106 protein-coding genes and 1 riboswitch (2 of these 107 only partly in view) are annotated in these 113437 nt (G+C 63.6%); of the genes, 71 read left to right on the top strand and 35 right to left on the bottom strand.

Translation table 11 applies throughout. The features are described 5' to 3' along the window. From ribD to B0E51_RS18520, 10 genes are all read left to right on the top strand, one after another. On the top strand, positions 1-257 hold the final stretch of the coding sequence (ribD, locus tag B0E51_RS18565) for a bifunctional diaminohydroxyphosphoribosylaminopyrimidine deaminase/5-amino-6-(5-phosphoribosylamino)uracil reductase RibD (RefSeq protein WP_077446440.1). Its footprint begins 805 nt before the window's first position; 257 of the gene's 1062 nt are visible here — the last part of the coding sequence; the start codon falls outside the window, past its left edge; the stop codon is at positions 255-257. Between the two features lie 106 nt (positions 258-363). Continuing rightward, positions 364-558, top strand: a riboswitch (FMN riboswitch). Positions 559-691: 133 nt separating this feature from the next. Further along, positions 692-1333, top strand: a complete 642-nt coding sequence (locus B0E51_RS18560) for a riboflavin synthase (protein ID WP_077446439.1) — start codon at positions 692-694, stop codon at positions 1331-1333. A gap of 160 nt (positions 1334-1493) precedes the next feature. Then, entirely contained in the window at positions 1494-2585 is a 1092-nt protein-coding gene (gene ribBA, locus B0E51_RS18555) for a bifunctional 3,4-dihydroxy-2-butanone-4-phosphate synthase/GTP cyclohydrolase II (protein WP_077446366.1), read from the top strand. 80 nt (positions 2586-2665) lie between these two features. Further along, a complete protein-coding gene (gene ldcA / locus B0E51_RS18550; RefSeq protein WP_077446365.1) occupies positions 2666-3640 on the top strand; it encodes a muramoyltetrapeptide carboxypeptidase in 975 nt (324 codons plus the stop codon). A gap of 177 nt (positions 3641-3817) precedes the next feature. Continuing rightward, entirely contained in the window at positions 3818-4279 is a 462-nt protein-coding gene (ribE, locus tag B0E51_RS18545) for a 6,7-dimethyl-8-ribityllumazine synthase (RefSeq protein ID WP_077446364.1), read from the top strand. After that, entirely contained in the window at positions 4279-4725 is a 447-nt protein-coding gene (nusB, locus tag B0E51_RS18540; protein ID WP_077446363.1) for a transcription antitermination factor NusB, read from the top strand. Before ribE ends, nusB begins: the two co-directional genes overlap by 1 nt. Further along, a complete protein-coding gene (locus B0E51_RS18535) occupies positions 4725-5273 on the top strand; it encodes a GNAT family N-acetyltransferase (protein ID WP_077446362.1) in 549 nt (182 codons plus the stop codon). The genes nusB and B0E51_RS18535 overlap by 1 nt, the downstream gene beginning before the upstream one ends. Before the next feature lie 27 nt (positions 5274-5300). After that, positions 5301-6269, top strand: coding sequence for a thiamine-phosphate kinase (gene thiL, locus B0E51_RS18530; protein WP_077446361.1), 969 nt, complete (start codon positions 5301-5303; stop codon positions 6267-6269). Further along, entirely contained in the window at positions 6266-6790 is a 525-nt protein-coding gene (locus B0E51_RS18525) for a phosphatidylglycerophosphatase A (RefSeq protein WP_077446360.1), read from the top strand. Before thiL ends, B0E51_RS18525 begins: the two co-directional genes overlap by 4 nt. A gap of 114 nt (positions 6791-6904) precedes the next feature. Next, the gene (locus B0E51_RS18520) at positions 6905-7822 is read left to right on the top strand and encodes a hypothetical protein (RefSeq protein ID WP_143526011.1); all 918 of its coding nucleotides are present in this window, start codon (positions 6905-6907) and stop codon (positions 7820-7822) included. Between the two features lie 159 nt (positions 7823-7981). Here the strand turns inward: B0E51_RS18520 and B0E51_RS18515 are convergent, their stop codons facing one another. Further along, a complete protein-coding gene (locus tag B0E51_RS18515; protein WP_077446358.1) occupies positions 7982-8989 on the bottom strand; it encodes an NAD(P)-dependent alcohol dehydrogenase in 1008 nt (335 codons plus the stop codon). 139 nt (positions 8990-9128) lie between these two features. On the opposite strand from B0E51_RS18515, the gene B0E51_RS18510 reads away from it, so the two are divergent. From B0E51_RS18510 to B0E51_RS18390, 25 genes are all read left to right on the top strand, one after another. After that, positions 9129-10103 (top strand): aldo/keto reductase, encoded by a 975-nt coding sequence (locus tag B0E51_RS18510; protein WP_077446357.1) that lies wholly within the window; start codon positions 9129-9131, stop codon positions 10101-10103. Positions 10104-10257: 154 nt separating this feature from the next. Next, positions 10258-10398, top strand: a complete 141-nt coding sequence (locus B0E51_RS18505) for a hemin uptake protein HemP (RefSeq protein WP_254424575.1) — start codon at positions 10258-10260, stop codon at positions 10396-10398. A gap of 113 nt (positions 10399-10511) precedes the next feature. Next, positions 10512-11072: a hypothetical protein gene (locus tag B0E51_RS18500; RefSeq protein ID WP_143526010.1), complete on the top strand. Its 561-nt coding sequence runs from the start codon at positions 10512-10514 to the stop codon at positions 11070-11072. A gap of 190 nt (positions 11073-11262) precedes the next feature. Further along, positions 11263-12534, top strand: coding sequence for an efflux RND transporter periplasmic adaptor subunit (locus tag B0E51_RS18495; protein WP_077446438.1), 1272 nt, complete (start codon positions 11263-11265; stop codon positions 12532-12534). Positions 12535-12713: 179 nt separating this feature from the next. After that, positions 12714-13436, top strand: coding sequence for an ABC transporter ATP-binding protein (locus tag B0E51_RS18490; RefSeq protein ID WP_077446354.1), 723 nt, complete (start codon positions 12714-12716; stop codon positions 13434-13436). A gap of 47 nt (positions 13437-13483) precedes the next feature. Beyond that, complete coding sequence (locus tag B0E51_RS18485; protein WP_077446353.1) at positions 13484-14827, top strand: TolC family outer membrane protein; 1344 nt, start codon at positions 13484-13486, stop codon at positions 14825-14827. 51 nt (positions 14828-14878) lie between these two features. Next, on the top strand, positions 14879-16186 hold the full coding sequence (locus tag B0E51_RS18480) for an ABC transporter permease (RefSeq protein WP_077446352.1): 1308 nt from the start codon (positions 14879-14881) through the stop codon (positions 16184-16186). A gap of 10 nt (positions 16187-16196) precedes the next feature. Next, positions 16197-17429 (top strand): FtsX-like permease family protein, encoded by a 1233-nt coding sequence (locus B0E51_RS18475; RefSeq protein WP_077446351.1) that lies wholly within the window; start codon positions 16197-16199, stop codon positions 17427-17429. Between the two features lie 51 nt (positions 17430-17480). Next, positions 17481-18797, top strand: a complete 1317-nt coding sequence (locus tag B0E51_RS18470; RefSeq protein WP_077446350.1) for an ABC transporter permease — start codon at positions 17481-17483, stop codon at positions 18795-18797. Positions 18798-18807: 10 nt separating this feature from the next. Further along, positions 18808-20064 (top strand): ABC transporter permease, encoded by a 1257-nt coding sequence (locus B0E51_RS18465; RefSeq protein WP_077446349.1) that lies wholly within the window; start codon positions 18808-18810, stop codon positions 20062-20064. Between the two features lie 105 nt (positions 20065-20169). Then, positions 20170-21420: an FtsX-like permease family protein gene (locus tag B0E51_RS18460; protein ID WP_077446348.1), complete on the top strand. Its 1251-nt coding sequence runs from the start codon at positions 20170-20172 to the stop codon at positions 21418-21420. A gap of 51 nt (positions 21421-21471) precedes the next feature. Continuing rightward, positions 21472-22779 carry an ABC transporter permease gene (locus B0E51_RS18455; protein WP_077446347.1) on the top strand — a complete coding sequence of 436 codons (1308 nt, stop codon included), beginning with the start codon at positions 21472-21474 and terminating at the stop codon, positions 22777-22779. 7 nt (positions 22780-22786) lie between these two features. Beyond that, positions 22787-24019 (top strand): FtsX-like permease family protein, encoded by a 1233-nt coding sequence (locus B0E51_RS18450; RefSeq protein WP_077446346.1) that lies wholly within the window; start codon positions 22787-22789, stop codon positions 24017-24019. 26 nt (positions 24020-24045) lie between these two features. Next, positions 24046-25368, top strand: coding sequence for an ABC transporter permease (locus tag B0E51_RS18445; RefSeq protein ID WP_077446345.1), 1323 nt, complete (start codon positions 24046-24048; stop codon positions 25366-25368). 10 nt (positions 25369-25378) lie between these two features. After that, positions 25379-26593: an FtsX-like permease family protein gene (locus B0E51_RS18440; protein WP_077446344.1), complete on the top strand. Its 1215-nt coding sequence runs from the start codon at positions 25379-25381 to the stop codon at positions 26591-26593. 66 nt (positions 26594-26659) lie between these two features. Then, on the top strand, positions 26660-27970 hold the full coding sequence (locus B0E51_RS18435) for an ABC transporter permease (RefSeq protein WP_077446343.1): 1311 nt from the start codon (positions 26660-26662) through the stop codon (positions 27968-27970). 59 nt (positions 27971-28029) lie between these two features. After that, the gene (locus tag B0E51_RS18430; RefSeq protein WP_077446437.1) at positions 28030-29235 is read left to right on the top strand and encodes an FtsX-like permease family protein; all 1206 of its coding nucleotides are present in this window, start codon (positions 28030-28032) and stop codon (positions 29233-29235) included. A 56-nt stretch (positions 29236-29291) separates the two neighbouring features. Continuing rightward, positions 29292-30599, top strand: a complete 1308-nt coding sequence (locus B0E51_RS18425) for an ABC transporter permease (RefSeq protein ID WP_077446342.1) — start codon at positions 29292-29294, stop codon at positions 30597-30599. Positions 30600-30607: 8 nt separating this feature from the next. Continuing rightward, positions 30608-31843 carry an FtsX-like permease family protein gene (locus tag B0E51_RS18420; protein WP_174570703.1) on the top strand — a complete coding sequence of 412 codons (1236 nt, stop codon included), beginning with the start codon at positions 30608-30610 and terminating at the stop codon, positions 31841-31843. 91 nt (positions 31844-31934) lie between these two features. After that, positions 31935-33779: a DUF885 family protein gene (locus B0E51_RS18415; protein WP_077446436.1), complete on the top strand. Its 1845-nt coding sequence runs from the start codon at positions 31935-31937 to the stop codon at positions 33777-33779. A 214-nt stretch (positions 33780-33993) separates the two neighbouring features. Beyond that, positions 33994-35334: a sigma-54 dependent transcriptional regulator gene (locus B0E51_RS18410; protein WP_077446340.1), complete on the top strand. Its 1341-nt coding sequence runs from the start codon at positions 33994-33996 to the stop codon at positions 35332-35334. Positions 35335-35539: 205 nt separating this feature from the next. Then, positions 35540-36925: an ATP-binding protein gene (locus B0E51_RS18405; RefSeq protein ID WP_077446339.1), complete on the top strand. Its 1386-nt coding sequence runs from the start codon at positions 35540-35542 to the stop codon at positions 36923-36925. Positions 36926-36975: 50 nt separating this feature from the next. Beyond that, positions 36976-37920 (top strand): SPFH domain-containing protein, encoded by a 945-nt coding sequence (locus B0E51_RS18400; protein ID WP_077446338.1) that lies wholly within the window; start codon positions 36976-36978, stop codon positions 37918-37920. Between the two features lie 10 nt (positions 37921-37930). Continuing rightward, a complete protein-coding gene (locus B0E51_RS18395) occupies positions 37931-38377 on the top strand; it encodes an NfeD family protein (protein WP_077446435.1) in 447 nt (148 codons plus the stop codon). Then, the gene (locus B0E51_RS18390) at positions 38374-39654 is read left to right on the top strand and encodes a threonine/serine exporter family protein (protein WP_077446337.1); all 1281 of its coding nucleotides are present in this window, start codon (positions 38374-38376) and stop codon (positions 39652-39654) included. The genes B0E51_RS18395 and B0E51_RS18390 overlap by 4 nt, the downstream gene beginning before the upstream one ends. A gap of 186 nt (positions 39655-39840) precedes the next feature. Here B0E51_RS18390 and B0E51_RS18385 read toward each other — a convergent pair whose 3' ends face one another. The 3 genes from B0E51_RS18385 to B0E51_RS18375 all read right to left on the bottom strand — a co-directional run bounded on the left by B0E51_RS18385 (position 39841) and on the right by B0E51_RS18375 (position 42692). Continuing rightward, the gene (locus B0E51_RS18385) at positions 39841-40164 is read right to left on the bottom strand and encodes an H-NS histone family protein (protein ID WP_077446336.1); all 324 of its coding nucleotides are present in this window, start codon (positions 40162-40164) and stop codon (positions 39841-39843) included. A gap of 299 nt (positions 40165-40463) precedes the next feature. Then, positions 40464-42161: a proline--tRNA ligase gene (locus B0E51_RS18380; protein ID WP_077446335.1), complete on the bottom strand. Its 1698-nt coding sequence runs from the start codon at positions 42159-42161 to the stop codon at positions 40464-40466. A 111-nt stretch (positions 42162-42272) separates the two neighbouring features. After that, on the bottom strand, positions 42273-42692 hold the full coding sequence (locus tag B0E51_RS18375) for a DUF4124 domain-containing protein (protein WP_168172684.1): 420 nt from the start codon (positions 42690-42692) through the stop codon (positions 42273-42275). A 124-nt stretch (positions 42693-42816) separates the two neighbouring features. On the opposite strand from B0E51_RS18375, the gene B0E51_RS18370 reads away from it, so the two are divergent. Genes B0E51_RS18370 through rimI form a run of 3 tightly spaced genes read left to right on the top strand, consistent with a single transcriptional unit; the run spans position 42817 to position 44571 of the window. Further along, the gene (locus B0E51_RS18370) at positions 42817-43596 is read left to right on the top strand and encodes a phosphatidylcholine/phosphatidylserine synthase (protein WP_077446333.1); all 780 of its coding nucleotides are present in this window, start codon (positions 42817-42819) and stop codon (positions 43594-43596) included. 8 nt (positions 43597-43604) lie between these two features. Continuing rightward, positions 43605-44096, top strand: coding sequence for a hypothetical protein (locus B0E51_RS18365; RefSeq protein ID WP_254424574.1), 492 nt, complete (start codon positions 43605-43607; stop codon positions 44094-44096). A gap of 4 nt (positions 44097-44100) precedes the next feature. Next, positions 44101-44571 (top strand): ribosomal protein S18-alanine N-acetyltransferase, encoded by a 471-nt coding sequence (gene rimI / locus B0E51_RS18360; protein WP_077446332.1) that lies wholly within the window; start codon positions 44101-44103, stop codon positions 44569-44571. Here rimI and B0E51_RS18355 read toward each other — a convergent pair. From B0E51_RS18355 to B0E51_RS18320, 8 genes are all read right to left on the bottom strand, one after another. Next, positions 44568-47234: a YfhO family protein gene (locus tag B0E51_RS18355; protein WP_077446331.1), complete on the bottom strand. Its 2667-nt coding sequence runs from the start codon at positions 47232-47234 to the stop codon at positions 44568-44570. The genes rimI and B0E51_RS18355 overlap by 4 nt on opposite strands. Before the next feature lie 34 nt (positions 47235-47268). Then, complete coding sequence (locus tag B0E51_RS18350) at positions 47269-48195, bottom strand: glycosyltransferase family 2 protein (protein WP_077446330.1); 927 nt, start codon at positions 48193-48195, stop codon at positions 47269-47271. 80 nt (positions 48196-48275) lie between these two features. Further along, positions 48276-51119, bottom strand: coding sequence for a valine--tRNA ligase (locus tag B0E51_RS18345; RefSeq protein WP_077446329.1), 2844 nt, complete (start codon positions 51117-51119; stop codon positions 48276-48278). Between the two features lie 221 nt (positions 51120-51340). Further along, entirely contained in the window at positions 51341-51757 is a 417-nt protein-coding gene (locus B0E51_RS18340) for a VOC family protein (RefSeq protein ID WP_077446328.1), read from the bottom strand. 38 nt (positions 51758-51795) lie between these two features. Beyond that, a complete protein-coding gene (hemE, locus tag B0E51_RS18335; RefSeq protein WP_077446327.1) occupies positions 51796-52866 on the bottom strand; it encodes a uroporphyrinogen decarboxylase in 1071 nt (356 codons plus the stop codon). Between the two features lie 4 nt (positions 52867-52870). Further along, positions 52871-53131 (bottom strand): WGR domain-containing protein, encoded by a 261-nt coding sequence (locus B0E51_RS18330; RefSeq protein ID WP_077446326.1) that lies wholly within the window; start codon positions 53129-53131, stop codon positions 52871-52873. 94 nt (positions 53132-53225) lie between these two features. Beyond that, on the bottom strand, positions 53226-54323 hold the full coding sequence (gene aroB, locus B0E51_RS18325) for a 3-dehydroquinate synthase (protein ID WP_077446325.1): 1098 nt from the start codon (positions 54321-54323) through the stop codon (positions 53226-53228). Next, positions 54320-54877: a shikimate kinase gene (locus tag B0E51_RS18320; protein WP_077446324.1), complete on the bottom strand. Its 558-nt coding sequence runs from the start codon at positions 54875-54877 to the stop codon at positions 54320-54322. Before B0E51_RS18320 ends, aroB begins: the two co-directional genes overlap by 4 nt. A gap of 50 nt (positions 54878-54927) precedes the next feature. Here B0E51_RS18320 and B0E51_RS18315 point away from each other — a divergent pair, with 50 nt between their 5' ends. Together B0E51_RS18315 and B0E51_RS18310 are read left to right on the top strand one after the other, a co-directional pair. Then, the gene (locus B0E51_RS18315; RefSeq protein ID WP_077446433.1) at positions 54928-55761 is read left to right on the top strand and encodes an NAD-dependent epimerase/dehydratase family protein; all 834 of its coding nucleotides are present in this window, start codon (positions 54928-54930) and stop codon (positions 55759-55761) included. A gap of 27 nt (positions 55762-55788) precedes the next feature. Next, positions 55789-56133 (top strand): YbjQ family protein, encoded by a 345-nt coding sequence (locus tag B0E51_RS18310; RefSeq protein ID WP_077446323.1) that lies wholly within the window; start codon positions 55789-55791, stop codon positions 56131-56133. Positions 56134-56179: 46 nt separating this feature from the next. Here B0E51_RS18310 and B0E51_RS18305 read toward each other — a convergent pair whose 3' ends face one another. Next, positions 56180-57010, bottom strand: coding sequence for a kinase (locus B0E51_RS18305; protein WP_077446322.1), 831 nt, complete (start codon positions 57008-57010; stop codon positions 56180-56182). Positions 57011-57249: 239 nt separating this feature from the next. Between B0E51_RS18305 and pdxH the strand changes: the two genes are divergently transcribed. Genes pdxH through B0E51_RS18290 form a run of 3 tightly spaced genes read left to right on the top strand, consistent with a single transcriptional unit; the run spans position 57250 to position 59112 of the window. Then, a complete protein-coding gene (pdxH, locus tag B0E51_RS18300) occupies positions 57250-57837 on the top strand; it encodes a pyridoxamine 5'-phosphate oxidase (RefSeq protein ID WP_077446321.1) in 588 nt (195 codons plus the stop codon). Continuing rightward, positions 57834-58274 (top strand): secondary thiamine-phosphate synthase enzyme YjbQ, encoded by a 441-nt coding sequence (locus tag B0E51_RS18295; RefSeq protein WP_077446320.1) that lies wholly within the window; start codon positions 57834-57836, stop codon positions 58272-58274. Before pdxH ends, B0E51_RS18295 begins: the two co-directional genes overlap by 4 nt. A gap of 19 nt (positions 58275-58293) precedes the next feature. After that, positions 58294-59112, top strand: a complete 819-nt coding sequence (locus tag B0E51_RS18290; RefSeq protein ID WP_077446432.1) for a cobalamin-binding protein — start codon at positions 58294-58296, stop codon at positions 59110-59112. A 39-nt stretch (positions 59113-59151) separates the two neighbouring features. Here B0E51_RS18290 and B0E51_RS18285 read toward each other — a convergent pair whose 3' ends face one another. The 3 genes from B0E51_RS18285 to proC all read right to left on the bottom strand — a co-directional run bounded on the left by B0E51_RS18285 (position 59152) and on the right by proC (position 62748). Continuing rightward, positions 59152-61266 carry a M13 family metallopeptidase gene (locus tag B0E51_RS18285; RefSeq protein ID WP_077446319.1) on the bottom strand — a complete coding sequence of 705 codons (2115 nt, stop codon included), beginning with the start codon at positions 61264-61266 and terminating at the stop codon, positions 59152-59154. An 85-nt stretch (positions 61267-61351) separates the two neighbouring features. Further along, positions 61352-61927 carry a YggT family protein gene (locus tag B0E51_RS18280; protein WP_077446318.1) on the bottom strand — a complete coding sequence of 192 codons (576 nt, stop codon included), beginning with the start codon at positions 61925-61927 and terminating at the stop codon, positions 61352-61354. After that, positions 61924-62748, bottom strand: coding sequence for a pyrroline-5-carboxylate reductase (proC, locus tag B0E51_RS18275; protein ID WP_077446317.1), 825 nt, complete (start codon positions 62746-62748; stop codon positions 61924-61926). The genes B0E51_RS18280 and proC overlap by 4 nt, the downstream gene beginning before the upstream one ends. 365 nt (positions 62749-63113) lie before the next feature. On the opposite strand from proC, the gene B0E51_RS18265 reads away from it, so the two are divergent. Both B0E51_RS18265 and B0E51_RS18260 read left to right on the top strand, forming a co-directional pair. Continuing rightward, entirely contained in the window at positions 63114-64151 is a 1038-nt protein-coding gene (locus B0E51_RS18265) for a type IV pilus twitching motility protein PilT (RefSeq protein WP_077446315.1), read from the top strand. Positions 64152-64247: 96 nt separating this feature from the next. Next, positions 64248-65420 carry a PilT/PilU family type 4a pilus ATPase gene (locus tag B0E51_RS18260; protein ID WP_077446314.1) on the top strand — a complete coding sequence of 391 codons (1173 nt, stop codon included), beginning with the start codon at positions 64248-64250 and terminating at the stop codon, positions 65418-65420. Positions 65421-65654: 234 nt separating this feature from the next. On the opposite strand, the gene B0E51_RS18255 is transcribed toward B0E51_RS18260, so the two are convergent. The 6 genes from B0E51_RS18255 to gshB form a co-directional block, all read right to left on the bottom strand. Then, positions 65655-67442: a hypothetical protein gene (locus B0E51_RS18255; RefSeq protein ID WP_077446431.1), complete on the bottom strand. Its 1788-nt coding sequence runs from the start codon at positions 67440-67442 to the stop codon at positions 65655-65657. A 147-nt stretch (positions 67443-67589) separates the two neighbouring features. Continuing rightward, positions 67590-68516 carry an aspartate carbamoyltransferase catalytic subunit gene (locus B0E51_RS18250; RefSeq protein WP_077446313.1) on the bottom strand — a complete coding sequence of 309 codons (927 nt, stop codon included), beginning with the start codon at positions 68514-68516 and terminating at the stop codon, positions 67590-67592. 32 nt (positions 68517-68548) lie between these two features. Continuing rightward, positions 68549-68998: a Holliday junction resolvase RuvX gene (gene ruvX / locus B0E51_RS18245; protein ID WP_077446312.1), complete on the bottom strand. Its 450-nt coding sequence runs from the start codon at positions 68996-68998 to the stop codon at positions 68549-68551. Next, positions 68995-69564: a YqgE/AlgH family protein gene (locus tag B0E51_RS18240; RefSeq protein WP_077446311.1), complete on the bottom strand. Its 570-nt coding sequence runs from the start codon at positions 69562-69564 to the stop codon at positions 68995-68997. Before B0E51_RS18240 ends, ruvX begins: the two co-directional genes overlap by 4 nt. 58 nt (positions 69565-69622) lie before the next feature. After that, positions 69623-70492, bottom strand: coding sequence for an energy transducer TonB (locus tag B0E51_RS18235; protein ID WP_077446310.1), 870 nt, complete (start codon positions 70490-70492; stop codon positions 69623-69625). Beyond that, a complete protein-coding gene (gene gshB, locus B0E51_RS18230) occupies positions 70489-71466 on the bottom strand; it encodes a glutathione synthase (protein WP_077446309.1) in 978 nt (325 codons plus the stop codon). The genes B0E51_RS18235 and gshB overlap by 4 nt, the downstream gene beginning before the upstream one ends. 414 nt (positions 71467-71880) lie before the next feature. On the opposite strand from gshB, the gene pilG reads away from it, so the two are divergent. The 7 genes from pilG (at position 71881) to B0E51_RS18195 (ending at position 83867) form a co-directional block, all read left to right on the top strand. Continuing rightward, positions 71881-72246 carry a twitching motility response regulator PilG gene (gene pilG, locus B0E51_RS18225; RefSeq protein ID WP_077446430.1) on the top strand — a complete coding sequence of 122 codons (366 nt, stop codon included), beginning with the start codon at positions 71881-71883 and terminating at the stop codon, positions 72244-72246. A 22-nt stretch (positions 72247-72268) separates the two neighbouring features. Next, positions 72269-72640, top strand: a complete 372-nt coding sequence (locus B0E51_RS18220) for a response regulator (RefSeq protein ID WP_077446308.1) — start codon at positions 72269-72271, stop codon at positions 72638-72640. Beyond that, a complete protein-coding gene (locus B0E51_RS18215) occupies positions 72637-73176 on the top strand; it encodes a chemotaxis protein CheW (RefSeq protein WP_077446307.1) in 540 nt (179 codons plus the stop codon). The genes B0E51_RS18220 and B0E51_RS18215 overlap by 4 nt, the downstream gene beginning before the upstream one ends. Before the next feature lie 129 nt (positions 73177-73305). Beyond that, the gene (locus tag B0E51_RS18210) at positions 73306-75336 is read left to right on the top strand and encodes a methyl-accepting chemotaxis protein (RefSeq protein WP_077446306.1); all 2031 of its coding nucleotides are present in this window, start codon (positions 73306-73308) and stop codon (positions 75334-75336) included. A gap of 74 nt (positions 75337-75410) precedes the next feature. Next, positions 75411-81593 (top strand): Hpt domain-containing protein, encoded by a 6183-nt coding sequence (locus B0E51_RS18205; protein WP_077446305.1) that lies wholly within the window; start codon positions 75411-75413, stop codon positions 81591-81593. After that, positions 81586-83334 carry a chemotaxis protein CheB gene (locus B0E51_RS18200; protein ID WP_077446304.1) on the top strand — a complete coding sequence of 583 codons (1749 nt, stop codon included), beginning with the start codon at positions 81586-81588 and terminating at the stop codon, positions 83332-83334. Before B0E51_RS18205 ends, B0E51_RS18200 begins: the two co-directional genes overlap by 8 nt. After that, positions 83331-83867, top strand: a complete 537-nt coding sequence (locus B0E51_RS18195; protein WP_077446303.1) for a chemotaxis protein CheW — start codon at positions 83331-83333, stop codon at positions 83865-83867. The genes B0E51_RS18200 and B0E51_RS18195 overlap by 4 nt, the downstream gene beginning before the upstream one ends. Before the next feature lie 35 nt (positions 83868-83902). On the opposite strand, the gene B0E51_RS18190 is transcribed toward B0E51_RS18195, so the two are convergent. Further along, the gene (locus tag B0E51_RS18190) at positions 83903-84637 is read right to left on the bottom strand and encodes a 16S rRNA (uracil(1498)-N(3))-methyltransferase (RefSeq protein WP_077446429.1); all 735 of its coding nucleotides are present in this window, start codon (positions 84635-84637) and stop codon (positions 83903-83905) included. Positions 84638-84822: 185 nt separating this feature from the next. Between B0E51_RS18190 and B0E51_RS18185 the strand changes: the two genes are divergently transcribed. Beyond that, positions 84823-85146, top strand: coding sequence for a hypothetical protein (locus B0E51_RS18185; RefSeq protein ID WP_077446302.1), 324 nt, complete (start codon positions 84823-84825; stop codon positions 85144-85146). 42 nt (positions 85147-85188) lie between these two features. Here B0E51_RS18185 and B0E51_RS18180 read toward each other — a convergent pair whose 3' ends face one another. Further along, on the bottom strand, positions 85189-86553 hold the full coding sequence (locus B0E51_RS18180; protein ID WP_077446301.1) for an adenosylmethionine--8-amino-7-oxononanoate transaminase: 1365 nt from the start codon (positions 86551-86553) through the stop codon (positions 85189-85191). Between the two features lie 66 nt (positions 86554-86619). On the opposite strand from B0E51_RS18180, the gene B0E51_RS18175 reads away from it, so the two are divergent. From B0E51_RS18175 to mazG, 5 genes are read left to right on the top strand one after another with little or no spacing between them, the layout of a single operon-like run. After that, positions 86620-87426 (top strand): type II secretion system protein N, encoded by an 807-nt coding sequence (locus B0E51_RS18175; protein ID WP_077446300.1) that lies wholly within the window; start codon positions 86620-86622, stop codon positions 87424-87426. Beyond that, on the top strand, positions 87423-88217 hold the full coding sequence (locus tag B0E51_RS18170) for an inositol monophosphatase family protein (RefSeq protein ID WP_077446299.1): 795 nt from the start codon (positions 87423-87425) through the stop codon (positions 88215-88217). Before B0E51_RS18175 ends, B0E51_RS18170 begins: the two co-directional genes overlap by 4 nt. A 39-nt stretch (positions 88218-88256) precedes the next feature. After that, complete coding sequence (nudE, locus tag B0E51_RS18165) at positions 88257-88814, top strand: ADP compounds hydrolase NudE (protein WP_077446298.1); 558 nt, start codon at positions 88257-88259, stop codon at positions 88812-88814. Beyond that, on the top strand, positions 88811-89626 hold the full coding sequence (gene cysQ, locus B0E51_RS18160; RefSeq protein ID WP_077446297.1) for a 3'(2'),5'-bisphosphate nucleotidase CysQ: 816 nt from the start codon (positions 88811-88813) through the stop codon (positions 89624-89626). The genes nudE and cysQ overlap by 4 nt, the downstream gene beginning before the upstream one ends. 4 nt (positions 89627-89630) lie before the next feature. After that, the gene (gene mazG, locus B0E51_RS18155; RefSeq protein WP_077446296.1) at positions 89631-90443 is read left to right on the top strand and encodes a nucleoside triphosphate pyrophosphohydrolase; all 813 of its coding nucleotides are present in this window, start codon (positions 89631-89633) and stop codon (positions 90441-90443) included. A 52-nt stretch (positions 90444-90495) separates the two neighbouring features. Here mazG and B0E51_RS18150 read toward each other — a convergent pair whose 3' ends face one another. Then, on the bottom strand, positions 90496-91008 hold the full coding sequence (locus B0E51_RS18150) for a hypothetical protein (RefSeq protein WP_077446295.1): 513 nt from the start codon (positions 91006-91008) through the stop codon (positions 90496-90498). A 139-nt stretch (positions 91009-91147) separates the two neighbouring features. Here B0E51_RS18150 and B0E51_RS18145 point away from each other — a divergent pair, with 139 nt between their 5' ends. Continuing rightward, complete coding sequence (locus B0E51_RS18145; RefSeq protein ID WP_077446294.1) at positions 91148-91921, top strand: DUF4097 family beta strand repeat-containing protein; 774 nt, start codon at positions 91148-91150, stop codon at positions 91919-91921. Between the two features lie 10 nt (positions 91922-91931). On the opposite strand, the gene B0E51_RS18140 is transcribed toward B0E51_RS18145, so the two are convergent. Genes B0E51_RS18140 through B0E51_RS18125 form a run of 4 tightly spaced genes read right to left on the bottom strand, consistent with a single transcriptional unit; the run spans position 91932 to position 96956 of the window. Next, complete coding sequence (locus B0E51_RS18140) at positions 91932-93074, bottom strand: SLC13 family permease (RefSeq protein WP_077446293.1); 1143 nt, start codon at positions 93072-93074, stop codon at positions 91932-91934. Between the two features lie 26 nt (positions 93075-93100). Next, on the bottom strand, positions 93101-93730 hold the full coding sequence (locus B0E51_RS18135) for a glutathione S-transferase family protein (protein WP_077446292.1): 630 nt from the start codon (positions 93728-93730) through the stop codon (positions 93101-93103). Positions 93731-93774: 44 nt separating this feature from the next. Further along, a complete protein-coding gene (locus B0E51_RS18130) occupies positions 93775-96258 on the bottom strand; it encodes an FtsX-like permease family protein (RefSeq protein ID WP_077446291.1) in 2484 nt (827 codons plus the stop codon). Continuing rightward, a complete protein-coding gene (locus B0E51_RS18125; RefSeq protein WP_077446290.1) occupies positions 96255-96956 on the bottom strand; it encodes an ATP-binding cassette domain-containing protein in 702 nt (233 codons plus the stop codon). Before B0E51_RS18125 ends, B0E51_RS18130 begins: the two co-directional genes overlap by 4 nt. On the opposite strand from B0E51_RS18125, the gene B0E51_RS18120 reads away from it, so the two are divergent. From B0E51_RS18120 to B0E51_RS18110, 3 genes are all read left to right on the top strand, one after another. Then, entirely contained in the window at positions 96955-97566 is a 612-nt protein-coding gene (locus B0E51_RS18120; RefSeq protein ID WP_077446289.1) for an arylesterase, read from the top strand. The two genes, B0E51_RS18125 and B0E51_RS18120, sit on opposite strands and share 2 nt — an antisense overlap. A gap of 108 nt (positions 97567-97674) precedes the next feature. Further along, complete coding sequence (locus B0E51_RS18115) at positions 97675-98406, top strand: response regulator transcription factor (protein WP_077446288.1); 732 nt, start codon at positions 97675-97677, stop codon at positions 98404-98406. 23 nt (positions 98407-98429) lie between these two features. Further along, a complete protein-coding gene (locus B0E51_RS18110) occupies positions 98430-99443 on the top strand; it encodes a HAMP domain-containing sensor histidine kinase (RefSeq protein ID WP_077446428.1) in 1014 nt (337 codons plus the stop codon). A 38-nt stretch (positions 99444-99481) separates the two neighbouring features. Here the strand turns inward: B0E51_RS18110 and B0E51_RS18105 are convergent, their stop codons facing one another. The 3 genes from B0E51_RS18105 to purM are packed head-to-tail and all read right to left on the bottom strand — an operon-like array spanning position 99482 to position 101933. Next, complete coding sequence (locus B0E51_RS18105) at positions 99482-100189, bottom strand: DUF3108 domain-containing protein (protein WP_077446287.1); 708 nt, start codon at positions 100187-100189, stop codon at positions 99482-99484. A gap of 35 nt (positions 100190-100224) precedes the next feature. Next, positions 100225-100887, bottom strand: a complete 663-nt coding sequence (gene purN / locus B0E51_RS18100; protein WP_077446286.1) for a phosphoribosylglycinamide formyltransferase — start codon at positions 100885-100887, stop codon at positions 100225-100227. A gap of 17 nt (positions 100888-100904) precedes the next feature. Beyond that, positions 100905-101933 carry a phosphoribosylformylglycinamidine cyclo-ligase gene (purM, locus tag B0E51_RS18095; protein ID WP_077446285.1) on the bottom strand — a complete coding sequence of 343 codons (1029 nt, stop codon included), beginning with the start codon at positions 101931-101933 and terminating at the stop codon, positions 100905-100907. A 139-nt stretch (positions 101934-102072) separates the two neighbouring features. Between purM and B0E51_RS18090 the strand changes: the two genes are divergently transcribed. From B0E51_RS18090 to hda, 3 genes are read left to right on the top strand one after another with little or no spacing between them, the layout of a single operon-like run. After that, positions 102073-103056, top strand: a complete 984-nt coding sequence (locus tag B0E51_RS18090; protein ID WP_077446284.1) for a DUF2066 domain-containing protein — start codon at positions 102073-102075, stop codon at positions 103054-103056. A gap of 52 nt (positions 103057-103108) precedes the next feature. Beyond that, entirely contained in the window at positions 103109-104278 is a 1170-nt protein-coding gene (locus tag B0E51_RS18085; protein WP_077446283.1) for an AI-2E family transporter, read from the top strand. Further along, positions 104275-104982: a DnaA regulatory inactivator Hda gene (hda, locus tag B0E51_RS18080; protein ID WP_077446282.1), complete on the top strand. Its 708-nt coding sequence runs from the start codon at positions 104275-104277 to the stop codon at positions 104980-104982. The genes B0E51_RS18085 and hda overlap by 4 nt, the downstream gene beginning before the upstream one ends. A 42-nt stretch (positions 104983-105024) precedes the next feature. Here hda and B0E51_RS18075 read toward each other — a convergent pair whose 3' ends face one another. Beyond that, positions 105025-105828: an inositol monophosphatase family protein gene (locus tag B0E51_RS18075; protein WP_077446281.1), complete on the bottom strand. Its 804-nt coding sequence runs from the start codon at positions 105826-105828 to the stop codon at positions 105025-105027. 125 nt (positions 105829-105953) lie between these two features. Here B0E51_RS18075 and B0E51_RS18070 point away from each other — a divergent pair, with 125 nt between their 5' ends. After that, on the top strand, positions 105954-106715 hold the full coding sequence (locus B0E51_RS18070) for an RNA methyltransferase (protein ID WP_077446280.1): 762 nt from the start codon (positions 105954-105956) through the stop codon (positions 106713-106715). 128 nt (positions 106716-106843) lie between these two features. On the opposite strand, the gene B0E51_RS18065 is transcribed toward B0E51_RS18070, so the two are convergent. Further along, on the bottom strand, positions 106844-108166 hold the full coding sequence (locus B0E51_RS18065) for a hemolysin family protein (protein WP_077446279.1): 1323 nt from the start codon (positions 108164-108166) through the stop codon (positions 106844-106846). A 146-nt stretch (positions 108167-108312) separates the two neighbouring features. On the opposite strand from B0E51_RS18065, the gene B0E51_RS18060 reads away from it, so the two are divergent. Together B0E51_RS18060 and B0E51_RS18055 are read left to right on the top strand one after the other, a co-directional pair. Next, positions 108313-108942, top strand: a complete 630-nt coding sequence (locus tag B0E51_RS18060) for a pit accessory protein (RefSeq protein WP_077446278.1) — start codon at positions 108313-108315, stop codon at positions 108940-108942. An 89-nt stretch (positions 108943-109031) separates the two neighbouring features. Beyond that, positions 109032-110150, top strand: a complete 1119-nt coding sequence (locus tag B0E51_RS18055; RefSeq protein ID WP_077446277.1) for an inorganic phosphate transporter — start codon at positions 109032-109034, stop codon at positions 110148-110150. Positions 110151-110156: 6 nt separating this feature from the next. Here the strand turns inward: B0E51_RS18055 and B0E51_RS18050 are convergent, their stop codons facing one another. Beyond that, the gene (locus B0E51_RS18050; protein WP_077446276.1) at positions 110157-110561 is read right to left on the bottom strand and encodes a hypothetical protein; all 405 of its coding nucleotides are present in this window, start codon (positions 110559-110561) and stop codon (positions 110157-110159) included. A 95-nt stretch (positions 110562-110656) separates the two neighbouring features. On the opposite strand from B0E51_RS18050, the gene B0E51_RS18045 reads away from it, so the two are divergent. The 3 genes from B0E51_RS18045 to ybaL all read left to right on the top strand — a co-directional run. Continuing rightward, complete coding sequence (locus tag B0E51_RS18045) at positions 110657-110998, top strand: MGMT family protein (RefSeq protein ID WP_077446275.1); 342 nt, start codon at positions 110657-110659, stop codon at positions 110996-110998. Between the two features lie 74 nt (positions 110999-111072). Continuing rightward, the gene (gene recQ / locus B0E51_RS18040; RefSeq protein WP_077446427.1) at positions 111073-112887 is read left to right on the top strand and encodes a DNA helicase RecQ; all 1815 of its coding nucleotides are present in this window, start codon (positions 111073-111075) and stop codon (positions 112885-112887) included. Between the two features lie 125 nt (positions 112888-113012). Then, positions 113013-113437: the start of a YbaL family putative K(+) efflux transporter gene (ybaL, locus tag B0E51_RS18035; protein ID WP_143526009.1), read on the top strand. It continues 1267 nt past the right edge of the window; only the first 425 of its 1692 coding nucleotides appear in the window; it begins with the start codon at positions 113013-113015; the stop codon falls past the right edge of the window.

The raw sequence follows: 113437 nt of genomic DNA, 5'->3' as shown, positions 1-113437 counted from the left end.
CCGTACTGGCGCTGCTGGCAGGACGCGGCTGCAACGAAGTGCATGTCGAAGCCGGCTCCACGCTTTGCGGTGCATTGTTCGCCGCAGGTCTGGCGGATGAGCTGCTGTTGTATGTGGCCCCGTTGCTGCTGGGCGACAGCGCACGACCATTGCTGCAGCTGCCCACTCTCAGTGACATGGCGAGCCGCTGGCAGCTGCAGTCGGTCGAGCAGCGCCAGCTCGGCCGTGACTGGCGATTGCGCTTGCGCCCGCTCTGAGCGCTGACCGTACGCGGCGGTGAACGCTGCATTTCGATGTGCGTCGCCAGTCGGCTTCCGCGTCGGTGCTAGACTGCGCCAGCCGGCTTGGCCGGCAAACACCACATAGCGTCTTCAGGGCGGGGCGAAATTCCCCACCGGCGGTAGGTTGAAGGGTTCATCCCCGACAACGAGCCCGCGAGCGCCTTGGTCCGCTCCATGATGGAGCAGGTCAGGGGTCAGCAGATCCGGTCAGATGCCGGAGCCGACGGTTGGAAGCTGGCGACAGTTTCCTCATAGTCCGGATAAAGAGAAGACGGTCGGATGCGTGGCCTTGCGGTTGCGCGTCGACCTCATGCCTTGGGGCGTTTTTCGCTTGTTGTCCAACGCGGGAAACGTTTCATGAAATCGATCCTGTTCATGCGGAACATCACCCTCCTGCCGGAGGTTTGCTGATGTTTACCGGCATCATCCAGTCCATCGGTCGAATTGCACGCATTGAGCCGCGCGGCGGCGACGTGCGCCTGGCCGTCGATACGGCCGACCTTGATCTCACCGATGTGCAGCTGGGCGATTCGATCGCCGTGTCCGGCGTATGCCTCACGGCGGTCACGCTGGAGTCGCGCGGCTTCAGTGCGGACGTTTCCAACGAGACGCTGTCGCTGACCTCGCTGGGCAAGCTCAAGGCTGGCGATCCAGTGAATCTGGAGAAGGCACTGCGGCTGGCCGACCGGTTGGGTGGCCATCTGGTTTCCGGACATGTCGATGGTCTCGGCAAGGTGGTGTCGATCACGCCGGACGGTCGCTCACAGCGTTGGACATTCGAAGTGCCCGCTGCGATCTCGCGCTACATCGCCGCCAAGGGCTCGGTCTGCATCGACGGCACCAGCCTTACCGTCAACGAGGTCGCCGGTCATCGCTTCGGCGTCAACCTGATTCCGCATACGGTCGAGCGCACTGCGTTCCATGTACGTCGCGTCGGCGATGCGGTGAATATCGAAGTGGACGTGGTGGCACGTTATATCGAACGGCTGTTGTCCAGCGGCGAGACGCCGCGGCTGGACGAGGCGTTCCTCAAGCAGCACGGCTTCGCCTGATCTGAACATTCAACCTCCCACCCGCACCCTGCGCCGTCATTCCCGCGAAAGCGGGAATCCACTTTGACTTTCGCTTCCGGCTATATGCAAAGCGAAAATGGATTCCCGCTTTCGCGGGAATGACGACCGGGAAAACCATCCTTCTGCCGGAATCACGGACATGCCATTCAACACCATTCCCGAAATCCTCGAAGACATCCGCGCCGGCCGCATGGTGGTGATCCTCGACGACGAGGATCGCGAGAACGAGGGCGATCTGATCATGGCCGCACAGATGGTACGACCGGAAGACATCAACTTCATGGTGCGCGAGGCGCGTGGCCTGGTCTGCCTCACGCTGACCGAGCAGCGCACGCGCCAGCTCGGCCTGCGCCCGATGGTCAGCGACAACACCTCGGCCTACCACACCAATTTCACCGTCTCGATCGAGGCGGCCGAGGGTGTTACCACCGGCATCTCGGCGCACGACCGCGCACGCACGATCCAGGTGGCGGTGAAGGTCGACGCGAAGCCACAGGATCTGTCTCAGCCGGGTCACATCTTCCCGTTGACCGCGCAGCCCGGTGGTGTGCTGACCCGTGCCGGGCACACCGAAGCCGGTTGCGATCTGGCCGCGCTGGCCGGACTGGAGCCGGCAGCGGTGCTGATCGAGGTGCTGCACGAAGACGGCTCGATGGCACGCCGCCCCGAGCTGGAAATCTTTGCGGCGAAACATGGCCTGAAGATCGGCTCGATCGCCGACCTGATCCGTTACCGGCTGGAAACCGAGAAGACTGTGCAGCGCGTCCACGAGGAACAGGTGGAAACCGAGTTTGGCCCATTCCACCTGATCGCCTATCGCGATGCGATCCGCCATGGGCTGCATTACGCGCTGGTGCGCGGCAAGGTGAGTGATGGCGCGCCGGTGCTGTCGCGCGTGCATGTGCGCAACACGTTGTCCGACGTGCTGCACCTCAAGCGCGACGACCTCGGCCTCACCGTGACCTCAGCGCTGCGTCGGATCGCCGACGAGGATCGTGGTGTGCTGCTGGTGCTGTCCGGCGAGGATACGTCGGAAGCCTTGCTGGCCCGGTTGAATCGCCAGCCCAGCACGCAGGCGCCGGAAGAGGCACAGCAACAGGAATGGCGCCAGCTCGGTCTCGGCGCGCAGATACTGGCGGATCTGGGCGTGCACAAGCTGCGTGTGCTGGGTACACCGCGCAAGCTGGTGGGCTTGGCCGGATTCGATCTGGAAGTGGTGGAGTACGTGTAGCCTTGTGTCGAACATGGTCTTGCCACGACCAAGCCACTACGGCCATCCATGCTCACGCTTTCCCATCATTGACGACGCCCATGTCCGATATCGCCATTCGCCTGATCGCTCCTTCCGGTTATCCGCACGACCGCGCCGCGATGGTGCGCGGCGTCGAACGGCTGCAGGCTGCGGGTTGTGAAGTAAGTGGACTCGATGTGCTCGAACGCACCGAGCTGCGCTATGCCGGCGATGACGCACAGCGTGTCGCCGATCTCAATGCACTGGCGACCTGCGAGAAGCTGCCGGATATCGCGTTGTCGATACGTGGTGGTTACGGCGCCACGCGATTGCTGGAATACATCGATTACGCCGCGTTGCGCGAGCGTCTCAGCGGCACGAACACCGTGCTGGTTGGCCACAGCGATTTCACCGCGCTACAGATGGCGCTGCACGCGAGGAGTGGACTGATCACGTTTGGCGGCCCGATGCTGGGACCGGACTTCGGCGCCGCAGCTTTCAGCGATTTCACCTGGCAGCACTTCTGGCAGACGGTCACCGCGCCGCAGGCCACGGCGGGCTGGAACGCCAGTGGCGAGACCGAGCTGGATGTCGAAGGGCCACTGTGGGGCGGCAATCTCGCGATGCTGTGCAGCCTGCTCGGTACTCCGTATTTTCCCGGCATCAATGGTCGCGGGATCGATGGTGGCATCCTGTTCGTCGAGGATGTCGGTGAACCGCCATACCGGATCGAGCGGCTGCTGTACCAGCTGCACCTGTCCGGCGTGCTGGATCGGCAGCGCGCTCTGCTGCTTGGCGACTTCAGCGCGTGCCGGCCCAGTACCTACGACAACGGTTACGACCTCAGCGCCGGGTTTGCCCAGATCGGCCGGCTGACCCGTGTACCTGTGATCGCCAACCTGCCGTTCGGCCATGAGCCGGACAAGTTCACCTTGCCGTTCGGTGTGCCGGCTCGTTTGCGCGTATCCGGCGGCCACGCACGGCTGGATTTCTCCGGTTATCCGCATCTGTCTTGCTCCTCCCCCTGCGAGCAGGGGGAGGTTGGGAGGGGGTAAAGCTTTTGATCTTGACCTGACTAAAGAGCGACCCCGCCCCAGCCATCCCCTGCAAGTCCCGAAGAGGGACTCCCTTCGGTCGCAGGGGAGGGAGCAATGGCCTGCAACGAGCAGGAGTGCGGGCAAACCCGTAAAATGACCGGTCAGCATGGGCCGAGCGTCCACCGAGGAAATGCAATGAAGATCATCGAAGGCGATTTCGCCACGCCGAAAGGCCGTTTTGCCATCGTCGCCGGACGTTTCAACGGCTTCGTCGTCGAGCCGCTGGTGGCTGGCGCCCGCGACGCCCTGGTGCGTCATGGGGTGAAGGATGACGCGATCGATCTGATCCGCGTGCCCGGCGCATGGGAGATCGCACTGGCCGCGCACAAGCTGGCAAACTCCGGCAAGTACGCTGCGGTGATCGGGCTTGGTGCGGTGATTCGCGGCTCCACCCCGCATTTCGACTATGTCGCTGGCGAGTGCGCCAAGGGCCTGGCCCAGGCCGCGTACAGCTCCGGCGTGCCGGTGGCATTCGGCGTGCTGACCACCGACAGTATCGAGCAGGCGATAGAGCGCTCGGGCACCAAGGGCGGCAACAAGGGTGCGGACGCGGCGATTGCCGCGCTGGAAATGGTCAACCTGTACGGGAAGCTGTGATGAACCAGCGTCCGGAAGGCATCGATTTGGCCGCGCGCTCACGCGCTCGTCGCCGCGCGTTGCAGGCGTTGTACGCGTGGCAGCTGAGCGGCAGCCACATGAATGCGGTGATCGATCAGTTCCGTCACGAGCAGGACATGGAAGTGGCCGACCTCGAATACTTCGAGGATCTGCTGCACGGCGTGGAACACAACGTCGATGCACTCGACGCATGCCTGCGCCCGCATATCGACCGTGAGGTGGCACAGATCGATCCGATCGAACGCGCCGCTCTGCGCCTGGCTACGTATGAACTGAAGTTTCGCCCGGACGTACCGTATCGGGTGGTGATCAACGAGGCGATCGAGGTGACCAAGCGTTTCGGCGCCGACCATGGCCACACCTACGTCAACGGCGTGCTGGACAAGCTGGCCGCCGAGTTGCGTACCGTCGAGAAGCGGGGCTGATGACTGCGGTCGCGGCAGGAGCATCGTCGGTCGAACTGGTGCCGGTGATCGAGACCGAGCGGCTGCGGCTGCGCGCCCATCGGGCAAATGACTACGCCACCTGCATGGCGATCTGGTCCGATCCCGAGGTGGTTCGCTATATCGGCGGCCGCCCGTTCACGGCCGAGGAAGTGTGGAAACGCCTGCTGCAGTACGTCGGGTTGTGGAGCCTGCTCGGTTACGGCTACTGGGCAGTCGAGGAAAAGCACAGCGGCCGTTACATCGGCGATATCGGCTTTGCTGATTTTCGGCGCGACATGCAGCCGTCGCTGCAGGGCATGCTGGAATTCGGCTGGGTGCTGGCGCCGCAGGTGCATGGCAATGGCTATGCGAGCGAGGCGGTGGCGGCGATCGCGGCCTGGAGCCAGGCGTATCGCCCTGAACTTCGCGTCGTATGCATCATCTCGCCCGAGAACCTGCCTTCGATCCGGGTGGCCGAGAAAGCCGGGTTCCGGCTGTGGCAGCAGACGGTCTATCACGACAGTCCCACCCTCGTTTTTACACGCTAGTCAGCATCTTCATCGGGCGATCCGTTGATGGAATTCGATCTGATTGAACTGATCCGTCGCCACACGGTGCAGCCACGCGACGACGTGCGGCTGGGTATCGGCGATGACGCAGCCGTGCTCGCAGTGCCGGCTGGACAGGAGCTGGCCGTGGCGATCGACACCCTGGTCGATGGCGTCCATTTTCCGCGCGGTACGTCTGCCGCCGATATCGGCTGGAAGGCGCTGGCGGTGAACCTGTCCGATCTTGCCGCGATGGGCGCGAGTCCGGCATGGGCCTTGTTGGCGCTGACGCTGCCGACGGCCGATGCCGCCTTCGTCGAAGACTTTGCCGAAGGCTTCGCCCAACTGGCTCAGTCGCACCGGCTCGCCTTGGTTGGTGGCGACACCACGCGCGGACCACTCTGCATCAGCGTGGCAGTGCATGGCTTCGTACCGCCGGGCAAGGCGCTTACGCGTGCGGGTGCGCGCGTGGGCGATGCGGTGCTGGTCACTGGCACATTGGGCGATGCCGCCGCCGGGTTGCATGCCCTGCAGCATTCCTGGCGCGATGACGACCCGCGCAGCAATCTGCGCGAGTTCCTGATCGAACGGCTTAACCGTCCGGTGCCACGACTGGCTGCCGGTGCCGCATTGCGCGGGCAGGCGAGTGCCTGCGCCGACATTTCCGATGGCCTGCTCGCTGATCTCGGCCATATCTGCACGGCCAGTGGTGTCGGTGCGGAAATCGAGGCGGCACTGCTGCCGCGTTCGTCGGCATTGCTTGGCCTGCACGAAGACGCGGCGGCGCTGCACTTCGCGCTCAGCGGTGGCGATGATTACGAATTGTGCTTCACGGTACCGGCGCAGCGGCTGGCCGACGTGCAGGCGGATCTTTCCCGGCTCGGCTGTGGCGTGACAAGGATCGGCCGCATCGTGGAAGACACCGGTGTGCGTGTGCGCGGCGCAGACGATGAATGGTTGAACATGGATCGATCTGGCTGGGAGCATTTCGCTTGAGTGCCAAGAAGCTCCTCAGCGTTGAACAACGCCGTGCCTTGCTGTCGACGCCGGCCGGCTGGCTGGCCTGCGGTTTCGGTTCGGGATTGACGCCGGTCGCGCAGGGTACGTTCGGTTCACTGGCGGCAGCATTGTTGTGGCTGCTGCTGCGCGAGCTGCCCCTGCCGATCTATCTGGTCGTGCTGCTGATCGGTTTTGTCATCGGTGTGTGGGCCTGCAACGTGGCCGGCCGTGCACTCGGCGTCGATGATCATCGCAGCCTGGTGTGGGACGAATTCATCGGCCAGTGGATCGCATTGATTCCGCTCTTGCTGCCCGCACTGCTGCCGGCCAGCGGATTCGCGTGGTGGATGCTGCTGGCAGGCTTCGCGTTGTTCCGTCTGTTCGATGTGTGGAAACCGTGGCCGATCCGCTGGCTGGACCGGCATCTCAAGGGCGGCATGGGCGTGATGGTCGACGACGTGGTCGCAGGAATCATGGCTGCGATCTTGCTTGGGTGGCTGTTGCATGCACTGGTATAGAGCGCTGTCTGTCCATTCTCGAAATTGGCAGTGTTGAGGTGAGTGCATCGAACTGATTGCGGTTTCCGTATAATCCGACTCGGCCGGTTTATCCAGGCTCGCAGTCGCAGTAACTTGCGCAACAATTTTCTGGCGGCGGCGATCGTTGGAAGGCTTGGCAGAGATTTTCGATTTATCGAATGGTCGTGTGCAGCAAAGTTGTTTCATTCCACTCTTCATCGAGTTCACAGGGGAACCATGATGCATATCGGAAAGGTCGCGGGTTGTGCATTTGTCGCGGCAGCAGCCAGCCTGCTCAGTGGATGCGTGCAGAACGCAGTGAGGCCTGTTAATCAGAGTTTGGTTCCCGTCAAGACGATCATGCAGGATCTCGACGGCTATTCGAGTCGCGAATTCACGCCTGCAACGCTACCGGATCAGGTTCAAAAGACCATCGTCAATTCCGATGGCCAGTCGGTCGGCTTTCACCGCTTGATAGTGGATTTGGCTACCAATAGCACGCAGAATGGAGGCACGGGTGTCTCTCATTATACGAGCCATGATGTCTACCAGAATGAGGGCAACGGCCTTGTGCGGGGAGTATCTACGATCTCCAGCAATGGCATACAGACCATGGTGGTGTTAGGTCTGATTTATAGGAACATTTATAGCGTACGAGCGCAGAGTCTAAGTTTGAGTGCGGTGAATGCAAACCGGATCGTCGAGTCTCGGACGATTTCACATTTCGACACCCCTGCGACGGGTCACGAATTGCATCTTTCATATGACACCGGTTACGTGGGGCAAACCACGAATTTACTTCACAATGAGACGAACTGTGTATTCGGTCGCAGTTTTGAGGCATCCGAAATAAATCCCAAAATAATGGGCACGGCGCGTGATCTTGATTGTCAAGTCAGTAATCAGAATGGCATCGTGATAAGTAAAGAGCGCAGGGGCTATCTCGACAAGTATGGATTCGCCATCCTGCTTCGCCGCGAAAACTCTACGGCCGACATCACTTTCACGGTGACCGATTTCAAGACTGAGTAATTGTGGTCGATTTAAATCAGCGTAAAGCTTTCAAGTGCGGCAATGGGATGTGCTGCGAATGCAGCGGCACGATTAGGGGATGCTCTGATAGGTCTTTGTTCGTCATCCCAGCGGAAGCTGGGATGACGAGTCATTCAGGCCATCCCTGGCGGCAGCGCATCAGGCTTCCAGCACGATCCGGTAACGCGCCTTGCCCGCTTCCAGATGGGCCAGTGCCTCGTTGACCTTGGTCATCGGGAACATCTCCACCTGCGGGCGGATGTCGTGGCGCGCGGCGAAATCCAGCATGCGGGCGATGTCGACCGGTGAACCGGTGGGCGAGCCGGAGACTTCTCGCTGGCGACCGATCAGGGAAAACGCCGGTACGGGAATCGGCTCCAACACGGCGCCGACCACATGCATGCGGCCTTTGGGAGCGAGGGTGTTGAGCAAGGCGCTCCAATCCATCGGCACGTTGACGGTCACCAGCAGCAGGTCGAGCGAGCCGGCGATCGCCTTGATCGCCGCGGCGTCGCGACTGGCGACGACGTGATGCGCGCCAAAGCCGCGCGCCTCGTCGGCCTTGGCTGCGGTGGAGGTGAACGCGGTGACTTCGCAGCCCCAGCCGGCAGCGAACTTCACCGCCATGTGGCCGAGGCCGCCGATGCCGACCACGCCTACCCGTGCGGTGGGTTTGATGTCATAGGCGAGGAACGGTTTCAGCACGGTGATGCCGCCGCACAGCAGCGGGCCCGCGCTGGCGAGGTCGATGCCTTCGGGCAGCGGTACGGCCCACGCCCAGTGCGCACGTACCTTATCGGCGAAACCGCCATGGTGACCACCGATCGTCGCGACCGACGACGCGCACAGGTTCTGGTCGCCGGACAGGCACTGGCGGCAGTGCATGCAACTTTCTGCCGTCCAGCCGATGCCGACGCGCTGACCGAGTGCCAGTCCCTTGGCTTGTGCGCCCAGTGCGCTCACCCGGCCGACCACCTCGTGACCGGGAATGAACGGGTAGCACGACGAGCCCCATTCGTTGCCGATCATCGACAGGTCGGAATGACAGATGCCGCAATAGTCGACGGTCACCTCGACTTCCTCGGCACCCAGCGCATCCACGTCGAACGTGGTCAGCTCGAGGGGTTGACCGGCGGCGGTAGCAGCCCAGCCTGTGATCGACGACATGACGGCGGACTCCGGCTCGAGGGAAAGGCCAAGAGTACGCCTATGCGCCGGTGACGACAGGTGGTTTCAACGCATGGATTGGACGCGGCCACACGACTGTGGGCATGCTGACGGCCTTCTTCGTCATCGGAGCATCCCCATGCTTTACCGCCGCCTTGGCCGCACCGGCCTGCAACTTTCCGCGCTCTCGTTCGGCGCCTGGGTCACTTTTGGCAAGCAGGTGGGCCGGACCCAAGCACGTGACTTGCTCGCCTTGGCACACGATCGTGGGGTGAATTTTTTCGACAATGCCGAGACCTACAACAGCGGCGTGGCCGAGCAGGTGATGGGCGACGTGCTGGCCGATCTGCGTTTCCCGCGCGACAGTTACTGCGTCTCCAGCAAGGTGTTCTTCGGCGCCTACGACAAGCCGCTGCCGACCCAGCGGGGGCTGTCGCGCAAGCATGTGATGGAGGCCTGCACGCAGGCACTGCAGCGCCTGCGCGTCGACTATCTGGATCTGTATTTCTGCCATCGGCCCGATCCGGATACGCCGATCGAGGAAACCGTGGCGGCGATGGATACGCTGATCCGCCAGGGCAAGGTGTTGTATTGGGGCACCAGCGAGTGGCCGGCCGAGGCGATCCACGAGGCACATCGGATCGCGCAGGAAAATCATCTGTATGCGCCGGTAATGGAACAGCCGCAGTACAACCTGCTGCATCGCGAGCGGGTGGAAGTCGAGTACGCACCGCTGTATGCCGCCTATGGCATGGGTACCACGATCTGGTCGCCGTTGGCGTCCGGTTTGCTGAGTGGCAAGTACAACGACGGCGTGCCGGTCGATTCGCGGCTGACCCAGCCGGGTTATGAGTGGCTGCGCGAGAGCGTGCTTGGCCACGGCAACGAACGCATCGACAAGGTGCGCGCGTTGCAGCCGATTGCCGATGAGCTCGGCGTCAGCCTGGCGCAGCTGGCAATCGCCTGGTGTCTGCTCAACGAGCATGTTTCCACGGTGATGTTGGGTGCCAGTCGGCGCGAACAGCTGGAACACAATCTCGATGCGCTTGAGTTGTTGCCGCGGCTGGACGCGGGTATCGCAAGGCGCATTCTGCAGGCAGTTGGCGCGGGTTGAGCGGATTGGCGCGTGCTTGGCGGTGCAGGACCGATTGACATCTAAATGAGAATCATTATTATTTGAATGTCACTGACTTCCTGTGGAATCCGCCATGTCGACGCCTGTTCTATCCCTGACACAGCCGCCGGTCGCACCACACCGGCCTGCATCCATGTCAACCGCGGCCACGGCGACACGCCAGGTTTCCAGCATGTCGCTGCTGGCTGGTGCGCGCGAACTGGTGATCCAGCATCGGGGAAGTGAATACCACTTGCGGCTGACCCGCAACGACAAGCTGATCCTTACCAAGTAAGCGGTTGTCGTCGGTCTCATGACATGGCCGCCGTAAGGTGCCGTGTTTCACCAAGCCTGTCGCCAGTGCAGTCCGTAAGGGCGCCAGCTGGGCTGCACCTGTCGGAGGTTCCGATGTTCAGTCCATTAGCCCATCGCTTGCACGAGCTCAGTTCGTGCGCCAGCGCTGCGACGGTCAGCAGGCATTGGCTGCGGCCGGCGCCGGCATGGCTGGCAAGGAATCTGCCGCTTCTGGGCAGCGTCCTGTATGCGCCGATGCAGTCCGGCAATCGGGCAGCGCCGGAGTTGCCGCGTGGTCTGCTGGTTGAATCGAGGCAATGGGCCGCGCTGCTGCAGAGTCACTGGTGGGTGTCTGCCAGCACGATCACGGCCGATGGACCTCGCGAATGGATCGAGTGCGTGGACAGTGACGGTCGCCTCGACGCCCGACTGCACCTGCTGCCGGATACGGATTACCTTGCCTGGGATGCATTGCTGGCGGGTGCCGAACCGATCGCTGCGCCACCTCGCTGGGTGCCCTCGGGCCGACCGGCTGCTGCACAACTGCTGCGCTTCCATCTGCACCAGCTCGCTGGACTGTATGTGTTTGGCAGCATCAGGGCAGCTCAGGTGTCGCCGCTGGGCCAGCAACTGGCCGCGCAGATCGCACTTGCTGAAGCACGCGCATGGCGATAGGCGACGAACCGCTGAATCGTCGCCGCGGACGTTCGCTCGACTGTCCGTGATGTGTCCGCGGACACTGTTTTGCTTCGAGAGGAGTTTCTCAAAGCATTGAAATAAATAAGATTAATCATGATTCCGAGACTGGCACGCGGATTGCAATCAACCAGTTGCAACCGCGCTGTACGCGGTCAGGAACGGCATGATGATTCGCGATACTTCTGCACAGGACCGCATGGTCGAAGTCAAACCCAACCGCAATCGTCGGTTTATGCTGCTTGGCGCGGGCGCGCTGGTGCTGGGTCTGCTGGCGTGGCTGGCACCCGGCATCGGCCGGCTGTTTTCGGCGTCGGCTTCGGTCAGCAGTTCGCGGCTGGCATTCGCCACGGTCGAACGGGGTCCGTTCGTGCGCGACATCGCTGCCGAGGGCAAGGTGGTCGCAGCGGTCAGCCCAACCTTGTATGCCACCTATGGTGGCGCCGTGATACTGCAGGTGCACGCAGGCGACACGGTGAAGAAGGGCCAGGTGCTGGCCGTGGTCGACAGCCCGGAGCTGCGCAACAAGCTGGCACAGGAGCAGTCCAAGGCGGATGCCATGCAGGTCGATTACCTGCAGTCGCAAGTCGATGCGCGGACCAAGCGCAGCGACCTGCAGAAAGCCTTCGATAACGCGCAGATCGACGAGAAGAGCGCGACAACCACGCTGGACCGCACGCAGAAGGCGTTTGCCGCCGGTGCCGCCAAAGGCGTGGAGGTCGATCAGGCCAAGGACCTGCTGGAAAAGGCACGCATCACGCTGGCACATGCCAAGTCCGACCTGGGCATGAACAACGACAGCCTGAATCTCAACATCCAGTCCAAGAAGCTTGCCCACGAGAATCAACTGCTGGTGGTACAGGATCTGCAGCGCCAGGTCGACGACCTCAACGTGAAGTCGCCGGTCGATGGCCAGGTCGGCCAGCTGTTCATCGCCGAACGCGCTACCGTGGCCAAGGACGCGCAACTGCTCAGCGTGATCGACCTGTCCGCCTTGCAGGTGGAGATGCAGGTACCGGAAAGCTTTGCACGCGATCTCGGTATCGGCATGTCCGGCGAGATCAGCGGCAACGGCAATACCTGGAAAGGTCTGGTCAGCGCGATTTCGCCTGAAGTGGTCAACGGCGAAGTGGCGGCACGGCTGCGTTTCGACGGAGAGACGCCGAAGCAGCTGCGCCAGAACCAGCGTCTGTCCGTCCGGGTGCTGCTGGACAAGCGCGACAATGTCCTGACTGTGCAGCGCGGTTCTTTCGTCGACGAATCCGGCGGCAGCTACGCCTACGTGGTGCGCGACGGCATCGCCACCAAGACCCCGATCCGTGTCGGTGCCTCGAGCATCGACAAGGTGGAGATCCTTGACGGTCTGAAGGAAGGCGACCGCATCGTGATCTCAGGTACCGACAACTTCAAGAGTGCGGCCCGCGTCGCGATCAGCAACTGACTTGATTTACTCCCTCCCGTGTTTACAGGGGAGGGTTGTGACCGAAGGGAATTCCCTTTTGGGAGGGAGGGGTAAGGCTCTTGCTCTCAGGGTCAAAATCTCACCCCCTCCCAGCCTCCCCCTACAAGTAGGGGGAGGAGCCAAAGCACCAAGACAAACACCACCACCGAGGAACAACCATGCTGAAGATGACCCACCTGTCCAAGGTCTACCGCACCGAAGTGGTGGAGACCTATGCGCTGCGCGATTTCAACATCGACGTGAAGGAAGGCGAGTTCGTTGCCGTCACCGGTCCATCCGGTTCCGGCAAGACCACCTTCCTGACTATCGCCGGCCTGCTGGAAACCTTCAGTGGCGGCGAGTATCACCTGGACGGTATCGAGGTGAGCAACCTCAACGACAACGCCCGTTCGAAGATCCGCAACGAGAAGATCGGTTTCATCTTCCAGGCATTCAACCTGATTCCCGACCTCAACGTGTTCGACAACATCGAAGTGCCGTTGCGCTACCGCGGCATGAAGGCGGCCGAGCGCAAGCAGCGGATCATGGAATCGCTCGAGCGCGTCGGTCTCGCGTCCCGCGCCAAGCATTACCCGGCCGAACTCTCCGGTGGCCAGCAGCAGCGCGTCGCGATTGCCCGCGCACTGGCCGGCTCGCCGCGCCTGCTGCTGGCGGATGAACCGACCGGCAACCTGGATACGCAGATGGCGCGTGGCGTGCTGGAGCTCCTCGAGGAGATCCATCGCGAGGGCGCCACCATCGTGATGGTGACCCACGACCCCGAGCTGGCCGCGCGCGCGCAGCGCAACGTCCACATCATCGACGGTCAGGTGGTGGATCTGTCCGAGGATCCGCGCTTCCACGCTACCGGGCATGTGCGCAGCGAAGCCCATTCGGGCTGATGTCCCGTTCATTCATGACGATCAAACCCCGAAGGCGAGAACTGTCCATGCGTCTCAAGCTGTTGCCCCTGCTGCTTTGTCTTGGCCTGATGCCGTTGCCGGGTCATGGCGAAGATCTGATGGATGCCTATCATCAGGCCATCGCCAACGACCCGGTGCTGAGTACGGCCGATGCGGCGCGGGTGGTGACGGCCGAAAACGTGCCGCAGGCGCGTGCGGCACTGCTGCCGCAGCTGTCGGTGGGCCTGGGGCTGGAGCAGATCCATGGCGGCAGCGGTTCGGTCACCAGCTCCGGCGGCAACATCGTGTCCACCGGTTCGAGCGGTTACACGCGCGAGCGCGATCTCAGCACGACACTCAACCAGCCGATCATCAACCTGTCTGCCATCGCCAACCTCAAGGCTGCACGTGCCAGTCGCGATTCGGGTGACGAGACCTATCGTGCGGCACTGCAGAATCTCTACGTGCGTGTCTGCAACGCCTACTTCAACGTGCTGGTGGCGCAGGACACCCTGGACGTCTATCGCTCGTACGAGGATGCGTACAAGCAGGAATTTACCCAGTCCAGCGTGCGCCTGAAGAACGGACTGGCCACGGCGTCCGACGTGAGCCAGTCACAGGCTTATTACCTGTATATCAAGTCCGAGCGGATCACGGCGCAAGACGCCCTGAAGGATGCGCAGCGCGGACTGGAACAGATCACCGGCAAGCCGATCGAAGCACTGAAGCGGCTGCGCGAGGATCTGCCGATGCAGGCGCCCGAGCCAGCCGATGCCAAGGCGTGGGTGGATGCGGCGATGGAGAGCAATCCGGTCATCCTCGCCGCACGCTATGCGGTCACGTCGGACGAGCATCGTGTGTCCGCTGCACGTGCCGGACATCTGCCCACACTCAACGCCAGCGTGCAGTACGGCAAGTTCGGGAGCTGGTCCAGTGCAGTACCGGGTGCAGCTGCCTACGGCCCTGGCGTCACCACCATCGGCCTGACGCTCAACGTGCCGATCTTCAGCGGCGGGCTCACCCAGTCGCAGGTACGGCAGGCGATCGCGCAGCGTGACGAGGATCAGGGCGTGCTGGAAACCCAGCGTCGCCAGGCGGCACGGAATGCCGACAACTACTACAACCTGGTGGTGGACGGCATCGAGCAGGTCGACGCTGCGCGCACCTCGGTCGATGCCGCGCGCAGGTCACTGACCTCGATGCGTGCCGGCTACGAGATCGGCACGCAAAGCCTGACCAACGTGGTGTTCGCCATCGAACAGCTGGCCAATGTGCAGAGCGAATACATCGTCGTGCGTCACCAGTTCATCCTCAACAAGCTGCTGCTGAAACAGGCTGCCGGAAGCATCGGTGTGAGCGACCTGGAAGACGTCAACAGGTTGCTGCAATGAACCCCGCTGTGCCGTATCTGGAGCGCGGGCATCCACGTGAAGGTCAGAACCATGTTTGCGTACTATTTTGACCTGGGCTTGCGCAGCCTCAAGCGCAATCCGGCACTCACCGCGCTGATGGTGATGGCGATCGGCGTTGGTGTGGCTGCATCGATGATCACGTATTCGGTGTTTCGCGCCGTATCGGGCAACCCGATACCGGACAAGTCGGCGCAACTTTTCATCCCGCAGATCGACGGCTGGGGCCCGCAGCAGAACCGCGACGGCGAGCCGGCCGATGCGCTGAACTACATCGATGCCATGGCACTGATGCGTGCGCGTCGGGCTACGCGACAAACCTTTCTGTATGGCCTGAGCATGTCGGTGCTGCCGGGAGGCAATCAGAGCTTGCCGGTCGCCGTGAATGGCTATGCGGTATACGGCGATTTCTTTCCGATGTTCGAGGTGCCTTTCCTCTATGGCAGCAGCTGGAGTGCGGCGGAGGACGACGGGCACGCGGCCGTGGTGGTGTTGAGCGAGGAGCTCAACCAGAAGCTGTTCGGGGGCACCAATAGCGTGGGCCGCGAAATCACGCTGGACGGGCATGACTATCGCGTCGCCGGCGTTGCCCGGCATTGGGATCCCAAGCCGCGTTTCTTCGCACTGTTCAATGGCAGCGGCTTCCAGGACCCCACGGATTTCTACCTGCCGTTCACTCGCGCTCTGGATGTGCAGGTCAACCCGAACGGCAACAGCTGCCGGGGGCATCTGAGCTTTTCGGGCTGGAACGACTGGTTGCAGAGCAACTGCGTATGGGTCACGCCGTGGGTGGAGCTGGACAGTGCATCGGACGTGGCGGGCTATCGCCATTTTCTGGAAGGCTATGCAGCCGACCAGCAGCGTGCCGGACGTTTCGCCTGGGCACCCAATGTGCGCTTGCGCAATGTGACGCAGTGGCTCGATTACCAGAAAATCGTGCCGACGGAGAGCCGCATCTCACTGATCGTGTCGTTGGGCTTCTTCGCGATCTGCCTGATCAACACCATCGGCCTGCTGCTGGCCAAGTTCCTGCGCCGCGCTGGTGAGATCGGTGTGCGTCGCGCGCTGGGCGCCTCGCGCCGGGAAATCTATGAGCAATACCTGATCGAGGCGGCCACGGTGGGCCTGGCGGGTGGTGTGTTCGGTCTGCTGCTGACTGCTGTGGGCATATCCGGGGTAAGCCTGCTGTTCAGTCCGGAGATCGCACGCCTGGCGCACCTGGATCTTTCGCTGGTGGGGCTGACCCTGACGGTTGCCGTGCTCGCCACCGTGGCGGCTGCGTTTTACCCGGCTTGGCGCGCAGCGCAAGTACAGCCGGCCTGGCAGCTCAAGGCCAATTGAGGCGACGCACATGAGCATGCAGATCAAACCCATTCTTGCCGCATTGCGCCAGCACAAAGCCGGCACGGTGCTGATCGCCTTGCAGATCGCGCTGACCCTGGCGATCGTCTGCAATGCGCTGTTCATCATCCAGCAGCGGCTGGCACACCTCTCCGAACCCACCGGCATCGATGAAGCGAACCTGCTGGTGATCGCAAACCAGTGGGCGGGGCACAGGTCGTCGCAAGAGGTCGGTGCGCAGATCCAGGCCGACCTGGCCGCCTTGCGGCAGCTGCCCAGTGTGCGCGATGCGTCGCCCAGTGATGGCTATCCGCTGAGCGGCGGCAACTGGGACAATTTCGTGATGCGGACGCCCGAACAGCTCAAGCCGACCACCGACGCGTCGGTGTATATGGGCGACGAGCACATGCTCGATACGCTGGGTGTGAAGCTGATCGCCGGACGCAATTTCAATGCCTCCGAAATCATGCGGATGGCATCGCGCCAGGTGGTGATCCCGCCCGTGGTGATCGTGACCAAGGCGCTGGCCGATCACTTGTATCCGGATGGCTCGGCGCTGGGCAAGCCGATCTACTCGATGTCCACCACGCCGAGCACCATTATCGGCATCGTCGAACGTTTGCAGCGGCAAAACGTATCGAACTGGAGCAAGCCGTACGCCTACGAGTCCCTGCTGTGGCCGATACGCGAAGACACCGATGGCCTCTTCTACATCGTTCGCTCCAAACCGGGCCAGCTTGCCGACGCCATGCGTGAGGTACCCAAGGCGCTGTACGCGCAAAGCCGCATGCGCGTCTTCGATCCCAAGATCGGCGGGAGTTTCGCCCAGATACGCCAGCGTGCCTATGACAGCGACCGCGGTATTGCGATCCTGATGGGCATCATCAGCGTCGTGTTGCTGGCAATCACCGCCGCAGGCATCGTCGGCCTCACCAGTTTCTGGGTCGGCCAGCGCCGCAAGCAGATCGGTGTGCGCCGCGCGTTGGGTGCCACGCGCAGCGACATCCTCCATTACTTCCTGACCGAGAACCTGCTGATCAGCGTCGGCGGTGTGCTTACCGGTACGGTGCTGGCGATCGGTATCAATCTGTGGATGGTGACCCGGTTCGAGATGGCGCGATTGTCCATGGACTATGTCGGTACCGGCGTGATCCTGCTGCTGCTGCTCGGCCAGTGTGCAGTCCTGGGACCGGCCTTGCGTGCCTCGCACGTGTCGCCGGTGGAAGCCACGCGTTCGGCTTGAAAACTTTACGCCCCGCCTGAGTGCAGGAAGGGGCAAACGGAGAGTGGACACATGTTTGCTTACTACCTTGAACTGGCTATTCGCAGCCTCCGGCGCAGCCCCGGCCTCACTGCACTGATGGTGCTGACCATTGCCTTTGGTGTGGCGGCATCGATGACCACCTATTCGGTGTTTCGTGCGGTATCCGGCGATCCGATCCCGTGGAAGTCGGCGAAGCTGTTTGTGCCGCAGATCGACAATTGGGGGCCGAACGGGCGTGGCAGCGACGGCGAGCCGCCGAATGCGATGGACTACAACGATGCGATCACCCTGATGCGTGATCACCGCGCCAAGCTGCAGTCGGCGATGTATCAGATTTCCCCGTCGATCGTGCCGGCGGATGCCAGCAAGCATCCGATCAACGTCAGTGGCCACGCGGTGTACAGCGAGTTCTTCCCGATGCTGGACGTGCCGTTCCTGTACGGCAGCGGCTGGAGTGCGGACGACGATACGCAACGCGCCGCGGTCGTGGTGATCAGCAGCAAGCTGAACCAGAAGCTGTTCGGCGGCAGCAACAGCGTGGGCAAGACGGTCAACATCGAGGGCAAGGATTATCGCGTGGTGGGCGTGCTCAACGACTGGAACCCGCAGCCGCGCTTCTTCGATGTGGTCAACAGTGGTGGGTTCTCCACCGGCGTGGAGGATGTGTTCCTGCCGTTCCAGCGGGCCATCACCGTGGGTATACCCAACGACGGCAATACCAATTGCAACGCGGTTCCTACCGAGTCGGGCTTTGTCGGCCTGCAGCACTCCGCCTGCGTATGGATCGCCTACATGGCCGAGCTGGACGACACGGCGGCGGCAACGGCTTACAAGCAGTATCTCGATGGCTATGCGCACGACCTGCAGCAATCCGGCCACTTCGGCTGGGCGCCGAACAACCGTCTGCGCGATCTGCCGCATTGGCTGGACAACCAGCACGTCGTACCCAGTGATACCAAGGTGTCTCTGCTGGTGGCACTCGGCCTGCTGCTGGCGTGCCTGGTCAATACGGCAGGCCTGCTGCTGGCGAAATTCCTGCGCCGCAGCAGCGAGATCGGCGTGCGACGCGCGCTGGGCGCGCCGCGCCTGGCGATCTATGCGCAGTTCCTTACCGAGGCCAGCATCATCGGTCTGGCCGGAGGTGTGTTGGGCCTGATGCTGACCGGCGTTGGCGTGGTCAGTGTGGGCTGGGTGCTGCCGAAGGACATCGCCGCGCTGGCGCGGGTCGACTTCTCGCTCCTCACGCTGACCCTGCTGGTGGCCGTCATCGCGACCACGCTGGCTGGCCTCTATCCCACCTTCCGTGCTTCACGCGTGCAACCCGCGTGGCAGCTCAAGAGCAATTGAGGAAACCCTCATGACAATGCATCCCATTCTTGCGGCATTGCGCAAACACAAGGCCGGCGTCGTGCTGATCTCGCTGCAGATCGCGCTGACCCTGGCGATCGTCTGCAATGCGGTATTCATCATCGGCCAGCGTGTCGAGCGAGTGAACCGGCCCACTGGTTTGGACGAGAACGATCTGTTCCTGGTCACCCAGCAATGGGTGGGTGCGCCCAGCGGGGACGATCCGGCCGGCGTGGAAAAACTCGACGTGATGCAGCGGGAAGACCTGGCCGCGTTGCGCAACCTGCCGGACGTGGCTTCAGTGGCGCCAAGCAATTCCGTGCCCCTGCTCAATTCCTCATGGACTGGCTCGCTGTCGCTCAAGCCAGCAGACACACTGGGTAAAGGCAACCCGCGCACGGCGTATTACTTCACTGACGAACAGGCAATGACCACGCTGGGTCTGCACCTGGTGGCGGGCCGCGCCTTCAATGCTGGCGACGTGCAGCATCAGGGTGCCCGCGACCAGCGCGACCGTCCGGTCGTAATCGTGACCCAGGCACTGGCCGACAAGTTGTTCCCGCAGGGCAATGCGGTCGGCAAGGTGATCTATTCGGATGGCAGCGCTGCGCCGAGCACCATCATTGGCGTGGTCGCACGCCTGCAGATCCCAAGCACCGGAAGTTTTGGCAATGACTTTGCCTGGTATTCGACACTCGTGCCGACCCGGCTGGATGCGAGCTTTGCGCGCTATGTGGTGCGTGCCAAACCGGGGCGTCGCGATGCGGCGATGCACGCCGTGCCCGCGGCGCTGTATGCCGTCAATCCGATGCGCGTGCTGGACGACGATGAGAGCGTCAAGTCATTCGCCGATATCCGCGCCAGCGCCTACCGCGCCGATGTCGGCATGGCGATCCTGATGGGCGTGGTCTGCCTGATCCTGCTGTGCGTCACGGCGGCGGGCATCGTCGGCCTCACCAGTTTCTGGGTCGGCCAGCGCCATCGGCAGATCGGCGTACGCCGCGCCCTGGGTGCCCGCAAGATCGACATCCTGCATTACTTCCAGATCGAGAATCTGCTGATTGCCGGCGGAGGTGTGGTGCTGGGCGTGCTGCTGGCGGTGGGCCTCAATACCTGGCTGATGACGCATTACGAGATGACGCGCATCCCGCTGCTGTACGTGGTGACCGGTGTGCTGGCGATGCTGGCGATCGGCCAGGCGGCGGTATTCGTGCCGGCACGGCGTGCTTCCAACGTGCCGCCGGTAGAAGCGACGCGCGCAGCCTGATGATCTTCCCTTATCTCTTTTGTCGCTGACGGAAGCGGGTTTCATGTGCAGGAGTATTGGGTGCATGTTCGGTTATTACCTTAAAAGGGCGCCAGTGAGCGCGGCATGACAGTGCATCCAATCATTGCTGCCTTGCGCAGGCACAAGGCCGGCGTGGTGCTGATTGCGCTGCAGATCGCGCTGACCCTGGCGATCGTCTGCAATGCGATTTTCATCATCGGCCAGCGCATCGAGCGGGTGAACCAGCCCACCGGCATGCACGAAGAGAACGATCTGTTCCTGATCACCCAGCAGTGGGTGGGTGCGCCCAGCGCAGATGATCCAGCCGGAGTGGAAAAGCTGGACAGCATGCAGCAGGCGGATCTGGCTGCCTTGCGCAACCTGCCGGACGTAGTTTCGGCGGCGCCGATCCGATCGCTGCCATTGCTTCATTCCGGTTCGGTCGGAGGCATCGGGCTGAAGCCTTTGCAGCAAAAGGACACGATCGACTCGAATTTCTACTATGGCGACGAGCAGGCGCTCCCGACCTTGGGCCTGCAGCTGATCGCAGGCCGTGCGTTTACCTCCGCCGATATCCAGCACAAGCCAATGCGCGACCAGAGTGAGCCGGTGCTTGCGATCATCACCCAGCCGATCGCAGACAAGCTGTTTCCACAGGGCAACGCCGTAGGCAAGGTGATTTATCTCGACAGCAGCAGCACACCAACCACCATTGTCGGCGTGGTCGCGCGACTGCAGAGCGCGGTCGATACCGCAGGCAGCAGCCTCACCTGGTATTCGGCCCTGTTCCCGGTCCGGCAGGATGCGAATTTCTCGCGCACTGTGGTGCGTGCAAAACCAGGGCGACTGGAAGCTGCGATGCTTGCAGTACGGCCCGCGCTGTATACGGTCAATCCCATGCGCGTGATCGATGAAGAGCATGGCGTGCGCTCCTTCGCGGATATTCGTGCCGATGCTTATCGAGCCGACCTGGGGATGGCGATACTGATGAGCGTGGTCTGCCTGATTCTGCTCAGCATCACTGCCGCCGGCATCGTCGGCCTCACCAGCTTCTGGGTCGGTCAGCGACAGCGGCAGATCGGCGTGCGACGCACATTGGGCGCACGCAAGATCGACATCCTGCATTACTTCCAGCTTGAAAACCTGTTGATTGCCGGCATCGGGGCCGCGATCGGCATCTTGCTCGCGCTCGGTCTCAATCTGTGGTTGATCATCCACTTCGAGATGGACCGCATGCCGGTGATCTATGTGCTTATCGGCGTGCTGGCGGTACTGGTGTTGGGGCAGGCCGCGGTGTTCGTGCCGGCCCGGCGCGCATCCAATGTGCCGCCGGTGGTGGCGACACGGGCGGTTTGATTCTGTGCCCACCTCCTTTCGCGGGAGGCGGGAGGCAAGGGGAGTTCGAGCATGTTTACCTATTATCTGGATCTGGCCCTGCGCAGTCTCAGGCGCAACAAGGCGCTCACCGCGCTGATGGTGCTGGCGATCGCGCTCGGCATCGGCGCCAGCATGACCACGCTGACCGTGCTGCATGTATTGTCCGGCGATCCGTTGCCCGGCAAGAGCGCACAGCTGTACTACCCGCAGGTCGATCCGCAGGACATCAAGGGCATGCTTCCGAACAAGGAGCCGCCGGATCAGGTCACCCTGATCGATGGCCTGAACCTGCTGCATGCCGGGCGCGCGGACCATCAAGCCTTGATGAGCGGCGGCTCGGTGCCGGTCCAGCCCGAACAGTCCTCGCTAGATCCGTTTTACGTTGAGGCGCGCTACACCACAGCGGATTTCTTCGCGATGTTCGACGCTCCATTCCTGTATGGCCACAACTGGACCGATGCGGAAGGCGAGGCCAAGGCGCGCGAGGTGGTGATCGCGAAATCGCTTAACGACAAGCTGTTTGCCGGTGCCAACAGCGTGGGCCGCACGCTGCGCATGGCGGGCACCTCCTTCCGCGTCGTGGGCGTGCTGGACAGCTGGCAGCCGAACCCGCATTTCTATGATCTCAATACCGGCTCCTACGCCTATGGCGAGCAGGTGTTCCTGCCGCTGCAGACCATGCTGGAGTTGCGGCTGGACCGCAACGGATCGACCGATTGCTGGGGCAATGGCGGCGGTGGCGTCGGCAGCATCCTGCCTTCGGATAGCTGCGTGTGGCTGCAGTTCTGGACGCAACTGGACAGCCCCGCGAAAGCAGCCGCGTACAAGGAGTTTCTGGTGCACTACTCGCAAGACCAGAAGGCTCTGGGCCGCTTTCAGCGCGCGCCCAACGTGCGCCTGCGCAGCGTGATGCAGTGGCTCGATTACCAGATGGTGGTACCCGACGACGTGCGCCTGCAGAACGGACTGGCGTTCGGCTTCCTGCTGGTGTGTCTGGTCAACACGGTGGGGCTGATGCTGGCCAAGTTCATGCGTCGTGCGGCTGAGTTGGGCGTGCGTCGTGCATTGGGTGCATCGCGGCGTGCGTTGTTCGCGCAGTTGCTGATCGAATCCGGCGTGGTCGGTCTGGTCGGCGGCATCGGTGGCCTTCTGCTGGCGATGTTCGGACTGTGGCTGGTACGACAGCGGCCTTCGGACTATGCCGTGCTGGCACACCTGGATCTGAGCATGCTGTTCACCACCTTCGTGCTGGCGGTGTGCGCCACCCTGCTGGCCGGCTTGCTTCCTGCCTGGCGCGCCTGCCAGATCGCACCCGCCCTGCAATTGAAGAGCAACTGAGGTGAGCATGGACATTCTTCCGATCCTTTCCACGCTGCGCCGGCACAAGCTCACGTCCTGGCTGCTGATCCTGGAGATCGCGCTGACCTGCGCGATCGTCTGCAACGCGGTGTTCCTGATCGGCCAGCGCCTGCAGCGCATGGACATGCCCAGCGGCGTGGCCGAACACGAGCTGCTGCAGATCCAGGTGGCCGACGTCACGACACCATCCAACCCGTATGCCCGCCTCGCCGAGGATGTGGCGGTACTCAGGCAGGTGCCGGGAGTGATTTCGGTGGCTTCCTCCAACCAGGTGCCGTTCGGCAGCTCGTCGTCGAACGGCAATATCCGGCTCGACCCCGCGCAGCCCGAGCGCACGCTCTTCGCCACCACCTACTTCGGCGAAAACCTGGTGCCGACGCTGGGCACGCGGCTGGTGTCCGGGCGCGACCTGCAGTCCGATGATTTCGTCGACGTGGAGACGGCGATGAAGGGGCTCGGCAACGGCGACAGCAAGAGCCTGCCGCATGTAACGCTGATCACCCAGACCTTGGCAGAGCGCCTATGGCCGGGACAGAACCCATTAGGCCGCATCATCTACCTCACGCCCGTGGTGGGCCTGCGTGTGGTCGGCGTGGTGGACAGCCTGGTGCGGCCGAATGCCTACGACACGGCCAAGGCGCAATACACCATGGTTGTGCCGCTGCGCATGGGCGCGAGCAAGGACCAGAGCTACCTGATCCGCACCCGGCCGGAAGACCGCGCGAACGTGCTGGCCGCCGCGCTGGCTGCACTGAAGAAGGCCGACCCGCAGCGCGTGGTGACCACCCAGCGCAGCTTCGATGAGGTGCGCCGGAAGTTTTTCCAGGACGACCGGGCAATGGCCGGCATGCTGGTCGGCGTAATCGCGGCGCTACTGACCGTTACCGCACTCGGCATCGTCGGTCTCGCCAGCTTCTGGGTGGCGCAGCGCCGTCGTACCATCGGCGTGCGCCGTGCGCTCGGTGCCACCCGCGGCAACATCCTGCACTACTTCCAGACCGAGAATTTCGTGCTGGCCACGTTCGGTATCGCGCTCGGCATGGTGCTGGCCTACGGCATCAACCTGTTCCTGATGAGCCACTACGAATTGCCGCGGCTTCCGGGCGTCTATTTCCCGGTAGGCGCCGTGCTGCTGTGGCTGATCGGACAGGTCGCAGTGCTCGGTCCGGCGCTGCGCGCCGCGGCGGTGCCGCCGGTGGTGGCGACGAGGTCGGTGTGATGCATTCCATGAATGGAGCTTGATGCATGTTTGCCTACTACCTGGATCTCGCACTGCGCAGCTTGAAGCGCAACAAGGTGTTGACGGCGTTGATGGTGATTGCCATTGCGGTCGGTATCGGCGCCAGCATGACCACGTTGACGGTGATGCACCTGCTGTCGGGCGATCCGCTGCCGGGCAAGAGCGGTACGTTGTTCTATCCGCAGGTCGATCCGGATCCCAGCCCGAAGGCGACGCACCTACCCTACGACATGATGGATTATCGCTCCGCGCTGGATCTGTGGAGCGCGCATCGCGCAGATCGTCAGGCGATGGTGACCAGCAGCCAGCTGCGCTTGACCGCGCCGCAGGTGAACCTGCCGCCGTTGATGGTGCAGATGCTGTCGACGACCAGTGATTTCTTTCCGATGTTCGACGTGCCGTTCCGCTATGGCAGCAGTTGGACGGCGCAGGACGACCAGAACCGTACACGGGTGGCGGTGATCTCGTCGAATCTCAACGACAAGCTTTTCAACGGTGCCAACAGCGTGGGTCGCACGCTGCGACTGAAGGATACCGATGTGCGTATCATCGGTGTGCTGGCGCCGTGGCGGCCCTCGCCGCAGTTCTACGACGTGACGGGCGGCCGCTTCTCCAACGGTGATACGGCGAGCTTCTACAGCAAGCCGGAGGATGTCTTCCTGCCGTTACAGAGTTCGCTGGAAATCAATGCCGGCGGCTTCCAGCCATTCACCTGCTGGAGCATGCCGGACGACCCGGTGCATCTGCAGAACTCGACCTGCGTGTGGGTGGCGTTGTGGGTGCAACTGGACAGCGCTGCGAAGGTCGATAGCTACCGACGTTTCGTGGCCGACTATGCAGCCCAGCAGAAAGCCTTGGGCCGCTTCGGGCATGCCGACAACACGCAGTTGCGCAGCCTGATGGCATGGCTCGACTTCAATCAGGTGGTGCCCAGCGATGTGCGCCTGCAGACGTGGCTTGCGTTTGCCTTTCTGCTGATCTGTCTTTTCAACACGGTGGGTCTGTTGCTGGCGAAGTTCCTGCGTCGCGCCGGCGAAATCGGCGTTCGCCGTGCGCTGGGTGCCAGCCGTGCGATGGTGTTTGCGCAATGCCTGGTCGAAGCCGGCCTGATCGGACTGCTCGGCGGCGCCGGCGGTCTGTTGCTGACCCTGCTTGGCCTGCGGCTGGTACGCAGCCAGCCGATCGAATATGCCGACCTGGTGCATCTGGATACGACGATGTTCCTGGCCACGTTCGCACTGGCTATCGCCGCCAGCCTGCTGGCCGGCGTGCTGCCCGCGCTACGCGCCAGCCGCATGGCGCCCAGCCTGCAATTGAAGACGCTCTGAGGAGGACATCATGCAGATCCAGCCTATCCTCGCCGCGCTGCGCCGCCATCGCCTGGCCAGCATCCTGATCGCACTGGAAATCGCGCTGGCCTGTGCGGTGCTGTGCAATGCCTGTTTCCTGATCGTCAGCCGCGTGCAGCAGACCCATGTCATCAGCGGTGTCGACGAGAACGCACTGGCTGCGATGAAACTGACCGGCTATGACCCAACGAAGGGTGTCGACCTCAACGCGCGCGTGCTCGATGGCCTCGCTAAACTTCCCGGCGTGCAGTCGGTCAGCGTGATCAACCAGGTGCCGTTCGGCGACCACGCCGGTACCGCTGGCATCACCACCGATGCCGACGGCAAGCACTTCGGCGGCGTGGTGGATCTCTATGTTGGCGGCCCCGGAAGCTTCAAGGCTCTGGGCGTGCAGATGGTCGCCGGCAGCGTGCCGCAGGCCGCCGATTACCAGCCCATCCATCAATTCGTGCCGGATGACTCCGCCGTATGGGTGACGCGTGCGCTGGCCGAGCATCTGTGGCCGGGCGCCGATCCGCTCGGCAAGGAATTCTGGAGTGACAAACTTCATTTTCGGGTGGTCGGTGTGCTGGCGCATCTGGCGCGTCCGTACGGTGGCGAGGGCGGCCCGAACACGATCGAATGGTCGGTATTCGTACCAGCGCAGCCGGGTGCGCAGCTTGCGGGCATGTATCTGCTGCGCGCCGATCCCGCGCAATTGCCACGGGTGTTGCGCGACGCCCGGGCGGCGATGGCCACCATCGCGCCCGATACGGTGATCGACAGCAAGGCGAGCCAGACCATCGGCAGCCTGCGTGCAAATTATTTTCGACAGGATCGCGTCATGGCCGGCATTCTCGTCGGCGTGATCGCTGCGTTGTTGCTGGTCACCGCGCTCGGCATCGTCGGCCTTGCCAGTTTCTGGGTGCAGCAGCGACGTCGGCAGATCGGCATCCGCCGTGCACTTGGCGCCAGCCGCGGCGACATCCTGAGCTACTTCCAGACCGAGAATTTCCTGATCGTCACGTTCGGCATTGGGCTGGGCATGCTGCTGGCGTTTGCGTTGAACCTGCTGCTGATGACGCACTACGAGTTGCCGCGGCTGCCGCTGTATTACCTGCCGGTCGGCGCATTGATTTTGTGGGGACTGGGCCAGCTCGCCGTACTCGGTCCGGCGCTGCGCGCGGCGGCGGTGCCGCCGGTGGTGGCAACGCGATCGGTGTGAAAGTTTGAAATGTCACTCCTCCCGATGATCTGGGAAGAGCCTGCACGGCAACGCGAAGGATCAACCATGTTCGCCTACTACCTCGATCTGGCACTGCGCAGCCTCAGGCGCAACAAGGTGCTCACCACGTTGATGGTGCTGGCACTGGCGCTGGGCATCGGCGCCACGATCACCACGCTGACCGTGCTCAAGCTGCTGTCGGGCGATCCGTTGCCGCAGAAGAGCGCGCAGTTGTTCTATCCGCAGCTCGATCCCTATCCCAAAGACCAGCCTTTCTCGCGCAGTGGAAAAAAGTTGCCGTGGCTCATGAGCTACATCGATGCCATGAATCTGCTGCATGCCCGCAAGGCGGAGCGGCAGGCGGTGATGGCGCTGTCGCAGGTCAAGCTGACGCCGCAGGGGCAGGGCGGAAAACCGTTCTATGCCGACGGGGTGCTGACCACGTCTGACTTCTTTCCGATGTTCGACGCACCATTCCAATACGGCGCTGGCTGGGGTTCGACGGACGACGAAAGCCGTGCGCAGGTCGTGGTGATCGCGGGTTTCCTCAATGACAAACTGTTCGGAGGTGCGAACAGCGTGGGGCGCACGATCCGCATCGAGGATCACGACTTCCGCATCATCGGCGTGCTGCGGCCCTGGGCGCCGCAGCCGCGCTTCTATGCGGTACATCTGGGCGGCCGCGATTACGGCAAGGGCGAGGCGGTGTTCATGCCCTTGCAGAGTGTGCGTGCCGATGGCATGACGCCGAACACGGTCATGTCGTACGGGCCGGAGCATACCGACATGCAGCATCTGGAGACCGCCCAAAGCATCTGGCTGGGCCTGTGGGTGCAGTTGTCCAGCGCCGACGAGGCCCCGGCCTACAAGCTGTTCCTGGGCAACTATGCGCAGCAGCAGGTTGCGCTGGGACGGTTCCAACTGTCCAGGGTGGGCTTGTGGGACCTCATGTCATGGCTGCGCAACGAACAGGTGGTGCCCGATGATGTGCGCCTGCAGGCCGGCATGGCACTCGGCTTCCTGCTGATCTGCGTGGTGAACACGGTCGGCCTGCTGTTGGCCAAGTGCCTGCGCCGCTCGCGCGAGATCGGCGTGCGCCGCGCGCTGGGTGCTTCGCGCGGCGCGATCTTCCTGCAGTTCATGGTTGAGGCCGGCATCGTCGGCGTGGCCGGCGGCGTGCTGGGTCTGGGCTTCGCCGAACTGGGCTTGTGGGGCATCCGCCACCAGCCGGCGCAGTACGCCAGCCTCGCGCATCTGGATCTGTCGATGTTCCTGTTCACCTTCGTGGTCGCGCTGGTTTCCAGCCTGGTCGCCGGCCTGCTGCCGGCGTGGCGCGCCTGCGTGGTCGCGCCCGCTCCGCAACTGAAAGCCAGTTGATGCGCTTTCCCTGCGCGTGAAAGTGGCCATCCATGGCCGCACTCTTCAAGGAAGCACACATGGAAATCCGTCCGATACTCGCCAGTCTGCGCAAGCACCGCATCCCGGCCGCTCTGATCGTGCTGGAGATCGCGCTGGCCTGCGCAGTGCTCTGCAATGCCGTCTTCATGATCGGCCAGCGCGTGGCCAGCATCCACTGGTCGAATGCGATCGACGAACAGGGCATCGCGGTGATCACCGTGAATGGGGCCGATCCGAAACTCGCCGCCAGCGAGATTCCACGCAACCTTGTCGCCTTGCGCGGCATCGCCGGCGTCACGGCGGTGGCCGCGGCAACCAGCATGCCGCTGGATCAGAATCCGGCCCTGTCGCCCTTCGTCGCCAAGCCGGATGCGAATACCACGGTGAACACATCGGTGTATTTCATCGGCAGCGACGGCGAGCGGGCCATGGGGCTGCGTTTGCTGCAGGGTCGGTGGTTCAATGCGGGCGAATATGCCGGCAGCGGTTTCAAGAATTTCAGCTCCACCGGCCATGTCGCGCTGGTCACGCAGAGCGACGCGAACAGGTTGTGGCCAGGTCAGAGCGCACTGGGCAAGACCTTGTATTCCAACGCCACGGGCTGGACGGTCGTGGGTGTGGTCGCTGACGTGCTGGCACAGGACCCCAAATTCAGCGGTCCCGGCGGCATGTATTCCAGCGTGTTCTTTCCTTTGCAACCCGACGGGGTGATGGGCGACTACATGTTGCGCAGCACACCGCAGGATCGCGAGCGCGTCGTGCGCGAGGCGGTGCAGGTGCTGGGCAAGCTGCAGCCGGGTGCCGTTGTGGAAGGGAAGACTTATGCCGGAATGCGTTCCGACTATTTCGCCGATAGCAACAGCATGGTGTGGATGCTGGTGCTGGTGTGCGTGGTGATGCTGGCGGTGACGGCCTTCGGCATCGTCGGCCTGACCAGTTTCTGGGTGCAGCAGCGACGGCGACAGATCGGCATCCGCCGTGCCGTGGGTGCCACGCGCGGACATATCCTCAGCTATTTCCGTACCGAGAATTTCCTGCTCAGTACGACAGGTACCCTAATCGGCGTGATGCTGGCGTTCGGCATCAACCTGTACCTGATGGAGCACTACGAGATGAATCGCATGCCCTGGTATTACCTGCCCGGCAGCGCGATCGCACTGTGGCTTCTTGGCCAGCTTGCCGTGTTCGGTCCGGCGCGGCGTGCGGCAGCGGTGCCACCGGTGGTGGCGACGCGGTCGGTGTGACGAGTAGAAGTCGGTAAGGGCGTCCGATGCTTTCAACCATTGCAGGAATACATGGAATGTTCGGCTATTACCTCGATCTGGCGTTACGCAGCCTGAAGCGCAACAAGGTGCTCACCGCACTGATGGTGCTGGCGATCGGACTGGGCATCGGTGCCAGCATGACGATGCTCACCGTGCTGCATGTGATGTCGGGCGATCCCCTGCCGGAACGCAGCGGCCAGCTGTATTGCCCGCAGCTCGATCCGTTGCCGCTGAAGTATCAGCAAAGTGCATACGGTCCAGACCCGCGCTTGAATTTCACCTGGCCAGATGCAATGGCCCTGGTGGCGGCGCATCGCGCCGAGCGGCAGGCGGCGATGGCCGGTGGAGCCCTGCTGATACGACCGGCGCAAGCAGGACTGCGGCCGTTCTACGTCGATGGTCGCTATGCCACCACCGATTTCTTTGCGATGTTCGGCGTGCCGTTCCTGCGCGGCCAGGGCTGGTCGGCGGCGGATGATGCGGGACGAACACGCGTCGTGGTGCTGAGCGACACACTCAGTCGCAAGCTGTTTGGAACCGACGACAGCATCGGTCGCATGGTGCGATTCGGTGACGCCGACTTGCGTGTCATCGGTGTCAGCGCCGACTGGCAACCGAAGCCGATGTTCTATGCGGATGCCTCAGCCAAGGTGTTCGATGATGCCGACCAGTTCTTCCTGCCGTTGTCGACGGCGCTGGACCTGAAGTTCGATACCAATAGCAACCAGTCGAGCTGGTCCTCGTTCGAAGGTGACATGAAAAGCCCGGTACTCACCTGGTTGCAGGTGTGGGTGCAGTTGAAGGATGCGGCGCAGGTTGCTGCATATCGGCAGTTCCTGATCGACTACTCGGCGCAACAGAAGGCGTTGGGCCGTTTCGAGCGGCCGCCAACCCAGGCCCGACTCTACGGACTGATGAACTGGCTGGATCGCCAGAATCTGGTGCCAGCCGACGTCCGCCTGCAGCTGTGGCTGGCGCTCGGTTTCCTGCTGGTATGCATGATCAACATCGTGGCGTTGTTGCTGGCGAAGTTTCTGCGCCGCAGTGGTGAGGTCAGTGTCCGGCGTGCGCTGGGTGCGCGGCGGCGCGACATCTTCCTGCAGTTCGGCATCGAGTCGGCGGTGATCGGTCTGGCCGGCGGTGTGTTGGGGCTGGCCATTGCCCAGCTGGGGTTGTGGAGTGTGCGGCATCGTCCCGACGATTATGCGCATCTGGCGCAGATGGACGTCTCCATGTTGATCGGCACCTTCGTGCTCGCGATGCTGGCAAGCGTGCTGGCCGGTCTGTTGCCGGCCTGGCGTGCCTGCCGTATAGCGCCTGCGCTGCAGCTGAAGACCCTCTAGGAATGATCATGCAACTGCGACCGATTCTTTCCAGCCTGAGTCACCACAAGCTCACCGCGTCGCTGCTGATGCTGCAGGTGGCGCTGACCTGCGCGATCGTCTGCAACGTGGTGTTCATGATCGCCAACCGGGTGGAGCAGGTCACGTTGCCCAGCGGCGTCGACGAAGCCGGGTTGTCGATGCTCAACAGCGAATCCATCGATAAAAGCGAAAACAGGCTCGCGCGCCACGCCGCTGATCTGGCCGGGTTGCGCGCAGTTCCTGGCGTCACGGCGGCGGTGGCTGTCGATACGTTGCCACTGGGGCGAGACGAATCGTCTTATGGCACCTGCGCCAGTGCCGAGGACTTGGCCAAGGCGATCGCTGCCCGGTCGATGATGCGTGACGGCCTTTGCGTGCAACCGGCTGTTTATGGCGGCACCCAGGGCGAAGTCGGGGCGCTGGGACTGCATCTGATCGCAGGACGCGATTTCCGTGCCGATGAATATGTGGCCGGCTCGGACGTGCACGTGGCGATCCTCAGTCGTGCGCTTGCAGAAAAGCTCTACCCCGGCAAGGACGCGCTGGGTCAGAGCGTCTATGCCGGTGGCGCCAAGCCGATTCGTGTCATCGGCATCGTTGATACCTTGTTGCGTCCCCACTTGCGTGCGCCGGAAGTGAACCAGTACGCGATGCTGTTTCCCATGTTGCCGAACGACGGCGAGGTGACATACCTGTTGCGCAGTGCGCCGCAGGATCGCGAACGCGTGCTGCGGATGGCCGCAGAGAAGCTCCAACAGCTCAGTCCCGAACGGATCATTCCGGCAAGCGGCATGCGTACCTATGCCCAGATGCGCGAGGCGTACTTTCAGCGCGACACCACCATGATCGGCCTGTTGCTGGCATCCGGATTCGGCCTGCTGTTTGTCACTGCATTGGGCATCACCGGGCTGGCGAATTTCTGGGTGCAGCAGCGCCGCCGCAGCATCGGCATACGCCGTGCGATCGGTGCCACCCGCGGCGACACCCTGCGTTACTTCCAGACCGAGAACTTCCTGATCGTCAGCGGTGGCATAGCATTGGGCACGCTGCTGGCGTTCGTGTTGAACGCTGCGCTGATGACGCAGTACGAGCTGCCGCGACTGCCGTGGCATTACCTGCCGATCGGCGCGCTGGTCTTGTGGGGACTTGGTCAGCTGGCGGTGCTCGGCCCGGCGTTGCGCGCGGCAGCCGTACCCCCGGTGGTGGCAACGCAGTCGGTGTAAGTACCATGCAATCTGGCACGGGAGGATGCGTCTCGTGGCAGTCACAATGAGTGTTCATGAGCCCATGAACATGCCCTGGAGAATGCGCCTGATGAAGACCTTGCCATTGCTGATTTGTGCGAGCCTGCTGGGCTCGGTGACCGTGATTTCATCCACTGCGATTTCACCAGTGCAGGCCGCGTCAGCGGTGCAGTCTGCGCAGACGGATGTGGCGACCCGGGTGAAGGCGCTCAATGCGCTGCTGGCGGAGCAATGGCAGCACACGCTGCAGAACAGCCCCGAGTTCGCGACGATCCTGGGCGACCTGCGTTACAACGATCGCTGGAGCGACCTCTCGCTGGCGCATGCAGCAGCCGAGCGCCAGTCCACGGCGGATTTTCTCAAGCGCTTCAATGCGATCGACACCAGCGGTTTCTCCGATACCGACAAACTCAACCAGCAGCTGATGGTTCGGCAGCTCAAGGACAGTCTGAAGGCCTACGACCTCAAGTTGAACGAAATGCCGCTGGATCAAATGAGCGGCGCACACCTGGCACTTGCGGGCTTCGTCAGCTCGATCCCGTTCGACAATACCAAGGAGTACGAAGATTACCTTGCCCGCCTCAAGGCGGTGCCGCAGGGCTTCGACCAGGTCATCGGCGTGGCCAGACAGGGCATGCACGACAAGATGATGCCGCCGAAGTATCTGCTGGAAAAGGTGGTCACGCAGATCGACAGCATCGGGAAGCCGGCCGGCATGGACAGCGTGTTTGCCGAGCCCCTGAAGCATTTCCCGAAGTCGGTTTCTGAGGCCGACCAGAAGCGTCTGCACGACGAGATCCTCGCTGCGATCGACAATGACGTACGCCCGGCCTACCGCAAGCTGGGCGAGTTCGTGGCCAGGGATTACGCACCGCACGGCCGAGCCGAGCCGGGTGTGTGGGACTTGCCGAATGGCGACGCGATCTATCGCTACGACGTGGAGCAGATGACCACCACCGAGAAGGCCCCGCAGCAGATCCACGAATTGGGCCTGGACGAGGTCAAGCGGATCGAGGGCGAGATGACGAAGATCGCGAAGTCGCAGGGCTTCGCCGACCTGGCCAGCTTCCGCGCCTCGCTGAAGAGCAATCCGAAGACGCACGCCACCTCACGCGACGACATCCTCAACCGTTATCGCGGCTATCTGGCACAGATGCAGCCCGAATTGCCGAAACTGTTCGGCATGTTGCCGAAGACCAAGGTCGAAGTGGTGCCGGTCGAAGCGTTCCGCGAGAAAGAAGCCGCGGCTGCCGAATACCACCAGGGCACACCGGATGGTTCGCGGCCGGGTCAGATCTTCGTCAACACCGGCGATTTCGCCAATCGCAGCGTGCTGACGATCGAGTCGACCTCGTATCACGAAGGCGTTCCCGGCCATCACCTGCAGATCTCGATCGCGCAGACGCTGCCGGCGCTGCCGCCGTTCCGTCAGCAGGCTGGCTATACCGCCTACATCGAGGGCTGGGCGCTGTATTCGGAGCAGTTGGGCAAGGACATCGGTTTCTACAAGGATCCGCTGTCTGACTATGGCCGCCTGTCCGATGAACTGCTGCGTGCCGATCGCCTGGTGCTCGATACCGGCGTGCACTACAAGCACTGGACGCGTCAGCAGATGGTGGACTTCTTCCACGCGCATTCCAGCGAGGATGAGCCGGACGTGCAAGCCGAGACCGATCGCTACATCACCTGGCCGGCTCAGGCTCTGGCCTACAAGACGGGTGAGCTGAAGATCCTCGAACTGCGCGCACGGGCGAAGCAGGAGCTGGGCGACCAGTTCGACATCCGTGCCTTCCACGACGAGATCCTCGGTGGTGGTGCGCTGCCGCTGGACGTGCTGGAGACGCGGGTCAACGACTGGATCGCCGCGGTGAAGGCAGGCAAGGCACCGGCACATCCGGTGGCTGTGGCAGGGTAAGACGGCGGCCTGGATCGGTTAGTCTGTGCCTTCGCACAACTTGCCTCGACGGGAGCGGTTTCAATCGTGATTGAAACCGCTCCGATGCTTGCGGAGACCATCAGCTTGCCAGGATGGACCCGGCAGGCCGGGGCAAGTTGTCGTTGACTAGTCCGGTAGTCATGGCAACCTTTGTGAGCGGAGCGGCATCCATGTCCGCATGTGCAGAAGAAAAATGCGAACAGTCCTGATCATCGACGACAACCCGGCCGTGGGCGAGGCGCTCTCGCTGGCGCTGTCGTTGCACGAAATCCGTCCGCTTGCTGCACTGACACCTGACGAAGGGCTGGCGCTGCTGCAGCGCGAAGCGGTCGACGTGGTGATCCAGGACATGAATTTCACCGCCGACACTACCTCGGGCGCCGAGGGTGTGGCCTTGTTCCGGGCGATCCGTGACCGTCATCCGGATTTGCCGGTCATTCTGTTGACCGCGTGGACGCATCTGGAAACCGCGGTGGAGCTGGTCAAAGCCGGTGCGGCCGACTACCTGGGCAAGCCGTGGGACGACCACAAGCTGCTGGCCACGGTGGAAAACCTGCTGGAGCTGTCCGAATCCACCCGCGAGATGACGCGCAGCCGGCGTGAGCGCCGCCAGCGTCGCGAGCAGTTGCAGCACAAGTACGATCTGGATGGTCTGGTGTTCGCCTCCGAGGCGATGGCGCGCACGCTGGAGCTGGCCTGCCAGATCGCGCGCTCGGACGTTCCGGTGCTGATTACCGGCCCGAACGGCACCGGCAAGGAACGCATCGCGTCGATCGTGCATGCGAATTCGGCAGTGAAGCGCGGCGCGTTCATAGCAGTGAATTGCGGTGCATTGCCGGGTGAGCTGATCGAGGCCGAACTGTTTGGCGCCGATGCAGGCGCCTATACCGGCGCGAACAAGGCGCGCGAGGGTCGCTTCGAGCTGGCCGATGGCGGCACGCTGTTCCTCGACGAAATCGGCAACCTGCCGCTGCCCGGTCAGATGAAATTGCTGCGGGTGCTGGAAACCGGCCAGTTCGAGCGGCTCGGCTCCGGTCGCACGCGCCAGGTCAAGGTGCGCGTGCTCAGCGCGACCAATGCCGATCTCAAGGCGATGATCCGTGCCGGCACCTTCCGCGAGGATCTGTATTACCGGCTCAACGTGATCGAGGTGAACCTGCCGTCACTGACCGAGCGCAGCGATGACATCCTGCCGTTGGCCGAATTCTTTCTGGACGGCCGCGCTGAACTCGGTGATGCCGCGCGCGAAGCCTTGCTGGGCTATCCGTGGCCGGGCAACGTGCGTGAATTGAAGAACGCGATCGAGCGTGCCGCACTGCTTACCGGCAGCAGTCCGATCACGCCCGAGCTGCTGAACCTGCCGCAGCATGTGGCGGCCACGGCGCGCAATCTCGACGAACCCAGCCGCGAAGCAGTGGAAACCGCCCTGCACAAGGCCGACGGTGTCGTCAGCCGGGCGGCACAAAGCCTGGGCCTGTCGCGGCAGGCACTGTATCGCCGGATGGAACGTTATGGCTTGGCGGCTCCGGCTTGAGCCGTGCTGACATCATCGTGCTTGTCGCGACCGACGCGACGTACAAAGATGCCGGCATTCAGCGGGAGCGGCGCCGTGTGTTAACGCATTTTCATGTTTGTTCCGGCATGCAAGACCCTGCTGACGGTCGGCAGGTATCACCTCCCGATGATCGCTGGTGCGGGATGCCATTGATACTACGCCCGACCATCGTGGAGCTCGCTTGATGTGGCGTCATCTGAACTCGCTGCGTGGGCGGCTTACCGTGCTGTTGCTGACCGCCAGCCTTGCTGGCGCGCTGGTCTACGCCGGCGTGACGCAATGGCCGTTGCCGCAGTTGCTGCTGTGGTTGCGCAAGGATCTTGCAGTGACGATACGCGCGCCGATGCAGCTGGGTATCTATGGTGGCCTGCTGGTCAGCGTGGTTTTCCTGCTGCCGCTGGCGTTCTGGCTGGCTGGTCTGGTGATGGCGCCGGTGAGCCGGTTGCTGCGTGCACTGGAAGGTGCAGTGGCCAGCTACCGCGACGGTGATTTCAGCTTCTCCATCGCGGTGAACCGGCGTGACGAGCTGGGCGAACTGATCCGCATGCACAACGCGCTTGGGCAGACCTTGCGCGAACAGCGCCAGCACCTGGTGCAACGCGAGTTGCTGCTGGACACGGTGGTGCAGAACACACCGGTGGCGCTGGTGCTGACCGATGCAGCTGGCCGTGTCGCCTACTCGAACATCGCCTCACGGCACCTGTTCAACGAAGGGCGCAACCTGAACGGGCTGGATTTTTCCGAGCTGCTGGCCGATGCGCCGGAGGCGCTGCGCCGCGCGGTGGAAAGCGGCGAGGATGCCTTGCTCAGCGTGGACATGGACGGCAGCGAGGAAACCTTCCATTTGTCGCAGCGTGCATTTCGCCTGCAGGGGCGTCCGCATCGGTTGCAGCTGTTCCGGCGCATGACGCGCGAGCTGTCGCGGCAGGAAGTGGCCACCTGGAAACGGGTGATCCGGGTGATCAGCCACGAGCTCAACAATTCGCTGGCGCCGATTTCCTCGCTGGCGCATTCCGGTGCCGAACTGGCACGGCGTGGCCATCTCGATCGCCTGCCCAGCGTGTTCGCCACCATCAGCGAACGCGCGTTGCACCTGCACGGTTTCATCGCCGGTTACGCCAGCTTCGCCAAGCTGCCGACGCCGCAGCCGATAGCGGTGACGTGGACACCGTTCCTCGACGGGCTGGCCCTGCATTGCCGCTACCGGCTTGAAGTGCCGGCGCCAGCGCAGCCCGGCCGTTTCGATCCAGTGCAGATCGAGCAGGTGCTGATAAACCTGATCAAGAATGCGCACGAGTCGGGCGGTGTGGACGATGAGGTGACGCTCGCCATTCATGACCTGGGGCGCGAGCTGCGCATCGATGTGGCGGATCGCGGCCCAGGCATGAGTGAAACCGTGCTGTCGCAGGCGCTGTTGCCGTTCTATTCGACCAAGCGCTCCGGCACCGGGCTGGGCTTGGCGCTGGCGCGCGAAATCACCGAGGCGCATGGCGGCCGGGTGCTGCTGGCCAATCGAGAGGGTGGCGGTTTGCGGGTAAGTCTGCTGTTGCCGCAGGTGACATCGAGATAGCGGCTGGCTCGCCTATACTCCAGTCTTATTCTAAGGATAGGGACTAAGTCATGGGGCAGATTCTCGCGTTGGTCATCGTCTTCGTCGTCGTGGTCGGTGTGGCCAAGCTGGTGCGCATCGTGCCGCAAGGTTTCGAGTGGACGGTGGAGACCTTCGGCAAGTACACCCGCACGCTAAGCCCGGGACTGCATTTCCTGATCCCGATCTACCAGGCGGTCGGGCGCAAGATCAACATGATGGAACAGGTGCTCGATGTGCCGTCGCAGGACGTGATCACCAAGGACAACGCGGTGGTGCGCGTCGACGGTGTGGTGTTCTATCAGGTGCTCGACGCTTCCAAGGCGGCCTACGAGGTATCCAACCTCGAGCAGGCTTCACTGGCGCTGATCATGACCAATATCCGTACCGTGCTCGGCTCGATGGATCTGGACGAGTCGCTGAGCCAGCGTGACGCGATCAACGCCAAGCTGCTGCGCGTGGTGGACGAAGCGACCCATCCGTGGGGCGTCAAGGTCAACCGCATCGAGATCAAGGACATCGCGCCGCCGCGCGACCTGATCGACGCGATGGCGCGGCAGATGAAGGCCGAGCGCGAGAAGCGCGCGAACATCCTCGATGCCGAGGGTTTCCGCCAGGCGGCGATCCTCAAGGCCGAGGGCGAGAAGCAGTCGGTGATTCTGGCCGCCGAGGGCGAGAAGGAAGCCGCGTTCCGCGCCGCGGAGGCGCGTGAGCGTTCGGCCGAGGCCGAGGCGAAGGCGACCACGATGGTCTCCGACGCGATCTCCGGCGGCAACGTCAACGCGCTGAACTACTTCGTCGCCAACAACTACGTCGAGGCGCTGAAGGAAATGGCCAAGTCGCCAAACCAGAAGATGCTGCTGCTGCCGATCGAGGCCACCGGCATCCTGGGTTCGCTGGCCGGCATCGCCGAGCTGGCGAAGGAGTCGCTGGGCCAGCAGCAGAAGGCGGTGGCGGTCCAGCCGCCGCTGCGCTGAGGTGGCTGCCATGTGGGATCTTTCCGCGCATTACCTGTGGTGGATTCTCGCGTTGCTGCTGATCGCCGGCGAGCTGCTGGTGCCGGGTTATTTCATGCTGTGGATCGGCCTGGCCGCCGCAGCCATGGGCGTGCTGCTGTGGCTGGTGCCGTCGCTTGGTCTGTTGGCGCAGGCAGTGCTGTTCGCGGTGTTGGCGTTTGCATCGTGCATGGCTTATGCGCGATTGCTGCGACCACGACTGGAGCGCAGTGAACCGGGTAGCGAGCGGCTCAACCGGCGCGCCGAGCAGATGATCGGCCAGCGCTACGAACTGATCGAGCCGATCGTCAACGGTCGCGGCAAGGCCTGCGTGGGCGATGGCCAGTGGCTGGTCAGTGGACCGGATCTGCCGCTGGGCAGCACGGTGGAAGTGGTGGCTGTCGAAGGCACCACGTTGAAGGTGCGTCCGGCAGCATGAACGCGGACAGCGTCACCAATCGGCAGCAGTTCGCCACCACGGCGCTGAACACGCGCATTGCGTTCCTGCTGGAGCTGGCGCGCCGACTGCACCAGTACGGTACGTCAGCGCCTCGATTGGAGATGGCGGTAGCTGGTGCGGCGCAGCGCCTGGGACTGGCTGCCGATGTATGGTCCAGTCCCACCGCGCTCATCATCTCGTTCACCGATCTGGCCCAGGGTGAGGAAGGCGTGGCGCAAACCACCCAGGTGATGCGGCTGGTGCCGGGCGAGGTGAATCTGGCACGGCTGTGCCAAGCTGACGAGATCGCCGATCGCGCGATTGCCGGTGAGCTGGATCTGCGCGAGGGCTTCCGCCGCCTGCGGGCACTGGGGTTGCCGGATACACGACGTGACAAGGCCGCGCTGATCGCCAGCTATGGTCTGTCCGGTGCCAGCATTGCAGCGCTGTTCCTGCACAGCGCGTGGGTGGACGTACTGGTCGCCGGCGTGATCGGCGTGATCATCGGTGGGATCTCCGTGCTGGCGGGCAGCCGGCCGCGGCTGGCGGTGGCCAGCGATGCCATCTGTGCGCTGGTGGCCACCGCCATGACGATCGTGGTGAGTGCGTTCGTGGTGCCGCTGGCGATCAAGTCGGTGGTACTGGCCAGCCTGATCATCCTGATTCCCGGCATGTCGCTGACCACGGCGGTGCGTGAAATATCCAGCCAGCATCTGGTCTCCGGCATGGCGCGCATGGGCGGCGCCATGTCGACCCTGCTCAAGCTCACTTTCGGTACGATCGCGGCCACCCAGCTGTGCGCGGCGTTCGGCATCCATGCGCGTGACTTCGCGTTGCCGGCGTTGCCGACATGGACCGACTATCCGGCCCTGCTCGTTGCTGCGATCGCGTTCGCGATCCTGTTTCGTGCGGCACGACGCGACTGGCCAGTGGTGATCGTGGCCGTGATCGTCGGTTACCTGGCTACACGCTGGGGTGGTGAGATTTCCGGTTCGCTGCCGGCGGCGCCGTTCGGCGTGTTCCTTGGCGGATTGCTGCTGAGTGCGTTGGCCAACATCTATGCGCGGTTTGCCCATCGTCCGGGAGCAGTCGTGCGCGAGCCGGGCATTCTGCTGCTGGTGCCGGGCAGCGTCGGTTTCCGCAGCATGTCTTTTCTGCTTGATCGCAATACCACGCTGGGCATGGATACCGGCCTGCTGTTGTTGACCCTGCTGGTATCGCTGGTAGGCGGATTGATGTTTGGCGACCTGCTGGTTTCGCCGCGCCGGTCTTTATAAACGAGCCTTCGATCAAAAGCCGGAGACTTCCGGTTGCGCAGATTATCAAGATAGCGAAACCGCATGGCACATTCACTCCCTCCCCCTTGGGGGAGGGCTGGGGAGGGGACGCCGCGTCGCCTCAAACCAAAAAATACGCCGGCACTAGGCCGGCGCATTTCATTGAAGCGTCGAGCGGAACGGCGATCAGATTGCCAGATCCTTTTCCTTCTTGCCGGCCTTCAGTGCGTCACTGAACCAGTGCGGACGCTTGCCGCGGCCTGACCAGGTCTGTGCGGGGTTGGCCGGATTGCGGTATTTCGGTGCAACCGTACCGGTAGTGCGCTTGGCTTTGCCGCGTGCGCTGCCGAAGATGTCCTCAAAGGCATAACCCTCGGCCTTGATCAGTGCGTGCACTTTTTCACGCAGCTTGACGACTTTTTCCTTGCGCAGTTCATTCTGGCGCACCTGTGCCTTGCTGATCAGGTCGTTGAGCTGATTGTGATTGAGACTCTTGATATCGACGGCCATGATTGACTCCCGGGTGAGTGTCGGTAATTGAATAGTAGGGTCTGACGTTGGCCCGGCTATTATTGGGGATTTGAGCCGGACTCCGCGTTGCAATAGGTGTTGCAATAGCGATTCTCGCTGATTTTCGGAATATTTGTAAAGCACGGCCACGCTGTTAAATGGATTTCACATTAAGCATGGTTAATCATGTGCTGGGGATTTTAATAAGCGATGGGCGTATTTACGTTGTCCATGATTGCCGAATACGAAAACGGCCGCATGTGGCGGCCGTTTCAATGAGAAACCTGATGTGAAAACGGTTAACCGAGCAGGGCGAACAGCTCCTCCTGACTGATCGAGCGATTTTCGCTTTCGCTGCGGGCGCGGTATTCCAGCGTGCCGGCAGCCACGCCGCGCTCACTTACCACCACGCGGTGCGGAATGCCGATCAGTTCCATATCGGCAAACATGCCACCCGGCCGCAGGCCGCGGTCATCCAGCACGGTCTCGATGCCGCGCTGGTTGAGTTGCTGATACAGCGCCTCGGCAGCCTCGCTGACCTCGGCTACGTTCCTCTGGTTGATCACGCACACCACCACTTTCCATGGTGCCATCGCCTCGGGCCAGATGATGCCTGCCTCGTCATGGCGCTGTTCGATCGCGGCGGCGACGATGCGACTGACGCCGATGCCATAGCATCCCATGGTCATCAGCTGCAGCTTGCCCTGGTCATCCACCACGGTGGCGTTGAGTGCTTCGGCGTATTTCTGGCCGAGCTGGAATACATGGCCAACCTCGATGCCACGCCCGATGTGCAGCACGCCCTGACCATCAGGTGACAGGTCGCCCTCGACCACGTTGCGCAGGTCGGCAATGCGGGTGACTCGTGCATCACGAGTCCAGTTCGCGCCGGTGTAATGGCTGCCATCGGCATTGCCGCCGCATACGAAGTCGGCAAGCACCGCAGCATCGCGGTCGACGATCACAGGGATGGCGGCCGGCAGCCCAACCGGACCAATGAAGCCAGGTCGCGTGCCGGTGGCAGCGAGGATTTCCTCTTCGCTGGCCAGTACCGATTCATCGGGTAGTTCGGCCAGCTTGCCGGCCTTCACTTCGTTGATCTCGTGGTCGCCACGCAGGCACAGCGCGACCAGTCCGTCACGGCCACGCACCAGCAGGGTCTTCACGCATTGCTGCGGGGATACCTTGAGGAAGCCGGCGACGTCATCGATGGTTTTCTGGGTGGGTGTATTGACTCGCTGCAAGCTGGCAGCGGGAGCGGGGCGTTCGATGGTCGGCGCCAGCGCATCCGCCTTTTCGATATTCGCGGCGTAATCGGAGCCATCGGAGAACGCAATGGCGTCTTCGCCGGAATCGGCCAGCACCTGGAATTCATGGCTGGCATTGCCGCCAATCGCGCCGGTGTCGGCCTGCACGGCACGGAAGGTCAGTCCGAGCCGGGTGAAGATGCGCGTATAGGCCTGATACATCGCTGCATAGGTTTCAGCCAATGATTCCTGGGTGAGGTGAAAGGAGTAAGCGTCCTTCATCAGGAATTCGCGCGCGCGCATCACGCCGAAACGCGGGCGGATTTCATCGCGGAACTTGGTCTGGATCTGGTAGAAATTGACCGGAAGCTGCTTGTAGCTTTTCAGCTCGTTGCGTGCGTAATCGGTGACCACTTCCTCGGCGGTGGGGGCATAGCAGAACTCCTGCTCCTTGCGATCCTTGATCTTCAGCAGCTGGGGGCCGAACTTAGCCCAGCGGCCGCTTTCCTCCCACAGCTCCCTGGGCTGGATCGTCGGCATCAGCATTTCGATCGCGCCGGCGCGATCCATTTCCTCGCGCACGATGGTTTCCACCTTGCGCAGTACGCGCAGGCCCAGCGGCGACCATGTGTACAGGCCCGAAGCGAGCTTGCGGATCATGCCGGCGCGCAGCATCAGCCGATGGCTGGTGATTTCGGCGTCGGCAGGGACTTCCTTGACGGTGGCCAGGTGAAATTGGCTGAGGCGCATGCGAGCGTTTCCGGCGTGATAAAGACGCCTATTGTAGCGGCCTGTCGCCACTGTCGCTGGTCAGCGCCGGTATCGGCAGGCTGCGAGCCTGCCGATACCGTGGGCGGCCGATCAGTTGCTCTGGCAATACTGGCTGTATTGCGACTGCGCCGCGCTGGCCTGCTGTTTGCGCTGGGTGTCATCGAGCGCGGTGGGTTTGCCGTCCTCCTGCATGACCACCGGACCGCTGCCTTGCAGTGCGGCGAGATTGGATTTCAGCGAAGTGCACAGCTTGGCGCGGTTTTCCGGGGTGTCGGCGACCGGCTGGGCAGGCGTGGAAGCCGATTCGGTATTCACCTCGCGATTCTCCTTGGATGCTGGCGCCACCGGATCCACCGTACCGGTGGTGGTCACCTGCTTGTATTTCGTGCCCTGGGGAGGGGCGTCCTGCGAGTAATGCACAGTGCCGCTGGCATCCGTCCATTTGTAGACCTGGGCAGTGGCCAGCGGAGCCAGCAGCAGCAGTGCCACGGCGATCAGTGAACGGTGCATGGTGCTCTCCATGAGGTATGGGAATGCGTGCGGTTGAATTACAGGTGCTCTTGTTATCACTCCGGCTTCCCGGACTCAAGCAGCCGATGGTTTACACTGCGCGCATCCTGTCACGGATTGATTCATGAGCGAGCCCATGCCAGTGCGCCCGCCCCGTCACCGGGGCATTTACCTGTTGCCGAACCTGTTCACCACGGCTGCGATGTTCGCAGGTTTCTACGCGATTATCGCCAGCATTGACGGGCGTTACACCGAAGCCGCGGTGGCGGTGTTCATTGCTGCCGTGCTGGATGGCATGGATGGCCGGGTGGCGCGGATGACCGGCACCCAGAGCGAATTCGGCGTGCAGTACGACTCCTTGTCCGATCTGGTCAGCTTCGGGCTGGCACCGGCGCTGGTGATGTACAACTGGTCGTTGTCGTCGCTGCGCGACTTCGGTTCGCTATGGGGCAAGCTGGGTTGGGCTGCCGCCTTCATCTACGCGGCTTGCGCGGCGTTGCGGCTGGCGCGCTTCAATACCCAGGTCGGCGTAGCCGACAAGCGCTATTTCCAGGGGTTGGCCAGCCCGGCAGCTGCTGCGGTGTGCATGTCGTTCGTGTGGAGTGCGGAAAAGTCGGGCTTTTCCGGCGACGAATTGTGCTTCGTCACACCGGTGATGGCGGTGATTGTGGGCTTGCTGATGGTCAGCCGCTTCCGTTACTTCAGCTTCAAGTCGCTGCCGATGGGCGATAACCAGCGCGTACCGTTCGCCTGGATGGTCGGTGCCGTGCTGCTGTTGGCTTTGCTGGTCCTGGATACCGCACGGGTGCTGTTCGTCGGCTTCACGATCTATCTGCTGTCTGGCCCGGTATGGACGATATGGGGACTGGCTACGCACCGTCGCTCAAGGCGCAACGCGGCATGAATCAACCGATGCGCCAGCCCATCAGTGCCAGTCAGCGTGCCCGTGTCCTGCGGGCTTTGGGTGTGGTGCCGTGGGTGCGACGCATGGCACCCGAGGTACCAGCCAGTCGCGTTGTATCGGCTCGGCTGATAAACGAGGTGAGCGACGCGTCTGCAGGTGTCGCCTGCGTGGTGGTGGTACCGGAGGCTTGCAGCACGCGTGAGCTCGACTTGCTGGGGCGTGCGTTGAGCGCATGCGGAGCGACCGTGGCGCGGGCTGCGCGGGTCACGGTGAGCGGTGGCCAGCTGGCCGCTGACGTGCCGGAGGCGCGGGCTTATCTGGTATTCGGCGAGGCACAGGCGCATGCGCTGGGTCGCAGCCTGCCAGCGGCAGTGATGCACCGCGCGCAGATCGTGCTGGCCGACGAGCCGGCGCTGGTGCTGACCAGCGCGGCCGCCAAAAGACGGCTGTGGAGCGCACTGCGCAGTTTGCGCCGTGCGCTGGCCACTGCGGACTGCTAATCGCATGGTCGCGGTCGTCAAGCCGGTTATCCAGGTGCGTGCCATGCGCGCCGAGGATTTGACGATGGTCAGCACGATGGAGGCTGCCTCCTACGACTACCCGTGGTCGCATGGCATCTTCAACGATTGCCTGAAAGCCGGGCATCCGTGCTGGGTGTTGTGCGTGGATTCGGCGATTGCCGGTTACGGCATCCTGTCGATGGGCGCGGGCGAGGCGCATCTGCTGAATATCTGCATCGCGCCGGAATATCGTGGTCAGGGGCTGGGCCGGCATTTGCTCGGCCGTTTGCTGGATATCGCGCGCTGGAATGGCGCCGAACGGCTGTTCCTCGAGGTACGGCCGTCGAATCCGCTGGCGAAGGCGCTGTATGAATCGGTAGGGTTCGGCGAGATCGGCCGGCGGCCACGCTATTACCCCGCGCGGGACGGGCGCGAGGAAGCGATCGTGATGGCGCTGGAGTTGTTGCCGTCCTAGCCACCGGCTCTGCGACGTCGCAGGCTGCGCCATGCTCCGAGCAGCCATGCCGTCAATCCGGCCAGGAATGCTGCGGTGATCGCAAGTGCGTGAGTCGGGCGATAGCTGAAGACGACCGTGTGTATTCCTGCGGGTAGGGCAAGGCTCTGGAAAATTCCGTTTGTCCTTTGCAACGGAACCGCCCGGTCATCGACCTTGGCCTGCCATCCCGGATAGAACGCCTCGCGGCGAAGCAGCTGGGTCGGCTCATCGCAATGGACAGTGACTTCGTTTCGATCCGAGGACTGCAGTTGGCAGCCCGTGTCGCGGGTTTCGAAATAGGGTCTGGGGTTCGGCAGCTCGTAGATATCCATGTCAGGGCCGTGATAGACCGGCACCGACGTGATGGCTCCGGCGTCTGCCGGGCGATAGTGGAGGATCAGTGACGGCGCCATCGCCGCCGGCTTGCCGTCCAGCAGGATTTGCCGGGCCGCGTCGGCATTCATCAGCCATAGCGCGACCGGATGATCGCTGTGCTCATCAGTGATCGTTGTGGTGATGACATTTGCCTGCGCGGGTAGCAGTGCCAGTGGCTTGTCGAGTTCCACCAGGAAAGCTGCGTTGTCGACGGATCCCGCCAGGGAGCGCGCACCTTCCGCGCAGTTTCCCGCTGCGTTGCAGACCTTCATGTGCAACAGGCCATTGGCGCGGCCGGCATAGTTGCCAATGAACACGGAGGCCTGATGCACAGTCACCTCTTCCGGCAGGGCAGGAAGCGACCAGCGGATCGTTGCTGACGCGCCATTCGCCAGCGGCATCGGTTGGGCTGGATCCTGCCGGGAAGCTGTTGGCGTTGTGGCCGACAGGAAGGGATCGTCGCCGGCAGGCGCGAGCACATAGCGTACGCCCAGCTCCTCAAGTGCGGCCTGCTTCGTATTCAGCAGCATCGCTGCATGGTTTCCGGCGGTCCCGCCGAAATTGCCGGTGAACAGAATTGGATGGGCATCAGGATCCAGCTGGTCGTGGACGTACTGCGTCCAATCAAGGGAAACCGGCAGGTAGTTGTGGTTGATCTGCGCGATCCTGAAATAGCCACCGTAGTTCGGTGCGAGCGGACCGATCGAGTAGACACGCTGCTGCCCGGCATGCGCCTGCAGAAAGGCCACGCCGCCCTGATGCGATGACAATCTGCCAAGGCCGCTGCCGACGGGCAGCGCGAAAGCCACGCAGGCATCCAGCGTCAGCAAGGCGACGAACGCGAGAGGTACATGCCGCCAGCGACCGTGAAGCATGGCGACCAGGACGGCCGCGGTCACCGACAAGGCAAGCCAGCCGATCGCCATGCTGTGAAAGGGTGCGTAGGCAGGATTGCCCAGCAGGGTCTTGACGAGTTCCCGCGCGGGGCCGAGCGCCGCCATGATCGCGATGCCGATCATCGCGAAACATGCCATCAGGCCACCGTTCGACACGGATGTCCGGCGCTGCATCCCGTCGATCGTCAGTGCGATCAGCACAGCCCCGGCGAACTCCCATGAGGGCGGTGAGTAACGATAGAACGCGGCCGACTTGATCATCGGAACCAGGTTGATCAGGTCGCTGAGCGGACGCACGTCGAACGTCTTGGCCACGCAGAGCAGCATCCAGGTCAGGAGCGCGGCATACAGCCAGCGCCTGCAGAACACGAACCCGAGCAGGACGACGAAAAATTCCAGCGCCGTGAAATAGCCGCCGATGTTGCCCCAGTTGGCCGCGATCTGGTGGCCTGGATCGTCGAACGCGAAGATCGGCCCATACAGGCCCGGGGCCAGCATCTGGGCCAGCGTGGAGCCGGCAAGCCGCGCATGCGCAAAGACGTTGTCGTGTCCGCCCACGTAGGCACGACCGACGTATTCGGCGAAAGGCACGATGAGCGGCGTGGCCAACAGGATCCCGACGAAGGCGGCCATGCAAAGTCGGCGCAGGAAGGCCGTTTTGCGGGGCGTGGTCAGGCCAACCAGCCGGCTCATGCTCCAGAAGCCGGCGAACAGGCCGTCGATATAGGCGGTCTCGGGGAAGCCGGCATAGATCGACCAGGCCAGCGCCACCGGAATGAGCAGCCAGCCTCCGCGGGCATCCGCGGCCACGCGTGCGCGCAGGTGTTCGATACCCAGGATCAGCATGGGCAGGAAAGCTACCGGCGTGGTGATCGGTGCCCCGAGCCAGCCAAACGTGCCGTTCAACTCGAACACCATGGCGCCGGCAAAGGCGGCCAGGCGGGTCAGCTCGAGCCGGCGCAGCAGGGCGTACGCGCAGAGGCCCGCGATGATCTGCATCAGCATCTCGACCCATGCGCCGCCCGCCTGGAAATGCATGAGCAGGACGAATGGCAGGAACAACGAAGCCGGCTGCGCCTCGGCCGCCAGCGGCAGACCAACCCCGTTATAGGAATTCCACCAGGGGATATGCCCTGACAGCCACATGTCCGCCGAGAGTTTCCCCAGAGCCTGGCCCTGGAATCCGACGTTGGGATCGATCCACGGCGTACCTGGCAGGAAGTGTTTTCCTGCAATACCCACCGCACCCACGAAAGCCATCGGATCCGGACTGAGGATCCCCGTCAGGGCAGGGAAATTGAGCAGAATCGGCAGCGCCAGCAGTATCAGCAGTGGGGCATGTTCGCGGAGGCGGCCGCTGGATAAGTTCATGCGATATCCAACATCCGTCGGGGCCGTGCGCGCATCAACGCTGCCCGAAGGCCGGATGGCTGAGATAGGCCAGCAACTTCATTTCGCGCCGTCCGCGAGTGACCGTGTCGAGCACCATGCCGGTCACGAAACTGAGGAACCCGGTAAGCATGATGCCGGTGGCCAGGATCGCAGTGGGAAATCGTGGCACCAGTCCCGTTCGCAGATACTCGTCGACCAGCGGTATGCCGAGTGCGACCGAGGACAGCACACAGAGCAGCCCGATCACCGAGAAGAAAGTCAGCGGCCGTTCGTATCGGAACAACTGGAAGATCAGCAGGAGAATGCGAAAGCCATCCCGGTAGGTATTCAGCTTGCTGGCCGAACCATCGGGCCGGCCACGGTAGTCGCCCGTCGTGTGGGCTACCGGCATGCGCAGTGCCAGCGCATGCACGGTCAATTCGGTCTCGATGCCGAATCCGGTGGAGGTGGCCGGAAACGATTTGACGAATCGCCGCGAAAAGACCTTGTAACCGGACAGCATGTCTTCCACCCGGTTGCCGAAAATCCTGCGCACCGCACTGGTGAGCAGCAGGTTGCCGAAGCGATGGCCGGTTCGATAGGCCAAGCCGGTTTCCTGGCGGACACAGTTGACGAGGTCGCAGAGGTTTTCCCGGGCGATCCGCAGCATCTCCGGGGCGCGCTGCGCGTCATAGGTGTGGTCGCCATCCACCATCACGTAGAAGTCCGCCTCGATGTCACGAAACATGCGTTGCACCACGGCGCCCTTGCCCTGGTCGGGCTCGGTCCGCACTACCGCACCAGCAGCGGTTGCTATTTCTGCCGTGCCATCGGTCGAATTGTTGTCGTAGACATAGATCGTCGCGCCTGGCAGCGCAGCACGAAAGTCGGAGACCACCTGCGCCACCGTACCTGCCTCGTTATAGCAGGGGATAAGTACGGCGACTTCGGGCTCTTTCATGATTGGGCCTGGGCGGTGATGGGGTGTTCGGCGTAGCGCATTCGTGTCGACAACAATAGCGGGGCATGCTCTCCAGGCAATCAGCCCAGCTTTTGCGACTGCTCGCGCAGTGCCGTGAGGGTGATGTTCCAGTCGGCGATGCGCTGGCGTTCCTGGGTGACGACTTCGGCTGGTGCGTTGGCGACGAAGTTGGCGTTGCCGAGTTTGCCTTCGCACTTTTTGATCTCGACTTCGATGCGGCTGATTTCCTTGGCCAGGCGCGTCTTTTCGGCGCCGAGGTCGATCAGTCCAGCGAGCGGGATCATCACGCGCAGCGTGCCGACCACGGCAGCGGCGGCGGCCGGTTCGTCGGCACCACTTTCGATCCACCGTGGTGTTTCGGTGCGGCCAAGGAAGGCGATTTGCGCAGCGAACTTCGCCACGCGGGCACGATCGCTGGCGTCGCCGTCGGCGAGCAGCAGCGGGATCGTCTTGGCGGGGGAGATGTTCATTTCAGAGCGGATCTTGCGGATACCGTTCAGTACGTTCTTGAACCACTCGATTTCGGCTGTCGCGGCATCATCCGCAGCGATCTCGTCAGCGCGCGGCCACGGCCGCTGCATCAGGCTGTTGTCAGTGAGCTTGAGTTTCGGCGCCACCGATTGCCAGATTTCTTCGGTGATGAACGGAATGATCGGGTGCAGGGCGCGCAACACACTTTCAAGTACCACCAGCAGGGTATGGCGGGTGGATGCCGCGGCGTTCGCGTCATCACCGTTCAATGCTGGCTTGGACAGTTCCAGGAACCAGTCGCAATATTCGTTCCAGACGAACTCATAGAGTGACTGCGCCAGCAGATCGAAGCGGTAGGTGATGAAGTGCTGTTCGACTTCGCCCAGGGTCTGCTTCAGGCGGGTAAGGATCCAGCGCTCCGCCTCGGTCACCGGTGCACCAGCCAGCGCGGCGATCTTGCCTTCCAGCCCGCTCTCATCGGGCATATTCATCAGCACAAACCGCGCGGCATTCCACAGCTTGTTGCAGAACGCCTTGTAGCCTTCGGCGCGCTTGATGTCGAAGTTGATCGTGCGGCTGTAGCTGGCCAGCGCGGCGAAGGTGAAACGCAGTGCATCGGTGCCGATCGCCGGGATGCCGTCGGGGTAATCCTTGCGGACGCGCTTCTCGACCTTCTCGCGCACCTGCGGAATCAGCAGTGACCTGGTGGATTTCGCCACCAGCGGCTCCAGCTCGATGCCGTCGATCAGGTCCAGCGGGTCCAGCGTGTTGCCCTTGGACTTGGACATCTTCTGGCCTTCGGCATCGCGCACGATGGCGTTGATGTAGACCTCGCGGAACGGGACCTCGCCGGTGAAGTACTTGGTCGCCATCACCATGCGGGCGACCCAGAAGAAGATGATGTCGAAGCCGGTGACCAGCACGGCGCTGGGCAGGAAGATCTTGTCCTGCTCCCAGTTCGCCACGACTTCGCCGCGCTCGTTCTTCACCGGCCCGTTCGCCGGCCAGCCGAGGGTGGAGAACGGCCACAGTGCCGAGCTGAACCAGGTGTCGAGTACGTCGTCGTCCTGGCGCAGCGCGCCGATCGGTGCCGTGGTGGCGGACTTGCGTGCGTCCGCCTCGTCCTCGCCCACGAAGATGTTGCCGGCCTCGTCGTACCACGCCGGGATGCGATGACCCCACCACAGCTGGCGGCTGATGCACCAGTCCTGGATGTTGTCCAACCATTGCGAATACGTGGTGGCCCAGTTCTCCGGCACGAACTTGATCTCGCCCGAACGCACGGCGTCCAGCGCCGGCTGGGTGATTGCCTTGCGGCCGCCCGGACGTCCATCGGCCAGCGTGTCGGAGGTGAGGTCGACGAACCACTGGTCGGTCAGCATCGGCTCGATCACCGCGTCCGAGCGATCGCTCACCGGCACCTGCAGCTTGTGCGGCTTGGTTTCGACCAGCAGGCCGGCGGCTTCGAGATCGGCCAGCACGCGCTTGCGCGCGTCGTAGCGGTCGAGGCCGCGATATTTTTCCGGTGCGTTGTCGTTGACCTTAGCGGCCAGCGTGAAGATGGTGATCGGCGCCAACTTGTGGCGCTGGCCGATCGCGTAGTCGTTGAAGTCGTGCGCCGGGGTGATCTTCACGCAGCCGGTGCCGAAATCCTTGTCGACATAGTCATCTGCGATGACCGGAATCTCGCGATCCGTCAACGGCAGCTTCAGCGTCTTGCCGACCAGATGCGCATAGCGCTCGTCTTCCGGATGCACGGCCACGGCGACGTCGCCCAGCATGGTCTCCGGGCGGGTGGTGGCGACTACCACGCTCTCGTCGCTGCCCACGACCGGGTAGCGGATCGACCACATATGGCCGTCGCGCTCGACATTGTTCACTTCCAGATCGGACACGGCGGTGCCCAGTACCGGGTCCCAGTTCACCAGCCGGTTGCCGCGATAAATCAGCCCCGCGCGATACCAGTCGATGAACACCTTGCGCACCGCGGCCGAGAGTCCCTCGTCCATGGTGAAGCGCTCGCGCGACCAGTCCGCGGCGGCGCCGATGCGGCGCATCTGGTTGGTGATGGTGGAGCCGGACTCCTCCTTCCACTTCCACACGCGCTCGACAAAGGCATCGCGGCCCAGGTCATGCCGCGTCTTGTCCTCAACCGCCAGCTGGTTCTCCACGATCTTCTGGGTAGCGATACCCGCATGATCGGTACCGACCTGCCACAGCGTGTTCATCCCACGCATGTGCTGGTAGCGCACCAGCATGTCCATCACGGTCTGCTGGAACGCATGCCCCATATGCAACGTGCCGGTGACATTCGGCGGCGGCAGCAGGATGCAATACGGATCGCCCTTGCCCGATGGCTTGAACGCACCACTGGCTTCCCAGCGTGCATACCACGTCGACTCGATCTGGGCGGGTTCGAAACTCTTTTCCATCGGGATTGGGCTCGGTGGCGCGCGCAAGGCGCGCGCTTTGTCATGGGGATAGCGGGCCATTGTACGGGGAGGGGGCTGGGCTGCCAAAACCGCGCTTTTCTCCCTCCCCTGCTTGCAGGGGAGGGTTGAGGGAGGGGTGCTCTTGCTCTCAACCCCATAGCTTTGCAGCCACGACCTGCCATGGCTGCGATCATATTTATTCCTGGTCGTGACCCAATCGCTCAGGGAGTAAGCAACTCTCCACCCCAGTCGGCCGGCTCCACATCTTCAACGGTCTGCGAAAACGTCCAGATGTGCCCGCCAATATCCACCGCTGTGTACTGGCGCTCACCGTACGGGTAGCTCGTGGGCAGGTGGAGGATGACTGCGCCGGCAGCGTCTGCCTGGATGTGGTGGGCATCCACGTCTGCGACTCGAACCATGATCGCGTGGGTTGGCAATGGCGCGGTGTTTTCCGTGCCGCTATCGGCGACGACGACAGCTCCGTCACCCACGTGCAGTTGGACGCGATGGTCGCCGATACGCAACCGTTCCGTAAAACCGAAGGTGCGACATAGCCAAGCGGCAGCCTGCGGCACGTCGGAGTAACGGAGCACCGGGATGATTGTGCTGGAGGGTATGGAGCGATTGGCGCGCATGGGTTCCTCCGGGTTTTCAATCGGTCTTGCAGTGGGGCTCAACTGCCGCGCAACTTGCGCCCGTAAGCGTGCACCTCATCCACCAGCACTTTCACATGCTCCGGATCGACTTCCGGCGTGATGCCATGGCCGAGGTTGAACACGTGGCCGGGATGGTTGCCGTAGCTGTCGAGCACGGCGCGGGCTTCGCGGCGGATCACGTCGGGGCTGGCACGCAGGATCGCGGGGTCGAGGTTGCCTTGCAGGGCGACCTTGCCGGCGACGGCGCGGCGCGCGTCGGCCAGATCCATGGTCCAGTCGACGCCTAGCGAGGTGCAGCCGGTGTCGGCCATCTCGGCGAGGTTCCGGCCGGCGCCCTTGGAGAACAGGATCACCGGCAGCTCGCGGGCGTGCGGGTCGGCCTTCAGCGCGGCGACGATCTGCGCCATGTAGCGCAGCGAGAATTCGCGGAACGGCACGGGGCCGAGCAGACCGCCCCAGGTGTCGAAGATCATCAGCGCCTGTGCGCCCGCGGCGGCTTGGGCGATCAGGTAGTGCGCCACGGACTGCGCCAGCGTGTCGAGCAGCTGGTGGGCGAGCTTCGGTTCGTTCCAGCACATCGCCTTGAGCGTGGCGAAATCCTTGGAGCCGTGGCCCTCGACCATGTAGCAGGCAAGCGTCCACGGGCTGCCGGAGAAGCCGATCAACGGCACGCGTCCGTGCAGTTCCTGACGGATCAGTCGCACGGCATCCATCACGTAGCGCAGTTCGCCGTCCATGTCGGGCACGGCGAGTCTCGCGATATCGGCCGCCGTACGTACCGGGTGCGCGAATTGCGGGCCTTCGCCCTGAGCGAACGACAGGCCCAGGCCCATCGCGTCGGGGATGGTGAGGATGTCGGAGAACAGGATCGCGGCGTCGAGTTCGAAGCGTTCCAGCGGCTGCAGGGTGACTTCGCAGGCGAACTCGGGGTTCTGCGCGAGGCCCATGAAGCTGCCGGCGCGTTCGCGGGTGGCGCGATACTCGGGCAGATAACGGCCTGCCTGGCGCATGACCCAGATCGGCGTGGTATCGGTGGGTTCGCGACGCAGGGCGCGCAGGAAGCGATCGTTCTTCAGCGTGGCATTCATCAAATCAACGTCCGTACGGGCCTTCCAGCCCCTGGGCAAACATCAGGCGGAAGCCGCGCTTGAGCTGGGCATCGCGGGCTTTCTCGAAGGCGCTGACCGCCTCATCGCGCTCCAGGTACTGCTCGCGCTTCATGGTCGCGCGGCCGCCCTGGGTGCCGGACTCGCGATACAGCGTCCAGCCGCCCAGCAGATCCTGCTCCAGCGTGATCTGGACGTAGCGGGGTGCGTCGGAGCTGCCGGGCACGGTTTGCAGATAGAGGCGCATGGGTTCCGGATGGACTGTGCGGCACGCCGCAAACGTGAGCATTCTAGAAGGCTGGCGGCCGGGTAGCGAGCGCGCCGGTGACGCAGGTGATCGGTTATGCCGGCATGGCAGCTTGCAACACGGCCAGTACATCGGCTTCGGCGACGCCCGCGACGATCTCGGCACGGCCAATGCCGCGCCACAGGATCAGCCGCAACACGCCGGCGGTGTTCTTCTTGTCCAGTCGCATCAGCACCAGCAATTGCTGCGTTTCCATGCCGGGTGGGATCGTGGTAGGCAGGCCAAGTTTTTCCAGCAAGTGCCGTAGCCGCGAGGTATCGGCGGCGGTGCTCATGCCCAATCGCTCGGACAACTGCGCAGCCAGCAGCATGCCGATCGCCACGCCTTCGCCGTGCAGCAGGGTGGTGTAGTGCCCGGCGGTTTCCAAGGCATGGCCGAAGGTATGGCCGAGGTTGAGCAGGGCGCGCTCGCCCTGCTCGGTTTCGTCGCGAGCGACCACGCCGGCCTTGTAGCGTACCTTCCGCGCGATCGCTTCCGGCACGGTGGCGGGATCGCGTGCCACCAGTGCGTCGACATGCTGTTCCAGCCACGCAAAGAACGGTTCGTCGCCGATCGCTGCGCCCTTGATCACTTCGGCGAGTCCGGCGCGGTATTCGCGCACGGGCAGGGTGGCCAATGTGTCGATGTCGGCGATTACCGCGCGCGGCTGGTGGAATGCACCGGCGAGGTTCTTGCCGACCGGCAGGTTGACGCCGGTCTTGCCGCCGACCGAGGAATCGACCATCGCCAGCAGGGTGGTCGGCATCTGGATGAAGTCGATGCCGCGCATCCAGCAGGCGGCCGTAAAGCCGGCCAGATCACCGACCACGCCACCGCCGAGCGCGATCACGCAGGCATCGCGGGTGGCGCCGAGCTGGCCCAGCGCTTCCAAGGCGTACCCGACATTGGCAAAGCTTTTGTGTGCTTCGCCGTCATCGAGCAGGAACGACGACCAGCGCAGGCCGTGCAGCCCCTGTTCGATGCGCGGCAGGTACAGTGGCGCCACCGTGGTATTGCTGATCACCAGCGCATGCCGGCCGCGCAGCATGGCGCGCCAGCGGGCGTGGTTGGTGAGCAGGCCGGCGCCGATCCATACCGGATAGCTGCGCTGGCCCAGTGCGACGGTGATGGTCTGGATTGCCGGCTGGTTCATGCGCTCTGTTGCTGCCATGGATGAGGTGGACGCTGCCAATGATGATCGATCAGCGCGATGCAGCGGTCAGTGGCGGCCGCGACGCTGCCGTGTTCGCCGGGGATGGCCAGATCGGCGAGGTCGCGGTACAGCGGCTCGCGGATCTGCGCCATCGTCTGCAGCCGCTCGCGCCGGTTCGGCACGGCAAGCAGCGGGCGACGATGGTCGCGTTCCAGCCGTTCCAGCTGCTGCTCGATGCTGGTCTGCAGCCACATCACGTAGCCGCGTTCGCGCAGCAGCTGACGATTGTGTTCGGCCAGCACGACGCCGGCACCGGTCGCGAGCAGCACGCCGCCGCGCTGGCTGCATTCGTCCAGCAACAGGCTTTCGCGCTGGCGGAAACCCGCTTCGCCCTCGATCTCGAAAACGGTGTTCACGTCCACGCCGCAGTGCCGTTCGATCTCCTGGTCGAGATCGGCGAACGGCAGGCCATAATGCATGGCAAGCCGTCGCCCGATCGAGGTCTTGCCGGCGCCGGTCGGGCCGATGATGAAAAGGTTGTGCGACGGATTCATGCGCAGATGCTAACAGGGTGGATTCAACGGCTGTGGTGAAGAAAGCTGTGGTGAACGAACAGGTATTGCTGGCCGGCTGTGGCGACCTGGGCCTGCGCGCGGCGCAGCGTTTGCGGGCACGCGGCGCCGAGGTGTGGGCGTTGCGGCGCGAGCCACCGATCCCAGACGACAGCGGCATCCGCTGGCTGCGCGGTGATCTGACTCGACCCGAGACCCTGCGTGAACTGCCTGTCGGCATCACCCGGGTGGTCTATCTGCCGACGCCGGATCGGCGTGATGAAGCAGCCTATCGCAGCACGTTTGTGGACGGCTTGCGGCACCTGCTTGGCGCACTCGATCAGGCGCACTTGCAACGCGCGCTGCTGATTTCCTCCAGCGCGGTGTATGGCGAGCACGCTGGCGACTGGGTAGATGAAGGGACGCCGCCGGCACCGCCGGGATTCAACGGCAGCGTGTTGCTGGAGGCGGAGCAGTGGCTCGCCACGCAGCAAACTCCCTCAGTCGTGTTGCGACTGGCCGGCTTGTACGGGCCGGGCCGATTGCAGTTGATCGAACGCCTGCGCGCCGGCCAGCTCAAGGTGCCGCGCGCGCAACCGCATTGGGCCAACCGCATCCATGTCGACGATGCCGCGGCGGCGATCGTGCATCTGTTGCCGTTGGCCGATCCGCTGTCGCTGTACCTTGGCGTGGATGACACACCGTTGCCGCTTGATGTGCTGTACGACCACCTGTCCGGCTTGATCGGTGTTTCGCCAGTCGCCGATGGTCCGGCGCCTGGCGGCATCGGCAGCAAGCGGCTCAGCAATGCACGGTTGCGTGCCAGTGGCTTCGTGCCGCAATGGCCGGATTCGCGCGATGGTTATGCGGCCCTGCTTGATGCCTGATCATTCCTCAACTCACGGAGAACCCGCATGGCCAATCCCATCCCGCACCATCAGGTCAGCACCAGCAACGAGATCATCGGCTGCCGGATCGTGCGCTCATTCGGCATCGTGCGTGGCATCACGGTGCGCTCGCGCAGCGTGGTCGGCAATCTCGGGGCGGCGTTGCAGACGATCGTCGGCGGCAACATCTCGATCTACACCGAGCTGTGCGAGAAGGCACGTGAGGAGGCGTTCGAGCTGATGCTGCAGCACGCGGCCGTGATGGGCGCAAACGCAGTAGTGGCGATGCGCTACGACGCCAACGAAGTAGCTCAAGGTGTCACCGAGGTGCTGGCATATGGCACCGCGGTGCAGGTGGAACCAACGGTGTGAGTACCTGACGGACTTGAGCCTAGTTGGAAGATGAGCGTCGTGCTGTTCAGGCGTGACTGAGCCCGGTCACATGCCGCTCCTCGTCGTATTCCACACAGCTGTCGGCCTGTGCCGGCAGCGTGGCGAGTGCGTGCCGGCTGAGTCGCTCGAAGTGCGCCAGAAACCGTTGCATGGCTGCCGTGTCCATCGCCAGCGGAGCATGACGTGCCAGCAGGTCCTGTTCCTGTTCACCGCGCCAGTCGCGCACGATTTCCCAGCTCGGCGCCTGCAGCACGATCAGCGCATCGAACTTGCGCCATAGCGGCTGGTAGCCGCGCAACTGCTTGTTGACCCAGTGCCGCCAGCTGCCGTCGGCATCTTCGGTGCGTTCCAGTTCATTGACCGGATCGTCGAGTGTGGCCTGCAGCTGTGGCCGGATGCCCAGGGCCCAGCCTTCCACGATCACCAGTTTCGGTGGCCTTGTGACGCGGGGCCAGCGTGACGGCGGAATACGCGTATCGCGGCCCTTGTTGAAACGCGGATGCATTACCGGCAGTTTGTCGGAGGCGTGCGGCAGTGCAGCCAGCACCGACAGCAGCAGCTCGATCTCGTGCGTACCCGGCGCGCCGCGTGTGCGCAGCAAGGGGTGAACCTGCTGCGCCAGTGCTTCGCGGTCGCTGCGGGAGTAATAGAAATCATCCAGCGAAAGCACTTCGGTGGCCCACCCGCGTGCTTCGGCCTGCAGCTTCATCACGCGCGCCAGCGTGCTCTTGCCGCTGCCCTGCAGGCCGGACAGTCCCAGGATGTATGGTCGCCGCGAACGGGCAATGCGTCCGGCGTACTGGTCGAGCAGATGACCGGCGAGGGCTTCGTTCTGCTGGCTGGCGAAAGACATCATCAGCGTCGTACCGTGTTGCACGAAGGTAAATCGACAACTGCCATGCCATGCCGGCCGGGTACCAGGCCGGCAGTCCTGTCCAGTTCGCCGCAAGAACAGGCCACGGCAGGGAATCGCGCCAGCGGCCGATTCGTCAAGGCGATACAGGATGGGTAGGACATTGCACTATGATCGCTCATGTTCATCCGCGCCATGATGGCGCGTGCCGGTAACGATGCAAAAGGAAAGTTTCAGACACCATGCTCACACACGAGATCCTGGATACCTTTCGGCGACTGCTGGATGAGGCCAAGGCCAGCGGCGAACGCGAACCGACGGCAATGAATCTGGCCACGGTCGATAGTTCCGGCCGGGTTGCCTCGCGCATCGTGTTGCTCAAGGGTGTCGACGAACGTGGCTTTCGCTTTTACACCAATTACCAGAGCGACAAGGGTAGCCAGTTGGAAGTGCATCCCCAGGTTGCGCTGTGCATTCACTGGAAGCAGTTGCGCGAGGGTGTGCAGGTACGCGTGGAAGGCGCCGCACGCAAACTGCAGGATGAGGAGTCGGATGCGTATTTCGCCAGTCGCCCGCGCGGCAGCCAGATCGGTGCCTGGGCCTCGCTGCAGTCGCAGACGCTGCCGGACCGCGAGACGTTCGAGCAGCGCCTGGCACGCTACGAACACGAGTTCGATGGGCGCGAAGTAACCCGCCCGCCGCACTGGGGTGGTTACGTGGTGGAGCCGGACACGCTGGAGTTCTGGTACGGCGCCGAATTCCGCTGGCACGAGCGTGTCCGCTGGAATCGCCACGGTCAGACCTGGACCAGCCGGCTGCTGTACCCATGACCAGGCCGTTGCTCGCGGAACATGTCGCGCAGGATGGTTTCATCGTGCACACGCGCGGCCGCGGCTTCAGCGAGATCACCGCACAGGCCGGCAATGCGGTGACTGCCAGTCGCGTGCAGACCGGCATCGCGAGCATTTTCACGGCGCATACCAGCTGCTCGCTGCTGCTCGGCGAAAATGCCGACCCGGCGGTGCGTGAGGATCTGGAACGCTGGTTCGCCCGCGCGGTACCCGATGGCGATGCGATCTTCCGGCACGATGCGGAAGGCCCGGACGACATGCCCGCGCATGTGCGTTCAATTCTCACCGGGGTCAGCCTCACCGTACCGGTGCATGGCGGCAAGCTGCTGCTGGGCACCTGGCAGGGCATTTATCTGTGGGAGCACCGTATCGACCCGCATCAGCGCAAGGTCACGGTGACCGTGCTGGGGCATTGAGCGCGTGACCGAATACGTCGTGACCGATTCCCGCCGGCCAGATCACTATCCGCAGCGCATCGTCTGCCTCACCGAGGAGCCGACCGAGGTGCTGTATGCGCTCGGTGAGCAGGATCGCATCGTCGGTATTTCCGGCTTCACGGTGCGACCGCCGCGGGCGCGCAAGGAGAAGCCGAAGGTATCGGCGTTCATCAACGCCAAGATCGGCGAGATCCTGAAGCTAGAACCGGACTTGGCGATCGGTTTCTCCGATATCCAGGCCGATATCGCGCGCGAGCTGATCAAGTCCGGTGTCGAGGTGTGGATCAGCAACCATCGCAGTGTGGATGGCATCCTCGCGTACATCCGCCGGCTTGGCGCGATGGTCGGCGCATATGAAAAGGCCGAGGCCTATGCACAGCGCGCCGAGCGGCATCTTGCCGAGGTTCGTGCGGCCGTCGCGCAATTGCCGCGTCGGCCGAAAGTGTATTTCGAGGAATGGGACGAACCGATCATCACCGGCATCCGCTGGGTCGCCGAGATCGTCGGCATTGCTGGCGGCGACGACTGTTTTCCCGAACTCGCCCGCGAGCCACTGGCGAAGCAGCGCATCCTGCCGAATGGCGACGAAGTGGTGCGACGTGCGCCGGACATCATCCTCGGCTCATGGTGCGGCAAGCGCTTCCGGCCGGAGAAAGTTGCTGCGCGGCCGGGCTGGGATGCGATCCCGGCAGTGAGAAACGGTGACCTGTACGAGATCAAGTCACCGATCATCCTGCAGCCCGGACCGGCCGCGCTGTCCGACGGACTGGATGCGATCCACCGGATCATCCTCGACTGGTCGGCGCGGCAGGGATGATCCGCGCCGAGCTGGCGCGGATCCCGATCGGACGCTGGTTTACCAGATGCGCGCGCGATCCTTCTCGTCGCGCCACATCGGCTGGCCGGGCTTGATGTCGAAGGCCTGGTAGAACTCCGGGATGTTCGACAGCGGCCCGTTCACACGCCACTTGGCTGGGGCATGCACGTCGCTGAGCAGGCCGCGGCGCAACAGGGCGTCCTGTTCCTCGAAGATCCACGACAGCGCGTAGCCGAGGAAGAAGCGCTGCAGCGGCGTGTAGCCGGCAATTTTTCCGCCCTTCCTGTATTGCTCGGTCTTCTTGAACGCATCCAGACCGATCAGCACGCCACCGAAGTCGGCCATGTTCTCGCCCAAGCTGGCGCGTCCGTTGATATGCAGGCCGGGCAGCGGCTCGTACGCATCGAACTGCTTGACCAGGACGTCGGCGCGTTCACCGAATTTCTTCGCGTCGTCCTTGGTCCACCAGTCGGACAGGTTGCCTTTCGCATCGAACTGGCGCCCTTCGTCGTCGAAGCCGTGGGTGATCTCGTGGCCGATGGTCGAGGCGGCGGCATAGCCGTAGACCACGGCGTCGTCCACCTCGTCGTCCTTGTAACCAGGGATGGCGAACTGCGCTGCCGGCAGCACGATCTCGTTGTTGGACGGGTTGTAGTAGGCGTTGTAGGTCTGCGGGGTCATGTCCCATTCGCTGCGGTCGACCGGCTTGCCGAATTTCGAGAGCTGGTCGTCGAAGGCCCAGCGACGGGCGTTCATCTCGTTCTGCGCGTACGAGTCGCGGCCGATCTGCAGGGCGGAATAGTCCTTCCACTTGTCCGGATAGCCGACCTTTTTGGTTACGGCGGCCAGCTTCTCGTGTGCCTTGGCCTTGGTGGCGGCGCTCATCCAGTCGAGCTGGTCGATCCGCTCGCCATAGGCGGTGCGGATCGCCTCGACCAGATCGTTGTAACGCTGCTTGGTTTTCTCGGGGAAATATTCCTTGACGAAGATGCGGCCAAGGATCATGCCGATTGCCTCGTTCTCGGCGTCGAGTGTGCGCTTCCAGCGTGGTCGCTGTTCCTTCTGGCCGGTCAGCACGCGGCCGTAGAAATCGAAGTGCTCGTCGTCGAGCGACTTGCCCAGGGTGGATGCGTAGCTGTCGATCAGATGCATGCGCAGGTAATCGCGCAACACTGGCGCCGGCGTTTGTCGAAGCAGTTTCTGCAGCCCGCCGAAAAACTCCGGCTGGCCCACGATGAGGTAGGGCGCGTCGAGTTTCCATGTCAGCAGACGCTGCTTCCAGGCGATGTCCGGGGTGAACTTCAGGGTCAGTTCGGCCGGTGCCATCTTGTTGTAGTTCTTCTGCGGATCGCGCAGATCGGCCAGCGGCCGCGAGACCTTGGCCAGCGCCGTCTCGAAATTCATCACCTGGGTGGCGCTGGTCTTCGCGGCGGCGTCATCGGCGCCGAGCAGCTTGAACATCCGCTGCAGATGTTCGACATAGGCGGTGCGTGCCTTGGCAACCCCGGCCTCGCTGTTGAAGTAGTAGTCGCGATCGGGCAGGCCGAGTCCGCCTTGTCCGACATGGACGGCCATCACGTCGCTCTGCTTCTCGTCCTGCTGCACGCCGAAATCGAAGAAGGCATCGACGCCGAGCGGTTGCAGCGCAAAGGCGGCATCGAGCGCACTGGTCACGTCGGTGACGGCATCGATGCGCGCAAGCTCGGATTTCAGCGGCGTGATGCCTTGTTGTTCGGCCAGGCTGCTGTCCATTGCGGTGTTCCAGAAGTCGCCGATCTTCTGCTCGTCGCTGCCGCTGGCTGCATTCTTCGTCGCGGCGGCGTCCTCGCTGATCTTGCGCAGCTTGTCGTAGAGGTCCTCCTGCACCAGCTTGCCGATGCCCCAATAGGCCTCGGAGGCAGGAATCGGATGGCTCTTGAGCCAGGCACCGTTGGCGTAGCTGAAGAAGTCGTCGCCGGGCTTCACCGAACTGTCGATATTGACGGCAATCACGTCGGGCTTAGCCGCGGTCGCGGTCGCCGTTGTCGTCGATGCCGTTGCCGCGGGTGCGGTTGTCTGCGATGCCTGGGACGGCGTCTGGTCACAGCCACCGATGGTGGTGACGATGGCGGCTACCAGCAGACAGAGGGGCAGGCAATGCCGGTTCGCTTTCATGTGCCGGGTTCCGTGTAGGTGAGGGCGCATGCTAGCGGATCGCCGCCATGGCGGATGGCGGCGTGCGCCATGACTTAAGGCAGGGTCAGCCGGTCATCGCCAGTTGTGCGCCGAAGTCGAGGAGCGGTGCCGCGACCAGCAAGCGGGCCAGCAAAAGCACAATCATCACTGCCATCGGCGCGAAGTCGATATTGCCGGCGATGAGTCGGCCACGCAGTGGACGCAGCACGGGTTCCACAATGACGCCGGCCAGCCGCAGCACGGGTTGCCGCCGATCCACCGCAAACATGCTCAGCAACGACCAGCCGAACAGCAGCACGATGTAGAACAGCAGGGCGAAGTCGAGCAGCTCGGCCAGCGCCAGCAACAGCAGGCCGACGGGATGTGGCATCACGCCGATCAGGGCAAACAGCAGCAGGCGTTTCAGCAGCATCGCCAGCCACGCCAGCAGCAGAGCCGCCAGATTGATCCGGCGCCAGTTCGGCAGCACGCGCCGGATCGGCGCCAGTACCGGGTTGGTATAGCGGTAGATGAACTGGCTCAGCGGGTTGTTGAAGTCCGCACGGCAGGCTTCAGCGGCCACGCGCAGCAGCAGCAGCGTGATCACGGCCTCGAAAGCCAGTTCGATCAGCACGGAAAGGGCATTCACCAAATAGCTCAAGGGAGTGTGTCCAGTTGGGCGGCCAGTTCTTCGCCACGACGGGTGGCGGCCGTGACGGCGCGGGCGACGATGCGCGGCAAGTCATCCGCGCTGAAACTTTCCAGCGCGGCCTGGGTGGTGCCGTTGGGCGACGTGACGCGCTGGCGCAGCACGGCAGGATCTTCACCGCCCTCGACCAGCATGCGGCCGGCACCGAGGCAGGTCTGCGTGGCCAGCGCGCGGGCAGTGTCGCGCGGCAGGCCTTGTGCGACGGCAGCGGCCTCCAGCGCTTCGACCAAGGCGAAGAAGTAAGCGGGACCGGAGCCGGACAGTGCGGTGACGGTGTCCATCAGCACTTCATCGTCGATCCAGCGGGTGATGCCGGCGGTGTCGAGGATGTGCTGCGCCTGCGCTTTCTGCGACGGGCTGACCCGGTTGTTCGCGCACAGGCCGGTGGCGCCAGCGCCGATCAGCGCCGGCGTGTTCGGCATGCAGCGCACGATCGGCAGGCTGGCGCCGAACCAGCGTTCCAGCTGGTCCAGTCGCACACCGGCGGCGATCGAGATCAGCAGTGGCCGGTTGCGCTGCAAGGTGTCGCGCAGCTCGGCGTGGATTGCCGGCATGATCTGCGGCTTGACTGCCAGTACGATCACCTCGGCCTGGGCAGCGGCAAGCCGGTTTTCGGCGTAGCAGGCAACCCCGAATTCGCGACCCAGCGCGTGCCGGGCCTCGGTCAGCGGTTCGGCGACGCTGATGGTGGCCGCGGCCACGCCGGTTTTCAGCAGGCCGCCGATCAGGCTGCGCGCCATGTTGCCGCCGCCGATGAAGGCAAGTTGGGTCATGCAAGGGTTCCTCGATCATCCAGGCCGCTACCTTACCGGAGCCGGCGCGGTTGCAAGGTGGTTCATGGGTATGGCGGTCCACCGATACAAGCGCGCCCGGTCCGGACAGCCGTTGGAGGATGGCTTTGCAGGCAATGTTGCGAACCGGGTCGACAGTTTGCACGTCGACGGTGGGAAAGACTGGCCGCACAGGCGGTTGCGCGAGTAGTATCGACGCGGCTGCAAGGGGAATCGGTGGTTCGACAGGGTGGCTCGAGTGGTGACTGCGCCATGCGCTGCGGTGCACCATGCCTGTGGATCCCATCCGGTTCCCGCTGCGGCATCCAATTCATGCCATCCAGACGATCGGTTGAGGGGAACGACAGATGGACATTGCCGAACTGCTTGCCTTCTCGGTGAAGAACAAGGCCTCGGACTTGCACCTGTCCGCAGGACTGCCGCCGATGATTCGCGTTGACGGCGACGTTCGCCGCATCAACATCCCCGCGCTTGAGCACAAGCAGGTGCATTCGCTGGTGTACGACATCATGTCGGACAAGCAGCGGCGCGATTACGAGGAGTTCCTCGAGACCGACTTCTCGTTCGAGATTCCCGGGCTGGCGCGTTTCCGCGTCAATGCGTTCACCCAGAATCGTGGCGCCGGCGCGGTATTCCGCACCATTCCGTCCGAAGTGCTGACGCTGGAGGACCTTGGTTGCCCGCGCATCTTCAAGGAACTGATCGAACAGCCGCAGGGCTTGATCCTGGTGACCGGTCCGACCGGTTCGGGCAAGTCGACCACGCTGGCGGCGATGGTCGACCACATCAACAAGAACGAATACGGCCACATGCTCACGATCGAGGATCCGATCGAGTTTGTGCATACCTCGCAGAAGTGCCTGGTCAACCAGCGCGAAGTGCATCGCGACACGCTCGGCTTCAACGAGGCGCTGCGCTCGGCACTGCGCGAGGATCCGGATTACATCCTGGTCGGCGAGTTGCGCGATCTGGAAACGATCCGCCTCGCGCTGACTGCCGCTGAAACCGGTCACTTGGTCTTTGCCACCGTGCATACCAGTTCGGCGGCCAAGACGATCGACCGCATCATCGACGTGTTCCCCGCCGGCGAAAAGCCGATGGTGCGTTCGATGCTGTCCGAGTCCCTGCGCGCGGTTATTTCGCAGTCGCTGCTGAAGAAGGTCGGTGGCGGCCGCATCGCGGCGCACGAGATCATGGTCGGCATCCCGGCGATCCGCAACCTGATCCGCGAGGACAAGGTGGCGCAGATGTATTCGTCGATCCAGACCGGTCAGCAGTTCGGCATGCAGACGCTGGATCAGTGCCTGCAGGATCTGGTCAAGCGTGGTCTGGTGACACGTCAGCAGGCTTCCAGCTATGCCAAGAACAAGGAATCGTTCAAGTAAAACCGGGACGCGGGGAGCGGGGTTGCGAAGCGACTGCTACCCCGCCTCTGTTCTCCGCCCCTGTACTCCGTTTCCTGTCTCCGGAGGAGACCCGCGATGAGCGAATTTGATTTCACCTCGTTCCTGAAACTGATGGTGCACAAGAAGGCCTCCGACCTGTTCATCACGGCGGGTGTGGCGCCGTCGATGAAGGTGCAGGGCCGCATCGTGCCGATCACCCAGAGCCCGCTCAGCGTGCAGCAATCGCGCGACATGGTGCTCAACGTGATGACGCCGGGCCAGCGCGAGGAGTTCGAGAAGACCCACGAATGCCAGTTCGCGATTTCCGCGCAGGGCGTCGGCCGTTTCCGCGTGTCGTGCTTCTACCAGCGCAACTGCGTCGGCATGGTGTTGCGCCGGATCGAGTCGAAGATCCCGACACCGGAGGAGTTGAATCTGCCACCGGTGATCAAGCAGCTGGCGATGACCAAGCGCGGCATCATCGTGTTCGTCGGTGCCACCGGCTCGGGCAAGTCGACCTCGCTGGCGGCGATGGTCGGTTATCGCAACCAGAATTCGACCGGCCACATCATCACGATCGAGGATCCGATCGAGTACGTGCACAAGCACGAGGGCTGCATCATCACCCAGCGTGAAGTCGGCATCGACACCGACAGCTGGGACAATGCGCTGAAGAACACGCTGCGCCAGGCACCGGACGTGATCATGATCGGCGAGGTGCGCACACGCGAAGGCATGGATCACGCGATCGCCTTCGCCGAAACCGGCCACTTGGTGTTGTGCACGTTGCATGCGAACAACGCCAACCAGGCGATGGACCGCATCCTGCATTTCTTCCCGGAAGATCGTCGCACGCAGCTGCTGATGGATCTGTCGCTGAACCTCAAGGGCATCGTGGCGCAGATGCTGATACCCACACCCGATGGCAAGGCGCGCCGGGTTGCGGTGGAAATATTGCTGGGTACGCCGTTGGCACAGGATTACATCCGCCAGGGCGAGATCCACAAGCTGAAGGAATTGATGAAGGAATCCACCCTGCTCGGCATGAAGACGTTCGACCAGGCTCTGGTCGAGCTGTATCACGCCGGGGAGATCAGCTACGAGGATGCGCTGCGCTACGCCGACAGCTCGAACGAAGTGCGCCTGCGCATCAAGCTCGCACAGGGCGGCGACGCGCATACCTTGTCCCAGGGGCTGGAGGGTGTGGAGCTGGAAGAGACACGCGACGCGCAGAACTTCGGTGGCGGCAGCAACCTGCTGAATCGCTGAGGCTGTACTTGTCACGCAGGGTTGATCTCCACTAAGGAACTAGCGGATGCCGTCGTTCAATCCGTGCACCACCTGAGGCCGAGCTCGATACAACCGCGTCGGTGGGTGGGTACTGGCATGACGGAAAGGTCTTGGTGGTCAGCAGTGCCGTACTCGAGTTATGCGATCTGATCACGCATGAAAAACCCGGAGCGCCGCAGCGCTCCGGGTTCTTGAGTCGAGCCTTGACGGTGGTTACTTCAGGGCCGTCTGGCTGGTGATCACCATGCCGCTGTCGTCGACATGCATTTCGGCATCGATGCTGTCGACTCGCTCGGCCTGGGCTTTCATGGCGGCGAACTGCGCTTTCGAACGTGCTGCATTGGCGGCAGCCTGCGCAGCTTCGTCCGTGCTGTCGCCATCGATCGAAGGCTCGTCAGTCTTGCTGAGTGCTGCGGTGGCAGCCGCCAGACTGTCGACCTTTTGCTCCATCAGCTGCAACCAGTCCAGATACATGGCGCCGCTCAGGTGCATGCGGGTCATGCCGCCGGCATCGCCAGCGGGATCCTTCAGCGTGTCGGTGAGCTTGGTATCCTCGCCGGCTCCGATGCCCAGGGCGAGCGCCTTGTCGCTCATCGCAACCCAGGCGGGCTGGCCAAGCATGCTGGTCATGTCCTTTGGCAGCGGCAGCGGCTTGCCATCGTTGCCAAGTTTCAGCTGGGCGAGCGCGGGCACCATCATCTGGCTGCTGGCGAGCAGGCCCGAGGGATTGTTGCTACCGAACACGATGCGCCCGCTGAAGGTCGGCATGCTGGAATCCTTGCCGGGAACCAGGGTGTCCAGCGCAATGCGCAGACCGAGCATGTCGCCAAAGGGCGGGATGGCCGCTTTCTGCATCGCCGGGCCGAGCTTGGCGAAACTGTCGTTGAGATCGAGCAGGGCCGGACAGGTGAATGGCTTGGCTGCCACCGCATCGGCCTGAGCGGACCAGAATGTGCGCATCTGAGCGATCGGCAGTGCCAGGCTCAGATCAAACGGTGCGGTGCCAGCGCTGCCCAGGCCAGGCAGACCCACCTTGAGGCCGGCAAAGGCTTTGCTGATGTCGTCGGCCAGCGTCACGTCCAGCCGCATGTCCTGGTGCTTCGTGTCGAGTCGGGTATAGCCGAAATTCACGGCCGGTACGCGGGCGGCGATACGGGCGGCGTCGGTCATGCAGCTTGGCGAAGTCTGCAGCTGATTGGCCACCGGTTCGCCTGTCTTGGCGGAGACAGCCTCGGCTCGCGCCTTGAGGATGGCGCTCAGCAGGGGATCCGTGCCACCGATGGCCAGCGGCAGGGCGCGGGTCAGGTCTAGGTTGCCGACCATCCACTTCTGGTAGCCCTTGGCCTTGGCCAGTGCGTCAAGACGACCGTCATCCAGCAGGCTCTTTTGCGGCCGATCGAGTCCCAGTGCCTCGCGCAACATGGCGGGCGACACATCGGCTGGCAGCAGCGCGGCCACGGCCTGCTTGCCGACCGTGGCCAGGATCACCTCGGTACCGGAGGCAGCGAAGCCATATTTGCGATAACTCTGTGTGCCGATGCTGGCGATATCGAGCTTCTTGCCGTAGGCGGTTTCCAGCCGGCTGACGAAACCCTCGAATGCCTTCGGATCGTTCAGTTCGAAGCGTGCGATCGGCGCCAGGCCGAGCCCGTAGAAGGCCGAGAGGCCTTTGATATTCACGCCGGCGCTTTGCGCGAAACCCTCGACGGTCTTGCCGTTGAACTCCGCACTCAGTGCGTGCAACAGACGTGCACCATCGGGATCCTTCGCTGCCAGACGGTCGGCCGCAGCATTCAGCTGGGCCAGTTGCGTGGGCAGTTGTGCGTCGGCCTGGGCAAGCAGGGCCGCGCGGGTGCCGTCGTCCAGTACGTCCAGATTGGCCACCACGTACGGCGTGTCTGCCGGCACGAAAGCCAGCGGTGCATCCTTGTCCTTGTGCCCGCAGGCCGCCAGCATGACGCCAGCAAAGCCCAGCGCGATAAAGCGCTTCGTCGATCGCATGATGATCCCCATGGCTGATGAATACTGCGCCGCTATTATGCCGCTTTGTGGGTTGTTGCGGCGCGGCAACCTGTGGTTTGGTGCGGCCTGGCTATGTACGGATTCCCGGTCACTGCCGGAATGCGCTGTTCGACGCCGATACTGTGTTCAGCGGGCCAGCACTTCGTTCAATACCGCCATGCGCACGAAGACGCCGTTGCCGACCTGCTCCAGAATGCGCGACTGGGCGCCGTCGGCCACGTCCGGGGCGATCTCGATGCCACGGTTGATCGGGCCTGGATGCATGACCAGGCAGCCCTTGGAGGCACGTGCCAGACGGCGCTGATCAAGGCCGTAATGGTCGAAGTAGGCCGCTTCGTCGGGCAGGTCGATCGAGGCCATGCGCTCTTTCTGAAGGCGCAACATGATCACGGCATCGGCGCCGTCGATGGCGGCATCAAAGTCGTCGTAGTGCTGGCAGTGCGGGAATTCCTCTGCCGTCGGCATCAGGGGGGTCGGTCCGCACAGGCGGATCTGCTTGATGCCCAGGGTGCTGAATGCGTGGATGTCCGAACGCGCCACCCGCGAATGCCGGATGTCGCCGCAGATCACGACGCTGAGGTTCTCGAAATCCGGCCGGTGCTGGCGGATCGTCAACGCGTCAAGCAGGCCCTGGGTGGGGTGCGCCCGGTTGCCGTCGCCGGCATTGATCACTGACACGCCGCTCATGGCGTGGCGCACCAGCTCGTCCGGCGTGCCGGAGTGCTTGTGGCGCACGATGATCGCATCCAGATGCATGGCTTCCAGCGTATGCAGCGTGTCGAACAATTCCTCACCCTTGCTGGTCGAGGAGAAGCCGATGTCAAAATTGATCACATCGGCACCAAGCCGGCGTGCCGCCAGCTCGAAGGAAGTGCGCGTGCGGGTGGAAGGCTCGAAAAACAGGTTCAGCACGGTGCGTCCGGCCAGCACGTCGAGCTTGCGGGTGCCATGCGCGCAGGCATCGCGCAGCGCCTCGGCGCGGTCGAGCAGGCGCTCGATCGTCTCGCGCGGAAGATGTTCCAGGGTGGTCAGGTGACGCAGGCGAGGGCTCATGGCGGCAGGTCTGAGATTGGGGGGATAGGAAGTTAGTGACCGGTAGCGACAGCGGGCCATGCTTCTGCGCCACCCAGCCAGCGCTCGACGATGATCGCCGCGGCTTCGGCGTCGATCGTTGCGGCATCGCGCCGGCGCTTGAGCCCGGCGGCACGGGCAGCTGCGAATCGTGCAGCGGCTTCCTGCGAGCTGTGGCGCTCGTCGACGAGCATCACCGGCAGGCTGTAGCGTTGCTGCAGCTGGGTGGCGAAACGGCGTGCACTGCGGCTGGCAGCCTGCTCGCCGCCATCGAGCGCCAGCGGCAGGCCGACGATGAGAGTGTCCGGCAGCCATTCCTTGCGCAGGCCATCGAGCTGCTGCCAGTCCGGTTCGCCATCACGCACGGGAATCGTGGTCAGTCCACGCGCGCTGGCGGTCAACGAGTTGCCGATGGCTACACCCGTCAGGCGACTGCCGACGTCGAACCCGAGCACACAGCTCATGCGTGGCCCGCATAGCCGGACAGCTGGCGTGGATCCACCCCGACCAGTCCGGCGGCGGCGCTCCAGCGCTCTTCCAGCGGGGTATCGAACACCACCCGACCGCAGGCTTCGGCGGTAAGCCAGGCATTGGCCATCAGCTCCTGTTCCAGCTGGCCGGCGTCCCAGCCGGCGTAACCGAGCGCCATGATCGCCTGGCGCGGGCCTTCACCGGCAGCCATCGCAACCAGGATGTCGCGCGAGGTGGTGACCGACCAGTCGTCATTGACGCGATAACTGGATTCCCAGTCGCCAGGGTCGCGGTGCAGCACGAAGCCGCGCTCTTGCTGCACCGGGCCGCCGATCAGCACCGGGGCATCGGCCAGTTCGCTGTCCACGCATTCGAGCCGCATCTGCGCCAGCACGTCACCGAAGCGGTATTCGGACAACTGGTTGACCAGCAGGCCAACTGCGCCGTCCTCGCTGTGCTGGCACAGCAGCGCTACACCGCGCGAGAATGGCGGTTCGGCCAGATTCGGCATCGCGATGAGGAAGTGCCCGGTAAGGGTGGCGAGTTGCCCGGAAGTCATGTCTGCATTGTATGCGCACTGTGGTGAGCGCGTCGTATTCCACTGACTAGATCAGATTTCAGTGCGTCTCCAGCACGTCGTTCGGCTGGAATTCCCAGGTCCGGGTGATATTGAGCTGGTCCAGCGCCTCGCTGGTATGTGGCGCGGGAGGAAATGGCGCTGCCAGTCGCACAATCTGCTTGGCAGCGTCGTCCAGCAGCGGTTGGCCGGAGCCCCGGATCACCTTGATGTCCTCAATGCTGCCGTCGAGGTTGAGTACCACGGTAAGCAGTACATCGCCGTGCAGGCCGCGGCGACGCGCCTCTTCCGGGTAGTTGAGATTGCCGACCCGCTCGACGCGCTCGGCCCAGCCGCTCAGGTAGGCGGCATATACGTCCGACTTGGTATTCGCGGTGAGGTATTTGACCTTGGGCCGCTTGGCGTATTCCGTCTGCTGTTTACGGATCGCAGCTTCCAACCTTGCTGCTTCCTGCTCATTTTGCAGCTCGGCCGCGGTCGGGACCTGATCCTGCGGATCGATCTGGGTCTGCGCGGTATCGCTGGTGACACTGAAGTCGGTTGCTCCGGTGGTAGTGACCATCCGGGTCGGGGTGGCTTCGTGAGGCTGCGGTGTGGCAGCTTCGACGGGTTGCGCCGCCGTGCCCGTATCAGGCTTGGGCAGCATGCCGGAAAAGGGTTGCGACGGTCGCCCAGCCTTGTCGCTCTGGCCGCCACCACGGTTATTGGCTTGTGCCAGGAAGTCTGCCTTGTCCGGCACCTCCTGATTCGCCACGTTGACCAGGGTCACATCCAGCGTCGGCAGGCTGGGGCTGGACTTCGCGAAGTGAAAGGTGATGCCGAGCAGCAGCACACCATGCAGCAGCAACGAGAACAGCAGGGTGGCGCCGATGGGATCCGGGGCGCTGGAAGCGGTTGCAGTGGTGCTCACGCGGTGCGATTTCCGATGACGTGCTGCTCGATGACGTCGAACAACTGGCCGGCAATGTTAATCCCGAACTGGGCATCCAGCTCGCGCACGCAGGTCGGGGATGTGACGTTGATCTCGGTCAGGTAGTCACCGATCACGTCCAGACCTACAAACAGCAGGCCGCGGCGGCGAAGTTCGGGTGCCACCTGGGCCACGATCCAGCGGTCGTGGTCGGACAGTGGCATGCCGACACCGCGGCCACCGGCGGCAAGATTGCCGCGGAACTCGTTACCTTGCGGGATTCGCGCCAGTGCATAAGGCACCGGCTCGCCATCGATGACCAGGATGCGCTTGTCGCCGGTGGTGATCTCGGGGATGTACTTCTGTGCGATGGTCAGCTGCCGCCCTTCGCCATGCGCATCGCCACCGAGCAGGGTTTCCAGCATCGAGTTGAGATTGCTGTCGCCAGCCTTGACCCGGAAGATGCCGCGCCCGCCCATGCCGTCCAGCGGTTTCAGCACGATTTCGGCGTGTTCGGCCGCGAAGCGACGCAGTTCGCCGGCATCGCGTGAAACCAGGGTGGGTGCGATGCATTGCGGAAAAGTCAGTGCAAACAGCTTCTCGTTGCAATCACGTAGCGCGCGCGGATGGTTGATGATGCTGACGCCGGCGTGCTGGGCCGCTTCGAGCACCATGGTGTCGTAGATGAACTGGGCGTCGACCGGCGGATCCTTGCGCATCAGCACCACGTCGAGTTCACGCAGGTCGCGCCACTGCGCCTGTTCCAGCGTGTACCAGTGCTGCGGATCTTCACGCACGCTGAGCGGCGCGATCCGGGCCCACGGGGCACCGTCGCGCAACGCCAGATCGCCTTGTTCGAAGTAATGCAGCGTATGGCCACGCCGCTGGGCTTCCAGCAGCATCGCGAAGCTGGTGTCCTTGGCGATCTTGATCGTGCTGATGGGGTCCATCAGTACGCCGACCGAAAGGGTCATGGTGAATCTCCAATATGGCGACCTGAATGAGGTCGATTGACAGGCAGGCGTAGTCCGGCTGGTCCCCGCCTGGTACCTAATAGTAAGTGGGAAGCCCGTCAGGGATATCCCCATGGCGACAGGATTGTCCATGATTCGATGGCTGTCGCAGACGGCCAGATGGTGCCACTATGGGTCACGTGGGCGGGAATCCGAACAATTGCTTGACAGTCTCGGCAGGCAGGCAGTAAACAGCAAAGCCTTGGGGACTCTGCCGCAGAGCGGGTTCCCGATGATTCGTTTCGAAATTTTTTACATGCGCACCGTACGGCATGGCTGTTGCATGTCTTGGTGTCTATCCTGAGCTCGGGCCGGGCCGCAGGGGGAGTAGTGAATTTGAACGTGAGTGCTAATGACTTGGCTGGTCTCAAGGTCATGGTGATCGATGACTCGAAGACCATCCGCCGCACGGCGGAAACCCTGCTTAAAAAAGAGGGCTGCGAGGTGTTGACCGCGGTCGACGGATTCGAGGCGCTTGCCAAGATCTCCGATCAGAAGCCGGCGATCATCTTTGTCGACATCATGATGCCGCGGCTGGATGGTTATCAGACCTGCGCGCTGATCAAGAACAATCCGCTTTTCCGTGCCACGCCGGTGATCATGCTGAGCTCGAAAGATGGCCTGTTCGACAAGGCTCGCGGGCGCATCGTGGGTGCCGAACAGTATCTGACCAAGCCGTTCACGCGAGACGAGCTGCTTGGTGCCATTCATCGCCATGTCAGCACGGTACCCAACCGCTGACTGCAGATTCTGAGGGGGACCTGTGGCCACTATTCTCATCATCGACGATTCGCCGACCGACGTGCGCGTGTTCACCACGCTGCTTGAGCGTGCCGGCCATCAGGTCGTCGCTGTCGGAACAGCCGAGGAAGGCATCGAGCGCGCACGCGCCGAGCCACCGCACCTGATCATCATGGACGTGATCATGCCCGGCATGAATGGCTTCCAGGCGACCCGCACGCTGACCCGTGATCCGGTCACTTCGGCGGTACCGATCGTGATGATTACCACCAAGTCGATGGAAACCGATCGGGTGTGGGGTTTGCGTCAGGGCGCCCGTGCGTTCATCACCAAGCCGGTGAACGAGAAGGAACTGCTGGCCTGTATCAACGATCTGCTGTCGAGTGCAACATGAACCAGACTGTCAATCGCACCCCGTTCGAAATCCTGGCGCGCTACGAGCGGTTATCGTTGGCGCATGCCTCCGACACGAGCGACAAGCTGGAAGCGCCCGGATTGTGGCGCGGCATCGGTTTTCGCGTCGGTTCGCGCATGCTGGTCAGCGGCATCGACGAAATCAATGAATTGCTGGCTGTGCCCACGCTCACGCCGGTGCCGGGTACCCAGTCCTGGCTGCTCGGGGTAGCCAATGTGCGCGGCAATCTGGTGCCGGTGATCGACTTCGGCCGGTTCCTGTTTGGCGAGCGCACACTGCATTCCGATCGCACCCGTCTCCTGATCGTGCGTCAGGGCAGCGGCAATGTGGCGCTGCTGGTCGACGAAGTGTTTGGCCAGCGCACGGTGGATGAGCAGCAGCGACGCGAGGTCGAGCGCGAGGATGATCCGCGGCTGGCCCGTTTCGTCGAAAACCGGGTGGGTGAGCAGCAACTGGCGATTTTCAGCATGAGCCGGCTGGTGCGTGCACCTGATTTCCGACAGGCGGCAGCGTGAGCTGAGCGCGGTTACAGATTATGGAAGGGCCGGTGCCGATTGCGGCCGGAGTTGAAACAACAAATCCCTGGCCAGCAGCCGCGCGATGATGCGGAGCCGGCAACGTACAGTTAGACGGATGAGGTGAACATGAGCACTACAGGGGGCGTCAGCAGGGAACGAGGTTACACCGCACTCATTGTCCTGCTGCTGATTGCGATCGGCATTGCGGCGTTTGACTTCTGGCGACTGAACATCAAGAACGATGAGGATCGCCAGGCCATCGCGCTGACTACGCAGATCCAGGTGCTGTCACAGCAGACGGCCAAGTTCGCGCTGGAATCGGCAAACGGCAATACCGACTCCTTCAAGGAGCTTGAGGGCACCCGCAACGCCATCGATTCCGCCGTGCAGAAACTGGGCAAGGGCGATCCGACGAGCGGCATGCAGGCTTACGCCGACAACAATGCGTCCCCCGCTGGCCGTGCTGTGAGTGCGCTTGACGCCTCGTGGCAGCAGCTCGATGGCGATATCGGCAAGATCCTTTCCAACAAGGCCGTGGTGCTCGATTCGGCGCAGCGCGCCGACACGCTGTCGCAGCAGATGCCGTTGCTCAATTCGAGCATGGAGCAGGTGGTCAACATCCTGCAGCAGCGCAACGGCAGCTCCGAGCAGATGCTGGGCACTTCCCGCCAGATGCTGTCGGCTGACCGCATCATCCGCCGAGTGCAGGAAGTGTTGCAGGGTGGCGACAATGCACAGTCGGCGGCCGATGGCCTGTCCCGCGATGCGCAGCTCTATGGCAGCGTGCTGAAGGGTCTGCTTGACGGCAACCCCGACAGTGGCGTGAAGCCGATCAGTGATGCCAACGCGCACAAGATTCTCACCGACATGGATGCCGGCTGGACCAAGCTGGCCGACCCGGTGGCCAAACTGGTCGCTGCTGCAGGCAACATCGCCGACGTGAAACACGCGGGCAACCAGGCTTCGCTGGACTCGCAGACGGTACTCCTGCGCGCCAACGACCTGTCCGAGCAGATCGGCAAGCTGCCGCTGCGGCGGCTGTTCCCGAATGTGTGGTGGGGCCTGTTCGGCGCGATTGCCGCGGTGGCCTTCGCCCTGTTGCTGGTCATCACGCTGGTGGGCGATCAGCGCCGCCGGTTTGCCAGCAGTACCGAGCTGAACCAGCGTAACCAGGAGGCGATCATGCGCCTGCTGGACGAAATGGGCTCGCTCGCCGAAGGCGACCTGACGGTGAAGACCACGGTGTCGGAAGACATCACCGGCGCGATCGCCGACTCGGTGAACTACGCCATCGATGAGCTGCGTTCACTGGTGACCACCATCAACGAGACCTCGGAGCAGGTGTCGTCGTCAGCACAGGAAACCCAGACCACGGCACGCCATCTGGCCAACGCGGCAGAACAGCAGGCGCAGCAGATCAGCACGGCGACCACGGCCATCAACCAGATCGCCAGTTCGATGGATGACGTGTCGAAGAACTCCGCCGAGTCGGCCGACGTGGCCGAGCGCTCGGTGCAGATCGCCTCGCACGGCGCCGAAGTGGTGCGCGAGACGATCTCGGGGATGGACTCGATCCGTGACCAGATCCAGGAGACCTCCAAACGCATCAAGCGGCTGGGTGAATCCTCGCAGGAAATCGGCTCGATCGTGGAACTGATCAACGACATTGCCGAGCAGACCAACATCCTCGCCTTGAACGCGGCGATCCAGGCGGCTTCGGCCGGTGAGGCAGGCCGCGGTTTCGCGGTGGTGGCGGACGAAGTGCAGCGATTGGCCGAACGCTCGACCAGCGCGACCAAGCGAATCGAGACACTGGTGCAGACGATTCAGTCCGATACCAACGAAGCGGTGAACTCGATGGAGCAGACCACCGCCGAGGTGGTGGCCGGTGCGCGCAAGGCGGAAGACGCCGGTAGTGCACTGGGTGACATCGAGCGCGTGTCGCACGATCTGTCCGCGCTGATTCAGAACATCTCCAGCGCAGCGCGACAGCAATCCGCAGCGGCGACGGACATTTCGCATTCAATGAACGCGATTCAGGAAATTACTTCGCAAACCTCGCAAGGTGCGAGCCAGACCGCCGACTCGATCGGTACGCTGGCGCAGCTGGCGAGTGATCTGCGACGCTCGGTGGCGCACTTTAAGCTGCCGGGTTGACATTGGAATTTATGACGGGGGGCAGTCTCGTTGGTTGCGTGATGCCTGCGTTGCGCAACCGTTGAGAGAGGCGCATGAGACTTCAAGACCACATCGATTTCACCACACTGCAGTGGGTCAAGCCGGAGCTCGACGATACCTTGTCGATCGCCCGCGAGGCGCTGGAGTCCTATGTTGACAATCCAGCCAAGCGCGACTACATGCGCACTTGTGCGGATCATCTGCATCAGGTGCATGGCACCTTGCGGATGGTCGAGCTGTATGGCGCGGCGATGGTTACCGCCGAGATGGAAACGCTCGTCATCGCGCTGCTTGGGGATCACGTCGCCCATCGCGAGGATGCCTATGCCGCGTTGATGCGTGGCTTGATGCAACTTCCCGATTATCTCGAACGCCTGTCCAGCGGCCATCGTGATGTGCCGGTGGTGCTGCTGCCATTGCTGAATGACTTGCGCGCCAGCCGCGAGCAGCCGCCGCTGCCCGAGTCGGCGATGTTCCATCCGAATCTCGACGCGTTCCTGCCGGAGCAAGCCCCGGCTGCGATGAGCGAGGCATATGCCGAAGCACATCGCAGCGAACTGGTGGATCTGCGGCTGCGTTTCCAGCAGCAACTGCTTGCCTGGTTCCGCGGACAGAATGCATCGCAGCAGTTGATCGGCATGCGCAAGACGCTGCTGGCGATCACGGCGCGCTGCTTCCATGTACATGGGCGACGCTTGTGGTGGATAGCTGCCGGTGTCCTCGAGGGACTGGAACAGGGAGCACTCAAGGCTCAGGCGGGCGAAATTCGCCAGCTGGTCGGCAAGGTTGACCGCAACATCCGCCTGCTGATCGAACAGGGTGAAAACAGCCTGCGCGGTGGCGAAGCGGATGAGGTGGCCTGCAAGCTGCTCTACATCGTGGCCCAGGCCAAGCAACGCAGTCCGCAGATGGAACTGCTTCGCACGACCTACGCGCTGGACAGCCTGTTGCCCGATGCCGGCGAGCTGGAGCATGCCCGCGGTTCGATGTCCGGACACAATCGCGCGCTGCTCGACTCCGTATCGCGTGCCTTGAAGGACGATCTGCTGCGTGTCAAGGAAGCGCTGGATCTGTTCCTGCGCCAGCAGGATGGTGACCCGGCGCAACTGGCTGTGCAGGGTGAAGTGCTCGAACGCGTGGGCGATACGCTGGGCATGCTGGCGCTGACGGTACCTCGCCGTGTGATCGGCGAACAGCGACGGGTACTCGACGAGATCGCGAACCGTCTGCGTCCGGCCGATGAAGATACTTTGCTCGATGTGGCTGGAGCATTGTTGTACGTCGAGGCTTCACTGGACGATCACATCGAAAGCCTCGGCTCAGAGGACGAGTCGGCCGCAGGTGGAGTTGCACCTGGACTACCGCGCAGCGAGGCGCTGGGCGTCGTCACGACCCTCATGCAGGAAGCGATCGGCAACACCGGCAAGGTGAAGGACGCGATCGTTGCCTTTGTCGAATCCGGCTGGGAGCACGATCGTCTGGCGGGCGCATCAGTCCTGATGGACGAAGTCGCTGGCGCCATGCGCATGTTGTCGGCAACACGTCCGGCTGAACTGGCGGAAGGCGTGGGTCGCTTCGTCGGCTATGAACTGCTGGATGACCGGCGCGTACCCAGCGGGGCGCAGATGGATCATCTCGCCGATGCTCTCGCAGCACTCGAGTACTATCTCGAGGCCGCGCGCGAACATCGTGGTGGGCTGGAACATATTCTGGATGTGGCCGAGCACAGTCTTGGCTTGCTCGGTTACTGGCCACTGCCTGCCGCACGTGCGGTGTCCACGGCAACCGTAGCCACGCCTGTTGTGGCTGCCCCCGTTAGCCACGTCTTCGAGCATGAGGAGCATCCGGAGCTCTCCGAATCCGTCAGCCTGCTGCCCGGTGACGACCTGGGCCATGTGTTCATTGGCGACACGGTTCCACCAGCTACCACTGTTCATGATCTGGACGGTCTGCGGCTGGCGCAGACTGAAGCGACTGCGCCCGCGATGCTGGAGTCGAATGCGTCGGATGGCCAGGACGACTGGATCGAAATCGAGGAAGAAATTGTCGAGCAGGTGCCCGTGCGCGATGCGCTGGCGGCCAACACCGGCTTCAATGCGAATGCTGAAGGCATCGACGACGATATCCGCGAGATCTTCCTGGAAGAAATGCAGGAGGAAATCGACAACCTGCGTGCTGCCGAACAAACCTGGCTGGCTGATCCCGCCCAGCAATCTTCGCTCGTAGGTATCCGCCGCTCGTTCCATACGCTCAAGGGCTCCGGCCGACTGGTCGGTGCCGGCGTGCTCGGCGAGTTCGCGTGGAAAGTGGAGGACATGCTCAATCGGGTGCTGGACAACACGATCCAGCCAAATGAGGGTGTACAGGCAGTCGTTCGTCACGCTATCGATGCGTTGCCACAATTGCTGGCTGCACTCAAGGGCGACGGTACGCCGACGCTGCCACTCAGCGCCATCATGCAGGCCGCCGAGCAACAGGCCGCTGGCCAGCCGGCACGCGTGGAGGATTACGCATCGGGTGCGACCGAAACAGTTCGTCGTGTGGTACGCCGGCGTGTGCCGCGCGTTGATGTAGCGGCGCAGGCCGTCCCGGAAGCCGGCGTAACCGATGCCCACACTGCCGCTGCCGAGCACGAGGCAGTCGAGCCGGCATCGTTCATTGCGATTTCGGCAATGCCACCGGTCGATCCGGTGCTGCTGGAGATCCTGCGCAGCGAAGTTGCGCAATACCTGCAGACCATCCGCGCCGCGATTCAGCGCGGCGGTAGCGAATTGCCCATCACGGAAGAGCTGCTGCGTGCCGTGCATACACTGCATGGTGCCATCGCGATGGTCGACATCCTGCTGCTCACTCAGCTGCTGTCGCCGCTGGAGGGACTGCTCAAGCGTCTGCGTGCCGCCAATCAGCCGTTGCCGGCCGAGGGTGTGCATCTGCTTGGCCAGTCGGTCGAGGTCGTCGACCACGTGATGAGCCAGTTCGATGTCGCCGAGCCGCAGTTGCCCAACGTGGATGCGTTGACCGCACAGCTGATTGACATGCGCGATCGTTATCCCGAGTCGCAGGTGGCGCATGTGGTGTTCGAGCCGCGTCCCGACGAGGAGGAAGCTGCTGCCGAAACGGCCGCTCCGGCGCATGCAGCAGGCGACGAAACGGCAATGGCCGCATCGCTGGATGCCAGCATGGACAAGCTCGTCGCAGGACATGCAGATGAGACAGGCGCCGAAGTGCCGACGGAAGCAACTCAGCAGGCAGGAGCTCCGCTGGACGATGTGCACCATGTCGAATTTGCTGCCGAGCTGGTAGCCGCACTGGGCGCGTTCGAACCCGAGGCCGCCGCTGCCGAGCAGGCACTTGCAGAGAAGGCAGAACAGGCGGCCCGTCAGGCCGAGACTGAAAGACTGGCCGCGGAACAGGCAGAGGCCGAGAAGCTGGCTGCGGAGCAGGCAGCAGCAGAGCAAGCTGCCGCAGAGCATGCAGCTGCAGAGAAGGCGGTGGCGGAACAGGCGGCTGCCGAGAAACGTGCAGCTGAGCAGGCCGAAGCCGACAGGCTCGCTGCTGAACATGCAGCCGCGGAACAAGCAGCTGCAGAGAAGGCAGCAGCAGAGCATGCAGCAGCAGAGCATGCAGCAGCAGAGCATGCAGCAGCAGAACATGCCGAAGCCGAGAAACTTGCGGCGGAACAGGCTGCCGCCGAGAAGCTTGCAGCAGAACATGCCGAAGCCGAGAAATTCGCCGCAGAACAAGCTGCTGCCGAAAAGCTGGCTGCCGAGCAGGCTGCGGCCGATGCAGTGTCGGTGGAAACAAGTGCAATGCCGGCACACGAGCCGGCATATGCGCTGGCGGGCTCCGGCCATATCGATGCCGATCTGCTCGAAGTGTTCATCGAAGAGGCCCACGAACTCCTCGATCATGCCGATGGCGTGTTGGCACATTGGCATGCCGAGCCATCCGAACTGGCTCATGTGGCCGAGCTGCAGCGCGATCTGCATACGCTGAAGGGCGGTGCACGAATCGCCGGGTTGTCTTCAGTAGGTGATCTTTCACACGCGATCGAGACCTTGCTCGAGAAGCCGATTCGCGATGTGGAAAAGACCGGCCCGCTGATTGCTGCGCTGGAGGCGAGCTTTGATCAGCTGCACGCGCTGACGCAGCAGGTTTCACAGGGACAGACGCCTGCGTACCCGCAAGCCATGATCGATCAGCTGCTGAGTCTCGCAGGAGAGCAGACGCTGGCCGACGACGAGGTATTGGCTGCTGCCGTCGTGCCGCTGCAGGTGTCGAAACCGGTACGGGCAACACCGGCACCAGTAGTGCCGAGCACGCTGGAAGGGCTGGAACTACCCGAGCTGCTGCCGGAAGAAGATGAGGAAGTACGTTCTCCGCAGGAGCAGATCCGTGTCCGCGCCGATCTGCTCGACAACCTGGTCAACCACGCCGGCGAGGTGGCGATTTACCGTTCGCGCCTCGAACAGCAGGTGGCCGGCTACCGTTTCAACCTGGTCGAGCTCGAACAGACTGTCGCGCGTCTGCGCAGCCAGCTGCGCATGCTGGAAATCGAGACCGAAGCGCAGATCATCGCGCGCTTCCAGCGCGAGCATCGCGAAGCGGGCATGGCGACGTTCGATCCGCTCGAGCTCGATCGTTTCTCGCAACTGCAGCAGTATTCGCGTGCACTGGCCGAATCGGTATCCGATCTGGTGTCGATCCAGAGCATGCTGGACGAGCTGACCCGGCAGGCCGAGACCCTGCTGATCCAGCAGTCCCGCGTCAGTACAGAGTTGCAGGAAGGCTTGCTGCGCACACGCATGCTGCCGTTCGACACGATGGTGCCGAACCTGCGCCGCACGCTGCGTCAGGCTGCCCAGGAAGAAGGCAAGAGCGCCCAGCTGTACGTGGACGGCGCACACGGCGAAATGGATCGCAACCTGCTCGACCGCATCAAGGCACCGTTCGAGCACATGCTGCGCAATGCCATCGCACATGGCATCGAGACTCCGACCGAGCGCCGCAAGGCGGGCAAGTCAGCCGAAGGCTCCGTGCATATCCAGGTGGCGCGTGAGGCTACCGAGGTAGTGATTCGAGTCAGTGATGATGGCCGTGGCCTGAATCGCGCCGCGATCCGCAAGCGCGGCATCGAGCGTGGGCTGCTGCGTGCCGACATCAAGCCGACCGACAACCAGCTGCTCTCGCTGATCACCCAGCCGGGCTTCTCCACTGCCAGCAAGGTGACCCAGCTTGCCGGTCGCGGCGTCGGCATGGACGTGGTGGCGAACGAGATCAAGCAGCTTGGCGGTTCGCTGTCGATCGATTCGGACGAGGGCAAGGGCAGCACCTTCGTGCTGCGACTGCCATTCACGCTCGCCGTAACCCAGGCCATCCTGGTACGCATCGGCGAGGCGACCTTCGCCATTCCGATGACGTCGGTGCAGGGTGTGGCGCGGGTCAATCCGGAAGATCTGGCGGTCATGATGACCGAGGACGAGCCGTCATTCCGCTACGGCAACGAGGCTTATGGCATCCACGATCTGGCTGAACTGCTGGGTCTGCCACCAGGGCTGCAGCCCGAGGGCGAACAGCAGCCGCTGCTGCTGACCCGCGCCGGCGATCTGCGTGCGGCGATCCGTATCGACGCCGTGCTCGGTTCGCGCGAGATCGTGGTCAAGTCGGTCGGTCCGCAGATCAGTTCGGTGCCGGGCCTGCTCGGTGCGACGATCATGGGTGACGGCTCGGTGCTGATCATTCTGGATCTGGCGCCGCTGGTCCGTCATGGCATCACCCGTCGTCAGCAGCGTCTGGCCGATGGCCTCAGTGCAGTGCAGGCGCCGATCATCGAAGAGGTGCGGGTGCAGCCGCTGGTGATGGTGGTGGATGATTCGATCACCATGCGCAAGGTCACCAGCCGTGTGCTGGAACGCCACGAATACGAGGTCAGTACGGCCAAGGACGGTGTCGATGCGCTGGAGAAACTGCACGAGCGTGTGCCGGATCTGATGCTGCTGGATATCGAGATGCCGCGGATGGACGGCTACGAGCTGGCGACCCACATGAAGGCCGACCCGCGCCTGCGCAATGTGCCGATCATCATGATCACCTCGCGCAGCGGAGACAAACATCGCCAGCGGGCGTTCGACATCGGTGTGGATCGCTACCTGGGCAAGCCGTATCAGGAAGCCGAGTTGCTGGTGCAGATCAGTGAAGTGCTCGAGCAGCGGGCGGCGGAGCCGATTCATGACTGAAACGACTCCAGCGGTTGCGCTGTTGTTCGACGACACTGAGCTGGGCAGTCAGTTACGCGAAGCACTGCATGAGCATGGCGCGCGGATCGTTCATGAGGGAGGCGTTTCCAGTCTCAGCCGTGATTTGCTGCGGCAATTGGGTGCGGATGTCGTCGTGGTCAATCTGGACGATGGTGATGATGATGTATTCGACAATCTGTACGAGCTCATCGACAGCGACCAGCCACGGGTGGTGTTCAACGACGCGCAGGTAAGTCGTGGCCTGAGTGGGTGGGACCGCGCACGCTGGGCGCGGCATCTCGCGGTCAAGGTGCTGGCTGCAGGCGATATCGATCCGCCGCGCCCGCTGGGATCACGCGCCATCGACACTCCTGTGCCGGCCGGGCCGACCGAATCCGTTGCAGATGCTCCGGCCGAGACCCCGTTCGAGGCCATCGCAACGGATGCCGAAGCGCCGGCCGCTGCAGTCATCGAAAAAGCTGATGCGCCCGGGCACGATATCGAGCCGGAGTTTGCGTCCATGCCGTCCGAGCCGGATTTCCTGTCGCATGACGATCTGGATGGCGAGCACGAGATGATCGCCAGTGCCGAATCGGAGAATCTGGCGGCAGAACTGGAAGCCTTGCTGGCTTCGGGTGAGTTGCCGGTCGATGACGAGCAGGCCTCCGGTTCCGGCTTGCGCTTCGCCGATGACGAGGAGTTGCCGCCATTGCATGACGGCAACTTCGGTGTGGCACCTGCTGCATTCGATGCACCCGTAAGCCACCATGAGGCGCCGTCCATCGCGGCCACTGCACATGCCGAACTGTCGAAGGTTGTGGGCGCGCCATTTGACGATCTGAAGCTGGAGTCGCCGGCTGATCCGTCGATTGTGACCATTCCGGCGTCGGCGGATGAGCCCGTTCACGCTGCGCCAGTGACCGTGTCCGCTCGTGCGCCGGACAACTGGGCATTGCTGGATGAGGACACGCTGCCTGCCGGGCCTGCGAAAAACGAGGCTGCTGCGTTTGGCATCGAGAAAGTGAGCGCGGCGGATTTTCTGGCGCCGGATATCGAACCGGTCGCAGCTGGCGTCGAGCCCGTGTTCAGTCTTGAACTGGTGTCGATGGAAGAGGCTATCGCACCCAAGCAGTATGTACATGATCACGAAATGCTGCTCGACGAACTGGGGAGTGCCTTGAGCCGGATCGTGCTGCTCGGGGCAGCACCAAGCGGTGTGGATTCCGTCTGCGATTTTCTCGCCGCGCTGCCGGCCAACTGCCGGCTGACTTTCCTGCATACCCAGCATATGGGCGCGCAACAGTCCGACACCGCGTTGGTGGAACGATTGGCTGCGCATTGCCCATTGCCGCTACGCCTTGCTGTGCAAGGCGAACGCGCTGCAGCTGGCGAGGTGCTGATGGTTCCGGCGGGACAGCAGGTGGTGCTGCGTCGCGATGGCAAGATCGAGCTGCAGGCGATCGCTTCGGATCAGGCACAAGGTCCATCGATTGATGCCAGCCTCACGATGGCGGCGAATGCGTTTGGTCGTGATGCATTGGCGATTGTGTTTGCGGGCCGTGCCAACGATGCGGTCGCCGGATCGCAGGCGATCCATGATCGCGGCGGCCAGGTTTGGGTAGAGTCGTCGTCCGGTGAACATTTTGCCGATATGGTCAGCGGTATTTTCGCCGAACGACTGGTCAGTTTTTCCGGTACGCCGCATGAGCTGGCGGCGCACCTGATCGAGGTGTTTCCATGAGTGATCCGCTGCCGCGTGAAATCCGCTGCGTACTGGTGCCGGTCGGCAACCAGCGTCTGCTGCTGCCCAATGCCACCATTGCCGAGGTGATCACCCAGAGCAAACCCGAGCCGTTGCCCGGTGCGCCGGCCTGGGTACTTGGCCGTATCGCCTGGCGTGGTTGGCGTGTGCCGCTGGTGTCGTTTACTCAACTGGCTGGTACCGAGGAAGGTGATGCCGAGCTGAGCGTACGCGTGGCCGTGCTGAAAGCGCTTGGTGGCAACCCCAAGTTGCCGTTCATCGCAGTGTTGACGCAGGGTTTCCCGCGCCTTACCACGTTGAACGCCGAATTGATCATCCCCACCCACGACGGCAGCGAGTTGCCGCCGGGTGTGCGGGCGCAGGTATTGGTGCGCGATGACGTTGCCATGATTCCGGATCTGGAGTGGATCGAGGCCGAGCTGCACCGCTTGCAAGATGCCGCCGATCAGGCGGTTCCGGCGGAATCCGCAGAATCGGCAGGATCAGACGAGTCCACCGGCATCGAAGGCTGAGGCCATTTCACCGGGTGATGCCGACGACGGCTGACTTAACCGTCGCCGTGCAGAGCCTGCAGCGCTGCGAGTGCGGCCAGCCCGGCCGTCTCGGTGCGCAGGATTCGCGGCCCCAGCCTGAGCCCCTCAAAGCCTGCCGCAGTCAAGGCGCCAATGTCGCGCTCGCCCAAACCACCCTCGGGGCCCACCACCAGCAGGCCTCCGGCTGACGTAAAGCGCAGTTCGCGGGATGAGCATGCAGCCTCCGGCAGCAGTGCCAGGCGCAGCGCGTCATCTTTGCGCAGGCTGTCCAGCCATAGCGGCAATGACAGTGTCGGGATGATCTCGGGCAGACGCGCACGACCACTCTGCTCACAGGCGCTGGCCGCCACCGCGCGCCAGTGCGCCAGCCGCTTTTCCGCCCGGGTGGCATCCAGCTTCACTTCCGAACGCTCGGTCAGCAACGGCACGATGCGCGCTACGCCAAGCTCGGTCGCTTTCTGCACGATCAGATCCATCTTCTCGCCTCGGGCGACTCCCTGCGCCAGGGTCAACGGCAGCGGGGATTCATTGGCGAGTTCATGTCGTGCATCCACCCGTACCACAACTTCGCGTTTTCCGACGGCCTGGATGGTCGCCGGATAGTCGCTGCCGTCACCATTGAACAGGGTCAGTGGATCGCTTGCGGTGAGGCGCAGTACGCGCGATACGTGTTCGCTGGCCTGTAGTGGAAGCGCCAGTTCGGTATTGACGGCAAGTGGCAGGGCAACATGAATACGGATGGTGCGCATGCGGACGTCGCGATCGTGCAAAAACACAAGCATAGCGGAGGCGACGGGGTGAAGGCGTTCAAAACGCAGCAGACAACCGGTTAGCTGAATGCCGGCGAGATGCCCGCATGGCATGCCTTGCTTGTCGGCTGCGGTGGGGGCAGGATGCTGGAGCAACTCATGCAGGTATCAACGAGGTGTACGCCATGCTCAAGACAACTGTCATTTCGCTCGCACTGGCTGTCAGCCTCGGCGTCAGCGCACTGGCTGTCGCCCAGAGTGCACCCGCGCAGGCGGCCAGTCCGAGCGACAACATGTCCTCCAGCCAAGCCAGTGCCAGCCAGGACCATCAAGTCATCAAGCCGGGTGATCGTCTGTGCATCCGCAATACCGGCAGCCTGATTCCGGCGAAGAAAGGGCAATGTCTGCAGGCGGTAACTGGGCGCAGCTATTCCCAGCAGGAGTTGCGGAACACAGGTGCGATCAACAATGCGCAGGCCCTGCGCATGCTCGATCCGTCCATTCACTGAGGCCGTACTTCTCAGTGAGGCTTTCGACGGTGAGGCTGCAGTTCAGTTCGCCACTGCGCGTTCGATGCCGGCAATCGCCACGTCCACCAGCAGGTCGATCTCGGCCTCGCTGACGACGTAGGGCGGCATGAAATACACCACATCACCGAGTGGACGCAGCAGCACGCCATGCTGAAGTCCATGCAAGTACACGCGCAGACCGCGCCGCTCCGCCACCGGAAATGGGCGGCGACGGGCTTTGTCGGCGATCAGTTCGATCGCGGCGATCATGCCGGCCTGACGCACGTCAGCGACATTTGGATGGTCGCGAAATGGTTCGAGGCGCCTGGCGAGGTGCGCGGCGAGCTGGCGATTGCGTTCGAGTACCGGTTCGTCACGGAAGATCGCCAAGGTCTCCAGCGCCACTCGGCAAGCCAGCGGGTTGCCGGTATAGCTATGCGAATGCAGAAACGCCTTGCCGGCGCCGTATTCCGCGTAGAACGCCTCGTAGATTTCGGTGGTGGTGAGTACCGCCGACAATGGCAGGAAGCCACCGGTGAGCCCTTTCGACAGGCACATGAAATCCGGCGTTACATTGGCCTGCCCGCAGGCGAACAGCGTGCCGGTGCGGCCGAAGCCCACGGCGATCTCGTCCGCGATGAAGTGCACCGCGAACTCGTCGCACAGCGCACGCAAGCCTGTCAGGTAACTGGGGTGATACATGCGCATGCCACCAGCGCACTGCACCAGCGGTTCGACGATCACCGCGCAGGTCTCGTGGGTGTGACTTTCCAGCAGCGCGCGCATTTCGCCAAGCCGACGCATGGCAGTTTGTTCAGGCGACTCGCCAGGTTCACCCAAATACGCATCTGGCGATGGCGCGAGAAATGGCGTCAGCAGCAGCGGTGCATAGGTCTTGCGGTATAGCGCAACATCGCTGACCGACAGCGCGCCCAGCGTCTCGCCGTGGTAACTGCCGCTGAGCGCGATGAAGCGAGTCTTCTCGCCATGGCCCTGGTTGAGCCAGTAATGGAAGCTCATCTTCAGCGCCACTTCGATCGCCGCCGAGCCATTGTCCGCGTAGAACACGCGATCCAGCCCGGGCGGCGTGATGCGTACCAGTTCCTCGGCCAGTTCGATTGCAGGCTTGTGGGTGAAGCCGGCGAAGATCACGTGCTCAAGCGTGGTCGCCTGCGCAGCCAGCGCGGCGGCGATGCGTGGGTTGGCATGGCCGAACAGGTTCGTCCACCATGAGCTGATGCCATCGAGGTAGCGACGGCCGTCGGCGTCGATCAGCCAGGCACCTTCGCCGCGCACGATCGGCACCATGGGTACGCTCTCGTGATCGTGCATCTGGGTACAGGGATGCCACAGGTGTTTCAGATCGCGTGCGGCGAGCGCGACATTGCTGCTTGCGGGGATGGTCATGCGGCTATCATCGACGCTCCAGGATGGGCGCTCAAGCCCGCACATGGATCATCCCGGGAATCGACGTTGAAGTACCTGCGAAAATTCTTGATCGGCCTCGGCGTGCTGGTCCTGGCCTTGGCACTGGTGCTGTGGTTTCTGCCGGTACGCTGGGTGCTGCCGTGGATCGGGCCACAACTGCATGGGTTGCGCCTGCAGCAAGTGCAGGGTTCGCTGTGGGAGGGCCGCGCCGGCCAGGTGGTGATGCCCACCGGTCACCAACTGGGTCAACTGGAATGGACGTTGTCGCGTCGAGCGCTGTTCGGGCAAGTGCAAACACAGTTGAATCTGCACGGACCGCTGCTCGATTTTTCGGGCGAAATGCAGGGATTGCCCGACCACCGGATCGAATGGAGCGGGATGAACATGCGCGTCGAACTCGCGGCACTCCTGCCTCCAGTGAATCTGCCGCAGGGTCAGCCGCGTGGTGAACTGCTGCTGACGGTTGACCATGCCTTGCTGCAGGGTGGCTGGCCGCTGCAACTGCAGGCGCAGGTGCGATGGAAGAGCGCCATCATGCACACACGGAATGGCGATGTGGTCCTGGGCGATCTGCAGGGACAGGCGCAGGCGCAGGAAGGCGTGATCCAGGCGCAATGGCATGATGACGGGCATGGACCGCTGCAGGTCGATGGCCAGCTGCAACTGAGTCCGCTGGGCTGGCGGCTGGACGCGACGCTGCATGCCCGACAGCCTGATCCGGCTTTACGCCATTGGCTGGCCGGGCTGGGTCAGCCGGATGCCAAAGGCGATATACATATCCAACGCAGCGGCGGACTGGCGGGCACTTTGCCTGGCGCGGCTGCCACCAACCAGGGCACGAAACCACGATGAATCCCGAGACGGCCGTATCGGCGCTGACTGCCGCACGCGAAGCGGCCTCCGCAGCCGCCGAAGTGATCCGGCACTACTGGCACCGCGGTGTCGAAGTGGAGCTGAAACCTGATGCCACGCCGGTGACGGTTGCCGATCGTGAGGCCGAGCGCGCGATCCGGCAGATCCTGCAGGCGGCGTTGCCGCAGGCGGCGATCTATGGCGAGGAGTTCGGACTCGAAGGTGAGCGTGGTGGCCCGCTGTGGCTGGTCGATCCGCTCGACGGAACCAAGAGCTTTGTGCGGCGTACGCCGTTCTTCTCCACCCAGATTGCCTTGATGGATGGCAACGAACTGGTACTTGGCGTGTCCAGTGCGCCGATCTACGGCGAGACCATGTGGGCCAGCGCAGGCGGCGGCGCTTGGCTCGATGGCGAGCGTGTGCGGGTAGCGGACACCAGCGCGATCAGCGAGGCATCGATTTCCACTGGCAACGTCAAGACGCTGACCGCCGATGCACGCTGGGATGCACTCGGCGCGCTGATCCGCGACAGCAACCGTATCCGCGGCTACGGCGATTTCTGCCATTACCACCTGCTCGCTCGTGGCTCGCTGGATCTGGTGATCGAGTCGGACGTGAATATCCTCGATATCGCTGCTCTGGCGGTTATCGTGCGCGAGGCCGGGGGTGTGTTCACCGATCTGGACGGCGCACCCTTGACGCTCGATACGCACAGCGTGCTGGCCGGCACGCCGGCGATCCACCGGCAGGCGTTGCAGCGGTTGCACAGGGATGCCGGCACGGCGCCATGACTGCCTGCGTCGAGGCGACCGCCGCGCTAGAATGGCCGGATGCGCAAGCCACCGATCATCCATGCCACGCGTGACGTCGACAACAGCCACTTCCTGCATGTCGAGCAGCTCGATCTGGAATTTTCCAACGGCGAACGCCGCACCTACGAGCGTCTGAAGGGCGGTGGCCTTGGTGCGGTGATCATCGTGCCGATGCTCGACGACGAGACCGTGCTGCTGGTGCGCGAATACGGCGCCGGCGTAGGCCGTTACGAACTCGGCCTGCCGAAGGGCCGGCTGGATCAGGACGAGACGGCCGAGCAGGGCGCCGAGCGCGAGTTGAAGGAAGAGATCGGTTACGGCGCGCGCCGGCTGAAAATCCTGCACAACCTGTCGTTGTCGCCCTCGTACATGACGCATATGGCGCATGTGGTGCTGGCGCAGGATCTGTATCCCGAGCGGCTGATCGGCGATGAACCCGAGGAACTCGATGTGGTGCCGTGGAAGATGTCAGAACTGCATACCTTGCTTGGTCGCGATGACGTGACCGAAGGGCGCTCGATCGCCGCGCTGTTCATGGCCCGCGAATATCTCGCCGGGCGCTTTCAGCGCGCATGAGTACGGCTCCTGCATTTGCCCGGCAGATCGGCGAGATCGCCCGCGCTGCCGGTGAGGCCATCCTGGCGATCTATCACAGCGACTTCGCGGTACAGACCAAGGCGGACGCGTCGCCACTGACGGCGGCGGATCTGGCGGCGCAGCAGGTCATCATGAGCGCACTGGCCAAGCTCGATCCGGCGCTGCCGGTGTTGTCGGAAGAGGCCAAGGCGCTGGCCTGGTCCGAGCGCCAGCACTGGTCACGCTACTGGCTGGTCGACCCGCTCGATGGCACCCGCGAATTCGTGAAGCGCAACGGCGAATTCACCGTCAACATCGCGTTGATCGACGATCACCAGTCCGTGCTGGGCGTGGTGCTGGCACCTGTGACTGGCGAGTTGTATATCGCCGAGCGCGGTCATGGTGCGTGGTTGCAGGCGCAGGCCGGTGGCGACTGGCAACGCCTCCATGCACGCGCGCTGGCGCAGCCACCGGTGCTGGCCGGCAGCCGTTCGCATGGCAGCCTGCAGGACTCCATGTTGCAGGCTCTGCTTGGTGCGGATCATCAGCTGGTGCCGCTGGGTTCCTCGCTGAAGTTCTGCCTGATCGCGCGTGGCGCGGCGGACGCCTATCTGCGGCTCGGACCCACCAGCGAGTGGGATACGGCCGCCGCACAATGCGTGCTGCAGGAAGCCGGTGGCGCGGTGATGGACCTGCAGGGGCGGATGTTTCGCTACAACCGCGGCGAGTCGCTGCTCAATCCCGAATTCATCGCAGTCGGCGATCCCTCGGTCGACTGGGCAGCGCGGTTGCGTACAGCTGGTTGTGAATGATTTGATGAGCGACGACCGCCGCTACAGCCTCGATGACCTGCTCGCCATCATGGCGCGTTTGCGAGATCCCGAGCGCGGTTGTCCGTGGGACGTACAGCAGGATTTCGCTTCAATAGCGCCGTATACGATCGAGGAAGCCTACGAGGTCGCCGATGCGATCGATCGCGGCGATTTCGATGACCTCCGCGACGAGCTGGGCGATCTGCTGCTGCAGGTAGTGTTCCATGCGCAGATGGCGCAGGAGGCTGGGCTGTTCGACTTCGCCGACGTCGCCGATGCGATCAGCAGCAAGATGCGCCGACGCCATCCGCATGTGTTCGGTGACGTGCGCTATGCCGATGCCGAGGCACAGAAGCAGGCATGGGAAGACATCAAGACAGCCGAACGCGCGACCAAGGGCGAGCCGGACGATACCAGTGCACTGGCTGGCGTCTCTTCGGGCTTGCCTGAGTGGAAACGCGCATTGAAACTGCAGCAACGCGCAGCCAGCACGGGTTTCGACTGGACCGATCCGCAGCCGGTACTGGCCAAGCTGGCCGAGGAAGTGGACGAGGTGCGTGCTGAATTCGCCAACGGTGCCGATCCGGCGCGGCTGGAAGATGAAATCGGCGACGTGCTGTTCGTGATGGTGAATCTGGCGCGCCATGCCAAGGTCGATTTCTCGCGTGCGCTGCGCCATGCCAACGCGAAGTTCGAGCGGCGTTTCCGGCAGATGGAGCAACTGGCGACGGCTGAGGGTGGTGCGTTCGGTGAGCATACGCTCGCCGAGCAGGAGCAGCTGTGGCAACGCGCCAAGGCAATCGAACGCGGATCATGAAACTGCGCGATGGCTCAGGCCATCGCGCAGCCAGTTCCGAAACTCGCAAACCTTACTGGGCCGCTGGTGCCGGTGCTGGCGGCATCGGTGCACCAGCGTGCTGCTTCCAGGCATCACGCATCTTGTCGTGCTCGGCACGCATTTTCGCCTCGTTGGCGAGGTTTTCGTCCAGTCCCTTGCGCAGTGTGGCGATCGCCTGATCCACGTTGGTCGGTCGTGCCTGCAGGCGAGCCAGGTGCTGGTAGACATAATCGCGCACGCGCGGATCCTGCGATTTCGCCAGCACATCGTTGTACAGCGCGGTCAGATCCTTGCTGCGACCGGCCTGCATGTACAACCGTTCAAGACCACGCAGGTCACCGATCACGCCACTGTGCTCGTTGCCGAAACTGCGCTGATGCATGTCGAAGCCATGATGATCGCCATGCGCCTTCGGCGCCGCATGCATGGACGGTGCGGGGCCGGCTGAAGGCGGCGGTGGCGGCGCGTCCTGGGCCATGGCGAACGAAGTTGCTCCGGCCATCAGCACGGCCAGCGTGGAAGCAAGCAGGGTATTGCGATGCATGGTGAATCTCCTTGGTAGGTTGACGTGGAAACGCGACCAGACTGCACGCGTTGACATGGGTACACATGCGGGGGTGATGGTTGCAACCCTTTTGCCGTTTGTGGCATCCCATACCCATCTACCATTTGAGGAGTTCGTCATGCGTCGTCTTCTAGCTGCAGCTTTGTTGCTGGCTCCGCTGGCTGCATTCGCCACCACTGCGTGCAAGTACGAGGCGCCGCGCAATCTCCAGCTCGACCTGGCCGGTGTTCGTGCCGTGCAGATCGAGGTGCATAGCCAGAACCTGCATCTGACGGGCAGCGACAATGGCAAGGGCCTGACCCTCACCGGCCGTGCCTGCGCTTCGGACAAGGCCGCGCTGGATGGTCTGCAGGTAACCCAGCGGCGCGATGGCGACCAGTTGCTGCTCGACATCGGCGGCGACAATCATGTCAGCTTCAACTTGTTCGGCAGCTCCTACGCGAACCTCGACGTCACCGTGCAAATGCCGGCCAGCCTGCCGGCGACCGTCAGCGTGGGTTCCGGCGATGCCGATGTCAGCGGCTTGCAGCAGCTGCAGAGCAACGTCGGCTCGGGCGATCTGCATGTGCGCAAGGTGTCCGGCAAGTTCGCCACCAGCGTGGGTTCCGGCGATGTCGATGCCACCGATGTGGGCAGCCTGGAACTGGGGTCGGTCGGCTCGGGTGACTTCAAGGCTGCGGGCATCACCGGCGACGCCAAGGTTGGCAGCATCGGCTCGGGCGATGTGGTGCTGCGCAAGGTCGGCGGCAGCGTGCGCGCGGATACGCTCGGTTCCGGTGATCTCACCGTAAGCGATGTGGCTGGCGATTTCAGTCTCGGTGCCAAGGGCAGCGGCGACGTCAGCCACAGTGGCGTCAAGGGCAAGGTCAGCGTGCCGAAAGACGACGATTGATCGCGATCTCCTACGGGGCGGTCCAGCGCCAAGCCAGATAGACCAGCGGCGCGCACACCAGCAGGAACGGAATCGACACCAGGTGCAGCAACCGCAGGCCATGCGGCTGCTTCGCCAGACGCAGTGCGATCAGGTTTGCGAGTGAGCCGATCGCCACGCCGAAGCCGCCCACGTTCACCGCGACCGCCAGTGCGATCGCGTCCGGCGTGCGATCGAGCAGCAGCACCGTCGCCGGCACATTGCTGATCAGCTGCGAGGCGACGATGCCGCTGGCATACAGGGTCAGAGGCTGGCTGAAGTCGAGCCGGTCCAGCGCATTGCGCACCAGCGGCAGTTCGGCGAAGTGGCCCAGTCCCAGAAAGATCGCCGCGAACGTCAGCAGCAGGAGCCAGTCGATCCGCGCCAGGCTCGAACGCGCCAGCAGCGCGAACAATACCAGCAGCAGCGCGGCGCCTAGCGGCGCCCGGTGGTATTCCATCAGCAGCACCATGCCGGCCAGTGCCGCCGTCGACCATGCACCGAGCCGGTTCGACGTCACCTGTCCATCGATCTTGTCCGGGGTCAGTTCGATCCGGTCGCGTGGCAGCCACAGCCACGTGAATGCCGCCACCAGTACGAACATCACGAAGGCCGTCGGCAGCATCGCCAGCACGAAATGCAGGAGCGGCAGCGACGAGTGCTGCCATAGCAGCAAGTTCTGCGGATTGCCGATCGGGCTCAGTGTGGAACCCGCGTTCACCGCGAGCGCTTCCAGCACCACCATGCGCAGCACCGGCAGATTCGAGATGCCGCTGATCGCCAGCGTCAGTGGCACGATCAGGAACAGGCTCACGTCGTTGGTCAGCACCATCGACAACAACGCCGTTGCGCTGATCAGCAGCAAGCCAAGACTGCGCAGCGAGTGCGCCCGCGCCACCACGGCGCCCGCCGCATGCTGCACCAGGCCGCTGTCGCGGATGCCCTGGATCGCGATCAGCAGGCCCATCAGGCCGGCCAGCGTCGGCAATTGCAGCCAGTGCTGGTACTTCGCAAACGGCTGCGGATCGAGCAGGGCCAGCATGATCGTCAGCGCGGCGAACAGCAACAACAGCCATTCGGCCTGCAGTTTTTGTATCCACGATGATGCGCCGGATGACGGCTTCGCATCACCCATGCATCAGCACCCGGCCGGCATGTGCATCACCACTCGCTCAATCCTTCGATCTCGTAAAGCTTCTGCCAGCTTGGACGTGCACGCACCAGGTCGGCCAACCGCTTCAGTGCGGGCCACTCGGTGGCCGGACGCGGCATGTTGCGCGACCATCGCATCAGCATGGTCAGCAGCAGGTCGGTGCCGGAGAACTCCTTGCCCAGCAGGTACGGGCCATGCGCGGCGAGTTGCGCATCCAGCAGCACCCACACGCCTTCGATCTTGCGTTGCAGGGCGGCGCGCACTTCCAGGGTGTGCTCTGCCGCACCCAGTTCCGGTGGGTAGAACCAGAAACGATACGTCGACATCAGCGTATTGCTGAGATAGACGATCCACTGCTGCCATGCCTCGCGCTCGGGCGTGCCCGGCGCCGGCGCCAGCTTCGCCTCCGGGTGGCGCTCGGCCAGCACCATCAGCAGCGCCGCCGATTCCGACAACGGCCGGCCGTCGATCACCAGGGTCGGCACCACGCCACGCGGATTGAGCTTGAGATAGGCCGGATCGTGCTGCGCCTTCGTATCGAAATCGACCAGCCGCAACTCATGCGGTACACCGATCTCCAGCAGCGCCAGATGCACCACCATGCTGGCGGTGCCGGGGGAGTAGTAGAGGGTGTACATGCGATTTCCTCAGCGTGTTCGGCACACGCGATCTTGGCGGTGGCTCACCCTTCGCGCAACAGGCGCATCGGCGATGTTCGTGTCACCTTCCGCGTTCCGGCCAGCCCCAGCAACATCACCACGAAGGCGGCGCCGAGCGCGGCGAACGCGAGAGGCCACAATGGCGGCACGAAGCCGTCGATATGGAACACCGTGTGGCCCAGCCAAAATCCGGCGCCGGCAGCACCGAGGGCGGCGGTGAGGCCGGCGATCAGGCCGAGCAGGGCGAATTCGCAGGCGGCAGCGACGCGCAGTTGATTGCGACGTGCACCGAGCGTACGCAACAGCGCGGCCTCGTGGCGGCGTTCGGCCGCACTGGCGGCGAGCGCGGCGGCCAGCACCAATGCACCGGCGAGCAGGCTGAAGCCGAGGATCCAGCGCACTGCATTGCCGACGCGGTCGACGATCTCGCGCACGCGGTCGAGCAGCGAATCGACATCGACCAGGCTTAGGTTGGAGTAATCGCGCGACAGCTGCGCCAGCTGGGTGGCATGCCCGCGCGCCAGATGGAAGCTGGCCAGCCAGGTGTGCGGCAAGTCGCCGGCGTGGGCCGGATCCAGCAGCAGGAAGAAGTTGACCCGGAACGAACTCCAGTCGACCTTGCGGACGCTGCCGACCTTCGCCTCGATGTTGCCTTCGCCGACGTTGAAGCTCAGCGTGTCGCCCACTTTCAGTGCAAACATGTCGCGCCACATGGTGTCGATCGACACTTCGGCCTGGGCCTGATGCGCACCTTGCCATTGGCCGGCGATCACCTGATTCGACGGCGGCAAGGCATCGGCCCACGACAGTCGCAACTGCCGGTCGGCCCAGTCCTTCGCGCGTTCGTCGGCGAAATGCAGCTGGTCGATCGGTGTGCCGTTGATCGCGGTGAGTTTGCCTACAGCGAGCGGCAGCATGTTGAGCTGATCGCCACCGATGCCGGCCAGCGCGTGCTCGAACCCGGCGCGCTGATCGTCCTGCAGATTCAGCGCGAACCAGTTCGGCGTATCCGCCGGCAGTTCCTGCCGCCAGCCCTGCAGCAAGGCCGGTGCGACGATCGCCAGCAACAACAGCGCGCACAGGCCGAGGCTGAGTGCGGTGGCCTGGATCAGACTCAGCGTGTGTCGCCGCGCCAGCGCGGCGAGGCCGAGTCGCAACGCCGGATGAGCTCCGGGTGCGATGCGTCGAGCCAGCCACAGCAACAAGGCGGCCAGGAGTGCCGCGATCACCGCCACGCCGAGGAGGCTGGCGGCGAGGATGCCGGCCAGCTTCAGCGAATCGCTCTGACTCCAGATCAGGCCCAAGGCGACCAGCACAGGAATCAGATATAGCGCATCGAAACGCCGCACACGCCGTTGCATGCTCTGGCGGAACACCGCTACCGGCGGCACCTCGGCCAGCCGCACCAGCGGCGGCAGGGCGAAGCCGGCCAGCACGGCGATGCCCATCGCAGCGGCGGCGAACGATGGCGCCAGCGGCAGCAAGGTCGGCACGCTGCCGAACAGCGAGCTGGCGAACAACCACGCCAGTTGCGCCAGCCCCAGCGCCAGCAACAGACCGAGCGCTGTTGCGGGCAGCGCGAGTGCGCCGAGCGTGCCAAGCAGCAGGCCGAGCACGCGCTGGCGTGATGTACCCAGCGCACGCAGCAACGCCACTTCGGAAGTCTTGCGGCGTGCGTAGCGTTGCGCGGACAACGCGATGGCGATGCCGGCCAGCAACGCCGACAGCAGCGCGGTCAGGCGCAGGAACGCGCCGGCCCGATCGAATGCCGAGCGCATGCGTTCCTGCGTCTGTTCCGGCGTGATCAATTCGGCACCTTGCGGCAAGCTCGTCGATTGCGCCCAGTCGCGCCAACCCTGCACGGCTGCAGGTTCGCCGGCCAGCAGCAGGCGATGGCGCGCACGGCTGCCGACGCCGAGCAGGCCCGCTTTTTCGGCATCGCTCAGGCTCATCAACGCACGTGGTGCCAGCGCGAACAATTCGCCGCCATCAGGCTGGCGCAGCAACTCGGCGGCGATGACCAGGTCGTGCCCACCCAGTTGCAGTGGTTGGCCCACTTTCAGATTCAGGGCGACCAGCGCGCGATGATCGAGATAGACCTCGCCTGCGACGGGTGCATGGCCATTGTATGGACGTCCATTCGCGTCGCCCAACTCCAGCGTGCCGCGCAGCGGATAGTGCGGATCGGCGGCCTGCACGTCGAGCAACTGGGTTTGCTGATGCGCGAAGGCCACGCTGGGGAAGCTGGCGGTGCGTGTGAGCTGCAAGCCGCGCTGACGGCCCTCGGCGGCGAAGGTTTCCGGCACACTCAGCGGCGACGCCACGCCGATATCCCCGCCGATCAGTTCGGCGGCGCTGGCCAGCATGCCGCGTTCGATCCGCGTGGCCAGCGTGGCAACCACGCCCAGCGCGACCACCGCCAGCACCAGCGACGCGGCCAGCGTGCGCAGCTCAGGCAGGTGCCATTCGCGGCGCAGGCTGCGCAGGGCGAGCAGCAACATTTTCATGCGCGTGCGCCCAAGCTTGGCGACACCACGCAGCCTTCCTCCAGTTCGATCCGTCGATCGCAACGCGCGGCCAGCGAGGCGTCATGGGTTACCAGCACCAGCGTGGTGTGGTGATCGCGGTTCAGCGCAAACAGCAGGTCGCAGATGTGATGGCCGGTGCGCTGGTCGAGGTTGCCGGTGGGCTCGTCGGCAAACAGCACGCGGGGGCCGTGCACGAACGCGCGTGCGATCGCCACGCGCTGCTGTTCGCCGCCGGAAAGCTGGGCCGGATAATGCCTGCGCCGTGGAGTCAGCCCGACCGCTTCGAGTGCTTCGCGCGCGCGTTGTCGCGCCGCGCTGCTGCCTTCCAGCTCCAGCGGCAGCATCACGTTCTCTTCGGCAGTGAGCGCGGGCAGCAGATGGAACGACTGGAATACGAAGCCGACCAGTCGTCGACGCAGGTCGGCCCGCGCTTCCTCGTCCAGTTGCTCCAGCGCGTGGCCATCCAGTGCGATGCGGCCGCTATCCGGTGTGTCCAGTCCGGCCAGCAGGCCGAGCAAGGTGGTTTTGCCGGAGCCAGAGGCGCCGACGATGGCGAAGCTCTCGCCCGGCTGGATCTGCAGGCTGACCTTGCTGAGGATTTCCAGTTTCCCCTCGGGGCCACTGACCGACTTGCTAACATCGCAGGCCTCAAGAAGTGGACGGGAAGAATCACTCATGCGTCGATGCCTATGGCTGTTGGTCTTTCTGTGTGGCATCGGCACCGCCCAGGCGGCGCAACCGAAAACCGTGCTGGTGCTGGGTGATTCGCTGTCCGCCGCGCACAACATACCGGTCGAGTCCGGCTGGGTTTATCTGCTGGATGCGCGTCTAGGCAAGATGGTGCCGAAGTGGACCGCGATCAATGCCAGCATCAGTGGCGAAACTTCGTTGAGCGGACGCAACCGTCTCGCGGCTCTGCTCGGGAAGTACCACCCGAGCGTGCTGGTGCTGGAGTTGGGTGCCAACGACGGTTTGCAGGGATTGCCGTTGCCGGCCCTGCGCGACAACCTCAAGGCAATGCTCGACATGGCGCAGCAGACGAAGACGCGGGTGCTGCTGGTCGGCATCGAATTGCCGGTGAATTACGGGCCACAGTATCGTGATGGCCTGCGTGCGATCTATGCAGATCTTGCACGCGACCGACACACGGCGCTGGTGCCGTTCCTGCTCGACGGCATCGCACTCGATCCTGCATTGATGCAGGACGATGGCCTGCATCCGGTCGCCAGCGCTGAGCCGCGCGTGCTGGATACGGTGTGGAAGCAGCTGCAACCGCTGCTGCATTGAGCGGCAAACCGAACGTGTTCTGAACCGCCGAGGGTCCATTTCACGAGTTCATCACCCTGCAACCGGTTAGCTCTTCACATATGTGAAGCCGAACGAGGTAGGGATGACATGACCATGCATGATGAGCAAGCGGGACTGATTCTTCTGGTCGAGGACAACCGCCAGATAGCCGAAATGGTCGGCGAGTTCCTGGAGCGTCGAGGCTACTCGGTCGACTATGCCGCCGATGGCGTCAGCGGCCTGCATCTGGCGGTGGCGAACAGCTACGACGTGATCGTGCTGGACCTGATGTTGCCCGGACTGGACGGCTTGGAGGTCTGTCGCAAGCTGCGCCGCGAAGCCAAGAAATCCACGCCGGTGCTGATGCTGACCGCGCGCGACACACTGGAAGACAAATTGGCGGGCCTCGAGGCAGGCGCCGACGACTATCTGGTGAAGCCGTTCGAGGTGCGTGAACTGGAGGCGCGGCTGCGTGCGCTGATCCGCCGTGACCGCCGTCAGGTGTCCACCGAGGTGCTCAATGTCGGCGACATGACCCTGGATACCGCCACGCTGCGGCTGACCCGTGGAGGTCAGGAGCTGACCGTATCGCCGATCGGGTTGAAGCTTCTGGCGATCCTGATGCGCGAATCGCCACGGGTGGTCAGCCGGCGCGACATCGAGCGCGAGATCTGGGGCGACACGCTGCCCGACTCGGATACCTTGCGCTCGCATCTGTACAACCTGCGGCGGGTCATAGACAAACCCTTCGCACGGCCCCTGTTACACACCATCCATTCGGCCGGTTACCGTCTCGCAGATCTTGAATCGGAGGTGGCGTCGACCGTCCAGACAGCGTGAAACCGGAGCGGCAAAAACGGGCGATGGACAGTAGGGTTACAGCAGCCACTTTTCGGGCAGGGGCCTTCCGCCGGCGCATCGCGTGGGTGTTCGGGCTGCAATTCGTGGCAGTGGTGATTATCTGCATCATGGGCATTTACGGTGTTGCACCGACCGCGGCGGTGATCGCTGCGATCGTGATCACCACCGTGCTTGCCTGGATCGCCACTCGCCGCGAATGGCGGCCGGTACGTGCGCTGGCCCGACTGGTCAGTCGCTGGGATGGCCAGCAGCCCAGTCCGGAGGCGCTGCGTCTGGATCAACTGACCACCCACACCGACGCCGATGTGGCTTCGCTGGCGCGTGGACTGCAAGGCTTTGCCACCCGCATTGCCGGCTACAACCAGCGCGAGCGCAACTTCACCCGCGATGCCAGCCATGAGCTGCGCAGTCCATTGACGGTCATCAAGATGTCGGTCGACATGCTGGCCGATGAAGAGCACATCAGCGAGTTCGGCTCCCGCTCGGTGCGCCGGATCAAGCGGGCCACGCTGGAGATGGAGGCGCTGGTCGAGGCGTTGCTGATTCTTGCGCGTGAGTCGGACGCCGGCCTCGATCGCGAGTGTTTCAGCGCCAACGACGTGTTGCGGCAGGAACTGGAGGCAGCACGCGAAGTGCTGGTTGGGCGGCCGATCGAGCTGCAGCTGGAGGAGCCTGCGCACTTCGCGCTGCAAGGATCGTCGCGGGCGTTTGCGGTGCTGTGCTGGCAACTGATCCGCAATGCCTGCCAGCAGATCGAGCAAGGTCGCGTGGTGGTTACCGTCTTGCCCGGCGCGGTAAGTGTGAGCGGGCCCGCAGATTCGCCAGCGGCGGGAGACATGTTGCGTGTGCGCGGCGCCGACCGGCATGGCTTTGAGCTGGCGATCGCGCAGCGCATCAGTGATCGATTCGGATGGCCGCTGGAACTGCAGACGCGCTCCGGGCGTGAAAACATCGCCCGCATCCACTTTCCGCAGCCGTTACCCGAGACGGCGGTGAGGGATACGCAGCAGCAGTAGCGGTGTCAGCCTGGGCCTGGCTGATACCGCGCTACGGGTCATTGCTGGCGATAGCTGACCAGATCCAGTTCCAAATCGCCGCCGTCGTGCTCGGACAGTTTCACCGGCAGCGGATAGCGATCCGGTGCGTACCATGCACTGAAGCCGCGATCCGCATCGGTGCGGTCGACCCGCACGGCATTGAAGCTGCCGGCCGGTACCTTGATGGCCTCCCGGCCGGTGATCTTGAAATTCTGCGTCTGCACGGCCTGGCGTACCGCGACCGGCAGCGCGACCAACTGCTTGCCATCGCGCAGTGCCAGGCCCAGTGCCAGCGGGGTGGTGTTGCGTTCCACCATGCCGGGGCTGGCCGGGTAGGTTTGCGGGCCCTTGCCCTCGTCGACGGTCACCTGCCCGGTGGCCCAGTTGACCGCCATGTGGCGTTGCTTGTTCTTGATCGACGCCACCAGCCGGTAGTCGTAGCTGATCGCTTCGGGAACATGGCCGTTCCAGCGGAAACGCGAGGTTTCCGTGACGTCGGCACCAAGCATGGCGGCTATGCCGCCAGTGCCTTTGACATCCTTGCGATAGATCCACTCGCCGTTGCCGGCGGGACGCAGGGTTACGGTGGCCACACCCATTGGCTCACCGCTTTGCAGCACGTTGTAGGTGGCGGTGAAGCTGGTGGGCGTGGCGGCCAGGGCGGCCTGCGTGCCAAGCAGCAAACCAAGGCCGAGGACAGGGGCAAGCAGGGATCGGATAGTCATGGGTCGAGTCTGCCGGTGCGGGGCTGAACCGTGGATCACTCCGCCGGCAGCAGGCCGTGAGCGCCCAGCTGCAACGCCGTCAGCAGCGGCTGGCCGTCGAGCCGCGGACCGTCGCCAACCCACTGCAGTTGCTGGCTGGCCAGCAGACGCAGTACGGCCGGCAGCAGCCGGTGTTCCAGCGGCAACAGCCGCTGCGCCAGCCGGTGCTCGTCGTCACCGGCTTCGATCGCCATGCGTGCCTGCGCAATCACCGGGCCGCCATCCAGCTCGGCAGTGACGAAATGCACGCTGGCGCCATGTTCGAGGTCGCCTGCCTCCAGCGCGCGGCGATGGGTATGCAGGCCGCGGTATTTGGGCAGCAGCGAGGGGTGGATGTTGATCATCCGGCCGACCCATGGACGCAGTGCCTCGCCGTCGATGATGCGCATGTAACCGGCCAGCACCAGCAGTTCGGCACCACTTGCGGCGATGCGGGCGAACAGTTCGAGGTCGAACGTACGCCGGTCCGGGTAGTTGCGTGGATCGAGCGCCAGCGTGGGGATGCCGGCCGTTGCCGCCAGTTGCAGGGCACCGGCCGTAGCCTTGTCGCTGCCGACCAGCACGAAATCCACCGGCAGTTCGCCGCGGTCACGGGCAGCGAGCAGGGCGGCAAGGTTGCTGCCACGCCCGGAGGCGAGCACGGCGACCCGGGGATGCATGACTGTCACGTGCTGGCTCAGCCGATGTGCACGCGCTCGTCGCCCTGGGCGGGCACCACGTCACCGATCACCGAACTGGCCAGGCCATGCCTTGCCAGCGCGGCGGCAGCGGCGGCAACAGCGTCGCGCGGCAGGATCACGGTGAAGCCGATGCCGCAGTTGAACGTGCGCCACATTTCCTCGCGCGCCACATTGCCTTCGCGCATCAGCCAGTCGAATACCGGTGGCAGCACGATGGCGCCGGCATCCAGTGCGATGCCGAGACCCTCCGGCACCACGCGGATGATGTTTTCCTTGAGGCCGCCGCCGGTGATATGGGCCATGCCGTGTACCGGGATCGACTTCAGGAGTTCCAGCATCGACTTGACGTAGATCGTGGTCGGTGCCATCAGGGCGTCGGCCAGCTTGATACCACCGAGATCGAGATCGAGTGGATTGCCGGCGCGCTCGAGGATCTTGCGGATTAGAGAATAACCGTTCGAATGCGGACCCGACGAGGCCACGCCGAGAATCACGTCGCCGGCGACAATCGCGTCGCCGCTGAGCATCTGCGACTTTTCCACGGCGCCGACGGTGAAGCCGGCCAGGTCGTATTCGCCCGGCGGATACATGTCCGGCATCTCGGCGGTCTCGCCGCCGATCAGTGCGCAGCCGGCCAGTTCGCAGCCTTTCGCGATGCCGCCGACCACGGCCACGGTGGTGTCCACGTCGAGCTTGCCGGTGGCGAAGTAGTCGAGGAAGAACAGCGGCTCGGCGCCCTGCACCAGCACGTCGTTGACGCACATGCCGACCAGGTCGATGCCGATCGTGTCGTGCCGGTTCAGGATCTGCGCCAGCTTCAGCTTGGTGCCGACGCCATCGGTGCCGGACACCAGCACCGGCTCCTTGTAGCGGCCGGAGAGGTCGAACAGGCCGCCGAAGCCGCCCAGACCACCCATCACTTCGGGACGGAAAGTGCGCTTGACCAGCGGCTTGATGCGTTCGACCACGGCATTGCCGGCATCGATATCGACGCCGGCGGCGCGGTAGGTTAGGGCGTCAGACATGGTGGAAACCGGCGAGGGTGAAACGCGCAATTCTAGCAGCTTGTTCGATCCTTGCCGGCCGCCATCGACGGCTCCGATGGACGCTGCGGGCGCGATTGGGCAGACTTCCCGCGTGCTCCCCCTGAAGACACCCACGTCCATGCGCCTGTCCCGCCTGCTGATCGTTACCCTGCTGCTGGGTTTTGCCTTGCTGCCATCGTTGCATGCGCAGACCGAGAGCTCGCCCTATTCGGTCACCGTGCCGGTTGTCGACACCAGCGGCGCCCAGCGTGACCAGGCGTTCGCTACCGCGCTGGGCCAGGTGCTTACACGGATCGCTGGCGGTCAGGACCTGCGCAGCAACGCCGGTTACGCCGATGCGCTGGGCAAGGCGGGCTCGATGGTGCAGAAATTCCAGTATCAGCGTGCCGCGACTGGGCTGACCGTGGCGGTGGACTTCGAACCAGGTTCGGTACGCCGGCTGGTATCGAAGCTGGGTGTGGCCAGTTCGGGCATCAAGCCACCGGTACTGCTGCTGGTGCATGGTGCCGATGGCGGCCTGCTGGACCAGTCGGCACTCGCCAGTCTGGCCTCGGCTGCCGCTGCACGTGGCACCAACGTGGTGTATCCCGCCACCGACAACACGCTGGACACAGCGAAGATCGGTGCGGTCGATCCGGCCACGCTGGCAGCGATCAATCAGCAGTACCACACCGGACTGGTGCTGCTCGGCAAGCTGCACGCTGGTGGTGCTGACTGGACACTGATTTCAGGTGGCCAGGCCCAGGGCTGGAGCGATCAGGGTGCCACCGCGGACGCCTTGCTCGTTGCGGCGGGCAACAGCATGGTCGATCGCATCGGCAAGCAGCTCAATGTGGTTGGCGCCGGCGTCAGCGAGGGCAAGCTGTGGGTGAGCGGGCTGGACTCGGCGATGGACTTCGCGAATTTGCTGGCGACCCTGCGCGCCGATCCGTCGGTACGTCAGGTGGCGACGCTAGGTGCGCAGAACGACGGCGTGCTGTTGTACGTCAAGGCGGCGCTGCCGCTGAGCGGACTGGCCGCAAACCTTGCCGCCAGTGGCCGCATGCTGCTGCAGGGCGAGCCGCATCAGGATGCCGACGCCAACCTGCGCTGGGTGCATTGAATGCAGGCCCATCGCAAAATCACGCACTCGATGTGCGGACTGAGGTGATCGGGTGAATCACGACACATCACGGCGCTGGCAGATGCTCGCCATCGTGGCGGCCATCGTCTATGTGGTCTGGCTGCTGGCACCGGTGCTGATGCCATTCGCCGTTGCCGCCATGCTGGCTTATCTGGGGGACCCACTGGCCGACCGGCTGGAACGGGTTGGACTGAGTCGCAACTGGGCCGCCACGATCGTTTTCACGGTGCTGCTGCTGGCTGTCGGTGGCGTACTGCTGCTGCTGATCCCGCTGATTGCGCGGCAGGTCGAAAATCTCATCGAGAACCTGCCGCGCTACGGCGACTGGGCGCAGCACACCGCGTGGCCGTGGCTGCAGGCGCGGCTGCATCTGGATCCGCGCATGTTCGACAGCGATCGCCTGCTGGTGGCGATCAAGGCGCACCTGGGTTCGATCGGCGACATCGCCACGACCGTGCTGGGCAAGGTGTCGCGTTCCGGACTGGGTGTCGTGCAGTGGCTGGCCAACCTGGTGCTGATCCCGGTGGTGGCGTTCTATCTGCTGCGCGACTGGGACCGGCTGGTCGGCACGATCGACCGCATGTTGCCGCGCTCGGTCGAGCCGACCATCGCGCACCTGGCGCGTGAATCGGACAAGGTACTCGGTGCCTTCGTGCGCGGGCAGCTGCTGGTGATGCTGGCACTCGGCGTGTTTTACGGCGCCACTCTGGGCGCGATCGGGCTGACCGTGGGCCCGCTGATCGGCATGGTCGCCGGACTGCTCAGCTTCGTACCGTATCTGGGCTTCATCATCGGCTTCATCGCCGCGATCATCGCCGCGCTGGTGCAATACGGCGACTGGACACATGTGCTGCTGGTATGCGGCGTATTCGCGGTCGGCCAGCTGCTGGAAGGCTATGTACTGGTGCCCAAACTGGTCGGCGACAAGATCGGCCTGCACCCGGTGGCGGTGATCTTCGCGGTGCTTGCGGGCGGCTCGCTGTTCGGTTTCCTCGGCGTGTTGCTGGCGCTGCCGGCAGCCTCGGTGATCATGGTGCTGCTGCGCTACCTGGTCGAGCGCTATCGCATGAGCGAGTTGTACAACGAGGAGGGACCGGACGATCCGGTCATCGCCGAAGTGGATGTCACCGTGCATCGTGATGGCGAGGTCGAGACCGATACCACGGTCATGTCGCCCAAGGATGATCGGGCTGCCCCATGATTCCGCAGTTGCCGCTTGCCTTGCGCTGGCCCCGTCGCCAGCGCTTCGAACATTTCCACGCCGGCGCCAATGCCGCTGCGCTGGCCGCCGTGCAGGCACTGGCGCTTGAACCGGGCGCACCTTGGGTCTACCTGCATGGCGCCAACGGCAGCGGCCGCAGTCATCTGCTGATGGCGGCGTGTCAGGCAGCGAACTCTGCCGGAAGGCGCGTGCAATACCTGCCATTGGCAACGATTGCCGATCATGCGGCGGCGTTGCGCGGAGTGGCCGGTAGCGAGCTGCTGGCGCTGGATGATCTCGGCGCGATCGCCGGCAGCCGCGAAGCCGAACACGCGCTGTTCGACCTCTACAACCGCGCCCGCGCCGAAGGCAGCGGGTTGCTGTTCGCTGCCGAGACCACGCCGACCCAGTTGGGTATCGGCTTGCCCGATTTGCGCTCGCGTCTCGGCGCCTGTACCCAGTTCGCACTGAAGCCGCTCGACGACGACGAACGCCGCGTCGTGCTGAAAGCGCAGGCGGCCTCGCGTGGCATCGAACTGGACGACGGCGTGCTGGACTGGCTGTTCTCGCGTTATGCGCGTGACCTGGGGGCGTTGCTCGATCTGCTGGACAAGCTGGATGTGGCATCGTTGGCGGCGCAACGGCGTATCACGATTCCGTTCCTGCGTGAATTTTTGCGCGAGGCCGGCGAAGCCGCGCCCTGAAACAGCAAAGGCGCCCTTGCTCGTGCAACAGATCGAGAGTGCTCAGGCCTTCAGCAGCGCCGGTGTCGCCTGCTGCCCGATCGCATCGACCATCGCCTTCGCCACATTGAGGTTGCCGGCGATGATGTTGCCGCTGGCGGGGATGCCGTCGCGGCCGGCGAAATCGCAATAGCGGCCGCCGGCTTCGTGTACCAGCAATACGCCGGCAGCCATGTCCCACGGCTTCAGGCCAATCTCGAAATAGCCGTCATAACGACCGGCGGCGACATAGGCCAGGTCGAGTGCGGCGGAGCCGGAGCGACGGATGTCTTCGGCCTGGCCGAGGATCGCGCGGGTCATGTCGAGCTGCGCGGTGAGGTGCTCGCGCTGACGGAACGGGAAGCCGGTGGCGATCATCGCGCCGCCGAGATTTTCGCGCTTCGATACGCGCATGCGGCGGTCGTTGATGTAGGCGCCATCGCCCTTGCTGGCGGTGTACAGCTCGTCGCGCAGCGGGTCGAACACCACGGCGTGGATCGGCACACCCTTTTCCAGCAGCGCGATGGATACGCTGAAGTGCGGGATGCCGCGCAGGTAGTTATGAGTGCCGTCGAGCGGGTCGATCACCCAGGTCAGCGGGCCCTTGCCGGTCGCGCCGCTTTCCTCGGCGAGGATCGCGTGGTCGGGATAGGCGCGGCGCAGTTCCTTGATGATCTCCGCCTCGGCCAGCTTGTCGACCTCGGAGACGAAGTCCAGCTGCTGCTTCTCGACGATGTTGAGGCCGTCGATGCGGTTCATGTAGCGCAGGATCACGTTGCCTGCAGAACGCGCGGCGCGCGCCGCGATCGTAACGTGGGGTCTGGGCATGGCTTCGACTTTGCAAAAGAGCGGGGTTGCGGCCGGCGATTCTAGCAGAGCCGGGACCGGACCGGGCCGCAGACGCCCCGTGTCCACTATCCTTGCCCACTTGTTTACCACTCAGCCAGCATCGCATGACCGACCTCCAAGACCTTACCGCCCGCATCCGCTACGTGCTGGTGCGTACCTCGCATCCGGGCAATATCGGCAGTGCGGCGCGGGCGATCCGCACGATGGGTTTCGAGCGGATGGAGCTGGTGGCGCCCGCACGATTCCCCGATCGCGAGGCGAATGCGCTGGCCGCCGGTGCGGATGAGGTGTTGGCCAACGCGGGTATCCATGCCGAGCTGGTCGACAGCCTGGCCGGCAACAGCCTCGCACTGGGCCTGTCGGCGCGCCGGCGCGGCGTGACCTTGCCGGAAATCTCGCCGCGCGAAGCCGCGCAGCAGGCGCTGGCTGCGGTTGCACGTGGCGAGCAGGTGGCGTTGGTGTTCGGCAACGAGCGCACCGGGCTGGAGAACGACGAGCTGGCGCGCTGCCATGCGATGGTGCGGATTCCCAGCGTGGACGATTTCAGCTCGCTCAACCTGTCGCAGGCGGTGCAGGTGATGGCCTACGAGTTGCGCGTGGCGATGCTTGGCGATGCGGTGCCGGCATCCGCGCCGGTGCGCGAGGAGCCGCCTGCGGATGCTGCACAGATGGAGCAGTTCTACCGGCATCTGGCACAGACGCTGGACGACATCGAATTCCACAAGGGCCGCGAACCCACCACGATCATGCTGCGCCTGCGCAAGCTGTTCCAGCGCGCGCAGCCGGACGAGCGCGAGCTGCGCGTGCTACACGGCATCCTGGCCGATGCGCAGCGGATGGCGGGGTTGGCGAAGGGCAACAAGTAGCCTCGGCGATGATTCCCTCCCCTGCACGCAGGGGAGGGTTTAGGGAGGGGGCTTTTGATCTTTCCCGTAAATCCGGACAACCCCCTCCCAGCCTCCCCCTGCAAGCAGTGGGAGGAGTTATTGCTCAACTACTGCTCGTCGTCCGACGGCTCCAGCGACGGTGCGGGGGTGACCAGCAGCTTGTCGATGCGTGCGCCGTCGAGGTCGACCACCTCGAAGCGGATGCCATGCCAGGCGAACACTTCGCCGGTTTGTGGGATATGGCCGAGCGCGGTCATCACCATGCCAGCGACGGTGCGGAAATCGTGCTCCTGCTCGCCAGGCAACTCGCCGACGTGCAGCAGTTCGCGCAGGTCGTCGGTGGACAGGCTGCCGTCGATCAGCCAGCTGCCGTCCGCGCGCTGCACGATCGGGGCATCCTCGGCGTCGCCGCTGTGGCCGATCTGGCTGGCGCCGACCACCGCCGCCAGCAGGTCGTTGACGGTGACCACGCCCTCGATGTCGCCGTATTCGTCGACCACCAGAGCCAGCGGCGTTTCGGCATCGCGAAATTCTTCCAGCAGATCCAATGCACGTGCGGTCGCAGGCACGAACAACGGTTTGGACAGGTGGTCGAACAGCTCCGGCTTGCCCTCGGCAAAACTGTGCAGCAGGCGCTTGACCTCGACCACGCCGACCACGTCGCTCTCGTCACCACGGTAGACCGGGTAACGCGAGTACGGGGTTTCGCGCAGCACCTCGATGTTCTCCTCGCGGCTGGCGGCCATGTCCAGCCAGGCGATGCGCATGCGCGGGGTCATCACGCTGTCCACCGTGCGGTCGCCCAGGCGCAACACGCGGTTGACCATGTTGTGCTCGTCCTGGTCGAGCACGCCCTGTTCGGCGCTTTCGGCCACCAGCAGGCGGATCTCCTCCTCGGTGACCACGCCCTGACCGTGCTGGTTGACCCGCAGCAGCCGCAGCAGCAGGTTGCTCGATACGTTCAGCAGCCATACGAACGGCGCGGTCAGCCGCGACAGCACCAGCATCGGAATCGCCGCGTATGTCGAGAACCGCTCCGGCGCCGACAGGGCCAGTCGCTTCGGCACCAGTTCGCCGATCACGATCTGGATGAACGAGATCAGCACGAAACCGAGCGCGATGCCCAGGATCCGCGTATACGGCGTCAGCCATGCCACCGGCTCGCCTTGCAGTGCGTCGGCGATGCGACCGCCCAGCGCGTCGCCGGCGATCGCGCCGGTGACCAGCATCAGCAGGGTGATGCCGACCTGCACGGTGGACAGGAAGTGCTCCGGCGCCTCGGCATGGCGCAGCGCCAGCGCGGCGCGACGGCTGGTTTTCGCCATCTGCTTGAGCCGGCTCTTGCGCGAGGCGACCAGCGCCATCTCGGAAAGCGCGAAGAAGCCGTTGCACAGGGCCAGGACGAGGACGAGTGCGATTTCGGTCAGCATCGCGGCAATGATAGGTGGGCCATGGGCTGCAGTGTAAAGGCAGCCGGGCCTCCACTTCACATCCGCGCTGCATCGCCGCAGTGGTGCGGGGCAGCACGGCAGTCCTGTAACATGCCTGTCATCCCGTTCCATCAGGCATGGCTCACATGTTTTCACTGCAGACGATTTTTGGCAAAGGCGACAAGTTCTACGGCTTGCTCGAACAGAGCGCGGCCACTGTCTGCGAGAGCGCCAAAGCCCTGCATGAACTGCTGGCCAAGCCCGGCCAGGGTTCGGTGATGGCCGCCTTTACCGCCACCCGTGCCCGCGAGAAGGAGCTGGCGGCGCAGATCAGCGAGGGGCTGGTGAACACCTTTGTGACGGCGCTCGACCGCGAGGACATCGAGGCGCTGAATTCCGCGCTGTACAAGATCCCCAAGACGATCGAGAAATTCGCCGAACGCTACGAGATCGTGGCTGCGCGCCTCGACGGGGTGGATTTCGCCCAGCGTGCGCTGGTGCTGGAGCGTTCCAGCGAAGTGGTCGCCGAAATGATCGGCGAACTGCGCCGCGGCCTGCGCATCGACCCGGTGAAGAAACTGCAGGATCGCCTGCAGGCACTGGAGTCGGAAGGTGATCGCATGCTGCTGTCGCCGTACCGCACGCTGTATGTCGAGGGCGGCGATGTGATGCGTGCGGTGCTGGCAAAGGACCTGTTCGAGCTGATCGAGAAGGCAATCGACAAGTGCCGCGACGTCGGCAACATCGTCTATTCGATCGTGCTGAAGAATTCCTGAGGACCTGCCGTGATCCTCTCCCTCGCGTGTTGCCCGGTCGTGACACGGACACTCTCTCGGGTTGAATTCGTCGCCGCCGGAGACTTCGCATGAGTCTCAGTCTGGTCGTGGCGGAAGTGCTGATCGCACTGGGCTTTACCTATATCAATGGCTTCCACGACACCGCCAATTCGATTGCCACGGTAGTGGCGACCAAGGTGCTCACGCCGGGCCAGGCGGTATTGCTGGCGGCTGTGACCAACCTGTTCGGTGCGCTGCTGGGTACCGCCGTGGCGGCCACGATTGCTTCGGGGCTGATCAACACCGGCGTGATCGATGTGGGCCCGCAGCTGGTGATCTGTGCCTTGCTGGCGGCTATCGTGTGGAACCTGATCACCTGGTGGCTGGGCTTGCCGTCCAGCTCCAGCCACGCGCTGGTCGGCTCGCTGGTCGGTGCCGCACTGGCCGCGTCCAGCAACAATTTCGCCTCAGTGATCTGGGTGCAGGGCAACTGGATCACCGGGCATGGCGTGATCCCCAAGGTGATCATCCCGATGGTGCTGTCGCCGCTGGGCGGTTTCATCATCAGCTTTGCGTTGATGGGCGCGTTGTATGCGCTGCTGGCCTGGTTTGCCAACCGGCAGGGTTGGTTGCGCCGGTTTGGACGCACGCCGTTCGTCAACAGCTTTTTCGGCAGGGCGCAGATTGTCTCGGCCACCGCGATGGGCGTGGCGCACGGCATGAACGATGCGCAGAAGAGCATGGGCATCATCGCGCTGGCACTGGCCGGCGGCACCGCGGCGCATCAGTTCGACCAGCTGCCGCAATGGCTGGGGTTCCTGAAAATCGCCGAGAACACCGCGGGCGGCTTCGTCATCCCGGTCTGGGTGAAGGTGGTCTGCGCACTGACCATGGCTGGCGGTACGGCTGGTGGCGGCTGGCGCATCATCAAGACGTTGGGCCACAAGATGGTCAAGCTGCATCCGATCAACGGTTTCGCCGCCGAAACCAGCTCCGCGATCGTCATCCTCACCGCCTCGGCGTTCGGCATCCCGGTGTCGACCACGCACAACGTGTCGGCCTCGATCATGGGCGTGGGCGCGGCCAAACGATTCAACTCGATCCGCTGGTCGGTGGTGGAGCGCATGGTCTGGGCGTGGATCCTGACCCTGCCGGTCACTGCGCTGCTGGCCTACGGGTTGGTGCGGCTCATTACGACGGGCTTGTGATGACTCTCAGAGTGCATCGCCGCCATTGACGACGATCTGCTCCAGTTGGTCGCCGAGCACACCGAGTTCATCCACCACCCGCTGCAACTCCGCGCGGTCGAGAAACTCGTACGGACGGTTTTCGCACAGATGCAGATAGGGTGAGCCATCCAGATCGGCGACCGCGAGAAAACCGGTGCGCTGCTGCCAGTTGAAGCGCAGACAGCGGCTCGGATCGGTGCCGGCCAATGGACCGATCGGGGTGGAGATGCGCAGATAGCGCCGCCCCGACTCATCCTCGAGTTCGGCCAGATAGATGCCTTGATGGCGGCCATGCGTCAGCTTCAGATCGAAACTGATCAGATACGGATCGTTGTGGCGCAGCTCGTGCTGGCTGCCGATATGGGAACGCACGGCTTCGAAGTGGCGCATGGTGCGACTTCCGCTGGCGAGAGGCGCTGCTACTCTGCCACGTATGCCTGCCCGCGTCGCCTCAAGTTCGAATGAATCCGTCCGAGTCAATCCGCATGAATGATGCTGCCGGCCGTATCTACGCCGCCATTGCCGCGATTCCGTCCGGTCGCGTCGCCAGTTATGGCGCCATCGCTGCTCGCGCCGGCCTGCCGGGAAGGGCGCGGCTGGTCGGCAAGCTGCTCGGGGAAGTTCCTGATGGCATGCAGCTGCCGTGGTATCGCGTGCTGCGTTCCAGCGGACACATCGCGATGCCTCCGGGCAGCCGTGGCTTTCGCGAGCAGTCCCGGTTGTTGCGGGCCGAAGGCGTCGAAGTGAAGAACGGCCGCGTACCATTGTCGCGGTTCGGACTGGACGGTGATCTCGACCATGCGTTGTGGGGCATGCCGGACGCCTGAATGGTGGCGGCTCTGACGATCCGCAGCAGGTTTTGCCGTAGGGTCAGGTGGCTCGGTTTGTTACCATGTTGCCGATGAATGCCTCTGCCCTCGACCTGCTCCAAAGCGTTTTCGGTTATCCCAGTTTCCGCGGCCAGCAACAGGCCGTCGTCGAGCACCTGAGCGAAGGTGGCGACGCGCTGGTGCTGATGCCGACCGGTGGCGGCAAGTCGCTGTGCTACCAGATTCCCGCGCTGCTGCGGCAGGGCACCGGCATCGTGGTGTCGCCGCTGATCGCCTTGATGCAGGATCAGGTCGACGCGCTGCGCGAAGCCGGTGTATCTGCCGCCTATCTCAATTCGAGTCTTGGCGCGGATGAGCAGCGCGAGGTCGAACGGCAACTGTTGGCCGGTGAATTGAACTTGCTCTACGTAGCGCCGGAGCGGTTGCTGACCGGGCGTTTCCTCGGCCAGCTGGAACGCACCGAGGTGGCGCTGTTCGCGATCGACGAGGCGCACTGCGTGTCGCAGTGGGGCCATGATTTTCGTCCGGAGTATCGCGAGCTGGCGATCCTGCACCAGCGCTTCCCCGAGGTGCCGCGGATCGCGCTCACTGCCACTGCCGATCCGCGCACACGCGAGGAAATCGTCGAGCGCCTGTCGCTGCAGCAGGCACGCCAGTTCGTTTCCAGTTTCGACCGGCCGAACATCGGTTACCGGGTCGGCCTGCGCCACAACGCGAAGCGCCAGCTCACCGAATTTCTGCAGGGGCACGAGGGCGAATCCGGCATCGTGTACTGCCTCAGCCGCAAGAAGGTGGACGACACCGCCGAGTGGCTGGCTGAAATGGGCGTTGAGGCGCTGCCGTATCACGCGGGTCTCGATGCGGCGACCCGCGCGAAAAACCAGCAGCGTTTCCTGCGCGAGGACGGTGTGGTGATGGTCGCCACCGTCGCGTTCGGCATGGGCATCGACAAGCCCGACGTGCGCTTCGTCGCGCATCTGGATCTGCCGCGCAGCATCGAGGGCTATTACCAGGAAACCGGTCGTGCCGGTCGCGACAGCCTGCCGGCCGAGGCATGGATGATCTACGGTCTGTCCGACGTGGTGACGATGAGCCAGATGATTGCGCAGTCCGAATCGGCCGACGAGCGCAAGCGGGTCGAGCGGCAGAAGCTGGAATCGTTGCTGGCCTATGCCGAAGCCACCGGTTGTCGCCGCCAGCTGTTGCTGGGCACATTCGGTGAAAGCTATCCCGGCCCGTGTGGCCATTGCGACAACTGCATCGCGCCACCGAAAACCTGGGATGCCACCGTGCCCGCGCAGAAGGCGCTGTCGGCTGTGTATCGCAGTGGTCAGCGCTTCGGTTCCGGCCACGTGATCGACATCCTGCGCGGCGAGGAAACCGAACGCGTACTCAGCCTGCATCATCATCAGCTCAGTACGTTCGGCATCGGCGTCGAGATGGACGAGAAGCAGTGGCGCTCGGTGTTCCGCCAGCTGCTCGCGGCCGGCCTGCTGGAGGCCGACGCCGAAGGCTACGGCACGCTGCGGCTGACTGCCGCCAGCCGTGTGGTGCTCAGCGGCAACCAGCCGGTGAAGCTGCGTGAGGATGCTCTTCCGGAACCTCGCAGTCGTCGTCGCCGCGACAGCAAGCTCGTGACTGGCGGCAGCCTCGGCATCGAGGCCTATGAGCAGTCGATGTGGGACGAGTTGCGTGCCCTGCGCACGCAGCTGGCCAAGCAGCAGGGCGTACCGCCATACGTGGTGTTCCACGATGCCACCTTGCTGGCGATGCTGCGCGCGTTGCCGGCGAACGAGGACGAGCTCGCCACCATCAGCGGCGTGGGTGAAGCCAAGCTCAAGCGCTATGGCCGGGATTTCCTGGCGGTGATCAACGCGCAGGAATAAGCGATCGATCTGCGTGTACGCGCTTGTGCCGGTCATCGAAGCCCTTACAACTGAAGGATATTGCGAATGCATGCCGGCATCGGACGGCGGTGCACACTCCGCACTTCATGTCGAAAGGATCGCGCATGCACGACGCCCCGCTCATTGCCACCATCGTCAGCGGCATCGTGCTGGCCTTCGTCTTTGCCGCCATCGCGCACAAGCTGAGGCTGCCGCCGCTGGCCGGTTACCTGATGGCCGGTGTGGTGGTCGGGCCGTTTACGCCGGGCTATGTCGCCGATGGCCATCTCGCGCACCAACTGGCCGAGATGGGCGTAGTGCTGCTGATGTTCGGCGTCGGCCTGCATTTCTCGCTGAAGGATCTGCTCTCGGTCAAGAACATTGCGATCCCGGGTGCGCTCGGCCAGATGGCGGTGGCCACCGTGCTCGGCATGCTGCTTGGCTGGGGCCTTGGCTGGCCGTTTGCGCAGGGCTTCGTGTTTGGCCTGGCACTGTCGGTGGCCAGCACCGTGGTCTTGCTGCGCGCGATGGAGGAACGCCGCCTGATGGA

The sequence above is a fragment of the Rhodanobacter sp. C05 genome (assembly GCF_002001165.1).
Classification (GTDB): Bacteria; Pseudomonadota; Gammaproteobacteria; order Xanthomonadales; family Rhodanobacteraceae; genus Rhodanobacter.
Note: the sequence above shows the minus strand (reverse complement) of the source record. Positions and strands in the feature narration are given on the sequence as shown.

Bases quoted from the DNA above. Each gene is read 5' to 3' on its own strand.
- B0E51_RS18440 (WP_077446344.1), top strand. From the start codon at position 25,379: ATGCAGATCCAGCCTATCCTCGCCGCGCTGCGCCGCCATCGCCTGGCC.
- B0E51_RS18485 (WP_077446353.1), top strand. From the start codon at position 13,484: ATGCGTCTCAAGCTGTTGCCCCTGCTGCTTTGTCTTGGCCTGATGCCG.
- B0E51_RS18120 (WP_077446289.1), top strand. From the start codon at position 96,955: ATGCGTCGATGCCTATGGCTGTTGGTCTTTCTGTGTGGCATCGGCACC.
- B0E51_RS18365 (WP_254424574.1), top strand. From the start codon at position 43,605: ATGCGCCAGCCCATCAGTGCCAGTCAGCGTGCCCGTGTCCTGCGGGCT.
- B0E51_RS18475 (WP_077446351.1), top strand. From the start codon at position 16,197: ATGAGCATGCAGATCAAACCCATTCTTGCCGCATTGCGCCAGCACAAA.
- B0E51_RS18395 (WP_077446435.1), top strand. From the start codon at position 37,931: ATGTGGGATCTTTCCGCGCATTACCTGTGGTGGATTCTCGCGTTGCTG.
- B0E51_RS18185 (WP_077446302.1), top strand. From the start codon at position 84,823: ATGCTCAAGACAACTGTCATTTCGCTCGCACTGGCTGTCAGCCTCGGC.
- pdxH (WP_077446321.1), top strand. From the start codon at position 57,250: ATGCTCACACACGAGATCCTGGATACCTTTCGGCGACTGCTGGATGAG.
- rimI (WP_077446332.1), top strand. From the start codon at position 44,101: ATGGTCGCGGTCGTCAAGCCGGTTATCCAGGTGCGTGCCATGCGCGCC.
- B0E51_RS18260 (WP_077446314.1), top strand. From the start codon at position 64,248: ATGAGCGAATTTGATTTCACCTCGTTCCTGAAACTGATGGTGCACAAG.
- B0E51_RS18150 (WP_077446295.1), bottom strand. From the start codon at position 91,008: ATGCATCGCAATACCCTGCTTGCTTCCACGCTGGCCGTGCTGATGGCC.
- B0E51_RS18330 (WP_077446326.1), bottom strand. From the start codon at position 53,131: ATGCGCCTCTATCTGCAAACCGTGCCCGGCAGCTCCGACGCACCCCGC.
- B0E51_RS18180 (WP_077446301.1), bottom strand. From the start codon at position 86,553: ATGACCATCCCCGCAAGCAGCAATGTCGCGCTCGCCGCACGCGATCTG.
- B0E51_RS18425 (WP_077446342.1), top strand. From the start codon at position 29,292: ATGTTCGGCTATTACCTCGATCTGGCGTTACGCAGCCTGAAGCGCAAC.
- purM (WP_077446285.1), bottom strand. From the start codon at position 101,933: ATGTCTGACGCCCTAACCTACCGCGCCGCCGGCGTCGATATCGATGCC.
- B0E51_RS18125 (WP_077446290.1), bottom strand. From the start codon at position 96,956: ATGAGTGATTCTTCCCGTCCACTTCTTGAGGCCTGCGATGTTAGCAAG.
- B0E51_RS18470 (WP_077446350.1), top strand. From the start codon at position 17,481: ATGTTTGCTTACTACCTTGAACTGGCTATTCGCAGCCTCCGGCGCAGC.
- B0E51_RS18355 (WP_077446331.1), bottom strand. From the start codon at position 47,234: ATGAACTTATCCAGCGGCCGCCTCCGCGAACATGCCCCACTGCTGATA.
- ribBA (WP_077446366.1), top strand. From the start codon at position 1,494: ATGCCATTCAACACCATTCCCGAAATCCTCGAAGACATCCGCGCCGGC.
- gshB (WP_077446309.1), bottom strand. From the start codon at position 71,466: ATGACCCTTTCGGTCGGCGTACTGATGGACCCCATCAGCACGATCAAG.
- B0E51_RS18050 (WP_077446276.1), bottom strand. From the start codon at position 110,561: ATGCGCCACTTCGAAGCCGTGCGTTCCCATATCGGCAGCCAGCACGAG.
- B0E51_RS18405 (WP_077446339.1), top strand. From the start codon at position 35,540: ATGTGGCGTCATCTGAACTCGCTGCGTGGGCGGCTTACCGTGCTGTTG.
- B0E51_RS18510 (WP_077446357.1), top strand. From the start codon at position 9,129: ATGCTTTACCGCCGCCTTGGCCGCACCGGCCTGCAACTTTCCGCGCTC.
- B0E51_RS18445 (WP_077446345.1), top strand. From the start codon at position 24,046: ATGTTTGCCTACTACCTGGATCTCGCACTGCGCAGCTTGAAGCGCAAC.
- aroB (WP_077446325.1), bottom strand. From the start codon at position 54,323: ATGAACCAGCCGGCAATCCAGACCATCACCGTCGCACTGGGCCAGCGC.
- B0E51_RS18410 (WP_077446340.1), top strand. From the start codon at position 33,994: ATGCGAACAGTCCTGATCATCGACGACAACCCGGCCGTGGGCGAGGCG.
- B0E51_RS18285 (WP_077446319.1), bottom strand. From the start codon at position 61,266: ATGAAAGCGAACCGGCATTGCCTGCCCCTCTGTCTGCTGGTAGCCGCC.
- B0E51_RS18305 (WP_077446322.1), bottom strand. From the start codon at position 57,010: ATGATGTCTTTCGCCAGCCAGCAGAACGAAGCCCTCGCCGGTCATCTG.
- B0E51_RS18450 (WP_077446346.1), top strand. From the start codon at position 22,787: ATGGACATTCTTCCGATCCTTTCCACGCTGCGCCGGCACAAGCTCACG.
- B0E51_RS18055 (WP_077446277.1), top strand. From the start codon at position 109,032: ATGAGTCTCAGTCTGGTCGTGGCGGAAGTGCTGATCGCACTGGGCTTT.
- B0E51_RS18210 (WP_077446306.1), top strand. From the start codon at position 73,306: ATGAGCACTACAGGGGGCGTCAGCAGGGAACGAGGTTACACCGCACTC.
- ribE (WP_077446364.1), top strand. From the start codon at position 3,818: ATGAAGATCATCGAAGGCGATTTCGCCACGCCGAAAGGCCGTTTTGCC.
- nudE (WP_077446298.1), top strand. From the start codon at position 88,257: ATGCGCAAGCCACCGATCATCCATGCCACGCGTGACGTCGACAACAGC.
- B0E51_RS18240 (WP_077446311.1), bottom strand. From the start codon at position 69,564: ATGACTTCCGGGCAACTCGCCACCCTTACCGGGCACTTCCTCATCGCG.
- B0E51_RS18420 (WP_174570703.1), top strand. From the start codon at position 30,608: ATGCAACTGCGACCGATTCTTTCCAGCCTGAGTCACCACAAGCTCACC.
- B0E51_RS18205 (WP_077446305.1), top strand. From the start codon at position 75,411: ATGAGACTTCAAGACCACATCGATTTCACCACACTGCAGTGGGTCAAG.
- B0E51_RS18435 (WP_077446343.1), top strand. From the start codon at position 26,660: ATGTTCGCCTACTACCTCGATCTGGCACTGCGCAGCCTCAGGCGCAAC.
- B0E51_RS18560 (WP_077446439.1), top strand. From the start codon at position 692: ATGTTTACCGGCATCATCCAGTCCATCGGTCGAATTGCACGCATTGAG.
- hemE (WP_077446327.1), bottom strand. From the start codon at position 52,866: ATGAATGCCACGCTGAAGAACGATCGCTTCCTGCGCGCCCTGCGTCGC.
- B0E51_RS18195 (WP_077446303.1), top strand. From the start codon at position 83,331: ATGAGTGATCCGCTGCCGCGTGAAATCCGCTGCGTACTGGTGCCGGTC.
- B0E51_RS18480 (WP_077446352.1), top strand. From the start codon at position 14,879: ATGTTTGCGTACTATTTTGACCTGGGCTTGCGCAGCCTCAAGCGCAAT.
- recQ (WP_077446427.1), top strand. From the start codon at position 111,073: ATGAATGCCTCTGCCCTCGACCTGCTCCAAAGCGTTTTCGGTTATCCC.
- ruvX (WP_077446312.1), bottom strand. From the start codon at position 68,998: ATGAGCTGTGTGCTCGGGTTCGACGTCGGCAGTCGCCTGACGGGTGTA.
- proC (WP_077446317.1), bottom strand. From the start codon at position 62,748: ATGACCCAACTTGCCTTCATCGGCGGCGGCAACATGGCGCGCAGCCTG.
- B0E51_RS18115 (WP_077446288.1), top strand. From the start codon at position 97,675: ATGACCATGCATGATGAGCAAGCGGGACTGATTCTTCTGGTCGAGGAC.
- B0E51_RS18535 (WP_077446362.1), top strand. From the start codon at position 4,725: ATGACTGCGGTCGCGGCAGGAGCATCGTCGGTCGAACTGGTGCCGGTG.
- B0E51_RS18045 (WP_077446275.1), top strand. From the start codon at position 110,657: ATGAATGATGCTGCCGGCCGTATCTACGCCGCCATTGCCGCGATTCCG.
- B0E51_RS18385 (WP_077446336.1), bottom strand. From the start codon at position 40,164: ATGGCCGTCGATATCAAGAGTCTCAATCACAATCAGCTCAACGACCTG.
- B0E51_RS18295 (WP_077446320.1), top strand. From the start codon at position 57,834: ATGACCAGGCCGTTGCTCGCGGAACATGTCGCGCAGGATGGTTTCATC.
- B0E51_RS18090 (WP_077446284.1), top strand. From the start codon at position 102,073: ATGCGCCTGTCCCGCCTGCTGATCGTTACCCTGCTGCTGGGTTTTGCC.
- B0E51_RS18255 (WP_077446431.1), bottom strand. From the start codon at position 67,442: ATGCGATCGACGAAGCGCTTTATCGCGCTGGGCTTTGCTGGCGTCATG.
- B0E51_RS18375 (WP_168172684.1), bottom strand. From the start codon at position 42,692: ATGCACCGTTCACTGATCGCCGTGGCACTGCTGCTGCTGGCTCCGCTG.
- B0E51_RS18320 (WP_077446324.1), bottom strand. From the start codon at position 54,877: ATGAATCCGTCGCACAACCTTTTCATCATCGGCCCGACCGGCGCCGGC.
- B0E51_RS18400 (WP_077446338.1), top strand. From the start codon at position 36,976: ATGGGGCAGATTCTCGCGTTGGTCATCGTCTTCGTCGTCGTGGTCGGT.
- B0E51_RS18265 (WP_077446315.1), top strand. From the start codon at position 63,114: ATGGACATTGCCGAACTGCTTGCCTTCTCGGTGAAGAACAAGGCCTCG.
- B0E51_RS18135 (WP_077446292.1), bottom strand. From the start codon at position 93,730: ATGTACACCCTCTACTACTCCCCCGGCACCGCCAGCATGGTGGTGCAT.
- B0E51_RS18415 (WP_077446436.1), top strand. From the start codon at position 31,935: ATGAAGACCTTGCCATTGCTGATTTGTGCGAGCCTGCTGGGCTCGGTG.
- cysQ (WP_077446297.1), top strand. From the start codon at position 88,811: ATGAGTACGGCTCCTGCATTTGCCCGGCAGATCGGCGAGATCGCCCGC.
- B0E51_RS18065 (WP_077446279.1), bottom strand. From the start codon at position 108,166: ATGCTGACCGAAATCGCACTCGTCCTCGTCCTGGCCCTGTGCAACGGC.
- B0E51_RS18250 (WP_077446313.1), bottom strand. From the start codon at position 68,516: ATGAGCCCTCGCCTGCGTCACCTGACCACCCTGGAACATCTTCCGCGC.
- B0E51_RS18130 (WP_077446291.1), bottom strand. From the start codon at position 96,258: ATGAAAATGTTGCTGCTCGCCCTGCGCAGCCTGCGCCGCGAATGGCAC.
- B0E51_RS18190 (WP_077446429.1), bottom strand. From the start codon at position 84,637: ATGCGCACCATCCGTATTCATGTTGCCCTGCCACTTGCCGTCAATACC.
- thiL (WP_077446361.1), top strand. From the start codon at position 5,301: ATGGAATTCGATCTGATTGAACTGATCCGTCGCCACACGGTGCAGCCA.
- B0E51_RS18340 (WP_077446328.1), bottom strand. From the start codon at position 51,757: ATGCGCGCCAATCGCTCCATACCCTCCAGCACAATCATCCCGGTGCTC.
- B0E51_RS18170 (WP_077446299.1), top strand. From the start codon at position 87,423: ATGAATCCCGAGACGGCCGTATCGGCGCTGACTGCCGCACGCGAAGCG.
- B0E51_RS18145 (WP_077446294.1), top strand. From the start codon at position 91,148: ATGCGTCGTCTTCTAGCTGCAGCTTTGTTGCTGGCTCCGCTGGCTGCA.
- mazG (WP_077446296.1), top strand. From the start codon at position 89,631: ATGAGCGACGACCGCCGCTACAGCCTCGATGACCTGCTCGCCATCATG.
- B0E51_RS18110 (WP_077446428.1), top strand. From the start codon at position 98,430: ATGGACAGTAGGGTTACAGCAGCCACTTTTCGGGCAGGGGCCTTCCGC.
- B0E51_RS18490 (WP_077446354.1), top strand. From the start codon at position 12,714: ATGCTGAAGATGACCCACCTGTCCAAGGTCTACCGCACCGAAGTGGTG.
- B0E51_RS18500 (WP_143526010.1), top strand. From the start codon at position 10,512: ATGTTCAGTCCATTAGCCCATCGCTTGCACGAGCTCAGTTCGTGCGCC.
- pilG (WP_077446430.1), top strand. From the start codon at position 71,881: ATGGTGATCGATGACTCGAAGACCATCCGCCGCACGGCGGAAACCCTG.
- B0E51_RS18345 (WP_077446329.1), bottom strand. From the start codon at position 51,119: ATGGAAAAGAGTTTCGAACCCGCCCAGATCGAGTCGACGTGGTATGCA.
- purN (WP_077446286.1), bottom strand. From the start codon at position 100,887: ATGCATCCCCGGGTCGCCGTGCTCGCCTCCGGGCGTGGCAGCAACCTT.
- B0E51_RS18060 (WP_077446278.1), top strand. From the start codon at position 108,313: ATGTTTTCACTGCAGACGATTTTTGGCAAAGGCGACAAGTTCTACGGC.
- B0E51_RS18430 (WP_077446437.1), top strand. From the start codon at position 28,030: ATGGAAATCCGTCCGATACTCGCCAGTCTGCGCAAGCACCGCATCCCG.
- B0E51_RS18460 (WP_077446348.1), top strand. From the start codon at position 20,170: ATGACAGTGCATCCAATCATTGCTGCCTTGCGCAGGCACAAGGCCGGC.
- B0E51_RS18200 (WP_077446304.1), top strand. From the start codon at position 81,586: ATGACTGAAACGACTCCAGCGGTTGCGCTGTTGTTCGACGACACTGAG.
- nusB (WP_077446363.1), top strand. From the start codon at position 4,279: ATGAACCAGCGTCCGGAAGGCATCGATTTGGCCGCGCGCTCACGCGCT.
- B0E51_RS18380 (WP_077446335.1), bottom strand. From the start codon at position 42,161: ATGCGCCTCAGCCAATTTCACCTGGCCACCGTCAAGGAAGTCCCTGCC.
- B0E51_RS18215 (WP_077446307.1), top strand. From the start codon at position 72,637: ATGAACCAGACTGTCAATCGCACCCCGTTCGAAATCCTGGCGCGCTAC.
- B0E51_RS18140 (WP_077446293.1), bottom strand. From the start codon at position 93,074: ATGGGTGATGCGAAGCCGTCATCCGGCGCATCATCGTGGATACAAAAA.
- B0E51_RS18505 (WP_254424575.1), top strand. From the start codon at position 10,258: ATGTCAACCGCGGCCACGGCGACACGCCAGGTTTCCAGCATGTCGCTG.
- B0E51_RS18495 (WP_077446438.1), top strand. From the start codon at position 11,263: ATGATTCGCGATACTTCTGCACAGGACCGCATGGTCGAAGTCAAACCC.
- ldcA (WP_077446365.1), top strand. From the start codon at position 2,666: ATGTCCGATATCGCCATTCGCCTGATCGCTCCTTCCGGTTATCCGCAC.
- B0E51_RS18390 (WP_077446337.1), top strand. From the start codon at position 38,374: ATGAACGCGGACAGCGTCACCAATCGGCAGCAGTTCGCCACCACGGCG.
- B0E51_RS18310 (WP_077446323.1), top strand. From the start codon at position 55,789: ATGGCCAATCCCATCCCGCACCATCAGGTCAGCACCAGCAACGAGATC.
- B0E51_RS18075 (WP_077446281.1), bottom strand. From the start codon at position 105,828: ATGCCCAGACCCCACGTTACGATCGCGGCGCGCGCCGCGCGTTCTGCA.
- B0E51_RS18515 (WP_077446358.1), bottom strand. From the start codon at position 8,989: ATGTCGTCGATCACAGGCTGGGCTGCTACCGCCGCCGGTCAACCCCTC.
- B0E51_RS18070 (WP_077446280.1), top strand. From the start codon at position 105,954: ATGACCGACCTCCAAGACCTTACCGCCCGCATCCGCTACGTGCTGGTG.
- B0E51_RS18350 (WP_077446330.1), bottom strand. From the start codon at position 48,195: ATGAAAGAGCCCGAAGTCGCCGTACTTATCCCCTGCTATAACGAGGCA.
- hda (WP_077446282.1), top strand. From the start codon at position 104,275: ATGATTCCGCAGTTGCCGCTTGCCTTGCGCTGGCCCCGTCGCCAGCGC.
- B0E51_RS18370 (WP_077446333.1), top strand. From the start codon at position 42,817: ATGAGCGAGCCCATGCCAGTGCGCCCGCCCCGTCACCGGGGCATTTAC.
- B0E51_RS18465 (WP_077446349.1), top strand. From the start codon at position 18,808: ATGACAATGCATCCCATTCTTGCGGCATTGCGCAAACACAAGGCCGGC.
- B0E51_RS18455 (WP_077446347.1), top strand. From the start codon at position 21,472: ATGTTTACCTATTATCTGGATCTGGCCCTGCGCAGTCTCAGGCGCAAC.
- B0E51_RS18105 (WP_077446287.1), bottom strand. From the start codon at position 100,189: ATGACTATCCGATCCCTGCTTGCCCCTGTCCTCGGCCTTGGTTTGCTG.